This is a genomic window from Oceaniovalibus sp. ACAM 378 (genome assembly GCF_008085915.1).
Classification (GTDB): Bacteria; Pseudomonadota; Alphaproteobacteria; order Rhodobacterales; family Rhodobacteraceae; genus Oceaniglobus.
The window spans coordinates 171,494-286,836 of sequence record NZ_VSJK01000008.1 but is presented as its reverse complement, the minus strand read 5'-3'; the positions used below and the strand labels follow the sequence as shown (position 1 = coordinate 286,836).

General features: G+C 61.2%; 107 protein-coding genes and 2 tRNA genes (2 of these 109 running past the window's edge). 39 read left to right on the top strand and 70 right to left on the bottom strand.

Going from position 1 to position 115,343, the window contains the following annotated elements; all coding sequences use genetic code 11:
- The 4 genes from FQ320_RS13190 to FQ320_RS13175 all read right to left on the bottom strand — a co-directional run.
- A protein-coding gene (locus FQ320_RS13190; protein WP_148472957.1) for a YqaA family protein crosses the window boundary here: on the bottom strand, positions 1–172 show its beginning. 257 nt of this gene lie to the left of the window's left edge; only the first 172 of its 429 coding nucleotides appear in the window; it begins with the start codon at positions 170–172; its stop codon lies off the left edge, out of view.
- 357 nt (positions 173–529) lie between these two features.
- The gene (locus tag FQ320_RS13185; protein ID WP_148472955.1) at positions 530–1,135 is read right to left on the bottom strand and encodes a biotin transporter BioY; all 606 of its coding nucleotides are present in this window, start codon (positions 1,133–1,135) and stop codon (positions 530–532) included.
- Positions 1,136–1,206: 71 nt separating this feature from the next.
- On the bottom strand, positions 1,207–1,629 hold the full coding sequence (locus tag FQ320_RS13180; protein ID WP_148472953.1) for a DUF6314 family protein: 423 nt from the start codon (positions 1,627–1,629) through the stop codon (positions 1,207–1,209).
- Positions 1,626–1,961: a hypothetical protein gene (locus tag FQ320_RS13175; RefSeq protein WP_148472952.1), complete on the bottom strand. Its 336-nt coding sequence runs from the start codon at positions 1,959–1,961 to the stop codon at positions 1,626–1,628. The genes FQ320_RS13180 and FQ320_RS13175 overlap by 4 nt, the downstream gene beginning before the upstream one ends.
- A 75-nt stretch (positions 1,962–2,036) precedes the next feature.
- Here FQ320_RS13175 and purB point away from each other — a divergent pair, with 75 nt between their 5' ends.
- The 4 genes from purB (at position 2,037) to FQ320_RS13160 (ending at position 6,260) form a co-directional block, all read left to right on the top strand.
- Entirely contained in the window at positions 2,037–3,344 is a 1,308-nt protein-coding gene (purB, locus tag FQ320_RS13170) for an adenylosuccinate lyase (RefSeq protein ID WP_148472950.1), read from the top strand.
- A 108-nt stretch (positions 3,345–3,452) separates the two neighbouring features.
- The gene (locus FQ320_RS25680; RefSeq protein WP_187393894.1) at positions 3,453–3,617 is read left to right on the top strand and encodes a hypothetical protein; all 165 of its coding nucleotides are present in this window, start codon (positions 3,453–3,455) and stop codon (positions 3,615–3,617) included.
- 201 nt (positions 3,618–3,818) lie between these two features.
- Positions 3,819–4,895 (top strand): flagellar motor switch protein FliG, encoded by a 1,077-nt coding sequence (locus tag FQ320_RS13165; protein WP_255509491.1) that lies wholly within the window; start codon positions 3,819–3,821, stop codon positions 4,893–4,895.
- 432 nt (positions 4,896–5,327) lie between these two features.
- Entirely contained in the window at positions 5,328–6,260 is a 933-nt protein-coding gene (locus tag FQ320_RS13160) for a lysophospholipid acyltransferase family protein (protein ID WP_255509493.1), read from the top strand.
- On the opposite strand, the gene FQ320_RS13155 is transcribed toward FQ320_RS13160, so the two are convergent.
- Positions 6,212–6,919 carry a thioredoxin family protein gene (locus FQ320_RS13155; RefSeq protein ID WP_148472946.1) on the bottom strand — a complete coding sequence of 236 codons (708 nt, stop codon included), beginning with the start codon at positions 6,917–6,919 and terminating at the stop codon, positions 6,212–6,214. The genes FQ320_RS13160 and FQ320_RS13155 overlap by 49 nt on opposite strands.
- 253 nt (positions 6,920–7,172) lie before the next feature.
- Here FQ320_RS13155 and acnA point away from each other — a divergent pair, with 253 nt between their 5' ends.
- Positions 7,173–9,956: an aconitate hydratase AcnA gene (gene acnA, locus FQ320_RS13150; RefSeq protein ID WP_148472944.1), complete on the top strand. Its 2,784-nt coding sequence runs from the start codon at positions 7,173–7,175 to the stop codon at positions 9,954–9,956.
- A 265-nt stretch (positions 9,957–10,221) separates the two neighbouring features.
- Here the strand turns inward: acnA and FQ320_RS13145 are convergent, their stop codons facing one another.
- The 14 genes from FQ320_RS13145 to tgt form a co-directional block, all read right to left on the bottom strand.
- On the bottom strand, positions 10,222–10,758 hold the full coding sequence (locus FQ320_RS13145; RefSeq protein ID WP_148472942.1) for a DsbE family thiol:disulfide interchange protein: 537 nt from the start codon (positions 10,756–10,758) through the stop codon (positions 10,222–10,224).
- Complete coding sequence (gene ccmD / locus FQ320_RS13140; protein WP_148472940.1) at positions 10,751–10,909, bottom strand: heme exporter protein CcmD; 159 nt, start codon at positions 10,907–10,909, stop codon at positions 10,751–10,753. The genes FQ320_RS13145 and ccmD overlap by 8 nt, the downstream gene beginning before the upstream one ends.
- Positions 10,909–11,649, bottom strand: a complete 741-nt coding sequence (locus FQ320_RS13135; RefSeq protein WP_148472938.1) for a heme ABC transporter permease — start codon at positions 11,647–11,649, stop codon at positions 10,909–10,911. Before FQ320_RS13135 ends, ccmD begins: the two co-directional genes overlap by 1 nt.
- 105 nt (positions 11,650–11,754) lie before the next feature.
- Positions 11,755–12,411 (bottom strand): heme exporter protein CcmB, encoded by a 657-nt coding sequence (ccmB, locus tag FQ320_RS13130; protein WP_148472936.1) that lies wholly within the window; start codon positions 12,409–12,411, stop codon positions 11,755–11,757.
- On the bottom strand, positions 12,408–13,028 hold the full coding sequence (gene ccmA, locus FQ320_RS13125; protein ID WP_148472984.1) for a heme ABC exporter ATP-binding protein CcmA: 621 nt from the start codon (positions 13,026–13,028) through the stop codon (positions 12,408–12,410). The genes ccmB and ccmA overlap by 4 nt, the downstream gene beginning before the upstream one ends.
- Positions 13,029–13,035: 7 nt before the next feature.
- On the bottom strand, positions 13,036–13,389 hold the full coding sequence (locus tag FQ320_RS13120) for an Mth938-like domain-containing protein (RefSeq protein WP_148472935.1): 354 nt from the start codon (positions 13,387–13,389) through the stop codon (positions 13,036–13,038).
- An 89-nt stretch (positions 13,390–13,478) separates the two neighbouring features.
- Positions 13,479–14,441: a protein translocase subunit SecF gene (secF, locus tag FQ320_RS13115; protein ID WP_148472933.1), complete on the bottom strand. Its 963-nt coding sequence runs from the start codon at positions 14,439–14,441 to the stop codon at positions 13,479–13,481.
- 1 nt (position 14,442) lies between these two features.
- Positions 14,443–16,104, bottom strand: coding sequence for a protein translocase subunit SecD (secD, locus tag FQ320_RS13110; RefSeq protein WP_148472931.1), 1,662 nt, complete (start codon positions 16,102–16,104; stop codon positions 14,443–14,445).
- A 21-nt stretch (positions 16,105–16,125) separates the two neighbouring features.
- Complete coding sequence (yajC, locus tag FQ320_RS13105; protein WP_148472929.1) at positions 16,126–16,449, bottom strand: preprotein translocase subunit YajC; 324 nt, start codon at positions 16,447–16,449, stop codon at positions 16,126–16,128.
- 356 nt (positions 16,450–16,805) lie between these two features.
- Positions 16,806–16,880, bottom strand: a tRNA-Val gene (locus tag FQ320_RS13100).
- A 19-nt stretch (positions 16,881–16,899) separates the two neighbouring features.
- A complete protein-coding gene (locus tag FQ320_RS13095) occupies positions 16,900–17,241 on the bottom strand; it encodes an HU family DNA-binding protein (protein ID WP_255509490.1) in 342 nt (113 codons plus the stop codon).
- A 133-nt stretch (positions 17,242–17,374) separates the two neighbouring features.
- A complete protein-coding gene (gene lon / locus FQ320_RS13090) occupies positions 17,375–19,786 on the bottom strand; it encodes an endopeptidase La (RefSeq protein ID WP_148472927.1) in 2,412 nt (803 codons plus the stop codon).
- A 248-nt stretch (positions 19,787–20,034) separates the two neighbouring features.
- On the bottom strand, positions 20,035–20,406 hold the full coding sequence (locus FQ320_RS13085; RefSeq protein ID WP_148472925.1) for a hypothetical protein: 372 nt from the start codon (positions 20,404–20,406) through the stop codon (positions 20,035–20,037).
- Positions 20,407–20,470: 64 nt separating this feature from the next.
- Positions 20,471–21,601, bottom strand: a complete 1,131-nt coding sequence (gene tgt / locus FQ320_RS13080; protein WP_148472923.1) for a tRNA guanosine(34) transglycosylase Tgt — start codon at positions 21,599–21,601, stop codon at positions 20,471–20,473.
- Between the two features lie 161 nt (positions 21,602–21,762).
- Between tgt and FQ320_RS13075 the strand changes: the two genes are divergently transcribed.
- Positions 21,763–23,145, top strand: coding sequence for a RimK family alpha-L-glutamate ligase (locus FQ320_RS13075; protein WP_148472921.1), 1,383 nt, complete (start codon positions 21,763–21,765; stop codon positions 23,143–23,145).
- A 138-nt stretch (positions 23,146–23,283) separates the two neighbouring features.
- A complete protein-coding gene (locus FQ320_RS13070; protein WP_148472919.1) occupies positions 23,284–23,649 on the top strand; it encodes an SUF system Fe-S cluster assembly protein in 366 nt (121 codons plus the stop codon).
- A 47-nt stretch (positions 23,650–23,696) separates the two neighbouring features.
- Here FQ320_RS13070 and FQ320_RS13065 read toward each other — a convergent pair whose 3' ends face one another.
- Positions 23,697–25,058: a DUF6880 family protein gene (locus FQ320_RS13065; RefSeq protein WP_148472917.1), complete on the bottom strand. Its 1,362-nt coding sequence runs from the start codon at positions 25,056–25,058 to the stop codon at positions 23,697–23,699.
- A gap of 124 nt (positions 25,059–25,182) precedes the next feature.
- On the opposite strand from FQ320_RS13065, the gene FQ320_RS13060 reads away from it, so the two are divergent.
- Both FQ320_RS13060 and FQ320_RS13055 read left to right on the top strand, forming a co-directional pair.
- Entirely contained in the window at positions 25,183–26,061 is an 879-nt protein-coding gene (locus tag FQ320_RS13060; protein WP_255509489.1) for an aldose 1-epimerase family protein, read from the top strand.
- A gap of 94 nt (positions 26,062–26,155) precedes the next feature.
- A complete protein-coding gene (locus FQ320_RS13055; protein ID WP_148472915.1) occupies positions 26,156–26,521 on the top strand; it encodes an iron-sulfur cluster assembly accessory protein in 366 nt (121 codons plus the stop codon).
- On the opposite strand, the gene pssA is transcribed toward FQ320_RS13055, so the two are convergent.
- Both pssA and FQ320_RS13045 read right to left on the bottom strand, forming a co-directional pair.
- Positions 26,506–27,345, bottom strand: a complete 840-nt coding sequence (pssA, locus tag FQ320_RS13050) for a CDP-diacylglycerol--serine O-phosphatidyltransferase (protein WP_148472913.1) — start codon at positions 27,343–27,345, stop codon at positions 26,506–26,508. The genes FQ320_RS13055 and pssA overlap by 16 nt on opposite strands.
- A 25-nt stretch (positions 27,346–27,370) precedes the next feature.
- A complete protein-coding gene (locus FQ320_RS13045) occupies positions 27,371–28,063 on the bottom strand; it encodes a phosphatidylserine decarboxylase (RefSeq protein ID WP_148472911.1) in 693 nt (230 codons plus the stop codon).
- Between the two features lie 146 nt (positions 28,064–28,209).
- On the opposite strand from FQ320_RS13045, the gene tpiA reads away from it, so the two are divergent.
- Positions 28,210–28,962, top strand: a complete 753-nt coding sequence (gene tpiA, locus FQ320_RS13040; protein WP_148472909.1) for a triose-phosphate isomerase — start codon at positions 28,210–28,212, stop codon at positions 28,960–28,962.
- Between the two features lie 18 nt (positions 28,963–28,980).
- Here the strand turns inward: tpiA and FQ320_RS13035 are convergent, their stop codons facing one another.
- A complete protein-coding gene (locus FQ320_RS13035) occupies positions 28,981–30,141 on the bottom strand; it encodes an FAD-dependent monooxygenase (RefSeq protein WP_148472907.1) in 1,161 nt (386 codons plus the stop codon).
- A 69-nt stretch (positions 30,142–30,210) separates the two neighbouring features.
- Positions 30,211–30,633, bottom strand: a complete 423-nt coding sequence (gene dksA / locus FQ320_RS13030; RefSeq protein ID WP_148472905.1) for an RNA polymerase-binding protein DksA — start codon at positions 30,631–30,633, stop codon at positions 30,211–30,213.
- Positions 30,634–30,826: 193 nt separating this feature from the next.
- On the opposite strand from dksA, the gene FQ320_RS13025 reads away from it, so the two are divergent.
- The 8 genes from FQ320_RS13025 to FQ320_RS12995 all read left to right on the top strand — a co-directional run bounded on the left by FQ320_RS13025 (position 30,827) and on the right by FQ320_RS12995 (position 37,178).
- Positions 30,827–31,666 carry a MoxR family ATPase gene (locus tag FQ320_RS13025; protein ID WP_148472903.1) on the top strand — a complete coding sequence of 280 codons (840 nt, stop codon included), beginning with the start codon at positions 30,827–30,829 and terminating at the stop codon, positions 31,664–31,666.
- A gap of 79 nt (positions 31,667–31,745) precedes the next feature.
- Positions 31,746–32,645 carry an AEC family transporter gene (locus FQ320_RS13020; RefSeq protein ID WP_148472901.1) on the top strand — a complete coding sequence of 300 codons (900 nt, stop codon included), beginning with the start codon at positions 31,746–31,748 and terminating at the stop codon, positions 32,643–32,645.
- On the top strand, positions 32,642–33,085 hold the full coding sequence (locus FQ320_RS13015) for a GNAT family N-acetyltransferase (protein WP_148472899.1): 444 nt from the start codon (positions 32,642–32,644) through the stop codon (positions 33,083–33,085). The genes FQ320_RS13020 and FQ320_RS13015 overlap by 4 nt, the downstream gene beginning before the upstream one ends.
- A complete protein-coding gene (locus tag FQ320_RS13010) occupies positions 33,082–34,458 on the top strand; it encodes a DUF2927 domain-containing protein (RefSeq protein WP_148472897.1) in 1,377 nt (458 codons plus the stop codon). Before FQ320_RS13015 ends, FQ320_RS13010 begins: the two co-directional genes overlap by 4 nt.
- Positions 34,455–34,619: a hypothetical protein gene (locus tag FQ320_RS25670; RefSeq protein ID WP_187393891.1), complete on the top strand. Its 165-nt coding sequence runs from the start codon at positions 34,455–34,457 to the stop codon at positions 34,617–34,619. Before FQ320_RS13010 ends, FQ320_RS25670 begins: the two co-directional genes overlap by 4 nt.
- Entirely contained in the window at positions 34,619–35,806 is a 1,188-nt protein-coding gene (locus FQ320_RS13005; RefSeq protein ID WP_148472895.1) for a VWA domain-containing protein, read from the top strand. The genes FQ320_RS25670 and FQ320_RS13005 overlap by 1 nt, the downstream gene beginning before the upstream one ends.
- A 124-nt stretch (positions 35,807–35,930) precedes the next feature.
- Positions 35,931–36,437: a DUF6653 family protein gene (locus FQ320_RS13000; protein WP_148472893.1), complete on the top strand. Its 507-nt coding sequence runs from the start codon at positions 35,931–35,933 to the stop codon at positions 36,435–36,437.
- Positions 36,438–36,476: 39 nt separating this feature from the next.
- Positions 36,477–37,178 (top strand): M48 family metallopeptidase, encoded by a 702-nt coding sequence (locus tag FQ320_RS12995; RefSeq protein ID WP_148472892.1) that lies wholly within the window; start codon positions 36,477–36,479, stop codon positions 37,176–37,178.
- Between the two features lie 303 nt (positions 37,179–37,481).
- On the opposite strand, the gene gghA is transcribed toward FQ320_RS12995, so the two are convergent.
- From gghA to gabT, 11 genes are all read right to left on the bottom strand, one after another.
- Positions 37,482–39,848: a glucosylglycerol hydrolase gene (gene gghA / locus FQ320_RS12990; protein ID WP_148472890.1), complete on the bottom strand. Its 2,367-nt coding sequence runs from the start codon at positions 39,846–39,848 to the stop codon at positions 37,482–37,484.
- Positions 39,849–40,038: 190 nt separating this feature from the next.
- Positions 40,039–41,028 carry a hypothetical protein gene (locus FQ320_RS12985; RefSeq protein ID WP_148472888.1) on the bottom strand — a complete coding sequence of 330 codons (990 nt, stop codon included), beginning with the start codon at positions 41,026–41,028 and terminating at the stop codon, positions 40,039–40,041.
- Between the two features lie 192 nt (positions 41,029–41,220).
- On the bottom strand, positions 41,221–42,555 hold the full coding sequence (locus FQ320_RS12980) for an aspartate aminotransferase family protein (protein WP_148472886.1): 1,335 nt from the start codon (positions 42,553–42,555) through the stop codon (positions 41,221–41,223).
- Positions 42,556–42,604: 49 nt separating this feature from the next.
- Positions 42,605–43,576, bottom strand: coding sequence for a C45 family autoproteolytic acyltransferase/hydolase (locus FQ320_RS12975; RefSeq protein WP_148472884.1), 972 nt, complete (start codon positions 43,574–43,576; stop codon positions 42,605–42,607).
- A gap of 4 nt (positions 43,577–43,580) precedes the next feature.
- Positions 43,581–45,173 (bottom strand): biotin carboxylase, encoded by a 1,593-nt coding sequence (locus tag FQ320_RS12970; RefSeq protein WP_255509488.1) that lies wholly within the window; start codon positions 45,171–45,173, stop codon positions 43,581–43,583.
- Positions 45,067–47,802 (bottom strand): aminotransferase class I/II-fold pyridoxal phosphate-dependent enzyme, encoded by a 2,736-nt coding sequence (locus FQ320_RS12965; protein ID WP_148472880.1) that lies wholly within the window; start codon positions 47,800–47,802, stop codon positions 45,067–45,069. Before FQ320_RS12965 ends, FQ320_RS12970 begins: the two co-directional genes overlap by 107 nt.
- Positions 47,803–47,841: 39 nt before the next feature.
- Positions 47,842–48,858, bottom strand: coding sequence for a carbon-nitrogen hydrolase family protein (locus tag FQ320_RS12960; protein ID WP_148472878.1), 1,017 nt, complete (start codon positions 48,856–48,858; stop codon positions 47,842–47,844).
- A gap of 69 nt (positions 48,859–48,927) precedes the next feature.
- Positions 48,928–49,359, bottom strand: coding sequence for a universal stress protein (locus FQ320_RS12955; RefSeq protein WP_148472877.1), 432 nt, complete (start codon positions 49,357–49,359; stop codon positions 48,928–48,930).
- A gap of 11 nt (positions 49,360–49,370) precedes the next feature.
- On the bottom strand, positions 49,371–52,139 hold the full coding sequence (locus FQ320_RS12950) for a TRAP transporter permease (protein WP_148472875.1): 2,769 nt from the start codon (positions 52,137–52,139) through the stop codon (positions 49,371–49,373).
- 132 nt (positions 52,140–52,271) lie between these two features.
- Positions 52,272–53,228 carry a TAXI family TRAP transporter solute-binding subunit gene (locus tag FQ320_RS12945; RefSeq protein WP_148472873.1) on the bottom strand — a complete coding sequence of 319 codons (957 nt, stop codon included), beginning with the start codon at positions 53,226–53,228 and terminating at the stop codon, positions 52,272–52,274.
- 357 nt (positions 53,229–53,585) lie between these two features.
- Positions 53,586–54,935 carry a 4-aminobutyrate--2-oxoglutarate transaminase gene (gene gabT, locus FQ320_RS12940; protein ID WP_370513060.1) on the bottom strand — a complete coding sequence of 450 codons (1,350 nt, stop codon included), beginning with the start codon at positions 54,933–54,935 and terminating at the stop codon, positions 53,586–53,588.
- 268 nt (positions 54,936–55,203) lie between these two features.
- On the opposite strand from gabT, the gene FQ320_RS12935 reads away from it, so the two are divergent.
- The 3 genes from FQ320_RS12935 to FQ320_RS12925 all read left to right on the top strand — a co-directional run bounded on the left by FQ320_RS12935 (position 55,204) and on the right by FQ320_RS12925 (position 58,405).
- On the top strand, positions 55,204–55,752 hold the full coding sequence (locus tag FQ320_RS12935; protein ID WP_148472868.1) for a cupin domain-containing protein: 549 nt from the start codon (positions 55,204–55,206) through the stop codon (positions 55,750–55,752).
- 247 nt (positions 55,753–55,999) lie between these two features.
- Positions 56,000–57,034, top strand: coding sequence for a hypothetical protein (locus FQ320_RS12930; RefSeq protein WP_148472867.1), 1,035 nt, complete (start codon positions 56,000–56,002; stop codon positions 57,032–57,034).
- Between the two features lie 81 nt (positions 57,035–57,115).
- A complete protein-coding gene (locus FQ320_RS12925; RefSeq protein WP_148472865.1) occupies positions 57,116–58,405 on the top strand; it encodes an O-acetylhomoserine aminocarboxypropyltransferase/cysteine synthase family protein in 1,290 nt (429 codons plus the stop codon).
- Between the two features lie 60 nt (positions 58,406–58,465).
- On the opposite strand, the gene FQ320_RS12920 is transcribed toward FQ320_RS12925, so the two are convergent.
- Positions 58,466–59,167, bottom strand: coding sequence for an SIMPL domain-containing protein (locus FQ320_RS12920; RefSeq protein WP_148472863.1), 702 nt, complete (start codon positions 59,165–59,167; stop codon positions 58,466–58,468).
- Between the two features lie 154 nt (positions 59,168–59,321).
- Between FQ320_RS12920 and FQ320_RS12915 the strand changes: the two genes are divergently transcribed.
- Positions 59,322–62,642 (top strand): hypothetical protein, encoded by a 3,321-nt coding sequence (locus tag FQ320_RS12915; protein ID WP_148472861.1) that lies wholly within the window; start codon positions 59,322–59,324, stop codon positions 62,640–62,642.
- A 62-nt stretch (positions 62,643–62,704) separates the two neighbouring features.
- Here FQ320_RS12915 and hppD read toward each other — a convergent pair whose 3' ends face one another.
- Positions 62,705–63,814: a 4-hydroxyphenylpyruvate dioxygenase gene (hppD, locus tag FQ320_RS12910; RefSeq protein WP_148472859.1), complete on the bottom strand. Its 1,110-nt coding sequence runs from the start codon at positions 63,812–63,814 to the stop codon at positions 62,705–62,707.
- Between the two features lie 125 nt (positions 63,815–63,939).
- Between hppD and FQ320_RS12905 the strand changes: the two genes are divergently transcribed.
- Both FQ320_RS12905 and FQ320_RS12900 read left to right on the top strand, forming a co-directional pair.
- Positions 63,940–64,416 (top strand): Lrp/AsnC family transcriptional regulator, encoded by a 477-nt coding sequence (locus tag FQ320_RS12905; protein ID WP_148472857.1) that lies wholly within the window; start codon positions 63,940–63,942, stop codon positions 64,414–64,416.
- A gap of 49 nt (positions 64,417–64,465) precedes the next feature.
- Positions 64,466–66,520 carry a cation:proton antiporter gene (locus tag FQ320_RS12900; RefSeq protein ID WP_148472855.1) on the top strand — a complete coding sequence of 685 codons (2,055 nt, stop codon included), beginning with the start codon at positions 64,466–64,468 and terminating at the stop codon, positions 66,518–66,520.
- A gap of 49 nt (positions 66,521–66,569) precedes the next feature.
- On the opposite strand, the gene cobT is transcribed toward FQ320_RS12900, so the two are convergent.
- Positions 66,570–67,583, bottom strand: coding sequence for a nicotinate-nucleotide--dimethylbenzimidazole phosphoribosyltransferase (gene cobT, locus FQ320_RS12895; protein WP_148472854.1), 1,014 nt, complete (start codon positions 67,581–67,583; stop codon positions 66,570–66,572).
- An 81-nt stretch (positions 67,584–67,664) separates the two neighbouring features.
- Between cobT and FQ320_RS12890 the strand changes: the two genes are divergently transcribed.
- Positions 67,665–68,423, top strand: coding sequence for an adenosylcobinamide-GDP ribazoletransferase (locus FQ320_RS12890; protein ID WP_148472852.1), 759 nt, complete (start codon positions 67,665–67,667; stop codon positions 68,421–68,423).
- A gap of 53 nt (positions 68,424–68,476) precedes the next feature.
- Here the strand turns inward: FQ320_RS12890 and FQ320_RS12885 are convergent, their stop codons facing one another.
- From FQ320_RS12885 to FQ320_RS12860, 6 genes are all read right to left on the bottom strand, one after another.
- Positions 68,477–68,992 carry a CarD family transcriptional regulator gene (locus FQ320_RS12885; protein WP_148472850.1) on the bottom strand — a complete coding sequence of 172 codons (516 nt, stop codon included), beginning with the start codon at positions 68,990–68,992 and terminating at the stop codon, positions 68,477–68,479.
- A gap of 340 nt (positions 68,993–69,332) precedes the next feature.
- The gene (gene fdxA, locus FQ320_RS12880) at positions 69,333–69,671 is read right to left on the bottom strand and encodes a ferredoxin FdxA (protein ID WP_148472848.1); all 339 of its coding nucleotides are present in this window, start codon (positions 69,669–69,671) and stop codon (positions 69,333–69,335) included.
- A 49-nt stretch (positions 69,672–69,720) separates the two neighbouring features.
- Entirely contained in the window at positions 69,721–70,134 is a 414-nt protein-coding gene (locus FQ320_RS12875) for an RNA-binding S4 domain-containing protein (protein WP_187393890.1), read from the bottom strand.
- Positions 70,121–73,351, bottom strand: coding sequence for a helicase-related protein (locus FQ320_RS12870; protein WP_148472846.1), 3,231 nt, complete (start codon positions 73,349–73,351; stop codon positions 70,121–70,123). Before FQ320_RS12870 ends, FQ320_RS12875 begins: the two co-directional genes overlap by 14 nt.
- 135 nt (positions 73,352–73,486) lie before the next feature.
- Positions 73,487–74,197, bottom strand: coding sequence for a porin (locus tag FQ320_RS12865; protein ID WP_148472844.1), 711 nt, complete (start codon positions 74,195–74,197; stop codon positions 73,487–73,489).
- Between the two features lie 172 nt (positions 74,198–74,369).
- The gene (locus FQ320_RS12860) at positions 74,370–74,918 is read right to left on the bottom strand and encodes a tetratricopeptide repeat protein (RefSeq protein ID WP_148472842.1); all 549 of its coding nucleotides are present in this window, start codon (positions 74,916–74,918) and stop codon (positions 74,370–74,372) included.
- 84 nt (positions 74,919–75,002) lie between these two features.
- Here FQ320_RS12860 and FQ320_RS12855 point away from each other — a divergent pair, with 84 nt between their 5' ends.
- On the top strand, positions 75,003–75,290 hold the full coding sequence (locus tag FQ320_RS12855; RefSeq protein WP_148472839.1) for an SCP2 sterol-binding domain-containing protein: 288 nt from the start codon (positions 75,003–75,005) through the stop codon (positions 75,288–75,290).
- Between the two features lie 3 nt (positions 75,291–75,293).
- Complete coding sequence (locus FQ320_RS12850; RefSeq protein ID WP_148472837.1) at positions 75,294–76,241, top strand: alpha/beta fold hydrolase; 948 nt, start codon at positions 75,294–75,296, stop codon at positions 76,239–76,241.
- 6 nt (positions 76,242–76,247) lie between these two features.
- On the opposite strand, the gene FQ320_RS12845 is transcribed toward FQ320_RS12850, so the two are convergent.
- The 7 genes from FQ320_RS12845 to FQ320_RS12815 form a co-directional block, all read right to left on the bottom strand.
- Complete coding sequence (locus FQ320_RS12845; protein WP_148472835.1) at positions 76,248–79,679, bottom strand: AAA family ATPase; 3,432 nt, start codon at positions 79,677–79,679, stop codon at positions 76,248–76,250.
- Positions 79,679–80,950, bottom strand: a complete 1,272-nt coding sequence (locus FQ320_RS12840; RefSeq protein ID WP_148472833.1) for a DNA repair exonuclease — start codon at positions 80,948–80,950, stop codon at positions 79,679–79,681. Before FQ320_RS12840 ends, FQ320_RS12845 begins: the two co-directional genes overlap by 1 nt.
- Before the next feature lie 43 nt (positions 80,951–80,993).
- Positions 80,994–81,833 carry a fumarylacetoacetate hydrolase family protein gene (locus FQ320_RS12835; RefSeq protein ID WP_148472832.1) on the bottom strand — a complete coding sequence of 280 codons (840 nt, stop codon included), beginning with the start codon at positions 81,831–81,833 and terminating at the stop codon, positions 80,994–80,996.
- A 129-nt stretch (positions 81,834–81,962) separates the two neighbouring features.
- The gene (locus FQ320_RS12830) at positions 81,963–82,700 is read right to left on the bottom strand and encodes a peptidase (protein WP_148472830.1); all 738 of its coding nucleotides are present in this window, start codon (positions 82,698–82,700) and stop codon (positions 81,963–81,965) included.
- 224 nt (positions 82,701–82,924) lie between these two features.
- A complete protein-coding gene (locus tag FQ320_RS12825) occupies positions 82,925–83,773 on the bottom strand; it encodes a transglutaminase family protein (protein WP_148472828.1) in 849 nt (282 codons plus the stop codon).
- Positions 83,770–84,723 carry an alpha-E domain-containing protein gene (locus FQ320_RS12820; protein ID WP_148472826.1) on the bottom strand — a complete coding sequence of 318 codons (954 nt, stop codon included), beginning with the start codon at positions 84,721–84,723 and terminating at the stop codon, positions 83,770–83,772. Before FQ320_RS12820 ends, FQ320_RS12825 begins: the two co-directional genes overlap by 4 nt.
- Before the next feature lie 64 nt (positions 84,724–84,787).
- Positions 84,788–86,179, bottom strand: a complete 1,392-nt coding sequence (locus tag FQ320_RS12815; RefSeq protein ID WP_187393889.1) for a circularly permuted type 2 ATP-grasp protein — start codon at positions 86,177–86,179, stop codon at positions 84,788–84,790.
- A gap of 389 nt (positions 86,180–86,568) precedes the next feature.
- On the opposite strand from FQ320_RS12815, the gene FQ320_RS12810 reads away from it, so the two are divergent.
- The 5 genes from FQ320_RS12810 (at position 86,569) to FQ320_RS25665 (ending at position 91,692) form a co-directional block, all read left to right on the top strand.
- Positions 86,569–86,754, top strand: coding sequence for a hypothetical protein (locus FQ320_RS12810; RefSeq protein ID WP_148472822.1), 186 nt, complete (start codon positions 86,569–86,571; stop codon positions 86,752–86,754).
- Between the two features lie 51 nt (positions 86,755–86,805).
- A complete protein-coding gene (locus tag FQ320_RS12805; RefSeq protein ID WP_148472819.1) occupies positions 86,806–87,816 on the top strand; it encodes a ligase-associated DNA damage response exonuclease in 1,011 nt (336 codons plus the stop codon).
- Positions 87,817–87,868: 52 nt separating this feature from the next.
- Positions 87,869–89,461, top strand: a complete 1,593-nt coding sequence (locus FQ320_RS12800) for an ATP-dependent DNA ligase (RefSeq protein WP_148472817.1) — start codon at positions 87,869–87,871, stop codon at positions 89,459–89,461.
- A 102-nt stretch (positions 89,462–89,563) separates the two neighbouring features.
- Positions 89,564–91,375, top strand: coding sequence for a M3 family oligoendopeptidase (locus FQ320_RS12795; protein ID WP_148472816.1), 1,812 nt, complete (start codon positions 89,564–89,566; stop codon positions 91,373–91,375).
- A gap of 143 nt (positions 91,376–91,518) precedes the next feature.
- Positions 91,519–91,692, top strand: coding sequence for a hypothetical protein (locus FQ320_RS25665; protein WP_187393888.1), 174 nt, complete (start codon positions 91,519–91,521; stop codon positions 91,690–91,692).
- Between the two features lie 136 nt (positions 91,693–91,828).
- Here the strand turns inward: FQ320_RS25665 and FQ320_RS12790 are convergent, their stop codons facing one another.
- From FQ320_RS12790 to FQ320_RS12775, 4 genes are all read right to left on the bottom strand, one after another.
- Positions 91,829–92,131, bottom strand: a complete 303-nt coding sequence (locus tag FQ320_RS12790) for a DUF4389 domain-containing protein (RefSeq protein ID WP_148472814.1) — start codon at positions 92,129–92,131, stop codon at positions 91,829–91,831.
- 1 nt (position 92,132) lies between these two features.
- A complete protein-coding gene (locus FQ320_RS12785; protein ID WP_148472812.1) occupies positions 92,133–93,104 on the bottom strand; it encodes a Gfo/Idh/MocA family protein in 972 nt (323 codons plus the stop codon).
- A gap of 169 nt (positions 93,105–93,273) precedes the next feature.
- The gene (gene rpoH, locus FQ320_RS12780) at positions 93,274–94,170 is read right to left on the bottom strand and encodes an RNA polymerase sigma factor RpoH (protein WP_148472810.1); all 897 of its coding nucleotides are present in this window, start codon (positions 94,168–94,170) and stop codon (positions 93,274–93,276) included.
- A 215-nt stretch (positions 94,171–94,385) separates the two neighbouring features.
- Positions 94,386–95,411: an RluA family pseudouridine synthase gene (locus tag FQ320_RS12775; RefSeq protein ID WP_148472808.1), complete on the bottom strand. Its 1,026-nt coding sequence runs from the start codon at positions 95,409–95,411 to the stop codon at positions 94,386–94,388.
- On the opposite strand from FQ320_RS12775, the gene FQ320_RS12770 reads away from it, so the two are divergent.
- On the top strand, positions 95,410–95,718 hold the full coding sequence (locus tag FQ320_RS12770) for a DUF6476 family protein (protein ID WP_148472806.1): 309 nt from the start codon (positions 95,410–95,412) through the stop codon (positions 95,716–95,718). The two genes, FQ320_RS12775 and FQ320_RS12770, sit on opposite strands and share 2 nt — an antisense overlap.
- Before the next feature lie 95 nt (positions 95,719–95,813).
- Here the strand turns inward: FQ320_RS12770 and FQ320_RS12765 are convergent.
- A tRNA-His gene (locus tag FQ320_RS12765) sits at positions 95,814–95,890 on the bottom strand.
- 227 nt (positions 95,891–96,117) lie between these two features.
- On the opposite strand from FQ320_RS12765, the gene FQ320_RS12760 reads away from it, so the two are divergent.
- Positions 96,118–96,321 (top strand): DUF6324 family protein, encoded by a 204-nt coding sequence (locus FQ320_RS12760; protein ID WP_148472804.1) that lies wholly within the window; start codon positions 96,118–96,120, stop codon positions 96,319–96,321.
- Between the two features lie 5 nt (positions 96,322–96,326).
- Here the strand turns inward: FQ320_RS12760 and FQ320_RS12755 are convergent, their stop codons facing one another.
- On the bottom strand, positions 96,327–96,785 hold the full coding sequence (locus FQ320_RS12755; RefSeq protein WP_148472803.1) for an MmcB family DNA repair protein: 459 nt from the start codon (positions 96,783–96,785) through the stop codon (positions 96,327–96,329).
- Positions 96,786–96,831: 46 nt separating this feature from the next.
- Positions 96,832–97,263, bottom strand: coding sequence for a hypothetical protein (locus FQ320_RS12750; RefSeq protein WP_148472801.1), 432 nt, complete (start codon positions 97,261–97,263; stop codon positions 96,832–96,834).
- Between the two features lie 346 nt (positions 97,264–97,609).
- Here FQ320_RS12750 and FQ320_RS12745 point away from each other — a divergent pair, with 346 nt between their 5' ends.
- Together FQ320_RS12745 and FQ320_RS12740 are read left to right on the top strand one after the other, a co-directional pair.
- Entirely contained in the window at positions 97,610–98,899 is a 1,290-nt protein-coding gene (locus FQ320_RS12745; protein ID WP_148472799.1) for a hypothetical protein, read from the top strand.
- On the top strand, positions 98,896–99,657 hold the full coding sequence (locus FQ320_RS12740) for a hypothetical protein (protein ID WP_148472797.1): 762 nt from the start codon (positions 98,896–98,898) through the stop codon (positions 99,655–99,657). The genes FQ320_RS12745 and FQ320_RS12740 overlap by 4 nt, the downstream gene beginning before the upstream one ends.
- A 7-nt stretch (positions 99,658–99,664) precedes the next feature.
- Here FQ320_RS12740 and nusB read toward each other — a convergent pair whose 3' ends face one another.
- The 4 genes from nusB to FQ320_RS12720 form a co-directional block, all read right to left on the bottom strand.
- Complete coding sequence (gene nusB / locus FQ320_RS12735; protein ID WP_148472795.1) at positions 99,665–100,129, bottom strand: transcription antitermination factor NusB; 465 nt, start codon at positions 100,127–100,129, stop codon at positions 99,665–99,667.
- A complete protein-coding gene (locus tag FQ320_RS12730; RefSeq protein ID WP_148472793.1) occupies positions 100,126–100,659 on the bottom strand; it encodes a 6,7-dimethyl-8-ribityllumazine synthase in 534 nt (177 codons plus the stop codon). Before FQ320_RS12730 ends, nusB begins: the two co-directional genes overlap by 4 nt.
- Positions 100,656–101,765, bottom strand: coding sequence for a 3,4-dihydroxy-2-butanone-4-phosphate synthase (gene ribB / locus FQ320_RS12725; protein ID WP_148472791.1), 1,110 nt, complete (start codon positions 101,763–101,765; stop codon positions 100,656–100,658). The genes FQ320_RS12730 and ribB overlap by 4 nt, the downstream gene beginning before the upstream one ends.
- A 140-nt stretch (positions 101,766–101,905) precedes the next feature.
- Positions 101,906–102,508, bottom strand: coding sequence for a riboflavin synthase (locus FQ320_RS12720; protein WP_148472789.1), 603 nt, complete (start codon positions 102,506–102,508; stop codon positions 101,906–101,908).
- A gap of 257 nt (positions 102,509–102,765) precedes the next feature.
- On the opposite strand from FQ320_RS12720, the gene FQ320_RS12715 reads away from it, so the two are divergent.
- From FQ320_RS12715 to FQ320_RS12705, 3 genes are all read left to right on the top strand, one after another.
- A complete protein-coding gene (locus FQ320_RS12715) occupies positions 102,766–104,055 on the top strand; it encodes a capsule biosynthesis protein (protein ID WP_148472787.1) in 1,290 nt (429 codons plus the stop codon).
- 96 nt (positions 104,056–104,151) lie between these two features.
- Positions 104,152–105,282 carry a polysaccharide biosynthesis/export family protein gene (locus FQ320_RS12710; RefSeq protein WP_255509487.1) on the top strand — a complete coding sequence of 377 codons (1,131 nt, stop codon included), beginning with the start codon at positions 104,152–104,154 and terminating at the stop codon, positions 105,280–105,282.
- Positions 105,279–107,327, top strand: coding sequence for a capsular polysaccharide biosynthesis protein (locus FQ320_RS12705; protein ID WP_255509486.1), 2,049 nt, complete (start codon positions 105,279–105,281; stop codon positions 107,325–107,327). Before FQ320_RS12710 ends, FQ320_RS12705 begins: the two co-directional genes overlap by 4 nt.
- Here the strand turns inward: FQ320_RS12705 and ribD are convergent.
- The 8 genes from ribD to FQ320_RS12665 all read right to left on the bottom strand — a co-directional run.
- Positions 107,286–108,389 carry a bifunctional diaminohydroxyphosphoribosylaminopyrimidine deaminase/5-amino-6-(5-phosphoribosylamino)uracil reductase RibD gene (gene ribD / locus FQ320_RS12700; protein WP_148472785.1) on the bottom strand — a complete coding sequence of 368 codons (1,104 nt, stop codon included), beginning with the start codon at positions 108,387–108,389 and terminating at the stop codon, positions 107,286–107,288. The genes FQ320_RS12705 and ribD overlap by 42 nt on opposite strands.
- A 10-nt stretch (positions 108,390–108,399) precedes the next feature.
- Complete coding sequence (gene nrdR / locus FQ320_RS12695; RefSeq protein WP_148472783.1) at positions 108,400–108,864, bottom strand: transcriptional regulator NrdR; 465 nt, start codon at positions 108,862–108,864, stop codon at positions 108,400–108,402.
- Between the two features lie 118 nt (positions 108,865–108,982).
- Complete coding sequence (locus FQ320_RS12690; RefSeq protein ID WP_148472781.1) at positions 108,983–109,405, bottom strand: secondary thiamine-phosphate synthase enzyme YjbQ; 423 nt, start codon at positions 109,403–109,405, stop codon at positions 108,983–108,985.
- A gap of 15 nt (positions 109,406–109,420) precedes the next feature.
- A complete protein-coding gene (locus FQ320_RS12685; protein ID WP_148472779.1) occupies positions 109,421–109,804 on the bottom strand; it encodes a hypothetical protein in 384 nt (127 codons plus the stop codon).
- 53 nt (positions 109,805–109,857) lie between these two features.
- Complete coding sequence (locus tag FQ320_RS12680) at positions 109,858–110,793, bottom strand: Stf0 family sulfotransferase (RefSeq protein ID WP_148472778.1); 936 nt, start codon at positions 110,791–110,793, stop codon at positions 109,858–109,860.
- Entirely contained in the window at positions 110,783–112,780 is a 1,998-nt protein-coding gene (gene rpoD, locus FQ320_RS12675) for an RNA polymerase sigma factor RpoD (protein ID WP_148472776.1), read from the bottom strand. The genes FQ320_RS12680 and rpoD overlap by 11 nt, the downstream gene beginning before the upstream one ends.
- 101 nt (positions 112,781–112,881) lie before the next feature.
- A complete protein-coding gene (gene dnaG, locus FQ320_RS12670) occupies positions 112,882–114,822 on the bottom strand; it encodes a DNA primase (RefSeq protein WP_148472774.1) in 1,941 nt (646 codons plus the stop codon).
- A 157-nt stretch (positions 114,823–114,979) separates the two neighbouring features.
- On the bottom strand, positions 114,980–115,343 hold the 3' end of the coding sequence (locus tag FQ320_RS12665; RefSeq protein ID WP_255509485.1) for a chloride channel protein. Its footprint extends 1,247 nt past the window's final position; 364 of the gene's 1,611 nt are visible here — the last part of the coding sequence; its start codon lies beyond the right edge, outside the window; the stop codon is at positions 114,980–114,982.

Genomic DNA, 115,343 nt, shown 5'->3' with positions numbered 1-115,343 from the left:
GAAACCAGTTGATGACAGAGCCCAACACATTGCCGACCGTCGCGACCATGATCAGAGCGGATGCGGGGTGAGTGTCGGCAGCCAAAAGCCCGACCAGAACTGCTTCTGATTGCATCGGCAGGATCGTCGCCGCCACAAGGGCCGAACTGAAAAGAGCAATATAAGCGATCATGTCTGAAACATTGCCTGACGCCAGCATTCTCGAACAGGTTCAACATCCTACCGACAAACGGTCGGCTTTTGAACGATCCCTGCGAGGGATTTCACGGCAATGGGGATTGTCGTTTTCGCAACCCGCTACGATGCAACCGGCCATCGGTTTGTCAGCGGATTAAAATCCTGTGAGATTCTGACAGGTTTGTAGCGGTGGCGTGAGGCGTGGGTGCCGGTGCAGGCGGCGACACTTAAAGCAAAGGCTTAGAGCCGCCCTCGGTCGCGACCAACTGGATTCTGCCCGGATCGCGCTGCCTTCCGCAACGGGCGAGCGGTATTTTACCGCGCCCGTTGCATTGTAAAATCTGCTGTCGGTTTAGCCGCGTGCGCGTCCGACCAATGCCCAAAGACCGGGCAGCAGCACCGCCGCCAATGCCAGCTTCAGCGCATCACCGAACAGGAAGGGCGTCAGCCCCCAGGCCAGGATCGGCTGTTCCCAGCCATAGACCTGCCCAAGCCACAACAGGCCGGGGATATACAGCACGGCGTTGCCGATCAGCATTGCCATCGCCATCTTGCCGACAGACTTGTCCCAGCCGCGCCGCGCCAGCATTCCAAGCGCCAGAGTGGCCAGAACATAGCCCAGCAGAAATCCGCCCGTGCCGCCCATCATATAGGAAACACCGTTCAGCTCGTTGGTCGAGCTCTGGAAGATGTCAAAGCCGATCATGCCAAGGATCATGTACCCCATGATCGTCGCCAGCCCCAGACGCGGCCCATAGGCAGCGCCGATCGACAGCACCGCAAAGGTGGCCATGCTGATGGCCACAGGACTGCCGGGGACCGGAACCTTGATCTTGGCACATATCGCAAGAATGGCGATGCCAGCCACCACCAATGCGGCCTGTTTCACCCGCAGCATTGTGCCGCTGTCGGGTCCGAATGCCTCGACCAGCACGCGGTCGGTTGTCGTTGTCGCCATGGTCCGTCTCCATCTGGGTCGTTGCCGCTGTTTCTGCACCAGCAAGGACAACGCCGCAAGCCCGGCAAATGTCAGCGCCGATACACAGTCACCATTTCATAGTCCTTCCTCGGCCCGCCAACCCGCCAGAGCGCCCGCCACTCAGGCCACCCGGCAAAGTCATAGTTCACCCGGTACATATCGGGCGAACAAGCGTGGGTGTCGCCCGTTGTCGCGCCTGACAGATCGATGCGGTGAAACCGCCGTCCGTCTTCAAATCGCACATCAACACCACCGGGCAGCGGGTGCCACAGATACTGCCGCGCCGCCTGCATCACCTGCCCGCCAAGGCTCAGTGTGCCCTGTTCCCGGTAGATATATCGCGAACCGTCGCGGGTGATCTCCGCCGCACCCTCCAGAGTGCCGCGTTGCCCAGCGTACCGGTCATCAATCACCCGCGACAGGTGCCAGCCCCCCAGAAAGTCGTTTATTTCCAATGTTTCTGGCCATGTCACGGGATCAGCGCGCCCTCGATGACCGAGCCATTCGCGCCAACAAAGCGGATCAGCTCGCCATGCACCGACTCGACGGTGAAGCAGCTCCACCCGCCGGGCACCAGATCGGTACAGAACCGATTACGCTCGACCTTCCAGAGGCCACCGCGCGCGACGTCGCCGCTCAGGGTCGTAACCCCGGACCGTTCAAACCGCTGCACGGTGCCGTCCAGCACAACACCATGTCCGGCCAGCAGGTCAAAGATATGCCCGCCGTCCTGTCTTTCCCAATCATGGGCCGCCGAGGGCGTTGCCACCGTCAACGCCAAAGCGACCATCCGCCACATATGCATCGCCGCCTCCTTGCCGCCCCTGCCCTGCCAGTCTAGGACTGCGCCGTCCCCGCAGCAATCCCGAGGCAGTTCCAGATGATCCCCCGTTATTCCCGCCCCGAAATGGTCGCCATCTGGTCGCCAGAAACGAAATTCCGCATCTGGTACGAGATCGAAGCCCACGCCTGCGACGCCATGGCAGAAATCGGCATGATCCCCAAGGAAAGCGCGGCAGCGGTGTGGAAGGCCAAGGATGTGCCGTTCGACGTCGCGCGCATCGATGAGATCGAAGCAGTGACGAAACACGATGTCATTGCCTTTCTGACCCATCTTGCTGAAATCATCGGCACGGACGAATCGCGCTTTGTCCATCAGGGCATGACCAGTTCCGATGTGCTGGACACCACGTTCAACCTGCAACTGGTCCGCGCCACCGACATTCTGCTGGCCGACATGGACGCGCTTCTGGCCGCCCTGAAACGCCGCGCGGTGGAACATAAGGACACAGTGCGGATCGGCCGGTCGCATGGAATTCACGCGGAACCCACCACCATGGGCCTGACCTTCGCGCGCTTTTACGCCGAAATGGACAGGAACCGCACCCGCCTGCGCACCGCCCGGGCAGAAATCGCCACCGGCGCTATTTCAGGCGCCGTTGGCACATTCGCCAACATCGACCCCAGCGTCGAAGAGCACGTCTGCAAACAGTTGGGCCTGACCCCCGAACCGATCAGCACGCAGGTGATTCCACGCGACCGTCACGCCGCCTTCTTCGCCTGTCTTGGGGTGATCGGATCCAGCATCGAAAATATCGCAACCGAAATCCGCCACATGCAGCGCACCGAAGTTCTGGAGGCCGAAGAATTCTTCTCCAAGGGTCAAAAGGGTTCGTCAGCGATGCCGCACAAGCGCAATCCGGTGCTGAGCGAAAACCTGACCGGCCTGGCCCGGCTGGTGCGGATGGCGGTCGTGCCCGCGCTTGAAAACGTGACGCTTTGGCATGAACGCGATATTTCTCATTCCAGCGTCGAGCGAAACATCGGCCCCGACACCACGATCACGCTGGATTTCGCACTCTCCCGCCTGACCGGGCTGGTGGACAAACTGGTGATCTATCCCGAAACCATGTTGGCCAACATGAACAAATTCCGCGGTCTAGTGATGAGCCAGCGCGTGCTGCTGGCCCTGACCCAGGCGGGTGTCAGCCGCGAGGAAGCCTATTCCATGGTGCAGCGCAACGCGATGAAAGTGTGGGAAAAGGGTGCCGATTTCCAGACCGAGCTTTTGGCAGATCCGCAGGTCACGGCGGCGCTGTCACCGGCCGAGATCGCCGAAAAATTCGACATCGGCTATCACACGAAACACGTCGACACGATCTTTGCCCGGGTTTTCGGCAAAGACTGACCGGCGGCGTTCGTTCACAAGGTTGTGATACCCCGGCGTGGAGCGTTTCTGCGCCGGGTGCGGTTTTCGTGCTATCTTTCGTTTGCCCAACGAAAAGGAGAGTGCACGATGAAATTTCGATTGATCCTCGCCTCTGCCGCACTGGCGCTGGCCCCGGCCTTGGCGACGGCTCAGGACTGTTCCAAAAACCGCGGACAAACTGTGATGTCGTGCGCCGACGGCTTCGTCCTCGACGCGACGACAGGGGCCTGCATCGAAAAGGCCACCAGCTGATCCTGACCGGCGGCGCGCCTTTGCGTTGCCGGTTCATTTCGCGGTTTCACGAGATCCTTTCGCGTCTTGTTATTGCTCTGACGGCTGTTCTTGCGCTGCTTGCCGCCGGTCTGGGGCACAGCGCCGCCTCAGGGGCGCACACCTTGCGTTAACCCGGACCTGTCACAGCTTGCGGCAACGCTCCCTGTCGAAGGCCGTGCCGTGACGACACAACTGACCAACTCCGCACGCCCGATGCCACCCGTCGGGCGGTTGACGGGCATTCGCACTGCCCCATCGCTTTCCCGGCGTCAGAAAGCCGCCATTGTCGTGCGCCTGCTGCTGGCCGAAGGCGCAAGCCTGCCATTGGCCGACCTGCCCGAATCTTTGCAGGCTGAACTGACCACACAGATGAGCCAGATGCGCTATGTCGACCGCGCGACGCTGAAATCGGTGATCGAAGAGTTTGCGAACGAACTGGACAGTATCGGGTTGGCCTTTCCCGGCGGGCTTGAGGGCGCATTGACGATTCTGGAGGGTGTGATCAGCCCCGATATGGCGGCGCGGCTGCGCGAACAGGCGGGTATGGTGTGGTTCAACGACCCTTGGGAAAGCCTTGCCACCTTCGACACGAACCTGCTGCTGCCGCTGTTGCAACGCCAGTCGCCCGAGGTGGGCGCGGTTCTGCTGGGCAAGCTCAAGGTCGCCAAAGCGGCTGACCTGCTGGGCAAACTGCCCGGCGACAGGGCCCGCCGCCTGACCTTTGCCATGTCGGAAACCGCCGATATCGATCCTGATACAGTGCGCCGCATTGGCCTGTCGCTGGCGGCCGAATTGAAGGCGGAACCGCCCCGCGCCTTTCTTACCGGCGCTGTGGCCCGGGTCGGCGCGATACTGAATGTGTCACCCAGCGCGACCCGTGACGACGTTCTGGTCGGGCTGACCGAATCCGACGCCGATTTCGCAGATGAGGTGCGCCGCGCCATTTTCACTTTCTCCGACATCCCGGCGCGGATCAGACCGCTGGATGTGCCGATGATCCTCAAAGAGGTCGCGCAGGAAAGTCTGGTCGCCGTCGTCGCCGCCGCTGCCGCCGACCCCGCTACATCGGAAGCGGTTGAATTCCTGTTGGAAAACACCTCGAAACGCATGGCGCAAACCCTGCGCGATGAGGCGGGCGATGCCGAACCGCCCCGCACAAAGGCCGCCGATGCCGCCCGTGGCGAAGTGATCACTGCCATACGCGCCCTGATCGACAGCAACGAAATTCAGCTGGTCTGTGATGATGACGAAGATTGACCGCGCGGGCGTGGTCTTGGTTTACGACCCGGCAATGGGCGGGCTGCGACATCGTGGACACCCCGATCGGCGAACTCTGCGATGAGGGGTGACCAAGCGCGAGCGGTTTGCGACAAAACGCGACTTCGCACATTGGAAAATGCATTGTTGATGTTGACCCAATTCCCCAAAGCTGATTGCGCAAATTCTCAATCCAGCCGGTCGGAGCCATCAGGGACCCCGAAGATCGGCTTGCCAACCGCATTATCCCTACTCCAAGATCGGCATCGCAACAGACCAGTCCCGGCTCCTGAGCGCAGATCACCACGGCGACATTTTGCGTCACAGCACGGCCGAAAACCCGGCGTCAGCCCTGCGAAACAGACTGGCGCGCTTGTGATCGTGCTGCCCCGGCCCTATGTCTGCGACCGCCACATTGGAAAGGTCACGTCCCTGTCACGCCCGCCGACCAGCCCTTCGTCAAGTTTTCACAACACGGTTCAGAACGCGGTGATCCGCGGAATTCTGGCACTGGCGTTGATCGTGCCCTACCGGATGCGGGTGCCGGCAATGGGCTGGATCGTCAGCCGTATCGTCGCGCCAATTGCCGGTTGGGACAAACGGGTGCGCGCCAATCTGGCGCATGTCCTGCCCGATCTGCCCGAATCAGAAGTGCGCCGCCTGATGCGGGCCGTGCCCGACAATGCGGGGCGCACCCTGATCGAAATCTATTCGGGACAGCAGTTTAAAAATCGCGTGGCACAAACCCCGCTGACCGGCCCCGGCCTGACGGCACTGAAGGCGGCGCAAGCGGAAAACCGGCCGGTGGTTCTGGTGACGGGGCATTTCGGCAATTACGACGCGCCCCGCGCCGCGCTCGCCGCGCAGGGATTTCCCCTTGGCGCGCTCTATCGCGAAATGAAGAACCCGAAGTTCAATGCGCATTACGTTCGCGCGATGTCCAATATCGCCGAACCGGTTTTTCCCGCCACCCGCAAAGGGCTGGCCGGGTTTGTCGGCCACCTCAAGGCCGGTAATACCATCGGCATCCTGATCGATGTTTATACGTCCAAAGGCGCGCGGGTGAAGTTTTTCGACAAGATCGCACCCACCGCCACCTCAGCCGCCGAATGGGCGATGAAATACGGCGCCGTGATCATTCCGGTCTATGGAATTCGGCGTCCCGACGGGATCGGCTTTGACATATTGCTCGACAAGCCGGTGCCGCCGGGCGATCCGGTTGAGATTACTCAGGCGCTGAATGACAGTCTGGAACGGATCGTGCGGCAACATATGGATCAGTGGTTCTGGATTCACCGCCGCTGGAAACCCGAAGATCAGCGCAGGCGCGCTGCGGCCCGTACGGGGCCGAACCCGGCCTCTTGAATGATCACGGCAGTGGGGCCTTCGGTCGCTTCGACCGCAAGGTTCAACGGCGCCGTGCCATCCCATTCGGCGATCTGACGCCAGTCGCGCACCGTGTTGTGATACTGGATTGTAAGCCCGGCATTCTCGCCCCGGGTGATTTCCACCGTGTCCTCGGGCGAAAAACGCGCCAGTTGCACCACCATCGCCACCCGGGAGCCGCTCAGCATTTCGGCGCGGATGACGATTTTGTCACCTTCGCGCCGCGCGTCGATCGCCACGGTATCGGGCGTGGCCCGGTGTGCCTGTATCAGATCGGCCAGTTCCATCGGCCGATATCCGACGACGGGATCCTTGCCGCCGACCATCAACTGCGGCGTATAGATCGTGCGCGATCCGGCCGCGCGGGCATAGCCTTTTTGCCGCTTGGTAAAGGCCGGGTTCGCGAAGGCATCCTTCCAGCCGATGTAATCCCAGTAATCCACATGCAGCGCCAACGCGATCACATCCTCGCGCGCCACCAGTCTTCCCAAAAGCTGATCCGCAGGCGGGCAGGACGCACAGCCCTGCGAGGTGAAAAGCTCAACAACAACCGGCTGATCCCCGGCTTGGGCCGGCATCGCCGCTCCAGTGGCCAAAGCAGCCATCGACAGTGTCACCGCCGCCAACCAGTGTCGCATGCATTTCCCTTTCTGCGTCTCCGGCATCAGACCTAACCCTGCCCTGCCGGAAAGACCAATCAAGGTTTTGAGAGTCGTCGTGACCATAGCCCGCCGTCACTGCGCCTTCTGCACAACAGGAGAAGCGGCCGCAAATGCCTCTGGCAAAAGATTGTGTGCAACGGTATACTTTACAGGACACCCCCTTGATCGACAGCCCCGCTTGGGCCAAACCCGGGGGGACAGGCATACCCAGATTTCAGGGAGACCCCAGATGACAATCCAGACAGGGCAAGACACCGCCAAGACACGGCGCGATCTGACCGTGAACGGCAAGACCTTTGCATATTACTCAATTCCGGCAGCCGAAAAGGCGGGTTTGGGCGATTTCTCCAAACTTCCCATCGCGCTGAAGGTGGTATTGGAGAACATGCTGCGGTTCGAAGACGGCAAGACAGTGCATGTGGACGACATCAAAGCGTTCTCCGACTGGGCCGCGAATGGCGGCAAGACCAACCGCGAAATCGCTTATCGGCCCGCCCGCGTTTTGATGCAGGATTTCACCGGCGTTCCCGCGGTCGTCGATCTGGCCGCCATGCGTGACGGAATTGTCGCCCTTGGTGGCGACGCGCAGATGATCAACCCGCTGAACCCCGTCGATCTGGTGATCGACCATTCGGTGATGATTGACGAATACGGCAACCCCCGCGCCTTCCAGATGAACGTGGACCGCGAATATGAGCGGAACATGGAGCGCTATGTCTTCCTGAAATGGGGACAGAAAGCGTTCAACAACTTCCGCGTCGTCCCGCCGGGCACCGGTATCTGCCATCAGGTGAACCTGGAATATCTGGCGAAAACCGTCTGGTCTGACAAGGATCAGGACGGCGTCGATGTCGCCTATCCCGACACACTGGTCGGCACGGACAGCCACACCACCATGGTAAACGGCGTGTCGGTTCTGGGCTGGGGCGTTGGCGGGATCGAGGCCGAGGCAGCCATGCTGGGCCAGCCGATTTCCATGCTGATCCCCGAGGTTGTCGGTTTCAAGCTGACGGGTGCGATGCCCGAAGGCACCACCGCGACCGATCTGGTGCTGAAGGTTGTCGAACTGCTGCGCGCCAGGGGCGTCGTGGGCAAATTCGTTGAATTCTATGGTGACGGGCTGGACAACGTCCCGCTGGCCGACCGTGCCACCATCGGCAACATGGCGCCCGAATATGGCGCCACCTGCGGCTTCTTCCCGATCGACGCCGAAACCCTGCGCTATCTGACCCAAACGGGACGGGACGAGGAAACAGTCGCCCTTGTCGAAGCCTATGCAAAGGCGAACGGCATGTGGCGCGAGCCGGGATACGAGCCGGTCTATACCGACACTCTGGGACTGGATATGTCCACCGTCGTTCCGGCCATTTCCGGCCCGAAACGCCCGCAGGATCACATCCCGCTGACCAACGCATCCTCTGCCTTCGCAGCGTACATCGCGGGCGAACGCAAAGGCGTCAAAGCGCCTGAAAAGCAGAAGGACCGCTGGGAAGACGAAGGCGGTCAGCCCGCACCGCGTGACATCCCCGGCGATATCGGCCATCACCGGCGCGGTTTCGTGGTTGGTGTGAACGGCGAAGACCCATATCAACTGCATGACGGGTCCATCGTGATCGCCTCGATCACGTCCTGCACCAACACGTCCAACCCCTATGTGATGATCGGCGCGGGACTTGTGGCGCGCAAGGCGCGCGCACTGGGTCTGATGCCAAAACCCTGGGTCAAGACCTCGCTTGCACCCGGTTCTCAGGTGGTTTCCGCCTATCTTGAAGCGGCTGGATTGCAGGAAGATCTGGATGCCCTCGGTTTCAACCTTGTCGGCTATGGCTGCACCACCTGTATCGGCAACTCGGGTCCGCTGGACCCGGCGATTTCCCAGGCAATCAGCGACAACGATCTGATCGGCGTCTCGGTCCTGTCGGGCAACCGCAACTTTGAGGGGCGGATCAGCCCTGATTGCCGCGCCAACTATCTGGCCAGCCCGCCTCTGGTCGTGGCCTATTCGCTGATCGGTGACATGAACATCGACATCGCCAAAGATCCGCTGGGCCAAGACCAGGATGGTAACGACGTCTATCTGAAAGACCTCTGGCCCAGCAGCTCGGAGATCGCCGCACTGGTGGAAAAGACCGTAACCCGCGAGGCGTTTCAGTCGAAATACGCCGATGTGTTCAAGGGCGACGAGAAATGGCAGGCCGTGGAAACACCAGACAGCCAGACCTATGACTGGCCCGTTTCCAGCACCTATGTTCAGAACCCGCCCTATTTCCAGGGGATGAGCAAGGACCCGGGTGTGATCTCCGACGTCAAGGAAGCCCGCGTTCTGGCGATTCTTGGCGATATGATCACCACTGACCACATCAGCCCCGCCGGATCGTTCACGGACACGACACCGGCCGGACAATACCTGACCGAACGGCAGGTCGCGCCGCGTGAATTCAACTCTTACGGGTCGCGTCGTGGCAACCACGAAGTCATGATGCGCGGAACCTTCGCCAACATCCGCATCAAGAACGAGATGCTGGAGGGCGTTGAGGGTGGCTATACCGTTGGCCCCGATGGCAAGCAGGCGGCGATCTTTGACGCCGCCATGGCCTGGCAGGATCAGGGCACGCCGCTGGTGATCTTTGCGGGCGAACAATACGGTGCCGGTTCATCGCGTGACTGGGCGGCAAAGGGCACGGCCCTGCTGGGCGTCAAAGCGGTGATCGCCGAATCCTTCGAGCGTATCCACCGCTCGAACCTCGTGGGCATGGGGGTCATCCCGTTCGAATTCATGAACGGCGATACCCGCAAATCTCTGGGCCTGAAGGGTGATGAAACCATCTCGATCACCGGGCTTGAGGGCGACATCAAACCGCAGTCCGAAGTGCCCTGCACGATCACCTATGCCGATGGTAAGGTTAAGGAAATCACGCTGAAAAGCCGGATCGATACGGCGGTCGAAATCGAATACATCGAGAACGGCGGCGTGTTGCACTATGTCCTGCGGAACCTGGCTAAATCAGCCTGATCTGACTGATCCTGTTGAACACGATTTCACGGCCATTCCCCCGGGGGTGGCCGTTTTTCTGTCCGCTGTGCAAATCTGGAAACAGTCTGTTTTTGAAATTTTGTTCACCGCGCCTTAAAGTCGCCATGAAACGCCCTATTCTTGCCATACAACGCTTGGGGGCGATGAAAATGACAACCGAAAAGATTCGGCAGGCCGCGCGGCGGCTCGGCCTGCCTTTGCCAATTATGGAAACGACGTTGATACTGGCTTGGCTGGTGTTCGTCTATTCCGCCGGCTGAGCCGTGGCGATTGCCGGGAGGATGGTGCTTTCCATCACGCGGTGGATCGGCCCGGCAAAGCGCAATATAACCTTGCCCGTCCCGTCGATGATGAATGTTTCGGGCAGACCATAGACACCCCAGTCGATGCTTTTCTGACCGCCCGGATCAAAGACCACGGCGGAATAGGGATCGCCGAGCTCGTCCAGAAACTTCAGCGCCGCATCCGGAGTCGTGTCACGGTTCACGCCATAGACCGGCAGGGTCTTTGCCAGTTCGACAAGCGCCGGGTGTTCGGCACGGCAGGGCGCGCACCAGCTGGCCCAGAAATTGACGATCTTGACGCCGGGCTGATCCAGCACGGCCCGGTCAAAAACCGCCAGATCGGCCAGCGTAGCCGCCTCGATCGGCGGGGCCGGTTTGTCAATGAATACTGAAGGCAGCGCGTCGGGATCGTCGCGCATCATGCCGACAAAGAACAGCGCCGCAAGCCCGGCAAAGATCAGCGGCGGCGCAATCATCAGGGGTGATACCTTAGCCATTTTTTTGTGTCTCCTCGCGCCCGGCCTGCTCCAACTGTGTCCGCACCCGGCGTCCGCGCCAGACGGTCAGCGCCACCAATAGCCCCAAAAGAACCAGCGTAGCACCATAGGCGGTCAGCACCTCGGCCGCGTATTTCCCCAGATCCGGCATCACTCGGCCCCCTCGCTCATTCTAAGACGCAACCGCAACGCATGCAGTCGGCGCAGGCGAATTTCCGTGCGGGTGCGCGCCAGAACCAGCGCCACGAAAAACAGCACGAAACCGGCGATGCAGACCAGCAGCGGCAGCCAGAACACATCCGACACGTTCTCCTTCTTGTCGAGACTGAGCGACGCCCCCTGATGCAGCCCCTGATTCCAGAAATTCACCGCATAGCGGCTGAGCACTGCAAAGACCGATCCGACCAGACACAGGATCGATGTAAGATCGGCGGCAGTGTCCGGATCATCAATCGCCGACCAGAGCGCGATATATCCGAAATAGAACAGCAGAAGGATCAGGAACGAGGTCAGACGCGGATCCCAGACCCACCAGGTGCCCCACATTGGCTGCCCCCAGATCGCCCCGGTGGCGAGCGCAATCAGCGTCATCACCATCCCCACCGGGGCGGCCGCGCGGGCGGCAAGCGCGCTCACGTGATGGCGGCGGATCAACCAGATCAGGCTTGCAATAAGCATCATCACCCATGCGTTGATCGCCATCATCGCACTTGGCACATGCAGATAGATAATCTTGACGGTGGATCCCTGCCGGTAATCGTCGGGCGTGAAGAAGAACCCCCAGACGATACCGGTGATCAGACACAGCGCAGACAGAGCCGCGACCACGGGCAACACCCGTCCGCTCCACCCCATGAACAGCGCCGGATTGGCGTATTTCCAGATCGACATGGCGCCGTCACCCGTATCTTTGGTTTTTGAATATCCGCGCCGCTGGCACTAAAGGCTTTCGTCGCATCCGCACATACCCCGGTTTGGCGCTCAAACCCAGCCCCGTCACCGCAAATTGATCCTCAACGCAGCGGCTGCGGCAAAGGGCAGCAGTGCAACCGCCCCTGCCGTGATCCCGCCCAGCAGCAACAGGGGCGTGACAACCGCCAGCCCCTCGGCCCCACGTCGCGCCACCTCGGCCCCGAAGATCAGCGTTGGCACATAGAGCGGCAGCACCAGCAGCGACAACAGCAGTCCGCCGCGTTTGAGTCCCACGGTCAGCGCCGCGCCAAAGGCACCGATCACGCTGAGTGCCGGGGTGCCGATTGCAAGCGACACCAGCAGCCACAGATACCCGTCAGAGGGCAGGTTCAGCAGCACCCCCAGCCCGGGTGCCGCCAGCGTCAGAGGCAGGCCAGTGACGATCCAGTGCGCCGCTGCCTTTGCAACGACGACCCCCTCCAGCGGGATTGGCGCCGTCGCCAGCAAATCAAGTGTGCCGTCTTCGTGATCCAGCGCAAAGATCCGGTCCAGCGACAGCAGGCAGGCCAGCAGCGCCCCCAGCCACAGAACTCCGGGCGCAATGGAGGACAAGCGCGACGTGTCGGGGCCCATGGCAAAGGGCACCAAAACGACGACAATCAGGAAAAACCCAAGGCCAAGCCCAAATCCCCCCCCGGCCCGCACTGCCAGCTTCAGATCGCGCAGCAGCAGGCGGATCACAGGAACGCCTCGTCAAAATCCGACCGATCAAAATCCGAACTGCCTGCGCGGGCGCGGAAGGCGGCGATATCCAGCATCTCGGCGTCAAAGCCCAGATCGACATGGGTGGCGATCACTGCGGTGCCGCCGCCTGCCAGATGGGTCGCCAGAACCGCGCCAAACCGCGCCACGCTGGCCACATCAAGCGATACGGTGGGTTCGTCCAGCACCCAGACCGGGCGCCCGGTGACCAGCAGCCGCGCAAGCCCGAGCCGCCGCTTCTGACCCGCCGACAGATGCGCCGCCGCCCGGTCGCGCAATGCGTCCAGTTGAAAGGCCGAAAGTGCGGCATCAATACCCCGCGTGCCGAACACTCCGGCCCAGAAGGTCAGGTTTTCAGCGACGCTCAGCGCCGATTTCAACCCGTCGGCATGTCCGGCATAAGCAATGGCATCCACCCCCGGCTCGACCGAACCCGTCAGCGCAGGTTGCAACCCGGCCAAGGTGCGCAACAGGGTCGTCTTGCCCGCCCCGTTCGGGCCGCGCAGGATCAGGCTTCGCCCGGATGCGACAGAAAATGTCACGCCTGACAGGATCGGTACCCCGCCTCTCGCGCAGGTCAGATCGGTGACGGTCAGCACGGGTTCAGACCGCGATCAGCGCCACACCGACCCGTCGCCCCTCGCTGAGCAATATGTTGTAGGTGCGGCAGGCAGCCGGAGTGGCCATGGATTCCACCCCGATTCCCGCCTGCTCCAACGCGGTACGGAAGTCAGCCGGAACATGGGCGATTTCCGCGCCGGTTCCGATAAAAAGCACATCCATCGCCCCGAGCGCGGCAATCAGCGGTTCCGTGTCATCGAACCCGCCCCAAGGCTTAACACCCGACGGCAAAACCGCGACATTTCCCTGAATGATCTTGCCATCGACACGGAAAAAACCGGGGCCATAGCCATCGATCGGGCGGGCATCGGGATAATCGATTTCGTTCAGGCGCATGAGTCTCTCCGTTCCGGGCGATCCGTTGCTATCACGGCGTGGGTCCGCGCGAAAGAACAGGGCCGCGCGCAACCGGCGCGGCCCAAGTCTCAGGCGTCGACGTTGGCGAACTGGTTGCCCTTGTCCGACGGCTTGTCGTCGCGGTTGACGCCGAGATACAGCACGATGTTCTTGGCCACATAGACCGAAGAATAGGTGCCGACGACCACGCCCCAGGTGATCGCAAAGACAAACCCGCGGATCACATCGCCACCGAGGATCAGCAGGGCGATCAGGGCGATCAGGGTTGTGCCGCTGGTCATCACCGTGCGCGAAAGCGTTTCGTTTACCGACAGGTTCATCACGTCGCGCAGATCACGCTTGCGGAATTTGATCAGGTTTTCGCGCAGTCGGTCAAAGATCACGACGGTATCGTTGATCGAATACCCGATGATCGTGAGCAGTGCGGCAATGGTAGCCAGATCAAACCGGATCTGCAGTGCCGAGAATATTCCGACCGTCAGGATCACGTCATGGAACAGCGCGGCAACCGCACCGACGGAAAACTGCCACTCGAACCTGAGCCAGATATAGAACAGGATCGCCGCCAGTGACGCGCCGACGGCAATCAGCGCGGTCTGGATCAATTCGCCCGACACCTTTGGCCCGACGGATTCAACCGACGGAAAAGTGATCGTCGGATCGACCTCTTTCAACTGGTCCTCGACCGATTGTACCGTGTCTGCAGCGACACTTTCGGTGTCATCCTGCGCCTGAATCCGGATCATCGCCACGTTCTTGTCGGGACCGAAGGTCGGATCGAACACCTCGGTTATCGAGACATCACCAAGGTTCAGCGGTGCAATGGCATCGCGATACGCACCAACATCCACCGATTGCACGGATTCCGTACGGATCGTCGTGCCGCCGCGAAAATCGATGCCGAAGTTCAGACCCATCATCAGCCAGATGACCAACGACAAAACCATCGCCACGCAAGAGGCGCCGAAGGTATAGCGCTGATAGTAGAAGAAATCGAAGTTCGTGACTTCAGGAACCAGACGGAGACGCATTTCAGACCTCGATTGTCTTGGGACGGCGGCGTTCGAACCACATGACGACGAACAGCCGGGTGACGAAAATCGCGGTAAAGACCGAAGTCATGATTCCCAGACCCAGCGTGATTGCAAAGCCCCGCACCGGTCCAGACCCCAGAACGAACAGGATGACCGAGATGATGAAGGTGGTGATATTGGCGTCGATGATCGCGCTCAGCGCTTTTTCATAGCCCAGTTCGATGGCCCGCGCTGGCCCCTTTGCCGTCTTCAGCTCTTCGCGAATACGTTCAAAGATAAGCACATTGGCATCAACCGCCATGCCAATGGTCAGAACGATCCCGGCGATCCCCGGCAGGGTCAGCGTCGCGCCGATCATGCTGAGCAGCCCGAACAACAGCCCGACGTTCAGCACAAGCGCCATGTTGGCGAACATGCCGAACATCCCGTAACTGGCAAACATGAAGATCAGCACCGCCGAAAAGGCCACGATACAGGCGATGCGCCCGGCATCGATGCTATCCTGTCCGAGTTCCGGGCCGATGGTGCGTTCTTCAAGAAAAGACATTTGGGCAGGCAAAGCGCCGGCGCGCAGCAGAACGGCAAGGTTCGTCGATTCTTCGATGCCGAAATTACCGGTGATGATCCCCGAACCGCCCGGAATGTGGCTTTGGATCACCGGTGCGCTGATCACCTCGTCATCCAGCACGATGGCGAACGGACTGCCGATGTTTTCGGCGGTATAGTCGCCAAACTTTCGCGCACCCGTCGGGTTAAAGCGGAAACTGACCGCCGGACGCCCGTTCTGATCAAAGGAAGGCTGCGCATCGACCAGTTCTTCGCCTGAAACGACGGGTGTCTGTTCGACGATGTAATATACGCCGGGCTCGTCCATCGATTGAAGGATCAACTGCCGCGCGCCGGGATTCTGGGTGCTGTCCGTTGTTCGGCCGACCACGGGATGAAAGGTCAGTTGCGCCGTCGTGCCGATCAGCTCTTTCAATTCGCTGGCCGAACCGATGCCGGGCACCTGGATCAGAATGCGGTCATCGCCCTGACGCTGAATTGTCGGTTCGCGGGTGCCCACCTCATCCACACGACGGCGAATGATTTCGACTGACTGCTGCATGGTGCGGTCGTCGGTGGCGCTCCGCTCGGCTTCGGAGAGACGAATAGTGATCGTATCGCCCTGCCCCGCAACCTCGATATCGTTGCTGCCGACACCGGTCAGAGACACGACGGGCGTGGCAAGGGCGCGAACGATTTCAAGTGCGCGGCCCATCCCCTCAGATTGGGAAATCTGTACCGAAAGCGTGGTGGCGTCCCCTGCCTGACGGCGGATCGTGCCAACCTGATCACGCGCGGCGCGCAGGGCATCACGCACCTCGGGCCACATCCCGTCCAGCCGGTCGGCATAGACATCACCGACCTGCACCTCGGCCAGAAGATGCGCGCCACCGCGCAAATCCAGCCCCAGATTTACCAGCGTGCCGGGCATCCAGTCGGGCCAGAGCGCGCGGGCAGCGTCACGTTCCGGTGTTGCGCCCAACACCTCGATTTCCGCGACGGCGTCATTGTGACCCTCGACACGGGTATAAAAGGCATTGGGCAACGCAAAAATCAGCCCGGCGGCGATCAGCCCCCAGATGACGATCCGCTTCCAGAAAGAAATTTGCAGCATTTAAATGACCTTGATCGGTGCTCAGGACTCGGTAGGTTCCGTTTTATTCAGAACCTGACTGATGGTCGAACGCACCACCCGCACCTTCACGCCTTCGGCCAATTCGACCTCGACTTCGCCGTCTTCCTTGACCTTCGCCACCTTGCCGATCAGCCCACCGGCGGTGATCACCTGATCACCACGGCGCAGCGCCGCGACCATCTTCTGATGCTCTTTCGCCTTTTTTTGCTGCGGACGGATCAACAGGAAATACATGATTGCAAAGATCAGGATCAGCGGAACAAAGCTGGTCAGCGCACTGGCGGCGCCACCGGCCGCTTGCGCATAGGCAGGCGTAACAAACATGGGATAAGTCCTTTGGTTGTGTGCAGGATGCGCCCAAGGCTCCCGCCGGATTGGCGCGCACACTATCTGCGGGTTTCGGGCTTGGCAAGCAAGCGGATCGCGACTTTTCAGGTTTCACTGTGGCAAGGATCCGACATGACGGACATTACCGGAAACAGGTGGCGGCATTGTGGCCAAATCAATGGCTTGGCACGGATGCGAGATTACTCTGGTACGTTACCGGTCGGAACTCTCCTGCTTCTTCGGGAGCAAGACAAAGCCTGCGGCAGCGGCCGACAAGCCGATAGCCCCGTCCCGGCTGGCGGTGACCGGCCGAACCCGCGACACTTTGGCAGGCCTTCCACCGGTCGGAAAAATGGTGGGTGATAAGGGATTTGAACCCCTGACATCTTCGATGTGAACGAAGCGCTCTACCACTGAGCTAATCACCCGACGGGGCGATTTCTAGCCTCAGTCTTCCGGTTCCGCAAGGGTCTCTGACGGATTTACCGTATCATTTGACCGGCGCAGCTTGAGGTACATGACCTGTACATTGCCCTTGTCCTGTGTCCGGTTGATCATCAACTTGCCCAGCGGTTGCAGGTTGCAAACGCGACCGTCATCCAGCGCCTTGCCCAGTGCGGCCAGTGTCGCCTCGACCAAGGGCTTGGCGTCTTTTTTCTTGGCGCCCGTGGCCAGTATTACCTGCTCGATCAGTTCGGTCTTCTTCAGCTCGACCATAGTGTCGGGTGTCGTATCGGCAAAACCCTCCGGGTCGGCATCGTCAATCTGCGCGTCCATGTCTTCGGCCATTTTTTGATCCTTCTTTCAACAACTTTGCCCGACGTTAGGGCATGCGCGAGGACAATGGAATCGTTTTCACCCGGGCCCGAAACGCCGAAGGGCGCGCCGTTTATGGCGCGCCCTCTGACGTCGATTGGTCGGTTCAGTGTGCCGTCGCCCCTGCCCCGTCGCCCCGGCGCTCCAACGCGGCCTTGGCGGCTGCGGCTTCCTCGGCCGCTTCGTCCCATTCGATGGGTTCGGGTTGACGCACCAGCGCGTGTTTCAGAACCTCGGACACATGGGTGACGGGAATGATCGTCAGCCCGTTCTTCACGTTATCGGGGATCTCAGTCAGATCCTTCTCGTTTTCCTGCGGGATCAGCACCGTGGTGATGCCGCCCCGGAGTGCCGCAAGCAGTTTTTCCTTCAATCCACCGATCGGCATGGCATTGCCGCGCAGGGACACCTCTCCGGTCATCGCGATGTCCTTCCTGACCGGAATGCGGGTCAGGACCGAAACGATCGAGGTGACCATGGCCAGACCGGCACTCGGCCCGTCCTTGGGCGTTGCGCCATCGGGCACGTGAACGTGAATGTCCGTCGTGTCGAACTTGGTTGGTTTTACCCCGATCTGCGGGCTGATCGAGCGGACATAGCTGGACGCCGCATCGATGCTTTCCTTCATCACGTCGCCCAGTTTCCCGGTCGTCTTCATCCGGCCTTTGCCCGGCAGGCGCAGAGCCTCAATCGACAGCAACTCGCCGCCAACACTGGTCCAGGCCAGCCCGGTCACGACACCGATCTGGTCTTCCTTTTCAGCCAGACCATAGCGGTATTTCTTGACGCCCAGATATTCCTCAAGGTTATCAACGGTGATCACCACCGAGGTTTCGGCCTTGCGGACGATCCGCGTCACCGCCTTACGTGCCAGTTTGGCGATCTCACGCTCAAGGTTCCGCACGCCCGCCTCGCGGGTATAGGTGCGGATCATTTCCAACAGCGCCTCATCGGTGATCCTGAACTCGCCCTTTTTCAAGCCGTGGTTCTTCACCGTCTTGGCGATCAGGTGACGTTTGGCAATCTCGGATTTTTCATCCTCGGTATAGCCAGACAGCGGAATGATCTCCATCCGGTCCAACAGCGGGCTGGGCATGTTGTACGAGTTCGCCGTGGTCAGGAACATCACATCCGACAGGTCATATTCGACCTCAAGATAGTGATCGACAAAGGTGGCGTTCTGTTCCGGATCCAGCACCTCAAGCATCGCCGACGCGGGATCGCCCCGGAAATCCTGGCCCATTTTGTCGATTTCATCAAGCAGGATCAGCGGGTTGGTGGTTTTCGCCTTTTTCAGCGCCTGAATGATCTTGCCCGGCATGGAACCGATATAGGTCCGCCGGTGGCCACGGATCTCGGATTCGTCGCGCACACCGCCAAGCGAGATGCGGATGAATTCGCGCCCCGTTGCCTTGGCAACCGATTTGCCCAGCGAAGTCTTACCCACGCCCGGAGGGCCGACCAGACACATGATCGGGCCTTTCAGCTTTTTCGAACGTTGCTGCACCGCCAGATATTCGACGATCCGTTCTTTCACCTTCTCCAGCGAATAGTGGTCGTCATCCAGCACCTTCTGCGCCGCAGTCAGATCTTTCTTGACGCGCGAACGGGTGTTCCACGGGATCGACAACATCCAGTCGAGATAGTTGCGCACGACGGTCGCCTCGGCGCTCATCGGGCTCATGTTCTTGAGCTTTTTGACCTCGGCATCGGCCTTTTCGCGCGCCTCTTTCGAAAGCTTTGTCTTCTCGATGCGCGCTTCCAGCTCATCGACCTCGTTCTGGCCCTCTTCGCCGTCCCCGAGCTCCTTCTGGATCGCCTTCATCTGTTCGTTCAGGTAATATTCGCGCTGGGTCCGCTCCATCTGCGACTTGACGCGCGTCTTGATCTTGCGCTCGACCTGCAACACCGACATTTCGCCCTGCATCAGGCCGAAAATCTTTTCCAGACGCTCGGCCACATTGAGCGTTTCCAGCAAATCCTGCTTCTGTGCCACCTCGACGCCCAGATGTCCGGCGACCAAATCGGCCAGCTTTTCGGGTTCGCGCGTGTCCGACACCGCCGAAAGAGCCTCTTCGGGGATGTTCTTCTTGACCTTTGCATAGCGCTCGAATTCTTCGCTGACCGAACGAAGAAGTGCTGCGACAGTATCGGGATCGCCGATTTCTTCATCCAACAGTTCGGCGTTGGCTTCAAAAAAGCGATCATTCTCGATATAGTCGGTAATGCGCACGCGGGCGCGACCTTCGACCAGCACCTTGACCGTTCCGTCAGGAAGTTTCAGCAGTTGCAATACGTTGGCAAGGACGCCGTACTGATAGATACCTTTGGCATCCGGATCATCGACGCCGGGATCAATCTGGCTCGACAGCAGGATCTGCTTGTCGTCGGCCATCACTTCCTCAAGGGCGCGAACAGATTTGTCGCGGCCCACAAACAGCGGCACGATCATATGCGGGAACACCACGATGTCGCGCAGCGGCAGCACTGGAAACGACTGGCTCAATTGCTCGGTCATATTTTTTCCTTTGTTGGCAAGAAGACACCTGTCCCGCTGGGCGGCAACTCCGGTCTTCTCCGGTCATTGGCTGACTATTTGGGGTGGCGGACCGCCTTGTTCAACCGTGACCTGTTATTCTGACGTTTGTTACATTCTGCCTGTACCGCCTACCGGGGGCAAGATGTCGTTGACGCTGATGCAGGGCGAATGATTGGCGAAACCTTGAATTATTAAAGACAAGTCAGGAATCCCGTACCATTTATGGCCTATCGCGGCAAAAATCGCCCCGCCAGCGCGTCAATGGCCAAAGCCAGAGCGGTGAAACCGGCAAACACCGGGCCAATCTGGCGCAGCCCCGTAACGGTGATCCGCCCCTCGTCGAACACTGTTTCCCCGCCCCGAACAAGGGTCAAGGCGGCAGCCTCACCGATCGCCACAGCCAGAGCCACGGGCAAGGCGGTGAACACAAAGGCGAACACCGCCACCCGCCAGCGGCCCGCCCGCAGCGCCAGCACATGGGCGGTGATCAGCGCCCCGGTCAGGATCGCGCCGACGATCACCGTGCCGCGAATTGTGCCGGTCATCGCCGCAGTGACCACAAGAACCGCCATCAGAGGTAACACGAAGGTGTGTTTCATCGCCGCCCCTACAGTGTCGTGCCGCACACCCGCCCCGAACAGACCGGAACGGGCGCGTGACCGCCTACAACTGTTCAATATCGCCCGCCGACCGGTTGGCGTGGAAAGCTGTCTCCCATGTCGCGAATTCACCCGCCGCGATGGCATCGCGCATTCCCTGCATGATGTCCTGAAAATATGTCAGGTTATGCCAGGTCAGCAACATCCCCGAGATCATTTCCTGCGCACGGAACACATGATGCAGGTAGGCGCGGGAATAGTTGCGGCAGGCCGGACAGCGGCAATTCTCGTCCAGCGGGCGGGGGTCGTCCATGTGGCGGGCGTTCTTGATGTTGACGACTCCGGCCCGTGTGAACGCCTGCCCGGTGCGCCCCGAGCGTGACGGCAGCACGCAATCCATCATGTCGATGCCGCGCTTGACCGCGCCGACGATATCGTCCGGCTTGCCCACGCCCATCAGATACCGCGGCTTGTCCACCGGCAGTTGCGCGGGCGCATAGTCGAGACATTCAAACATTGCCGCCTGCCCCTCACCCACGGCCAGCCCGCCGACGGCGTAGCCATCAAAGCCAATCTCGGCCAACGCCTTGGCGCTTTCCTCGCGCAGATCACGCTCCAACCCGCCCTGCTGGATTCCGAACAGCGCGTGACCGGGCCGGTCGCCAAATGCATCGCGCGACCGCTGTGCCCAGCGCATCGACATGCGCATCGATTCCGCAAGTCGCGCACGGTCGGCGGGCAAGGCCGGGCACTCATCGAAACACATCACGATATCACTGAGCAGCAGGGCCTGAATCTCCATGCTGCGTTCCGGGGTCAATTCGTGTTTCGACCCGTCGATATGGGATTTGAAAGTCACGCCCTTTTCGCTCATCTTCCGCAGGCCCGACAGGCTCATCACCTGGAACCCGCCCGAGTCGGTCAGAATCGGCCGGTCCCAGTTCATGAACCGGTGCAGCCCACCCAACCGCGCGATCCGCTCTGCCGTGGGCCGCAGCATCAGATGATATGTATTACCAAGGAGGATATCGGCCCCGGTTTCGCGCACGGAGTCGGGCATCATCGCCTTGACCGTCGCCGCCGTGCCAACAGGCATGAAGGCAGGTGTGCGGATATCGCCCCGCGGGGTCGAAATCGTTCCGGTGCGCGCGGCACCGTCGGTCGCGGCAAGACTGAATTTGATACGCTGGGTCATCGGGGCCCTCCTGCTCCGCGTTCTTGCGCCTGAGCGGGCGAAAGACAAGGCCACCGGTGCTTTCCCGACCCGGCATTCTGCGTTATGGCTCGCCCCGAACGTGCCAGTCTGACCAAACCAGCCCGACTGAACCAACGAGACCGAACCAGCGGAACACCCCCATGACCGACCACACCCCACCACCTTTCCGCCTTGGCTGGGAAGAATGGTGCGCCCTGCCCGATCTGGGCCTGCCCGCGCTGAAGGCCAAGGTGGACACCGGGGCGCGCACCTCGGCGCTGCATGCCTTTGACATCGAGGCTTTCGGCGATGCAGATGCGCCACAGGTGCAGTTCTCGGTCCATCCGGTTCCCGGACGTCACGATCTGGTGGTGCGCTGCACCGCGCCGGTGCTTGACCGCCGCCCGGTCACATCTTCGAACGGCGAAACCGAGTACCGCTTTGTCATTGCCACCGAAATCGAGATGGGATCACGCCGCTGGCCGCTGGAACTGACCCTGACCGACCGGGGCGCGATGGCTTACCGGATGTTGCTGGGGCGGCAGGCGATTGCCGATGACATGGTCGTCGCCCCCAACGACAGCTTTTGCCAGCCTGTCCTGTCCGACGACATTTATGAGCCCGCAACCGCGCCGCCATCCCCCGCCGACCGCCGTCTTTCGGTGGCCGTGCTGACCCGCAATCCCCGCTCATCGACCCTGCGCCGGTTGCAGGCGGAGGCAGAGCGGCGCGGGCACAGCTTGCAGCCTGTCGACACGCTGCGCTGCTATATGACGATGAATGCCCTGTCGCCCGAGGTACATTGCGACGGCGCGCCCCTGCCGCGATTCGACGCGGTGATCCCCCGCATCGGCGCCTCGGCCGCACGGTATGGTGCGGCATTGGTGCGGCAGTTCGAAACCATCGGCACCCATTGCCTGAATCCAAGCCAAGGGATTGCGATGGCCCACGATTCCATTGCCGCGCATCAGGTTCTGGCACGCGCCCATGTCGCCATGCCGCCCACGGCATTCGCCGCATCGCCCCGGGACACCGCGCATCTGATCGGGCTGGTCGGAACTGCGCCGCTGGTGGTGAAACTGCTGGATGCGCCGCAAGGCGAAGGCACGCTGATCGCCGAAACTCCCGCTGCCGCACAAGCGGTCATCGGCGCGATTCGCGGTGTGGATGCGAATGTGCTGGTGCAGGATTTCATCGAGGGTGCTGATCCCGCCGGATTGCGCTGTCTTGTGCTCGGGGGCAAGGTGGTGGCGGCCGTGGCGCGTCGCGGCGGCGCCGACGGCCCCTTTGCCAAATCCGCCAAGCCAAACAAGGCGGAACGTGACGCGGCCCGCCGGGCGGTTCGCGCGTTTCGTCTGGGTCTGGCCAGTGTCGAAATGCTGCGTACGCCCGACGGGCCAAAGGTGCTGTCGGTCAATCCCACACCTGCAATCGAGCCGTTTGAAACCGCCACGGGCACGAATATCGCGGCCCTTTTGTTCGATCTGCTGGAAAAACGCCTGCGCCCCCTACCGCGCAAATTTCGCAAACCCCGCACAACCTGACCGCACGAGGGCAAGACGCGCGCTGCAGGCACAATGGGTGCGACGAAAACGCAAGAACGCGCGCCGGTCACTGGACGCGCCGCGTCACAATCCTTATATGTTTGGTCAACTTTACCCGAGCGAGCAAGCGAGACAGCCATGACCGCCGAAAACTCTGCGCCGATGGAAGGCGCCCCGCTGATCCAGCCATCTTCAACGGATCATCCGCTTTACGACGACGTGGTCGGTGCCTGCCGCAGCGTTTATGACCCCGAAATCCCGGTGAACATCTTTGATCTGGGATTGATCTATACCATCGACATCAACGGCGAGAATCACGTTGAAATTCTGATGAGCCTGACCGCTCCCGGCTGCCCCGTGGCGGGCGAGATGCCCGGCTGGATTGCGGATGCCATCGAACCGCTTGCAGGTGTGAAATCGGTCAACGTCGAGCTCACGTGGTCGCCGCCCTGGGGGATGGAAATGATGAGCGACGAAGCGCGGCTTGAACTGGGCTTCATGTAGCCCAGCAGGTCGGCGTTTGACGAATGGCCCGCGCCACCATGGCATCCTCAGCCCAGCCGGTCCCAAAAGGCACGTCGCCGCGAGAAGTCCTGACGCAACTGTGCGACATAGTCTTCATGGGACGGCAAAGCGCCATAGTCTGAGATATCCGCATCCGCCGCCGCGCAATCGGCCAGATGATCGGCGGCATGGCCGTATCGGCCCGCACGCGCCTTGGTCAACGCGAATCCGATCATCGCACGCCACAGGATCGTGGCGGCCAGCGGATGACGATCACGCAGCAGTTCCGCCGCCGGACCAAGCAGTTCGTACCGGTCGCCGTTCAATTCATCGGCCCGCGACTGCACCAACCGGGCCAGCCCTGCGGCATCCGGCCAGCTGGTGAAAAATTCGATAGCTGCGGTGAGGTCACGAAAGCCAAGCACATGATCGCGGGCCCGGTCCTCGGCTTCGATGTCGTCAAAATCGGGCAGCGCGGACAGATGCGCGCGCAGGTGGGTGATATCAAGCGTCGCGGTGAACCGCTCCCAACGGTGGTGCTGTGCCTCATCCTGTCGGCCAAGCGCGATCAGCGCACCGATAAGCGCATCGTCCCACGCAGCCCGCCCCGGGGTCATTGTGGTGGGACCGGGGCGGGCGTTGCGCAGCGCGCTCAGCGCCTCATCCGCGCGGCCTGCATTGGTCAGACGCGTGGCGATATCGGCGGCCACCGACGGGCGCGAGCGGTCGACCGGCGGTATTTGTGCGATGAAGGCATCCGTGTCGCCCTCGGCCTCGGCGATATCCTGCAGGATACCCCGCATCCGTCTTGCCTGTCTGGCCGAAAGATCTTCGATCTCGCCCTGGACCAGCGCGCGCAGCCTGGCCAGACCCGGCGCACCCAATTGCGCCGCCAACAACCCGGTTATCCCCTCAAGCGCGCCATTTGTATCGTGGTGCAAGGCATCCCACACCCGCTGGGCCAACGGTTCGGGGGACAGATCGGCAAGCGGTGCGATATCGGCAAACCGGGCCCGGGCGGCATCGAACACCGCAGCCACCTCGCCCCGGGAATCGTCGACACGGGCGAAAATCGCCGGGGCCAGCGCCATGAACTCCCACAACAGATCGAAGGCCAGCGCACCATCGTCGGGCGCAATGCGGTTGGTGATCATATCGGCCTGCGTCTGCAAATCGGCGGTCAGGGCACGGCGGCGGCGCCAGGTGACCCGCGTCCGGGCCTTGCGCAATGCCACCAACCGCTTGCGCACATCGCGGCCCAATTCCTCGGGGCCGATGGCATGGCTCAATTCCAGCCGCAGACGGCGCTTGATATCAGCGCTGCCGGTGCTGACTTCGATCAGCAGGGCTGCCAGATGCTCGGCGCCCAGACCGGCCAGATTGGCGGCATTCAGGGTCTTTCGTGACATGGCCCATTCATCGCAGCGCAAAGTCCCAAAGGAAAGCCCCGGCGAACCCAGGCCTTGGCCTTACGCCACTGGTCAGTCGCTTGTTAATCCTGCAGTCTGCGCGTGAACAACCAGTGAGCCCCCGATGCCAATGACCGAAAACATAACCCACCTGTCCAACGCCCATCTGTCCCTGACCCTGTCAGATCTTGGGGCCGAGATGCAAACACTGACCACAGCCGATGGTCGCGAGTTCTTGTGGCATGGCGACCCGGCGTTCTGGGCGGCTCGTGCGCCGCTGCTGTTTCCCATTGTCGGGCGGACACGTGACAACTGGGTGGCGGTGCGCGATCATCAGGCCGAAATGGCGATCCACGGCTTTCTGCGTCATGGGGTTTTCACCCGCGTCTCCCACGATGACGAGGTCTGCCAGCATAGCCTGAGCGACAGTGACGCGACGCGACGCGTCTATCCCTTTGCGTTTCAAGTCACCGTAACCCACCGGCTGGACGGCCCGACGCTGCACGTCATCGCCGAGATCGAAAACCGTGACACAGACGCGATGCCCTTCGGGTTTGGCTTTCATCCCGGATTTCGCTGGCCCCTGCCGGGGTTTGAGGGGCAGCAGCATTGGGTGACTCTGGACAATGGAGCCGAACCGCCACTGGCCAGGCTGGAGGGCGGATTGATGACCCGCGAAACCCTGCCCTCGCCCTTTGTCCAAGGCAGGATCCCGATAACCCCGGGGATGTTCGACAATGACGCGCTGGTCATTCCCCAAGGCGCGGGGGATGGCCTGCAATATGGCGTCGAAAGCGGCGGGCATCTGGCCTTCCGGTTTGAAAACCTGCCAAATCTTGCCCTGTGGTCGAAACCCGGCGCGTCCTTCCTGTGTATCGAGCCCTGGCACGGTCTGCCGGGCGAAACCGACGGAACCGAGCAGATCGCCGAACGGCCGTTCAGCGTGCTCCTGCCGCCCGGAGATGTCGCGCGGTTCGGCTGGTCGGTCACTGTCGCGCTGTGATTCCATCGAGACTGTGATCGTCTTGCGGCCGTGATCCCCTTGAGACCCGCGGCCTTGCCGCCTACATTGTAAAAGACTCCCGAAAGGACAGACCATGTTTGGCATTCCCGGCAAGCAAGCCGTTTCGATGACCCCCGCCGCCGTTCGGCAGATCGCGAAACTGATGGCGCGCGACAACCATCAGGGTCTGCGCATCGGTGTGAAAAAAGGCGGCTGCGCCGGCATGGAATATACCATGGAATACGTGACCTCAGTCGATCCACTGGACGAGGTGGTCGAAACCGAAGGCGCACGGGTGATGATCGCCCCGATGGCGCAGATGTTCCTGTTCGGCACCGAGATCGACTATGAAATCTCGCTGCTGGAATCATCGTTCAAGTTCCGCAACCCGAACGTGACCGATGCCTGTGGCTGCGGCGAATCGATCAAGTTCAAGGATGCGGATCAGATGTCGTCTTGATGCCGGGTCGGATCGTGGGGCTGATCTTCGGCCCGGTCTTCTGCCTCGAGCGCGGCCTGAAATCTGGCCTGAACCGCGCGCCCCTTGCGACGTGAAATCGGGATCGACGCGAGATAAGCCAGTGACACCATCGCCAGCGTGACCCAAGTATAAGTCAGCAAAAGCGCAATAAAGCCGACAAAGGCGATCAAGAAATAGCGCACACGCTCGCGCCGGATCGTCGTCGACTTCAGCGAGAACGTCGGGATTCGGCTGACCATCAACAATCCGACCACCACCACCCAAGCGCTGATCGACAGATCCTCGATTCCCGGATTGGGCGTCCAATCGAAAACAAACGCCAGATACATTGGCAGCATGACCAGAACCGCCCCCGCCGGCGCGGGAACGCCGGTAAAGAAATCCGGTTTCGGCTCGTCCACCGCGGCGCGCGACACAACGTTGAATCGCGCCAGACGCGTGACACAACAGACCGCAAAGATCAGGATCGCGATCCACGCTTCGTTGCGCATGTCCTGAAGGCCCCAGAAATAGATGATCAGCACCGGGGCAACCCCGAAGTTCACGAAATCGGCCAGTGAATCCAGCTCGGCGCCAATTGCAGATTCGCTTTTCAGCATCCGCGCCACGCGCCCGTCCAGCCCATCAAGAACGCCGGCGATGAGAATGAACCGCACGGCGCGTTCAAAATTTCCCTCGATGCCATATCTGATCGCAGTCAGACCGGCACAGATTGCGGCCAGCGTCATGAGGTTCGGTAAAAGCTGCACGATCGAAAGTTCCGATTTGTGCAAGTCGGATTTCGGAGAGCGCGGATCGTTCATATCATGGGTCCGTTCATTCAACCTGTCACACTGCCCGCGCCATGCGGGCGGGTTCACTGCCCGTCAGATCGGCAAGCACGGTTTCACCGGCAATACAGCCCTGCCCCAGCGACACCAGCGGCGCAACGCCATCGGGCAGATAAACGTCCACCCGGCTGCCAAAGCGGATCAGCCCAAACCGTTCCCCGGTGCGCAACACGCTGTTGGGTTCGGTGAAACACAGGATCCGCCGCGCCACCAACCCGGCAATCTGCACCACGGCGATCTGCCGTCCGTCAGCCATGGTGATGGCCAGCGAATTACGCTCGTTGTCGACGCTCGCCTTGTCCAGCGAGGCATTCAGAAATTTACCCGCGCGATAGGCAACTGCGGCAACTGTCCCCGGCACCGGCGCGCGGTTCACATGGCAGTTGAACACATTCATGAACACGCTGACCCGGGTCAAAGGCTCGGGGCCCATGCCCAATTCGGTCGGGGGCACGGCGGGTTCGATCAGCGAAACGATCCCGTCGGCGGGGCTGATCACCAGCCCTTCACGTTGCGGCACCTGGCGCACCGGATCGCGGAAGAAATAGTAACACCAGACGGTCAGACCGACGCCGATCCAGCCTAGCGGCTCCCAAATGATAAACAGAACGACGGTGATCGCGGCAAAGATGGCAACGAAGCGGCGACCCTCCGGGTGCATGGGTTTCACGAAGGTCGACATCATGTCCATCGGGCAGGTCCGTGTTTAAATTCCAATTGCAGACCTATGCCGCAAACCGGGGGCGATCACAACTGCGACGCACCGCCACCCCTTTGCCCTTTGTCGCCCCATGGGCTAACTGACGGGGACATCCCTCATGTGAACAGGAGCCTTCCATGCCCACCCGCCCGAAACTTGCCGCTGGCAACTGGAAGATGAACGGTACCGCCGCCGCCCTGTCCGAGGTCGCCCAACTTTTGGCCGCACATCCCGAACCCGGGTGTCAGGTGCTGATCTGCCCGCCCGCCACTTTGGTGCACCGGATGGCGGTTGCGGCAGAAGGCAGCGATATGTTGATCGGCGGACAGGATTGCCACGGGGCCGTCAGCGGTGCCCATACCGGCGATGTGTCGGCGGCGATGCTGGCGGATGCAGGCGCGTCCCATGTGATAACGGGCCACTCCGAGCGCCGCGCCGACCATGGCGAAACCGATGCCGACGTGCGCACAAAATCCGAGGCCGCCCATGCCGCAGGTCTGATCGCGATAATCTGCATCGGCGAAACGCTGGCGCAGCGCGAAACAGGTGAAACCCTGACGGTCTGTGGCGGGCAATTGGACGGATCAGTTCCGGAAGCTGCGACAGCGGCCAACACGGTTGTCGCCTATGAACCGATCTGGGCCATTGGCACGGGCAAGGTGCCGACGCTGGAACAGATCGCCGAGGTGCACGACGATCTGCGCGCCCGTCTGGTTGCCCGGTTTGGGGACGAAGGCGAGGCCATGCGTCTGCTTTATGGCGGTTCGGTGAAACCCGCCAATGCGTCCGAGATATTCGCCGTCTCCAACGTGGATGGTGCGTTGGTCGGTGGTGCATCCCTGAAGGCTGCGGATTTCGGCGGCATCATCGCCGCCCTCGCAGACGCCTGAACCGGACGGCGGGCGGCCTCACGCCGTGACGTCATGCCCATAAAGCCAGTCAAACCGGCGCAGCATCAGCGCCGGTGCGACAGCAGAAATCGCACGCAGCCCGGCATGGGCCACCAGCCGTTGCGCCCCACCCAGATGATAATTCCGCGCGTTCCCGTTGGCCGCCGTGATCGCCCGCACCACCCGGTCACGCCGCCGCTGCTGATACAGCCGGAATGCGGCGGGCGGCGGACGGTCGGACAGGCAATCGGCCAGCACGAATGCATCCTCCAGCGCGAGATTGGCCCCCTGCGCCAAAAACGGTAGCGTCGGATGCGCCGCATCCCCGACCAACGCGGCAACGCCCCGGTGCCACAGAGGCGCCACCGGATGGCGGAACAACCCCCACAGGCGCACCTGATCCACACGCTCCACAACTTCGCGCACTTCGGGGCAAAAGCCCGAGAACCCCGCCTGAAAGTCTGTGGGCGCGCCTGACGCGGTCCAGCTTTCTTCGGCCCATTCAGTGCGTTCCTCGACCCCCACAAGGTTGATCAGCCCCCGCGCCGGCAGCGGATAGCGCACCAGATGCCGCCCCGCCCCCATGAAGACATCGGCTTCGCAGGGCAAACCAGACGTGTCGGGCACCGTCGCCCGCCAGGCCACCTGTCCGGTGAAAAACGGCTGCGAGGGCGCGATTTCGGCGCGCAGGACCGACCGAACCCCATCAGCGCCAATCAGCAGTTCGCAACTCCGGTCCGTCCCATCGTCAAAGGAAACGTCGGCCACGTCCCGCCCGCCGGTGATGCCGGTTGCACGACAGCCGGTGACAATTTCAACGCCCGCTGCCACAGCCGCAGCAGCCAGCACCGACACCAGATCGGCCCGGTGAATCAGGCGGAATCCTTCGGGCAAAGCCATCCGCAATGCCACCCGCCCGGACGCTCCGCTGCGCAGCACCACTGCGCCGCTGGCACCCGAGCGTTCCAATATCTCCCGCTCCACTCCCACAGCACGCAGCACGGCCATACCATTCGGGCTGATCTGCAATCCCGCACCAAAGGCGCCGATCTCCTGTGCCTGCTCGAATATCCGCACAGACACGCCACGTCGCGCCAATGCCAGCGCCGTGGCCAGTCCGCCAATACCCGCACCCAGAACCGTCACTTCACGATGTTTCAGATTGCCGCCGTTGCGCATCCTGCCCCCACAAACGAAAACACCGGGGCATGATGACCCCGGTGTCGATTTTCGTATCCGCTGCACCGATCAATCGTCGCGGTGCACCTTCTCACGCCGCTCGTGCCGCTCCTGGGCCTCAAGGGTCATGGTGGCGATGGGCCGGGCATCCAATCGCTTCAGCGAAATCGGCTCGCCCGAAGCTTCGCAGTATCCATACTCGCCCTCGTCGATCCGGCGCAGGGCCGAATCGATCTTGCCGACCAGCTTGCGCTGACGGTCGCGGGTGCGCAGTTCAAGCGCGCGGTCGGTTTCTTCGGATGCACGGTCAGCCACATCAGGAATGTTGCGGGTGCCGTCCTTCATTCCCTGCACTGTGCTTTTGGAATCATCCATCAAATCAGATTTCCAGGACAACAACTTGCGGCGGAAATATTCGACCTGGCGCTCGTTCATGAACGGTTCACCCTCGGCCGGTCGGTAATGTTCGGGCAGAAAGGCATCTACCTTCATATTTTCTCCCTTTCGTCGACCGGGAGCTGCCTAGCGTCCAATGAGGAAAAAACCTCTGACATGAACTACTCCCTTTGGCGGTCAAATATCCGAACATCGCGCGCTTGTCACTAGGGTTCGCCCTCGCCATGATGCATTGTGACCGCACCGTTTCGCAGGTGTGAACAGTGCCCCACAGAGGTTTGATACTACCATGAAATTTACCGGGACCGATGCCTATGTGGCAACCGACGACCTGACCATTGCCGTCAATGCCGCAATCACGCTGGAACGCCCGCTGCTGGTCAAGGGCGAACCGGGCACCGGCAAGACCGAACTGGCGCGTCAGGTGGCCGAGGCGCTCAACATGCCGATGATCGAATGGCACATCAAATCGACCACCCGGGCACAGCAGGGGCTGTATGAATACGACGCCGTGTCCCGTCTGCGCGACAGCCAACTGGGCGAACAGCGGGTGCACGACGTCGGCAACTATATCCGCAAAGGCAAGCTGTGGCAGGCGTTCGATGCGCCTGAACGGGTGGTCCTGCTGATCGACGAAGTCGACAAGGCAGACATCGAATTCCCCAACGATCTGCTGCAAGAACTGGACCGGATGGAGTTCCACGTCTACGAAACCGGGCAGACCGTGACCGCGCGACAGCGCCCGGTGGTGATCATCACATCGAACAACGAAAAGGAACTGCCCGATGCGTTCCTGCGCCGCTGTTTCTTCCACTATATCCGGTTTCCCGATCCCGAGACGCTGAAAGCCATCGTGCGTGTCCATCATCCGGGCATCAAGGACACCCTGCTGAGTGCAGCCCTGACCCAGTTTTTCGAGCTGCGCGACACGCCGGGGCTGAAGAAGAAACCCTCGACCTCCGAGGTTCTGGACTGGCTGAAACTGCTGCTGGCCGAGGATCTGACGGCCACAGATCTGCAACGCGACGCCCGGGATTCCCTGCCGAAACTGCATGGTGCGCTGTTGAAGAACGAACAGGATGTGCAACTTTTCGAACGGCTGGCCTTCATGACGCGCGGCAGGAGGTGACATTTCCCGGGTATGGATGGCGGGCGGGCCGCTGGCCGGCATCGCCGGTCAGCCGGGGTGATCGGCATCCTGCCCGCTGATGCTCCACATTCTGACTTACAATATCCTGCCGGTCTTCTTCATGCTGGCGCTTGGCTTTGCCATGGGTCGCACCGGCAAGGCCACAACGGACGAGGCGCGCGCCCTGAACCGGATCGCGTTTCTTGTGCTGCAACCCGCGCTGGTCTTTCCGCTGATCACCCGGATCGATCTCGCCACTTGGAACTCTGGCGCGATGTCGATCTGGGTCGGCTGCCAGATCGCCGTTTTTGCCGTCACCTATGGTCTCGCGCGTCTGGTGTTTCACCGCGCCCATGTGGAATCCTGGCTGCTGGGCATGGCGGTCATATTCATCAACACCCTGTTCTATATCTGGCAGATCGCCGCACTTCTGTATGGCGAGGGGCCCAGCCTGCCGATCACCGCCATCGTCGCATGGGACTCCGCCATCACCTGTGCCTTTTTCATTGTCTCGCTCGAGCTGATGGCAGGCCGGGGCGACACCCGCGTGGTGGTAAAACGTATCGCCGCCAACCCGGTGATCCTGTCGATCCTGCTGGGGCTGGCGGTCAATATCGCCGGTCTTGCCGTGCCCGCGCCGATCCTGACTGCGGCGCAATTCGCAGGAGCCGGCGCGGCGCCGCTGACGCTGTTTGCGCTGGGGGTCATACTCTCAAGCCATGCCGTCAAGCCAACGCCCGCGATCATCGCGTTCTCTGCGCTGAAATTGCTGGCTTTTCCTGTGCTGGTTCTTTTGGCCTTCGCCACCGTTTCTCCGGCCAACCCCTGGCGCGACATGTTCCTTCTGACCGCGGCCGGGCCCTCGGGTGCCATGGCATTCTCGCTGGCGATGCTTTACAACGTGCGTACCGACATCATCGCGCCGGTTATCATCTGGACCAGCCTCCTGTCCCTCATATCCCTGGCCTATCTCGCATGACCCCAACCGTCCGCCCCCTGACCGCCGATGACCGCCCCGAATGGGACCGGCTGTGGACGGCCTATCTGGAATTCTATGGCACTTCGGTTCCCGCCGCAGTCTATGACAGCACGTTTGCGCGGCTGCTGGGCGATGATCCACAGGATTTCAGCGGATTGATTGCCGAACATGAAGGACGTGCTGTGGGGCTGACCCACTATCTGTTTCACCGTCATGCCTGGAAGGTGGAAAACGTCTGCTATCTTCAGGATCTCTATGCCGACGCCGATGTGCGGGGCAAAGGAGTCGGGCGGGCGCTGATTCAGGCGGTCTATGACCGCGCCGATGCTGCCGGGGCGCCCGGAGTTTACTGGCTGACGCAGGATTTCAACCAAGAGGCGCGCAGGCTTTACGACCGGATCGGCAAGGCATCCCAGTTCATCCGGTACAATCGAACATGACCTCAGCCGCCAAGATACTGGCCCGCACGCTTGCTCTGCTGGTGCTCGTCGCCTGCGCCCCGGTCACCGAACCTGCCAATCAACGCGATACAGCCATTGAATTGCCGCCCATGCGGGTCTTTTCCGGCCCCGTCACCGCCATCACCACGCGGTCGAATGCCTCGATTGCCCGTGATTTCCTCGACCTGTCCTTTTCGCTGGAAAGCGGTCGCCCCCTGCCCGTCCTTACCCGGTTCGAAGCCCCGATCACGGTCCGCGTCACCGGCGAGGCTCCGCCATCGATGATCACCGATCTTGACCGCCTGATCGAACGCTTCCGGCGCGAGGCCGGCATCGACATCCGCCGCACCGACGCGGACGAGCCGGCATCGATCACCATCGAAACCGTGCCGCGCCGCGAATTGCAGCGCGCCGTGCCACAGGCCGCCTGTTTCGTCGTGCCCCGCGTCACCGGCTGGGCCGATTTCAAACGCAACCGCCGCACCGCGCAGACCGATTGGACCACCCTGAAGGTCCGCGAAAAACTGTCGGTGTTCATGCCCTCGGATGTACCGCCGCAGGAAATACGCGACTGCCTGCACGAAGAGCTTGCTCAGGCGCTTGGCCCGCTGAACGATATGTATCACCTGTCGGATTCGGTGTTCAACGATGACAACTTTCACACCGTCCTGACGGGGTTCGACATGCTGATCCTGCGCGCCACCTATGCGCCGGAACTGCAATCGGGAATGAGCCGCGAAGAAGTCGCGGGCCGCCTCCCCGCCCTTCTGAACCGTCTGAACCCCGGCGGCAGGGGCGGCAGCGACACCCCGCGCCCGGTCACCAGCCGCGAATGGATCAATGAAATCGAAACCGCGCTTGGTGCGCGCACTGTCTTGTCACGCCGTCAGGCCGCAGCGAAACGCGCCGTCACACTGGCCCGTGCGGGCAACTGGAACGACAACCGGCTGGCGTTTTCGCTGTTTGCGCTTGGCCGTCTGTCTCTGGGGCGGGAACCGGCATTGGCGCTGTCGTCTTTCCTTCAGGCCGGCGCAATCTATGCCGCCGATCCGCTGACAGCGGTCCATGCGGCACATGTCGCCATGCAGCTGGCCGCCTTTTCCCTTTCGGGCGGTCAGGCCGAAGTGGCGATAAAAATCGTCGACGCCAATGTGCCCGCCGTGCGGCAGGCCGAAAACGCCGCCCTTCTGGCCAGCCTTCTGCTGGTCAAGGTCGAGGCGCTATTGCTGCTGGGCCGCACGGCTGAAGCGGCAGAATTACAGCGCGAAAGTCTTGGCTGGGCGCGCTATGGCTTTGGACCCGATGATGAGGTACGCAAGCGCGCCTCGGAGATCGGGGCACTTAACCCACTACGCAGAGGACACGCATCATGATCATACTTGGCTTTTCCGTGATCGGTGCGCTTTGGGGCGCGTTGCTCGCCCGTCGCAGAGGCGGCAGGCGGCTTGATATGGCGCAATATGCCGGAGCACTGGCGATCTTGGGCGCGCTCATCGGTCTTTTCGTCTCGATCGTGCTGGCCCGCGCCATCTGATGTTTCTGCCGTTTTTCGATCAGTTGCGAACGCACCGGGTTCCCGTCTCGCTGCGTGAGTTTCTGGCGTTTCTCGAAGCCCTGAAAGCCGGGCTGGCGATGTATGACGCCGATGGGTTCTACTACCTCGCCCGCGCGATCATGGTGAAGGATGAACGCCATATCGACCGTTTCGACCGTGCCTTCGCCGCCAGTTTTCAGGGGCTGGAAGAAATCACTCCCGAACAGGTGGCCAAGGCACTGGACCTGCCCGAAGACTGGTTGCGCAAACTGGCCGAAAAACACCTGAGCGACGTCGAGAAGGCCGAGATCGAGGCATTGGGCGGGTTCGATGCGCTGATGGAGACGCTGAAACAGCGCCTGAAAGAACAAAAGGACCGGCATCAGGGCGGCAACAAATGGATCGGCACCGCCGGAACCTCGCCCTTTGGCGCCTATGGCTACAACCCCGAAGGCGTTCGGATCGGACAGGACGAAAGCCGCCACCGGCGCGCGGTCAAGGTCTGGGACCGGCGCGAATTCCGCAATCTCGACGATTCCGTCGAACTGGGCACGCGCAACATCAAGGTCGCGCTGAAACGGCTGCGCAAATGGGCCCGCGACGGCGCGACCGAAGAACTCGACATGGGCGGGACAATCCGCGCCACCGCCGAACAGGGTTGGCTTGACGTGAAAACTCGCCCCGAGCGACGCAACGCGGTCAAAGTGCTGTTGTTTCTCGATATTGGCGGGTCAATGGACGACCATGTCAAAGTGGTGCAAGAATTGTTTTCTGCCGCGCGTACAGAGTTGAAATCGCTGAAACATTTCTATTTCCACAACTGCCTGTACGAAGGCGTGTGGCGCGACAACGCCCGCCGCTGGAACGCGCAGACCCCCACATGGGATATTCTGCGCACCTATGGGCCGGACTGGAAATGCATTTTTGTCGGTGATGCGTCGATGTCGCCCTATGAACTGGTCTATCCTGGCGGCGCGAACGAACATATGAACCCCGAGCCCGGCCAGACCTGGCTGGAACGCGCCCGCGATCAATGGCCCGATCACCTGTGGATCAATCCGGTCGCCGAGCAATACTGGGATTATACCCAGACGATCGCCATGATCCGCCAGATTTTCGGCCCCGACCGCATGGTGCCGATGACGCTGGCCGGCTTGGAAAGCGGAATGCGGCTGCTCGCCCGTTGAGTTGGGTTATTCCTCCACACCTTTCCTGTATGCGCCGCCGGGATGTCTTTGGAGCGCGCAGCCCGCTTTCCTTCCGTCGCCGTCCAAGGCATATCTGGTGCATGACCAAAGCCGGAGGATCACAATGGCCGTGATGGGCCGCCTTGCCGCCGCATTCGCGATGACCGACCCCGTGTGGGAGCGGCACGCGAACCCATGGTCCGGCCTGACCCGCATGCCCGTCTTGCCGCTGGCGGCTATGGCGATCTTTTCCCGGGTCTGGATTGGCTGGTGGTGCCTCATTCCGCTGGCTCTGCTGGTGGTCTGGACATGGATCAACCCCCGCGCTTTTGGCCCGCCACTCAGCACCCGGGGCTGGATGTCACGCGCCGTGATGGGCGAACGGGTCTGGCTGAACGCCGCTGTTGTGCCGATCCCCCGCCACCATTCCCGCGCCGCCGCCTGGCTGTCGATCATGCCGGTGATCGGTCTGGCGCCGATGATCTGGGGGCTGTGGGTGCTTGATCCCTGGGCCAGTGCGCTTGGCGTGGTGCTGACGCTGATCGTCAAGCTGTGGTTTCTCGACCGCATGGTGTGGCTGTTCGATGACATGGCCGTTCATCATCCCCCCTATGCCGCCTGGCTGCGCTGATCCCTTGCCGCGCGCCCCAAGCCGCCCCATATCTAGACCATGCTGAAGTTCGCACCGATCCTGCTGATGTTGCTTTACGGCATTGCGATGTATCGCTTTTCCGCCTGGAATACGCGACGCGAGCTGGACGCGAAATCTTCCGAACTGGCCGACACCGGGTTGCGCGCACTTTGCGACCGGATGGCGGCCGCGCTGGATCTGCCGCGCATCCGCGTCCATATCTATGAAGTTTCACCGGTCAATGGGCTGGCCTCGCCCGACGGGCGGATCTTCATCACCCGCGGGTTTTACGAACGCTATCGCACGGGTCATGTGACCGGAGAAGAACTCGCCTCGGTCATCGCGCATGAGTTGGGCCATGTGGCGCTGGGGCATTCCCGGCGTCGAATGATCGATTTCGCCGGCCAGAATGCGCTGCGCACTGCATTGGCGATGGTCCTGTCGCGGTTTCTTCCGGGGGTTGGGGTCTGGGCGGCGGGCATGCTCACTTCGCTTCTGGTCGCCCGCCTGTCGCGCAACGATGAATACGAGGCCGACGCCTATGCCTCGGCGCTGCTGTTCAAATCCGGGATCGGCACCGCGCCGCAAAAAACCCTGTTCACCAAACTCGATGCGCTCACCGAAGGCCGGGGCGGCGCGGCGCCCGCCTGGATGATGAGCCATCCGAAAACCACCGACCGGATCGCCGCGATTGAGGCGAACGAGGCGCGGTGGGCGCGCCCCCCTGTTTCACCTTTGTAAAAATACTCAAATTCCGACCCGTGCCAAAGGCGCACGGCCATTGGCGATGAAGATCGTCGATCACAAACGCATGGGAATGACGCCTGCCGCCGGTCAGGTGCGGGTGTTCTTGCGGCAGATCGTCGTGGCGGTGTTCGATCACTGAAGGGTCGCCCGATGGCCACAGAAAAAGTGCCATCAGCGTCGGCAACAGCGCCAGTACCAGCAGGCAGAGCCACCGCACCCGCCAAAATCATTGGACGGTCGCCGTCCTGAACCGCGAACAGCCGGGCTAAGGTGGCGTTGAACAGGACGCTCAGCCTGTCATCGCGGACGGGTAAAGATCAGCCCCATGGAATCGTGCAACTCGATCGGGCCACCCTCATATCCATCGTCGAATCCCGGAGTTTTCAGCCGCAGCACCCAACCACCACCCTCCAGCCCCGGCACATCCATGGCCAAAGGCTCGATCATCTCGGTTGGTTTGCCCTCCATATGCAGCAGCGCGAAAATCTGTTCGTCCGGCCCGTTGCGCAGGGCACGAAACAGGGTGCGACCGGCGATCGGTTGCAGGTAATCGAAATGATCCCCCGGCCCGAAGGCACCGCGCAGCCATGGCCGGGCGCGGCGGAACGTGCGCAACCCCAAAGCGAAATCCGTCTGCACATGTGACAGCGCCGTCAGGTGATGGGCGACATTGCAGTAATCATGCATGTCATCCATCCAGGCCCGCGCGATATCCTTCAGCGCCTGCACCGTGAACGGATGCGGCCCGGCCAGTTCCGGCTCGGCCTGACTGAGCAGGCGGGCGATCTCGTCCAGATCATAGTCCGTCACATCGACCAGCGCGGGCAGGAATTCGAAGAATCGCAGCAGATCTTCGCGGGTTTCGTATCCCATCGCCTTGAGCCGCCGGAAATTGCTGTCGCGGGAATAGCTGTATTCATCGACCTGCCATTTCAGCGATATCGCCTCTTCGGCCACCACCTTGACGCCCCATGTATCATCCTGATTGCGGATGAACCCCCATGACGCGCGCGCCGTGGCGTTCAGGAAATCCATCGGCACGCCCGGCAGCACCCCATAGGTCAGCGCATGGACGACCGGATTGTCATATGCCTTTTCCAGAATCTCCATCCGGGTCTTGCCCAGCCGGGTGTTGACGTTCATTTTCGGCGAAACCTGAGTGCCCCGGCGCAGGGTATCATGGTTCGACGTGCCCGAGATCCAGTTCTGTCCAACGTCAAGCATTTCGCGGATGCGCCAGTATTTCGACAGCCAGTAGGTGTAAAGAAACGGCGTGTTATGGGCAAAGGTCAGCGGGCCCCATTGGAACACGTCGGCGTCGTTCTGCGCCTCGATAACGCTGCGATAGGTGCTTGAAAGCTCCCAATCCTCATCCGGCCAGGGGCGGCCATCCTCAAAGATGAACCAGGGACGAAATTGGGTTCCGGCCACACATTGCCCGAGATCGGCCATGGATTGCAGATAGGCGTCGTCATGCTCCATCATGCCGGTCGAGGGGTTCCAGAGCTTGAAATCCTGCGCCCCGTCCACCCGCACGCCGTCCGCGCCGAAATCCACCTTGCGCCGCTGCATTTCCAGCAGGATCGCGCGTACGGCGGGGTTCCGGTAATCGAGATTCTGGCCATACATGTTCGGCCCGGCAAAGAAATGCCCGTTCAGCACGCCCAGTCCCTGATTGTCGGAATGGCCAAAGACCACGTCGAAAATCAGCATCTTTGGCTTGCCCGGGAAATTATGCAGGACGGCGGCGAAATCGACCAGCTCATCGGGGCGGCCGGATTCCAGCAGCACGGAATTCACCGTGCCCATGCCGGCAATCACAATATCATAGCCCCAGTTGGTCGTATCGGGTCGTGCAAGGGCGACTTCTGCGACCGGCTCATCCGACACGATATCCTGCCAGAATCCGGGGCCTTTCTCATAGACCGTCGTGGGTTCCACCGGCAAAAGCTGTACCGCATCATAGCCGAGAAACAGCCGATCCCCGGGTTCCAGAGGCAGCCCCTGCCCCACCCGCTCCGACAGGCGGGCGTAATACCGTGTCAGGCTGGCCAAGGTACCGCCCGCGGTCGCGGTGGGCACATGGATTTGCAAGATATTCACCGCGGGTCCGAATTTATGCGGCGCGTCCCCCTTCAGGGCGGCCCAATACCCGGCATCGCCACGCCCGGCCTGCATCGCCGCCACGTCATAAAGCTCGGCCGGGGCAAATGCGCCAAACGGCAGCGACATCGCCAGCGGATCAAGAATGCGGTGCCAGCCGCCATCGGCGTCGCGCCAGACAAGCGCGTAAAAGTCACCGACCTGTTCACGGGTTCCGGCAACGACGCCCTTTGCGGCGGCAAAGGTGTGGGCATCGGCACGCACAGTCGGCAGCAGCACCCGGTCAAACCGTACTTCCCGTGTGCCCAGCGTCAGATCCAACGGCGCTTCGGGCCGCAGCAGTTCCAGAAACACCTCGCCCTCGGGGATCCGGTTGTCCAGCAATTCGGGCGTCCAGAACCCGAAACAGGCGATATCGCCCTCCACATGGCCGCCCAGCCGACGCGCAATGCTCTGTTCCGCCGCAAAAGCGCTTTCCGACAGGGTGTAAAGCCGCCTGCATTCATTCGCAGCGGCCTGTGCAGTGGCGTCATCCACCGTGATACGATCGGCCAGGGTCATCTGCATCTCCGTGATATTCACCCCAAGGCTAGGGGAAACCTGCCCGGTGTCCACCCCCGGCGGTTTGGTGCATGTGGGTGGCTGGTTGGCGCCCACATTGACAAATTTTGCGCGTCTCAGGAATGTCTGAAGTCAAAGAACCCGCAATTCATTAAGGTCTTGCACACACTCAGGTTGATGCGCTCGGCAACTACTGTGGCTGCAAACCATCTGGGCCCGAGTAAGACGCGGCATCTGGCTTTATTTGCGACGTAACGTATATTTGGTCCGCGTTCTTTAGTGACGCGTAGGTTTCAAAATCACTTAGAACCTTAGCGGCCAGATCCTTTCTCATGGAACGTTCTTTGCCGCCCCCATGCAGCTCGAGGAATTTTGCTTCGCTGCCTTTTGCAACGTCAGCCAATTCATATCCCTCAGCAATTTTTATACCGGCATCCTGAATTTTGGGCTTCAAACGCTCTCGAAGTTTTGCGTGACGGCTGTACACAGCTCCGGCAAAGGAACGAACAAGCCACTTCATGTCAATTTTTTTGTAGCCGAGATCACCAAGCTCACAGTGGAGGGCAGGTTTCATTTTTGGAGAACTCTTGAACTTCGTAACGTCGAGCCACGGAGAGACACCATAACCAGAATTCAATCTCCTAACAATCCCAGCATCATCACGGACAAAGTTTGCACCGAAGCCAATAGAAAACCCGCCCAGTGGAAGAGCATGATGTTGTGCATAATTTCTAAGTTGATCACAAACTCTATAACTAAAGTGAGTGTCAAATGCGTCATTTCCTAATTTCTTATTTAATTCCCTTGCTTCTGTTAAGGGGCTCGCATATTTCAGAATTCTGTCGCTTTGATCTACATAGCTTTTAAACGATGTTAGCAATGTGATTATATTAACATTGAACCGGTTTCGAGAATTGCTGAGGAACTTTTCAAGTTCAGCTAAACCGCACATGTTCGTATAGGTATACTCAAAAGCCACATCTAACAAATCCTTTTCAAACCTGAGAAAAGACTGTGCGAATATTTGGAATAGCTCCTCGATTTCCAACGCAGAAACGACGGTCGTGAGCGCGTCGTTGAGCGTCGCATACTGATCTGCGTCAATTTGAAGTATTTGTCCGTCTGTGAAAGCCTCGAAGAGGCAATAGGACTCCGACAGTTCGCCTGTCTCGATTTTCACTTCCAAAACCCCTGCCCTATCCCATGATGATAATATGAAGAGAACCTGAATCCTGCACAATCTCGTGCCCTCTGACACCGGCCACCGGTGCTTATGCCAGTACTTACGGGCTACCCATAGCCGACATTGGTGCAAGTGCAGCGAAAGTGCGGTTCGCCCACACAGCCCTTCCCCCCGCCTCCTTTCGCCCGATCACCCCAGCGCCACCGCAATCGCCTTGGCAAGCCATTCGACCAGAAAGCCGCATTCTTCGTCGGTAATGATGAACGGCGGGGCCAGCAGGATGTGGTCGCCCAAACGTCCGTCGATGGTGCCCGACATCGGATAGCAAATCAGGCCCTCGGCAAAGGCTGCCTTCTTCACCTTGGCTGCGATTGCGCGCGACGCGGCGAAGGGGGCCTTGGTGGCCCGGTCGGCGACCAGTTCCAGCCCGATAAAGCTCCCCCGACCACGGATGTCGCCCACATGGGGGTGTTGGCCCAGAGTGCGCTCCAACATCCCGCGCAGCTTATCGCCCTGTGTGCCTGCCCGCGCCACCAATCCGCGGTCCAGCAGTGCCGTTACCACCGCCAGCCCCGCCGCAGCCGCCGCCGGATGGCCGATATAGGTGTGACCGTGCTGGAAAAACCCGGAACCCTGCACAATCGTGTCATAGATATGCGCCGAACAGAGCATCGCGCCAATCGGCTGATATCCGGCGCCCAAGCCTTTGGCGATACACAGGATATCCGGGGCCACGTCTTCAGCCTCGCAGGCGAACAGATGGCCGGTGCGCCCCATGCCGCACATCACCTCGTCCAGAATCAGCAGGATTCCGTATTGGTCACAGATCTCGCGGATGCGGGCGAAATAACCCGGCGCGGGGGTCAGCGCACCCGCCGTCGCACCGACCACGGGTTCGGCGATGAAGGCCATCACGGTTTCGGGGCCGACGCGCAGCAGTTCTTCCTCAAGCAGGTTCGCGGCGCGCAGGCCATAAGCCTCGGGGGTTTCGTCGTCATTTTTCAGGCGGTATTCATAGCAGGGGTCGATATGGCTGACATCCAGCAGCAGCGGCGCAAACTGTTCCCGCCGCCACTCATTGCCCCCCGCCGCCAGCGCGCCCAGAGTGTTGCCGTGATAGCTTTGCTTGCGGGCGATGATCCGGCCACGCTCGGGTTCGCCGCGCTCGACATGGTACTGCCGCGCCAGTTTCAGCGCCGCTTCCACCGCCTCGGACCCGCCCGAGACAAGATAGACCCGATCCAGATCGCTGCCGGGAATTGCGCGGGCCTGTTCGATCAGCAAATCGGCCAGCATTTCCGCGGGTTCGCTGGTGAAAAACCCCGTGTGGGCATAGGCCAGCACGTCAAGCTGTGCCTTTACCGCATCGATCACCGCCCTGTCCCCATGCCCCAGACAGGACACCGCCGCGCCGCCCGACGCATCAAGATACCGCTTGCCCGTGTCATCGGTCAGCCAGCATCCCTGCCCCGAAATAGCAACGGGGGGCAGTGATTTTGGATTGCGGGGGAAAATATGGCTCATGTCGCGCCCTTTCGGTGGCTGAGGCAAGGTTGCAGCACCTATGACAGTGTCAGGCCGCGCCGGGAATGGCGACGTGACGCCCTTCTTCGGGGAAATTGTCAAAGCTGAAAGGCCAGACCGTGCCGGGCCAGCGCAGCTCCATCCGTCCGAGACGCGGCCGATAGACGGCAGTATAAAGCGTGCCGAACCCGGCATCGAAAGCGGTCGAATACAGCGGCGGCTTCAGGAAGGCACCAATGAATTTCTCTTCAGGATCGCGGTGTAACTGCATGCGTTGCAAAAGAAATCTCTCACGCTCAACCGTTGCGGTAAAGCGCGCGTGGCTGACCCATTCGACGACCTCCTGATGGTTGGTCGCCACGGCGGTACGGCTGATCACCGCCTTGCGGTCCGGTGCCATGAAGGCCGTCAGATACTGCCGCTTGGCGTCCAGAACCGTGACATTGTAACTCATATGTGTCGGCAGCCGGGCAAGCACTTCGCCCGCCTGCTGGGTCGTCTCGCAGACCTGAAGCACATAGCGCAGGATCAGCGGCACCCCGAACCCGTCGCCAACGATCCGCCGACCGCCAAAAGTCAGCGATATCGCCAATCCGGCATCGTTCATCCCATCGACCAGCCCCCACAGCCCGTCCGAAGTGCCGATCACCCGCCGCCCCTGCCAGCCGGTGGACAGCACAAGGGAATCGAAGGACCGCGGATCATAGTCATAATTTCTGACCAAGACCGGTTCTTTGCCCGACCAGACCGCCTGTGAACAGCCGGAAAGATAGGGCGGCGGGCAATAGAAACTGAGAAACCGTGCCGCCTGATCGCCGCCCCCGGCAAGCGCGCATAGATCGTCATACAGTGGCAGGATTTCCGGCATATGCGCCATCAAGGCCCTGCGGCACACCGCATAGCTGGGGCGCACGGACACGCCTTCGCGCGACCACCAGCGATGATAAACGGGCCAGTATTCGGCAAACAGCCCGGCCCATCGCGGGCCGGGCGTCGTTTCGTGATAGGCGCGCCAGAACAAGGGACTACATGATCTTGAACGCAGGATCGGCCAATGCCGGACCGGCCTGTGCCACGGGCAGAGGCCGCCCTGAAACGCTTTGCTTGATGCCGTGAATCCAGCGTTTCGCACGTTCGTTCAGGTCAAAGGATTTCGTCATCGACCGACCCCGGGTCACAAGGATTCCGATATCCGCGCCCTCGTACCGGTAATCGCCCGGTTGCAGGATGCGCAGAAAGAACGCCTCGTTCTCGCTCTCTACCGCGCGGCGGTGATAATCGAACCGGTCGAACACCACGCGCCCATCCTCCAGCATCCGATAAATGCCGGTTTCCGGGCTGTCGGTGCAGATGTCCACGCTGTCCTGGGTGTGCTTGATCACCATCTGCGACCATGAATCGATCATGTCGGGATTGGCCCAGCGATTGTTCAACTCGTCCACGTCCAGGTCGAACTTCTTGCGTGAGAATTCAAGAAGATGGAACAGAAACAGCGGCGCATCCGCATGGGCAAAGGCGGCGTGATTGGTCATCGACGACGCACCGGTGATACGCGGGTTCAATTCGCCCAGCCACAGATCGCCGGTCTTTTTGTCGATCAGGAAATCCAGCTCGAAATAGCCGCGATAGCCTTCCTTGCGCAACTGCTCGCCAAACTTGAAAGTCAGGTCGCGGGCCTTTTGGCGTACTTTCGGTGGAAAGGCGGTCGACAGGATTTCATTACCGCACCAGCCGCCGCGATAGGGTGTAAGTTCTTTAAATCCCACCAGTTCTGTCATCAGCGGGCCGACGATGGTGCCTTCCTTCGTTGCACAAGCCTCGATCGCCGAGCCGCGGCAATCGATCCGCTTCATGATCTTGATCTCGCCCTCGCCGACGATTTCGGATTCATGGCGGCGGAAATCTGCTTCGGATTTGATAAAGAACGTGGTGTGTCCGGAATCGCCAAATGCGCTTTGCAGCACCAGATCATGCCCGATGCCGGCCTGTTCGGTAATCTCGCGCAGGTGGTCATAGCTTTCGACCACCGACAGCGTGTTGGGCACCGAAGGCACCCCCGCCTTATTGCCGATGCGGACGGTTGCGATCTTGTTGTCCATGCTCTGGCGCAGTTTCGCCTTGGGGAACCAGACGTCGGCCCCCAGTTCTTTTGACAGCCGCTCAGTCTCTTCGTCGAACATCAGGAAGACGAATTTCGGCTTGCCGCCGCGCCTCTTGATGAAGTCGATCACCTCTTTGTGCTGGAGGAGATAATTGTTGATGTCCTCGATGCTCTGGAATTCGGCATGAGGCTGTTCACTGGGGCAAAACACGTTGGGATGTTTGCCGTCGTAGCAATCGATATAGCAGATATATTTGAAATTCTTGACCCACTCATCAATCCCCAGCAGGTTGAAATTCGTCGCCGAGATGAAATAGACCGGATCTTCGTTGCGGTGGAAAAACCGCCGGATTTCAGAAATGTTGTTCAGGACAGTTGATGCCATTGTGCTGTTCTCCCTGCAAATTTTGTTATTCGGCGGCGATGGAAAGTCGTTTCTGGACAAGCTGTGCCAAAGCTTCGGATGTGAACACCCGCAGCCCCAGATCAGGGCGGTATCCGTGGATTTCGCTGACATCCAGCGCGCGCATGAAGGCCAGAATTTCCTGACTGATCACCTGTCCGGGCACCAGAATCGGAAACCCCGGCGGATAGGGGATGATGAAACTGGCCGATACGACCTCGCCGGCCTCCATCGCCTCTTTCAGCGTTCCGTCAAGTTCAAGATAGTCGCAATTGTTGTCATCATAGGCCAGAAAGAACGCTGTGCGGATATCGCCCTCGGGGGTGACGTCGTCCTGACGGAAGGCATCGTGGAACCGGCTGAAATCCGGCAGCGGCGGCAGGTCATCGCGCAGGTTCTTTACCCGGCGATCAAAGGCCTTGCGCTCCATTTTTGATGCATCGTCAAGCAGATCATCCAGCGAATTCGCGATCTCGACCAGCACCTCGATCAGATAGGCTACAGACGACCGCGTTGTGCCGATATTGGTCATGAACAGAACGGTGTTGCGCGACGTCTTGTTGATCTGGATGCCGTATTTATCCATTAGAATCCGGGTTTTGAATGTGTCGCCATCCCAACCGGTTTCGCCCACCGCCAGCGTGACGCGCGTCGGGTCCAGCACGAATTCATCTTTTTCCCAGCAGTCCCACAGATCGGTCCAGCCCTGTTCGCTGTCATAATAACTGGTCACCCCGCTTTCGCGATGTTCATCAGGGATCATGTCGCCCGCCGTCAGAATCTTGAAGTATTTCTGCAAAAGCGGGTGGTCACTGATCGCCCGGCGCATCGACATCGCCGCTTCGATCTGGCGCTGCACAAACTCGAACCCTTCCAGTTCAACCTGCCGCCGCCCGACATCCAGCGATGCAATGATCTGATAGTTCGGGCTGGTCGAGGTGTGGGTCATATAGGCTTCGTGGAACGCCTGTTCGACCTCGCCTTTAAAGTCCTGATCGTTGACATGAATCATCGATCCCTGCCGCAGACTGGTCAGGGTCTTATGCGTGCTTTGCGTCGCATAGGTGCGGACGCGCGCAGTGGGCGGCGGAATCAGTCGAGTGGCCAGCAGGACCTCATCACTGGCATCTGCCAGCTCAATCTGTTGCTTGGCAAAAGCCGTGGCGTGGGCATCGCTGCGCAGCCGGATACGCAGTGTATTGGCCGCGTTCATCGCCGTGCGTCCGCGATAGGTGGGGTTGAACCGGGCAAAGGCGAACCACGCCTCATCCCATAGGAAGACCAGATCGGGCTTGATCGCCAGACATTCCTCCATCACCCGCTCGACATTATAGACCAGCCCGTCGAAGGTGCAGTTGGTCAGCAGCAGCATTCGCACGCGATCGAGCTTGCCGGCCGCCTTGAGTTCCAGCAACTGTTTCTTGATCTCGCGCAGCGGCACGGCACCATACATCGAATATTCATTCAGCGGATAACTGTCGAGATAACAGACCTGTGCCCCCGCCAGAACCATGCCGTAATGGTGCGACTTGTGACAATCCCGGTCGACCAGCACGATATCGCCGGGACGCACCAGCGCCTGCACGACAATCTTGTTACAGGTCGATGTGCCGTTGGTGGCAAAGAATGTCTGTTTGCTGCCGAACGCGCGCGAGGCATATTCCTGCGCCTCTTTGATCGGTCCATGGGGTTCAAGCAGGGAATCCAGACCGCCCGATGTGGCGCTGGTTTCGGCCAGAAAGATGTTCGGGCCGTAAAACGCTCCCATGTCCTGAATCCAGTGGGACCGGGTGATCGACTTGCCGCGCGAAATCGGCATGGCGTGAAACACGCCAGTTGGCTGTTTGGAATATTCGACAAGCGCGGTGAAAAACGGGGTTTTGTACCGCGACTGCACACCGCGCAGGATGTTCAGGTGCAGCTCCATAAAGTCTTCTTGATTATAAAAGACCCGCCGGCAGATCCCCAGATCCAGCCCGGCGATGTCTTCGACCGACCGTTCAGTGACTAGATAAGCATCAAGTTCCGGGCGAACCCGAGCGATCAGACGGCAGAGCTCGGGGCCATAGTTTTCGGGCGGCAGCGAGTCGATGTATTCCGCGCCCCCTGCCCGGGTGATGAACCGGTTTGACATCTGCTGTTCAAGCTTTGATTTCAGCGACAGACCGGGGCGCACGACAATGGCCTGAATGTTGTGGTTGAACAGCACCGCGATGATCGCGTCCTCAAGGCTGGGCACGACGACGGGTTCATAGATGAACGGATCTTCGGGCCGGCGCATCCGCTGCATGTTTGCCCGCACCCAGCGTTCCTGTTGGTCGGTCACATCGTCGACGATTAGCACTTCGAAATAGGGCTTGGACATGGCCCGCGCCTCGGGTGACAGCAGAGCCTCGTCCTCGGCATCATCCATCTCGGCGGAATCGCGATCCAGCGGGATGTGCCGACGGCGATAGGCACCGGTGGTCAGCGCACGGGTGACACGCTGGGTCGCAAAGGCCAGATCGGCATAGCCGCCGTTGTCGAACTGACGGCGCAGGTGCTCAAACGCCGCCATCCCCGGAAACGCCCAATAGGGTTCGATCCGCGCAAGGCTGTCCATCAGCTCGGCCACGGTGGCCTGCAGTTTCTTCGCCGCCTTGGCGCCGGGTTCCCGTGATAGACTGCCCGTGGCATCCCGCAGCGCGCTCCACCGGTCGGATCTGAGCTGGATCGCCGAATAGTAGTCGTTCACGGAATGCATAGATGGTCTCCAGTGATATGAGCGGTGTGGGGTCTTGCCTTACTTGTCGGATAATTTGACGGGATCGCCGGCTGCGGTGACGGGTGCGTTAATAGGTGCGGTGACAGGTGCGTTGACCGGTGCGGCAAACGACGGGTCGCCATGCTGTACTGCGCCGGGCAAAGTATCGGCCGGCAGGTCCATATGCAGGCCCGCGCGACTGCCCTGATGGGGGATTTCCAGTCGCCCGAGGGTGTGCAGATAGGCGTCCGTCCCGCTGGTCCGGTCATAGACCGGAAAATCTGTTGGGCGGTCACGGAAGGATTTCAGCACCTGTCCCAGACCCTTCATGCCGGTTTCACGCTGGCGGCGCACCATCGACAGATCGACCTCGATCGGGAACATGTCTTCCTGTCCCCCCGACTGGTGCAGCACGGTGGATGTGGGATCGACGATACAGGATTTCCCCACCCCTCCGGCACCGAGCCCGTTCACGTCGATCACATAGCACTGGAATTGCGCCGCGGTCGCCCGGGCAATGGCGAGTTCGGCGTCGCGGTCGGTGGTGCCGGTCAAAACCGGGTGCAACAGCACTTCGGCGCCCATGCTTGTCAGCATCCGCGTGGTTTCGGGGAACCACATGTCATAACAGATCGACAGGCCGAACCGCCCCACCTCGGGCACGTCGAACACGCAGAATTCGGTGCCCGGCGCGATCCCTGCCTCATAGGGCAGAAACGGAAACATCTTGGCGTAACGCCGGATGATTTCGCCCTCGGGATTGATCACCACCGAGGTATTGAAGATGCGTCCGTCTGGCCCGGCGAGAAACATTGACCCCGGAATCAGCCAGACCCGGTGGCGGGCTGCAGCCTCGCAAAACCGCGTCAGGGTTTCGTTTTCGGGCGCTTGGGCGAATTTGTTCAGCGGTCCGAACGGCGCAAGCTCGGAAAACAGCACCATCTGCGTCCAGGGAAAGCGGGCCATCAGGATATCAAGCCGCTCGATCATCCCGTCAACATTGGGGTGCAGGGCGTTCACGTGCATCTGCACGCCGGCGATCGCAAAGGGGGTCATGTGTCTGTCTCCGTAGGTCGCGACAGCCCGTTCAAACGGGCGATCGGACGGGGCTAAGTCGCCGTTGGCCTAGCTTCTTACGACCAGAACGGAAACCGGTGATCGACGCACGATGCGATCCGCGTTCGACCCCACAAGGAATTCGCGCACCCGGTCGGGCGCAGGAGAGGCCATCACCACCAGATCGCACCCGGTCCTGGTGATCGCCTCGACCGCTTTTTCGTGAATGTCGCCATAGGCCAGATGCGCATGCACTTCCAAACCTTCCGGGACGTTGTTTTCCACCAGATTGTCCAAAGCCTGTTTCGCCTTGTTCAAAGCGTCCCTTGCAAAGCCTTCAGGGAAATGGCTGGAAACAAGCGCCGTTCCCATGTCCGGCACGACGGAAACGATATGCAGCACGCCTCCGCCCCATTGCGCCATCTCGATCGCCTGAGGCAGCGCTTTGACCCATGTGGCCGGGTCGGTCAGGTCAATCGTGAGAAGAATGGATTTGAACATCTTGTCTCTCCTCAGGCCGGTTTCGGTGTGGCATTGGTGCGCATTGCCCGGCCGCGTTGCAGAAAGATCACAAGCAGGAGCAGTGCCAGCGCCGGAATGAACATCAGGTATTTCGTCGGCTGATCCAGCGGCTTGAGCACGCGCACGACCTCTTGATCCCAGTCAAGCCCTGCGGCCTCGGCAGAGCTGCCGAAGGCGACATCATCGATGATCGTCTTGCCGTCCTCCTCGCGCAGGACAACCCCTGAATTCTCAAGCTTCTCTTCGCCGGTGGCGCCTTCTCCGATGCCCAGAAGCGCCACAAATTCAACCGGATCACCCAGATCGTTCACCCCTGATACCCGCAGACGCAGCGTTTCCCCCGACGGCGTGGCCGCGGCCGTCTGCACCAGTTCGGCGGGCGGGGTTTCCGCATAGGGCGGCGCGACCATATCCATCCAGAATCCCGGCCGGAACAGGGTAAAGGCCACCAACAACAGCGCGATGGATTCATAGAACCGGCTTTTTGTCAGGAACCACCCCTGCGTCGCAGCGGCGAACAAAAGCATGGCAACCGTCGCGACAACAAAGACAAATATCCCCTGTGTCATCGTCACATTGATCAGCAGCAGTTCGGTGTTGAAGATGAACAGGAACGGCAGTGCGGCAGTTCTGAGCGAATAGAAGAAGGCGATCACCCCGGTCTTGATCGGGTCACCGCCCGAAACGGCCGCCGCCGCAAAGGACGCAAGGCCCACGGGCGGCGTGACGTCTGCCATGATCCCGAAATAGAACACGAACAGGTGCACCGCGATCAGCGGCACGATCAGCCCGTTCTGCTGGCCCAGCGTCACGATGACCGGAGCCAGCAGCGCCGACACCACGATATAGTTCGCCGTGGTCGGCAGCCCCATCCCAAGGATCAGCGAAAGAACGGCGGTCAAAAGCAGGATCGCCATGATATTGCCGCCCGACAGCACTTCAACCACATTGGCCAGCGCCGAACCGACTCCGGTCTGCGACACAACGCCGACGATGATACCGGCGGTCGCCGTGGCGATGCCGATGCCGATCATGTTGCGCGCGCCCGTGACCAGCCCGTCGTTCAGATCAAGAAACCCTTGCTTGATGTCGGTCATCAGACGGCTTTCACCGCGGAACATCGCCATTAGCGGGCGCTGGGTCACCAGAATGAACACCATGTATGCCGACGCCCAGAAGGCCGAGAGCCCCGGCGACAGCCGGTCAACCATCAGTGCCCAGACCAGCACAACGACCGGCAGGATGAAATGCAGCCCCGAGCGCGCCGTCGGGCCCGGCAAGGGCAGCGACAAAACCGGCGCATTCGGATCGTCCATCTTCAGCGGTGCCTCTTTCGACGCGACCCAAAGCAGCGCGACATAGACCGAGGTGACAAAGGCAAAGATGATATAGCCTGCGGTTTCCGGAAACGCCGGGCGGATCCAGCCCATGGCATAATAGACGGCAAAGGAAATCGCGCAGATCGCCGCGATAGCAAAGGCGATACCGATCAACTGCTGCACCAGCGGTTTCGGAGTATAGGCGCGCGGCAGCCCCTCCATACCCGCCTTCATCGCTTCAAGATGCACGATATAGACCAGCGCGATATAGCTGATGACCGCGGGCACGAAGGCGTGTTTGACCACATCGAAATACGGGATGCCGACATATTCGACCATCAGGAAGGCCGCAGCACCCATCACCGGCGGCATGATCTGCCCGTTGACCGAGGATGCGACCTCGACCGCGCCGGCCTTCTCGGCGGAAAATCCGACCTTTTTCATCAGCGGAATGGTGAAGGTGCCCGTGGTCACGACGTTGGCGATGGACGACCCCGAGATCAGGCCAGTCATGGCCGAGGCGACGACGGCTGCCTTGGCCGGTCCGCCACGCATGTGGCCCATCAGCGAAAACGCCACCTGAATAAAGTAATTGCCCGCGCCGGCCCGATCCAGCAGCGATCCGAACAGCACGAACAGAAACACGAACGATGTTGAAACGCCTAAGGCGATGCCGAACACGCCTTCGGTTGTGATCCAGTGGTGATTGATGATTTCCGACAGGTTGTTGCCCTTGTGGGCGATGATGCCGGGCATTTGCGGCCCAAGCACCGTATACATCAGAAACACCGATGCGACGATCATGAGCGCCGGACCCAAAGCGCGGCGTGTCGCCTCAAGCAACAGGATGATCCCGGCCACGCCAACCACGAAATCCTGCGTGATCGGCGCACCGACCCGCCCCGAGATGTCACGGTAATAGACGAATAGATACAGCGCGGTCGCCGCAGAAATGATCGCCAGCGCCCATTCCCAGGATGGAATCCGGTCCTTGGGCGATCCAAGGATCACTGCCCCCACCACGGCCAGCGCGATGACCGGAATATACCAGGTCGCCGCGCCATCCTTGGCGGAAATCATGAACAGCACGGCCAGGATCAGCGGAATCGCGATCCCCAGACCAAGCTGGAATGGCGTGCGTGTGGCGGGAAAGGCCGCGAACGCCAGAAAAATTGCAAAGGCCAGGTGGATCGAACGCGCTTCGGTGTCGTTGAACACGCCCCAGCCGACGATGAACGGAATCGGGGAGGCGATCCAGAGTTGGAACAGCGACCACGCCAGCGCAATCAGCATCAGAAAGGTGCCGACGGCCCCGCTTGCCGCGCGTCCACCGGTATCGGAAGACGCGACCAGTTCGTCCAGTTCGGCCTGCGACAGCCCTCCCCGTCCGGCGGCGGCTGCTTCGACCGCGGCGGCCTGCTGCTGATCCTTGTCAGACATTATGCTTTTCCCTGATGCTGCGCCCCGGTCATTTTTGCCGGTGGCGTCTGATTTTGTGAACCATTTTCGGCCGGATCCTGGCCCCATTTCAGACGGATCGGGGGCGGCTTTGCGCCGCCCCCGAAGACCGGATTACATCCAGCCACGCTCCTTATAGTACTTTTCGGCGCCCGGGTGCAGCGGAGCCGACAGACCGTCCTTGATCATTTCCTCTTCCTTGAGGTTTTCAAAGGCCGGGTGCAGTTTCTTGAAGCGGTCAAAGTTGTCGAACACCGCCTTGACCACAGCATAAATCACATCATCCGGCACATCGGACGAGGTGACAAAAGTTGCCTTGACGCCAAAGGTCGTCACGTCGTCATCGGTGCCCTTGTACATGCCGCCGGGGATGGTGGCGGTGGCATAGAACGGGTTGTCGGCGATCAGCTTGTCAATCGCCTCGCCGGTTACGGGTACGATGCTGGCGTCGACAGTCGACACCGCCTCCTGGATCGATCCGTTCGGGTGGCCGACGGTATAGATGATCGCGTCCACCTTGTTGTCACCCAGAGCGGCAGCCTGTTCAGCGGGCTTCAGCTCGGATGCGAGGGCGAAATCGTCCATCGTCCAGCCTTTGGCATCCAGCACGACTTCCATCGTCGCCAACTGACCTGACCCGGGGTTGCCGACATTCACCCGCTTGCCCTTGAGATCGTCGAAATCGCCGATGTTGGCGTCTTTGCGCGCAATCACGGTGAAGGGTTCACCGTGTACGGAGAACACCGCGCGTTCCTTGTCGAACTTGTCACCCTCGAACTGCGAGGTGCCGTTATAGGCGTGGTACTGCCAGTCGGACTGGGCGACGCCCATGTCCATATCGCCAGCCTTGATCGCGTTGATGTTTGCGATCGAGCCGCCGGTGGACGGCGCGGTGCATTTCAATCCGTTGGTCGCGCTGTCGCGGTTGACCAGACGGCAGATCGACTGACCGACGACGAAATACACGCCTGTCTGACCGCCGGTACCGATTGTGATGAACCGTTCTTGTGCGAATGCTGCGGTGCCCGCAAGCATTGCGCCCATCAGGGTCAGTGTTTTCAACGTTTTCATTTATTACTCCCACTACAGGTGGCCGGTTGATCGGGCCTTTTCAGTCTGTATGCCAAGGGCAACGATCCGCCCCGAATTCTGTCCCGCCGCAGGGTGCGGAGGGTATTTTGCCCGGACGGTTCGATCTGCGTGACATCAAGCCCACACAAGCAGGTTTTCCATCAAGGTCAACTGCATTCACGGCTTGACAATATCAGGTCGCGCCCTGCCTTCACCGTATCGGTGTTTATTTTTTCGAACAAGTCATTCTGCTGCAAGTTGCGCAATCCTGTGCTGGCGTCTCGTATGTGGAAGGCCCAAAAATAGGGCGCCCAACGGATTGGACGCCCTATTTATTAAAACAAAGTCAGCGGGTTGTCAGACGGCGGCCCCAGTGACAGCGTCAGCCAGCGCTGCCTCGAAAATCGTCATGCCTTCGTCGATGATCGCATCCGAAGCGGTCAGCGGCACCATGATCCTCACAGCATTGCCGTGCATTCCGCAACTCAGCAGAATCAACCCACGCTTGAGCGCATGGGCGCAGATCGATTTGACCAGCGCGGCATCCGGCGTGGCGGTATCAAAATCGCTCACGAACTCGACGGCGAGCATCGCCCCCAGCCCACGGATATCCCACATCCGGAACGGTGCGACGCGCGCGCCCATCTCGGCAAAGCGGGCGCGCAAACGCTCGCCCAGAGCGGTTGAACGCTCCAACAGCCCTTCATCCTCGATCGCGTCAATGGCCGCCAGCGCGGCGGCGCAGGCCACCGGATTGCCGGCATAGGTGCCGCCCAGCCCGCCCGGAGGCACGGCGTCCATGATCTCGGCGCGGCCAATCACACCGGCGATGGGATACCCCCCCGCCATGGATTTCGCCACAGTGATCAGATCGGGAATGACGCCGGAATGTTCGACGGCGAACCATGTTCCGGTGCGTGCAAACCCCGATTGGATTTCATCGGCAATCAACAAGATACCGTGTTTGTCGCAGATCGCGCGCAGTGCCTGCATCATCTCGAACGGCACGGGCGTATACCCGCCTTCGCCCAGAACCGGCTCGATGATGATCGCGGCAACGGTTTCGGGCTGTGCGTCGGTCAGAAACAGGTTCTCCAGACCTTTCAACGCATCAGCCACGGTGATGCCGTCCCGCGCCGAAGGGAAAGGTGCGCGGAAAATATCGCCCGGGAACGGACCGACGTTCAACTTATAGGGGCTGACCTTGCCGGTCATTCCCAGCGTCAACAGAGTGCGCCCGTGATAGGCGCCGTGAAACGCGATGACACCCCGGCGACCCGTGGCGACACGGGCGATTTTCACCGCATTCTCAACCGCCTCGGCCCCGGTGGATACCAGCAGCGTCTTTTTCGCGTGATCCCCCGGCGCCAGCGCGTTCAGCCGTTCGGCCAGCGCGACATAGCCCTCATAGGGCACCACCTGAAAAGATGTGTGGGTGAAATGGGCTTCCTGTTCCATCGCCGCCGCAATCACCTTGGGGTGACGATGGCCGGTGTTCAGCACGGCGATACCGCCGGCAAAATCGATGTAACGGTTGCCTTCGACATCCCACAGTTCGGCGTTTTCCGCATGGGCGGCGAACACCCCGGTCGCGCTGGCCACGCCATGGGGCACAGCTGCCTGACGGCGCGCCAGAAGATCGGCATTGGTCACCGGCGTATTATCGGGAACCAGCGCGATCCGGGGTCCGGGCTTTGCTGCTGCCATGGTCTTGCCGCGCGATTTCTCTGCGGTTTGGGCGGCCGTCTTGCGGGGTTTTTTGGGGGTCTGGGTGGCCATTCTTCTGTTCCTTTTGCAGCAGAGACAGGGGGTGAGTCGACGGGTAGCGGCGTTGCGGGGGTGTTGAGAATTCTCAGTACTGCGTTGAATATATCTGTCAACGTGATTGTGGGATCGGTGGCGAAAACCTGCGAGGCTTGATCTTTCAACGCGTCTTCTGCATCACTGCGCCACAGCCTCAGCCCCGGGACGGATGATGGACATCGGCAGGAAACTTCAGGCGGTGCGCAAGCAAAAGGGCCTATCGCAACGCGAACTTGCTGCGCGCGCCGGGTTGACCAACGGCACCATATCACTGATCGAGAAGAACCGCACGTCGCCATCGGTGGCATCGCTGAAATCGCTGCTCGACGCGATCCCGATGAGCATGTCGGATTTCTTTGCATCCATCGAGGAAGAGCCGGAAAAGATGTTCTGGCGGGCGGATGAATTCACCGAACTGTCGCCCGGTGGCGCGAACACCCTGTCGCTGCGCCAGCTTGGCCATGCCTCGCGCCACAGCCTGCAGATGCTGCACGAAACCTATCCCCCCGGCGCGGATACAGGGGAACGCCTGCTCAGTCATGAATCGGAAGAGGCCGGGATTGTCGTGCGCGGTACGATCGAAATCACCGTGAACGGTCACATCGGATCACTGGGTCCGGGCGATGGATATCTGTTCGACAGCCGCCTGCCGCACAGGTTTCGCAACGCTGGCGATATGGTTTGCGAGATCATCAGCGCCTGCACGCCCCCCACGTTCTGAAGCACATCAGGGCATTTGTATCACGCCGCGCTCAAACCCGTCTCGCGGCGTGCGCATATCGTCATACAGCAGTTCAACCGTCACCGAACCGACCGATTTCAAAGGCGGCCATCATGGCGATGAGGATCAGAACCAAATCCAATACATTCTCCGATAAAGGCCCCCTGTACGGGCCGGAACACAGCTGTCGGGCTGCGGCGAATGGGCTATAGTCGCGCCAGATGACACCCGAAGGACCACGAAACGCATGGCAGAAAGACCAAACGCGGCAGCCCCCGCCCTCAGCCAGCCAGAGATCGCGCCGGTCTTCAACATTTTCGTCGTCGTGCAATCCGGGCGGCTGGCCTATGAGGCGGCGCTGTTTCTTTTGTCGTTGCGCCACACAAACCCGGGGTTCGCGGGGCGTGTGATACTGGGCGAACCGCAGCCCGGCCCCCTGTGGCCGCGCGACCCGCGTGTGCCCATCGGCCCCCTGCGCGACATGCTCGAAGACCTTGGCGGAACCATCACACCTTTTGAGTCCGCGCATTTCGGCGCCGCCTATCCCTATGGCAACAAGATCGAAGGCTTGGCGGCCCTGCCCCCCGGCGAACCCTTTGTGTTCTTCGACACGGACACATTGATCACTGCGCCGCTGTCCGAAGTCCCGTTCGATTTCGACAGCCCCAGCGCGTCGTTGCGCGTGACCGGCACCTGGCCAGAACCCAGTCTTTACGGCCCCGGATATGGCGGCATCTGGAAATCGCTCTATGACCGTTTCGAGCTGGATTTCGACAGTTCGCTGGACCTGAGCCAACCGGATGAATACTGGCGGCGCTATCTCTACTTCAACGCCGGATATTTTTTCCACCGCTGCCCCAGAGAATTCGGCGCGCGGTTTTTGGCAACGGCCCTGTCGATCCGCGACGATCCGCCCGAGGAACTGCTTGGTCAGACGCTGAACCCATGGCTGGATCAGGTGGCGCTGCCGCTGGTGATCCACGGATTTGGCGGCGGGCGCGACACGCTGCCGCCGGGGATGCTGGACGGCAGCCATTCCTGCCATTACCGCGCCCTGCCCCTGCTTTATGCGCGCGAAGATGATCGGGTGGTCGATCTGCTGCACGCCATCACCGCGCCGAACCCGGTCAAGAAAGTGCTGAAAGGGTATGATCCGATCCTGCGCATGGTCTATCAGAACAAGGGGGCCATGGCCCGCGCCCTGTTCGACCAGACCGATCTGCCGCGCAAGGAACGAGCGATCCGCAACGCGCTGCGCCGTGACGGTCTGTGGCTGCGTTGACCTCTGCACCGCCGCACAGCGTTGATCGCGCCTGCGCTATGCCGTAAACGCGCTATCAGACCAGATCCAAGGGAGATCCCCATGTCCGACAAGAATTATGGCTTTGACACGTTGCAGGTCCACGCCGGCGCACGGCCCGACCCGACAACCGGCGCACGCAACACGCCGATCTATCAGACGACCGCCTATGTGTTCCGCGACGCCGACCACGCCGCCGCATTGTTCAACCTGCAAGAGGTCGGATACATCTATTCCCGCCTGACCAACCCCACGGTCTCCGTCTTGCAGGAACGTATCGCAACGCTTGAGGGTGGCGTCGGCGCAGTGTGCTGTTCGTCCGGCCATGCAGCACAGATCATGTCGCTGTTTCCGCTGATGTCGCCGGGCAAGAACATCATCGCGTCCACCCGGCTTTATGGCGGTACGGTCACGCAGTTTTCCCAGACGATCAAGCGGTTCGGCTGGTCGGCCACATTTGTCGACTTTGACGATACAGAGGCGGTCAAGGCCGCGATCGACGACGACACCCGCGCTGTGTTCTGCGAATCGATCGCCAACCCCGGCGGCTATATCACCGATCTCGATGCCATTTCGGCCATCACGAAAGCGGCGGGCATCCCGCTGATCGTCGACAACACCTCGGCCACGCCATACCTGTGCCGTCCGTTCGAGCACGGCGCCGATCTGGTGGTGCACTCCACGACGAAATACCTGACGGGCAACGGCACGGTCATGGGCGGCTGCGTGGTGGATTCGGGCACCTTCGACTGGTCGGCGTCGGACAAGTTTCCGTCGCTGTCACAGCCCGAAACCGCCTATCACGGGCTGAAGTTTCACGAGACTTTCGGCCCGCTCGCCTTCACCTTTCACAGTATTGCCATCGGGCTGCGTGATCTGGGGATGACGATGAACCCGCAAGCGGCGCATTACACCCTGATGGGGATCGAAACCCTGTCGCTGCGCATGCAACGCCATGTGGAAAACGCCGTGACGGTGGCCAAGTGGCTCGAGGCCGATCCGCGGATCGACTATGTCACCTATGCCGGGTTGGAAAGCTCGCCATATTTCGGACGGGTCGAAAAGATCTGCCCGCGCGGTGCCGGTGGGCTGTTCACCTTTGCCGTCAAAGGCGGATACGACGCCTGCGTCAAGCTGATCGATTCGCTTGAGATTTTCAGCCATGTCGCAAATCTCGGCGACACACGGTCGCTGGTCATCCACACCGCCAGCACGACACACCGCCAGCTGAACGAAGACCAACAGCGCGCCGCCGGCGCCGCACCCGAACTGGTGCGCGTTTCCATCGGGATCGAGGACGCGGCCGATCTGATCGCCGATCTGGATCAGGCGCTGGCAAAAGCGACCGCCTGAGCGAATTACGATCACGGGCCGGTGCAATGCGCACCGGCCCGTTTTGATCGGCAAGACAGTCTAGTCGTCGATGTCGAACACCATATGCACCGTCGCTGTCACATCGATCTCGCCCGCCGCAATAGGCATTGAACGCAGTGCGGCGCTGTCCATCATCGGGCTCGGCCCGCCTCCCATACCCGTTTCATCTATCGTTTCTACCGATCCAAGGGTCACACCCGCCGCCCCGGCGAACAGCGCCGCCTTGGCCATCGCATCGGCAACCGCCGCTTTGCGCGCGAGAATCAGCAAGGGCGCCCGGTCCTGCACGTCAAAGGATATGCCTGAGAACGTGTTTCCGCCTGCCTTGGCCACCGCATCGATCAATTCGCCCACGGCATCCAGATCGCGCACCCGCACCGACAGATCCGAGTTGGCGACATAGCCCAGAACATTGAGCATATCCTCGGCCTTGCTGCGCTCCTGATATTCGGGCCGCACGGACAACTGCCCGGTCTGCATATCCGTGGCTGCGATCCCCTGCGCCTTCAACGCGTCGATAACCGCGCCGATCCGCTCGCTCACTTGCGACAAAGCAGCGGCGGCGGTGCTATCCTGTGCCTCGACGCCCAGCGAAAGCTGTGCCATGTCAGGCACTGCGCTGATCACGCCTTCACCTGATACGCGCAGTTCACCGGCCTGGATCGCCCCGGCCCCGAGCAGCGCACAGAGCGCGAGCGCAAGGGCCGAAATCCGCCGACCGGTGGTTAATAGAGGTTGCATCACGTACTCTCCGTAGTCAGTTGAAAGATCGACAATCCATGGGAGTTAAGCATTCGGAAAGCTGTTTTTGTTTTCCTCGGCGGAAAGCTGCTATAGAACGGCCAAATTCCCGATGGGGACTCCTGCATGAGCCGCCAAATGGTAGAGCATTGATATGAAGCCGAACTTCACACTCGATTTGTCGCAAACCGACGTCCGCTTGATGGACCTGTCGGGCAAGAGTGGTACGCTGGTCGGTGAGGTGTCCCTGACCGACCCCGACTTTGACGCCAAGATCTCTGAATTGCGCAACAACCTTGCCGAAAAACTCGACGTTCCGATTGCCTGCGAATTGCAGATTCCGGACTCCGAGATCCTGTACACCACGATCGATGATCCTGAATTCGAGGGCAACTCCGGCACCCGCCGTGACCTGCGCGATCAGGCAGTGCGCGATGGGTTGGAGGGGATGACTCCCTATGCGCTGGATGATCTGTCATACACTTGGAAACCCAACAACTCCAAAGAGTTGATGGTCGCGGCAGTGGCCCGCGAAACCCTTGCCGAGGCCGAAGGATTTGCCGCCAGCCGGGGGTTCAATCCGGTGCGGTTCGTGTCGCGCCCGGGCAAGGACAAGTTCCGCGGGATGGTCAATTTTGGCCCGACCGCAATTGTGACGGCGCGCAGTGAGGCCGCCAAGGCAGCAGCCTCCGAAGCCGAACTTCTGGCGGCCAAGGCCGCCGCGCGATCTGATAGCACCAAACCCGGGCACACGCCTGATTCGGAGCCGAAACCCGCAGTGGAACCGGCGGCGGGCAAAGCGGCGGCGACGGGCGCAGCCAAAGGCCAACAGAGTGAGGCGGTGACGGCGGAGCCAGAGGGGTCCACCGCGCCATCGACGCCCGAAAAGACGCCACCCCGAACCCACAAATCGGACAGTGCATCGCTTCAGGGAGATTTCAAACTCGAATCAAAGCCGGAAGATCCCAAATCCGACATCGAAACCGACCCGGTAAAGGGCGCTGACGCAAAGAAATCCGCGCCGGTCGGGCCTGACGCCCAACAGCCCGCTTTGAGAACGCCCGCCACAGATCCTTTCGCTTCGGGCGGGGCCAAGGGCGATGCCGGGGAAGTGCCGGGTGATTTCCGGGTCACACCGCCGCAACGCCGCATGAACATCGCGCCCGTCGACGGCCCGCAAGACAGTGACACCGGGAATGCCGAGGATACGCCGCCCGCGACATTCCAACGCCCGTCGACCGCATCGTCGGACATCCCCGTGCCGCGCACCGGTTTTTCGCAACCCAGAGTGAACGATCCGCTGCCGCCGCTGGACGATATTCCGCCCGTTCCGCCGTCCTTTGCGACACGCCGTCGAACCACCGCAGGTGCACCCGCCCTGGCACCGCAGATCCCGTCGGCCAGGCCCTTTACACCGGGCGACTCTGCCAGCCGGGACAGCCGGTTGGGGCGTCTTGCGGCGCGTTTTGGCGGCGCACCGGATTCTGACAGCATGACCGCTGCCGGGGCTCTCGTGCCACCGCCGCCGCCCCGGCGCAACGGCACGCCACCTGCCGGCCCTGTACCACCGCTTCCAACATCCGCCGGGCCAAAGATTCTGCGTGGCTCGGGTTCGGGCGGTGCGGACAAGACACAGTCAGATCTGAACAACGGCACGGTCATTCCCTCGGGAGTCAAGGTGACTGCGCCCCGGCTCAGCCCCGTGCGCACCCTTCCCGACACGGCCGCAACCGCCGCCAGCCTGACTCCTGCCGCCGATCCGGGCCAGACCTCAGGTCAGGCACCGGGCCGGTCTGCGACGTCGCCAAGAAAGGCCGAGGCCGAAGCGATGACCGTGTTTGGCGCACGGGCCGGAGCCGCCAAGCAACGGTCGATGGCACCCGTTGCCATCGGGTTGATCGTGGCGCTTTTGCTGGCCATCGGGGTATGGGCGGCGGTGCTGTTTCTGGGCAATGACGATCTGGCCGAAACCGACGCCAGCCTGTCGGACCCCGCACTGGAAACCGCAGGCGCACCCGCCGCAGTTCAGCCTGAAACGGCCATCGAACAGCCGGACGCCATTCCGCCACAGGAACCGCCGGGCAATATCCTGACGGACGCCGATCCAGATCCCGGTCCGGAAACTGACCCGATTTCAGACCCGGTTTCAGAGCCGATCTCGGTCCCTGACGCAGGGACCGAGATTGCCGCACTTCCCGAAACTCTGGCGCCCGATGACGCGGGCGGACGCGCCAATGTGACCGACAGCACCGTCGCGACGGTGAATCCAACCGCACCCGAGGCACCCGCACCGGAACCCCAGCCGCTGACCTCGGCGCCGCCCGAACCGATTTCGGAAGATCCGCTGCAACGCCCCCCGACCGAAGAAGGGCCGGGCGCCATCGCGACCCGCTATGCCACCACCGGGATCTGGGAGGCTCCCCCCGAAGCGCCTGATGCGCCCACGATCGACAGGATCGACGATCTTTATGTCGCATCCATTGACCCAAAAATCGAAGCAGAAGATGCGGTTGCCCTGCCTGAACTGTCAGAAGCCACCGCCCCCGCGGCTCCGCAATCCGAGTTGCCCCCTGCGCCCTCGGGCACTGTTTTCGATATGGATGACAACGGGTTGGTCCGTGCCACGCCCGGAGGCGCGATTTCCCCTGACGGCATCCTGATCACCGCTGGCCGCCCGTCAAAGACCCCGCCGGCGATTCCTTCGCGCCCGGATAGCCTGGCACCTATTCTGGAAAATCAGCCTGATCTGCCCCGCACACGGCCACGCACCCGCCCCGGAAATCTGGTCGAGGAAAGCGAACGCACCCAGTTGGGCGGGCGACTGCGCACCGAACTGGCCAACCTGAAGCCAAAGGAACGGCCCGAGGAAATTGCCAGCCGTGCCGCCAGCATCCGCGAGAGCATGAACGCCAGAGCCGCAGCGGCCGCCGCCGCTGTCGCTGCGACCTCGCTTGCCACACCGCAGCCACGACCGAACGACCCCACAGCCGCAGCCCCCGCGCCCGCAGAAGAAGCACCTGAAACTTTGGTCGCGGCTGTCGTCACCGGTCCGGTCAGCCCATTTGCAGTTGCCCGTTCCCGCGTTCCGCAACATAGGCCGGGAAATTTTGACGATCGCGTTGCCTCGGCGCGCAACAAAGCCGCAGAGGCCGCCAGCCAGCAGGCCGCCGCCGAGCCAACGGTCACCCGTGTGGCCGCTGCCTCCGCCGTCACCACGCCGCGTATCCCGTCGCGCGCCTCGGTTGCGCAACAGGCCACTGTCAAGAATGCGATAAATCTGGGTAAGATGAACCTGATCGGCGTCTATGGCGGCACGTCGAACCGGCGCGCTTTGATCCGGCTGCCCTCGGGCAAGTTCGTCAAGGTCAAGGTCGGCGACCGGATCGATGGCGGTCAGGTGGCAAGCATTGGCCAAAGCGATCTGAGCTATCACAAAGGCGGGCGGCGCGTGACGCTGGCGATGCCGCAAGGCTGACGCGCCGGGCCGGTCTGCAAAGCGGTCCGGTGCCACCAATCTCTGATCCTGTGCGCCGCGGATCAACTGGTTTGCAATACGCCCCGTTCGATTTGGTCCTGTTCGATCGATTCGAACAGCGCCTTGAAATTGCCCTCGCCGAATCCGTCATCACCCTTTCTCTGGATGAACTCGAAAAAGATTGGTCCGATCACGGTTTTTGAGAATATCTGAAGCAGAATGCGGGTTTCGCGCCCTTTTTTTCCATCGACCTCGACCACGCCTTCGCCGTCGATCAGGATACCGTGCTTCATCATCAGGTCCTTGGGTTCATCATGGCCCGTCACCCGATCATAGGACAGGTCGTAATAGGTTTCGGGTGGCTTCGGCATGAATGTGACGCCCCGTTTTGCAATCTCGTCCACTGCCGCGTAAAGATCATGTGCACCCACGGCGATATGCTGAATTCCTTCGCCATTGTAACGCTTCAGGTATTCGACGATCTGCCCGGTCTCGCCGCGGTCTTCGTTGATCGGAATACGGATCCGTCCGCAGGGCGACGTCAGCGCACGTGAGAAGAGCCCGGTGTGCTTGCCCTGAATATCGAAGAACCGGATCTCGTGAAAATTGAAGAGCGAACGGTAAAAGCCGAACCATTTATCCATGTTTCCGCGGTAAACGTTGTGCGTCAGATGATCGAGATAGTGAAATCCGACACCTTCGGGATGCGCCTTGTCGATCCAGTCGAATTCGTCGTTATAGGGGTTTGCTTCATAATATCGGTCAATGAAGTAAATCACCGATCCGCCAATGCCGATAATCGCCGGCACATCCATCGTCTTGCCCGGGCCGGTGAATTCGGTCGCGCCCTGCCCTACTGCATGTTTCAGCGCGTATGCGGCATCCACCACCCGCCAAGCCATCGACGGCGCACAGGGTCCGTGTTTGTCGACGAATTCCATGGCATGACTGCCCGGTTCGTCGTTCAGGACATAGGTGATATCGCCCTGCTGCCACAACTCGATCCGGCGGGATTTGTGGTTCGCCGTGTGAACATAACCCATGCGCGAAAAGGCCTCGCGCAGTTTATCCGGTTCGCGGTGCGCAAATTCGACAAATTCGAACCCGTCGGTGCCTGCCGGGTTGTCTGTCGTGATCGTCGCCTTGGGGGCATCGTGCGGAAAGGGGCCCATGTCTGGATCCTCTTGATGATGTTACGATTTGTGTCAGTCTAGCGCAGTCTATGACGGATAGTTGCGCGTTCTTGATGGGCTTCTGGGTATTAAATGCGCAAATTGCGCGCTATGATCGGCTGACCATGAAAGATTTGCGCACGACCCTTTTGGACACGACAGACTCGCGACTGCTGGCCGCCTTGCAGAAGAACGCGCATCTGACTGCGCAGGAACTCGGTGAAATGCTGAGCCTGTCCACATCTCAGGCCGGGCGCAGACGTCAACGACTTGAGGCCGACGGATATATCGAAAGCTATACCGCACGTCTGTCGGCGGCGCGGCTGGGTCTGGCGGTGCAGGCCTTTGTGCAGGTTGAAATGGCCAGCCATCAACCCGAGATGGCGCGCAGTTTTGCCAGCCTTCTCTCTACCCGCCCCGAGGTGATCAGCGCCTGGACGCTGACCGGCGAGGCGGATTATCTGCTGCGTGTCTTTTGCCCGGATCTTTCGGCGCTGAACCGGCTGCTGCATGACGTGCTGCTGCCCCATGCCGCCGTCGCCCGGGTGCGCAGCCAGATTGTGATGGATCAGTTGAAGTCAGACGCGCCTTTACCGACATGAGCGTATTTCGTTAATATTGCAGAATTATTCACGACCTAGGGACATTTGAATGGAATCTTTCCTTTACCAAGCAACGATTTATCTTGCTGCCGCAGTGATCGCCGTGCCGATCGCCGCGCGGCTTGGTCTCGGCTCGGTTCTGGGATATCTGGCGGCGGGCATTTTCATCGGTCCGGTTGCCGGTCTGGTTGGGTCCGAGGCAGAAAGCCTGCAGCATTTCGCCGAATTCGGCGTGGTGATGATGTTGTTCGTGATCGGACTGGAGCTTGAGCCCAAGGCGCTTTGGGCGATGCGACACCGGTTGCTGGGGCTTGGCGGGTTGCAGGTGCTGGCCACCATGGGTCTGATCGCATGGGGCGCAACCTTGCTTGGTTTGCCATGGAGCCAGAGTATCGCGGTCGGGATGGTCTTTGCCCTGTCATCGACAGCCATCGTATTGCAAACGCTGTCGGAAAAGAAGCTGATGCAGACGTCTGGGGGACGGTCTTCGTTCTCGGTGCTGCTGACCCAGGATATCGCCGTGATCCCGATGCTGGCGCTGCTGCCTTTGCTGGCGGTGGGCGGGATCAGCAATGGCAATACCGAAGCCGGGCATGGCGCGCTTCCCGCCCTGATGGGCGAGGTAGGGGTGAGTGTTACCGGAACGGCCACCGCCCCCGCAGTCACCGAGGACGTAGCCGAACAGGCGGTCGAAGCCGGGCAAAGCATCACCGCCGGCAATCCTGACAAGGCGGCCGAGGCGGCGATGTCGCTGGTCCAAAGCTTGCCTGCCTGGGGCATCACCCTGCTGACGGTGGCGGTGATCGGCCTGATCATACTGGCGGGCGCCTATGGCACCGGTCCGATCTTTCGGTTCATCCACCGCGCCCACCTGCGCGAGCTTTACGTGGCTCTTGCGCTGCTGATCGTGATCTCGATTGCCTTCATGATGACGCTGATCGGGCTGTCCCCCGCTCTGGGCACGTTCCTTGCTGGGGTGGTTCTGGCCAACTCGGAGTTTCGTCATCAGCTTGAGGCAGACATCGAACCGTTCAAGGGGCTGCTGCTCGGACTGTTCTTTATCACGGTCGGCGCTGGCATCAGCTTTCCGGCGTTTCTTGCTGCGCCGTTCACCCTGTTGGGGCTGACGCTGGCAGTGATGCTTGCCAAGGGGGCGATCCTGTTCTTGTTGTCCATCGTGTTCCGCATCAAGGGGCGCGACCGCTGGCTGTTTACGCTGGGGTTGGCGCAGGCGGGCGAATTCGGCTTTGTTCTGGTGTCCTTCGCGCTCAGCACCGATGTTCTGCCGGTGGCATTGGCAGAGACGCTGCTGCTGATTGTGGCGCTGTCGATGCTGCTGACGCCGCTGTTTTTCATCGTCTACGAACAGGTCAGCCACCGGATGACCGAAGCGACCGTAACGACACCCGAAGACCGGATCGACGGACATCAACCGATCATCATCGCAGGGGTTGGCCGGTTTGGGCAGGTGATCCAGCGAATGATTCAGATGGCAGGACTGCGGGCCAACATTCTGGACACCGATCTGGAGACCGTGCAACTGATGCGCAAATTCGGCTACAAGGGGTATTTCGGCGATCCGACCCGCCCCGAACTGCTGCATGCCGCCGGTTTTTCCACGGCCAAAGTGTTAGTTGTGGCGCTCGATGACCGCGAGGCGGCGATCAGGCTGGTCAAATACGCCAAGCAAGAACGCTCCGACATCACCATCGTCGCCCGCGCCTATGACCGGGTCCATACCTATGAGCTGTATGCCGCCGGGGCCGATTATATCGTCCGCGAGATGTTCGACAGCTCGCTCCGGGCCGGACGATATGTTCTGGAAAGCATGGGGTTTTCCGATTTCGACGCCAAACAACTCGAGTATGAATTCTTCCGGCTTGACCGCCATGCCATGCTGGAACTGGCTGAATTGTGGAAACCCGGCGTGCCACTGGACCAGAACGCCGCCTATATCGAACGGGCGCGCGAATTGAACCAAAAGCTGGAAACCGAGCTGGTGTTGAAAAGCGCCGACGATGAAGCGAACGAAACCGAAAGCGACGATGATGGCGAGGAGCCGAGCGGCGGGGCCGCAGCGCAGCGGGTTAACAGCGTGGCCTGAAGGCCACTGCCCGGGCGGCAACCGTTTAAGACCCGAACCGTGGCGCTGCTCACCCCCCTGCCACGCCCGCTTCGGCAAAGGTGGCCATGCCCGAATGGCAGGCGACCGCACTCTGTAGGAGTCCGATGGCAAGCGCCGCCCCCGATCCTTCGCCCAACCGCAGGCCCAGTGACAGCAGCGGCGCCTTGCCCAGATGTGTCAGCAAACGGTCATGTGCACACTCAGACGAAAGATGCCCGGCGACGCAGTGATCCAGCGCGCCGGGCTGAGCCACAGACAAAGGCGCAACCGCGGCGCAGCAGATGAATCCATCAAGGATAACCGGGATCCGCAGCAGCCTTGCCCGGATCACCGCACCGGCCATGGCCGCCATTTCTCGCCCACCGAAACAGCCCAGCCGCGCCAAAGGGTCTGTTTCGCCCGCGTGGCGTGCCAGCCCCGCATCGACCACCGCTTGTTTCGCGGTCAGCGCGGGACCGGTCACGCCGGTGCCACGCCCGGTCCAGTCCGCACCCGTCCCGCCGAATAAAGCGGCGGCTAGTACCGCTGCCGCAGTGGTGTTGCCGATGCCCATTTCGCCCACCACCAACAGGTCGGTGGCAGGGTCGACCGCTTCCCACCCCGCCCGCAGCGCCGCGACCAGAGCCGCGTCGTCCATCGCGCGGATCTCGGTGAAATCGCCCGTCGGCGTGTCCAGCGACAAGGCGTGCACATCGATCCGCGCGTGGAACACCTTGGCCAATTGGTTGACCGCCGCGCCACCGTTGCGGAAATTTTCCACCATCTGCGCCGTTACCTCGGGCGGGAAAGCCGACACACCGCGCGCAGCGACACCGTGATTCCCGGCAAAGACGATGACCTGCGACGCCGTCACAGAAGGGCGCGGATCGCCACGCCAGCCCGCATACCAGATTGCCAGATCCTCGATCCGACCCAATGCGCCGGGTGGCTTGGTCAACTGTGCGTTGCGCGCCACCGCGCCGTCTATCGCAGCGCTGTCGGGCGCGGGAAGATCGCGCAACAGCGCACGAAAATCGGCAAGGGTTTGAAATTTCTGGGTCATATTGGCCTGTTCCGTTGCTCTGCCTCTGTGCCCTGTTTAAGGATTGCTGCCACGACTGAAAGCGGCGATTGAGGTGATCCGATGACCAACAGCGCAAGACCGCGCGCCGCAGATGTGGTTTCGGCGCTGGGTCTGCTGACCCGGCTGCCGCTTCCGATGCAGGGGCAAACGCGCGGGGCGCAGGCCGCATGGGCCTGGCCGCTGGTGGGGGCGGTCATCGGCGGGCTGGCCGGGGGAATTGGCGCATTGGCGATGCTTCTGGGCACCGGCCCGGGGATTTCTGCCGGGCTTGCGCTGGCCAGTTTGGCAGTCCTCACAGGCGCGCTGCACGAAGACGGGCTGGCGGATTCCGCTGATGGGCTGTGGGGTGGATGGACGCCGGAGCGACGGTTGGAGATCATGAAGGACAGCCATATCGGCACCTATGGCGTGGTCGCGCTGGTGCTGTCGCTGGGCCTGCGCTGGATGGCGATGGCAGCGTTGTTCGATGCGGGCATCGGTTGGCTAGCGCTGATCGCTGTGGCGACCTTGTCGCGGATGCCGATGGTGGCGCTGTCTCGCTGGTTGCCCAATGCGCGGGCCGGCGGGCTGTCGGCGCAGGTGGGCCGCGCGCCACAATCCGCGCCTTGGCTGGCGCTGGCGCTTGGGATGGGGATCGGCGCGACCTGTCTTGGCACCGCCAGTCTGGCAGCACTTGCCGCCGTCGTGCTTGGCGCCGCCCTGTGCGCGGTCATTGCGCTGCGAAAGATCGGTGGTCAGACCGGCGATATTCTGGGCGCCACTCAGCAGATCTGCGAAATGGGCGCGCTGGTGACCCTTGTTGCTGTGCTCGGCCAATAAAAAACCGCCGCCCGGGTTACCCCGGATGGCGGTTTGATCGTTTCAGTCTGAAATCAGGCTGCAGCGGCGCGGCTGGTCAGCACATCACCAACCTGACGTTGGGCGAGTGATTCGTCACCACCTGAAACGGCGGCCACTTCGCGCGTCAAACGCTCCAATGCGGCCTCGTACAGCTGACGTTCCGAGTAGCTTTGCTCGCGTTGGTCGTCGGTGCGGTGCAGGTCGCGCACCACCTCGGCAATCGCGATCAGATCGCCCGAGTTGATCTTTTGCTCGTATTCCTGCGCCCGACGCGACCACATGGCCTTTTTAACCTTGGCCTTACCCTTGAGCGTCGTCATCGCCTTGGTCACGATATCGGGTGACGAAAGCGAGCGCATGCCGACATCAGTCGCCTTATGGGTGGGAACCCGCAGCGTCATTTTGTCCTTTTCAAAGGAGATCACGAACAATTCCAAAGAGATACCGGCTATCTCTTGATGTTCGATCGACACAATCTGACCCACACCATGGGCCGGATAGACGACAAATTCGTTCGGCCGGAAATCCAGTTTCTTCGACTTGCTCATACAGACACACTTTCCCTTAGGAACCCCGTTTCAGGCGATAGACAGACAACAAGACGACGGCGGGAACACGTATATTCCCGTCGTTACCGGAATTTCCACCCAAGTCGCTTTGGCCGCATCGCGGCAGGCACCCCCGGGTATTTCTCAGTTGCAAAACTTGCAGAATATTGTCGTTCGCCAATTATCGTATGCCATATATAGCACAAAATAGCGCCATCCGAAAGATGTCGCTGCGTCACTTACGATAATCCCAGCGAAAAGTAGCGACGACGTAATATTGTTTCGCTACTCTTGCGCAACCAGATGGCGAATTACACCCGAAACCCACTATTGGATGCTTTCAGCCACCCTCGCCCGGCTCAGTCGAGAAGTATTTTTCCATTTTTCCGGCTTCACCGTCGCGTTCTTCTGCTTCCGGCAAAGGATCTTTCTTGGTGATGATCACCGGCCAGGCCTCGGAGTACTGGCGGTTGAACTCCACCCATGGCTCCATCCCGGGCTCTGTGTCGGGGCGGATCGCATCTGCGGGGCATTCGGGTTCGCACACACCACAGTCGATACATTCATCGGGGTGGATGACCAACATGTTCTCGCCCTCATAGAAGCAATCCACCGGGCAGACTTCGACGCAGTCGGTGTATTTACAGGCGATGCAATTGTCGGTGACGACATAGGTCATTGGTGCGGTTCCACTCTAAATCACCCCTGACCTAGCCTTGTTGCCAGGATCATTCAAGCGGACCCGAATTGCCGAAATCGTTACCGCGCAACAAAAGATCGATGTCGCGGCGGTCCTTCTTTGAGGGGCGGCCCTTTCCTTCAAAGCGGGGCGATCGGGGAACGGATTCCGTCACTGGCGTGCGATCTAGGAACAGTGTTGCCGCCTCGGTTGCCGGACCGCGCCGAGCGCCGCAGGTCACGACCTCAATGACGCGTATAGTCTCGCCCTGCGGAAAAGTCAGAACATCGCCCGGCCCCACCGCCTGTGCCGGCTTGCGCGCATGGGTGCCGTTGATCCGCAGGTGGCGACCCGAGATCACCTGAGCGGCCAGTGTCCGGGTTTTGAAAAACCGGGCAAAGAACAGCCACTTGTCGGCCCGCACCGTCTGGCGCGGGCCGGCCGTGGCGTCAGCTTTTGTCACGCAAAGCCATCAGCGCGGCGGCAAACGGATTATCGGGATCAATCGGTTTTTCGCGCTTGGGCGGACGGGCCTCGAATGTCTTGGCGCCGCGTCCCTTGCCAGCATCTTTGCTCCGGTCGGGTCCACGGTCCTTGCGGTCGGCGGCCCCCTCGGGTTTGCCCTTGTTCGGTCTGCGACCCTTTGGCTTGGCTTCGCGTGCTTCACCCTCACCACGCGAGTTTTGCCCGTCACGACGTGGCCCACGATTGGAATCACGCGCCGGACGGTTTCCGCGCCATGTGAAGGTAAAGAACACCTCGGTCTCGCCCGTTGGTGTTTCAGCTACAACATCCGGCGTCCCGCCTGCGTCCAGCGCGATCGCGTCTATCACCGGGTCGGCATCGCCGGTCCCGGGCACCTCGGATGGATCGGTGCCGGGCAGATTTGCCGGATTGTCCATGTCCAGTGCATCGACCAATGCCGGATCGCCGGGTGACTGCATCGCCACATCGACCGGCAAAAGCGCATCATCGCCTTCTGAGGAGAGTAGCGGCGTCTCGTCGGGCGTCCCATCCGGCACTTCGACTGGAATGTCCGAAGGCGATTCGTCGGGCGACTGACCGGGCAGTTCCGCGGGCGGGTTCACGGGTGTTTCCGCAGGAGTCTGGTCGGGCGCTTCGACCGGTGGTTCAGGCGGAGATTCGCCCGGGCTCTCGGCTGGCGTTTCCGCAGGTGTTTCCACCGGCGGCTCGGGTGCCTCGGTCGGTGTTTCCACCGGGGTTTCCGGCGGCGTATCCGGCGGGCTTTCGGATGGCGTTTCGGGTGCGGCGGATGGTTTCGCCGCCTTGACCTTCACACGCTCGCCACGTTCGGCCTGATACCCAAGACCGTTCATCAGCTCGGAAAAATGCTCCAGCGTCATGCCCGTGATCGAAAGCATATCGGGTGTTGCCTCGAATCCCGCGCGGCTGTTCTGGCCACGCAGCATATCGGCCAGACGTTCCAGCATGTCGATGCGGATCGCCCGCTCACCAGCGGTACGGTAGCCCATCATCGTATGGGCGCCGTCGGGCATGCCCTTGCCAGCCGCAATCGTCACCAGCCCTGGGGGCGGGCTTTCAGGGAATTCACTCAACTCCTTGGACAGGCCCCACAACACCAGCCGCAACCGCGTCGCCGCAGGTTTCAGGAGCAGTGGCAGGAAAACGGTGAACTGACCGAAACGGATACCATGCTTGCGCAACGCGCCGCGGGCATCCTGATCCAGCTCTTTCACCTCGCCAGCGATCTGATCCCGGGGCAATATGCCAAGGTTTTCGATCATCCGGAACGCAAATCCACGCGCCAGCCCGGTCAGACCCTCGTCGCGCTGCATCGCCAGCAGCGGCTCGAACAGAGTTGCCACTTTGCGATCGATGAAATGCTGCAACCGACGCTGCACTTTCTGCGCCACGTCATGGCCAGCCTCGTCGTCAACGAAGGCTTCGACCATGGGTTTCATCGGCTCGGCACCGGCAACCAGTTTGCCCACCGCCGAGGAACCCCACATCAGGCCCCCCTGTTCGGTGAAATCCAGTTCGGTATCCGGCGCGTTATAAAACCGGTCAGCCCGCAGATGGAATTCGGGCTTCAACGCCGTCTCGGCGGCCTGACGCAATGTCTTGGCCTCGTCCGGGGATGCCGAGGCATCATGTTGAAACCGAAACCCCTGAAGGCGGCCCAGAACCTGCCCCTCGACGCTTACTTCGCCCTTGTCATTCACCTCGGCCACAAGGCTCTCCTTCTGCTTGAGCCGGCGCAACAGCACAGATGTGCGCCGGTCCACAAATCGTTGGGTCAGTGCGCCATGCAGCGCATCCGACAGTCGGTCTTCTACGGCACGGGTTGCTTCGCGCCAATGGGTTTCGTCATCCAGCCAGCCTTTGCGCTGTGCGACATAAGTCCACGTGCGGATATAGGCCAGTCTTTTACTTAACGCGTCAATGTCGCCATCGGTTCGGTCGATCCGCTTAATTTGTCCCGCCATCCAGTCGTCGGGCACCCGGCCCCACTCGGACAGGAACCCGAATATACGTTGCAGCAGGTTGGCATGTTCGCCCGCACTGATGCTGCGAAAGTCGGGAATGCGGCAAACGTCCCAAAGCAGTTTGACACCGCGCGCATCGCTACATCGCATGGCGACTTCGGGCATATCCGACAGCGTTTTCAGCGCCGCAAGATCATCGGCTTCGCGGGCACGGGCCAGCCATTCCTCGCCCTCCTTGCCATCTGTCGGTGCTTCAAGACTGCGGATCAGCGCGCCTGCCGTCCCGAACTCCAGACGCGCGTTGCGCCATTGGAGTTTCTTGATCGGAGGAAACCGGTTTTCGGTGATCGCATCGACCACGCCATCGTCAAGCGGCGGTGCCTCGCCGGTCACGCCAAACGTGCCGTCGTTCAGATAACGCCCCGCCCGCCCGGCGATCTGCGCCAGTTCATTGGGCGCCAATGTGCGCATTCGCCGCCCGTCGAATTTCGACAGACCGGAAAACGCCACATGGTTGATATCCAGGTTCAGCCCCATGCCGATGGCATCGGTGGCGACCAGAAATTCCACATCGCCGTTCTGGTACATTTCGACCTGAGCGTTGCGCGTCCGCGGTGAAAGCGCGCCCATGACCACTGCCGCACCGCCCTTTTGCCGACGGATCAGTTCGGCGATGGCATAGACGTTATCAACCGAAAATCCCACGATTGCGCTGCGCGGCTGCAGCCGAGAAACCTTTTTCGAACCGGTGTAAAGCAGTTGCGAAAACCGCTCGCGGCGTACGAAATTCACCTTGGGAACAAGGGCGGCGATGGCGCCCCGCATGGTTTCGGCACCCATGAACAGGGTTTCGTGGGTGCCGCGCGCGCGCAACAGGCGGTCGGTGAAAACATGCCCCCGCTCCGGATCGGCGCAAAGCTGGATTTCATCGACGGCCAGAAAATCGGCACCCATGCCTTCGGGCATCGCCTCGACCGTGCAGACCCAGTATTGTGCGCGCTCGGGCACAATCCGCTCTTCGCCGGTGATCAGGGCCACGACCGAGGGGCCGCGGGCGGCAACGATCTTGTCGTAAACCTCACGCGCAAGAAGCCGGAGCGGCAGGCCAATGATCCCGCTGCGATAACCCAGCATCCGCTCGATGGCGTAATGGGTCTTGCCGGTGTTCGTGGGGCCAAGAATTGCGGTAATTTGGCCCGTAGAAACGGTCATGCCCTGCGCCTCGCCTGTTCGTCACCACCTAGATGACCTGTCCGGCGTCGGGACACAACCCTGCCCCGAATCCGGACACGGGCGCGGCGCACAAAGCACGCCGCGCCCGCCGGTTTCAAACCGGCAATGCGAAGATCAGAGCCCCGGAACGAGATGCGCCAGACCGCGCTTTCCAAAGGTCGCGCCACGGTCGGCGCCAAAGGCGAAGGTCGCGCCGATGCCGACAAAGGTGTCGGATATCGAAAGGCCACCGATATCGAGGCGCGCCTCGCCGACCTCGGCATAGGCCGCTGCGCCAGTCCCGAAGTCATAGCTGCCCTTGACCCCAAAGCGGCGCGCGCTCAGGCCACCGTTGAAGTCGACATTGTCAAACGACATACCCAGCGAAACGCTGTCGTTGAACGCATAGGCGCCGCTCAGCCCGACGACGGTGGCGGAAATGCCGCTCTCCTTGCCGTATCCAACATAGCCCTCGACATCGAAATCTTCATATTCGTGTCCGGCCTCAATCCCGTAGAAGTCGGCATCGGAACCGTCGACTGATTCGCGGCCATAGAACAGGCCGGTCGACGTCGTATCGCTGAAATGATAGATACCGTGCAGCGTCACGTTGGTCGCATGGTCATCGACCAAACCGTACTTGTGATAGCCAAGGTCAAGCTGCGCCGCGATGGTCTGCGTGAACCCCAATTCCAACGCTCCCTCAAGAGATGTCGCGTTGAAATCCGAATCCTCGGTCATGGCCGAGTAACCGAGCGAGATTTCACCGCCGGTGACTTCGGCGGCTTGTGAAATTGCGGGCGCGCACAGCAATGCTGCCGCAAGCGCGGTTCTTGTAAGTTTCATGGTGCTCGTCCTCAGAGAATTTTTATGTGGATCGGGGCGGTTCGTCCGCCGCCTTGGGCAACTCTGTGCCATTCGACTGACAAGGTATATCGCAAATGCACCCTGCCACGCACTTGTTGCAGTAACGTCACAACCCCCTGAAATACCCTGATTTTACCCAGCGGATTCCCAATCAGATCTCGACGCCTTCGACAAGCACCCGCAGCCGATCGATCGCGGCCTTGGCACTGGGCTGTGCGGGATACAGATCGCGCACCGCGCGCCATGCCTTCAGCGCCTCGGCCTCGTATCCCAACTCTTCAAGCAAGGTGCCCAGACCCGACAGCGCGCCGAAATGACGCGGGTTCAGCGCCAGCGTGCTGCGGATATCATCGAGCGATTCGCCATATCGGTTCAGCTGGAACAGCGCGGTCGCTCGGGCATTGTATCCTTCGGCGAAATCCGGCGCATGATCGATCAGGGCCGAAAAATGTTCGACCGCCAGCACAATATCGCCCGCCTCCATCATCTTGCGGCCCCGGTCCAGCAACAGATCCATCGCAGGCGAGCCAGATTTCGACCACTCGGCCCAGATCTTTTCCGCGATCGATTCCGCGCTTTCGGCGGGTGCGACCCGAAGCGCATCAAACAAATCGTCAAGATCGGCCTGTTGCGACACTGCGGGGAATGCCCCACATATTGCAAAGCCAAGTGCCGCAACGGCAGGTTTGAGAAAATGCATGACGACCCCCATAACGTTTTTAACTCTAGCGCAAGACGCGCGGAAAGCATCCCGCCGTGTCATCACAATAAAAGGAATTTTCAAATGTCCGACCTGATCACTGCAGCCGTGGCCACCCTGAACGAAAAACTGGGCGGTGATTTCGACGGGTCGGCCAAATTCGTCATCACTGACGAAGGCGCGATCATGCTGGACGGCGCGGGTGCGCGGGCGGGGGACGAAGACTCCGATGTGACGCTGACCGCCGATGCCGACACCTTCCGCGAAATCATCGAGGGCGAGCTGAATCCGACCAATGCGTTCATGTCGGGCCGCCTGACCATCGATGGCGATATGGGTACGGCAATGAAACTGGCTTCCGCCCTCTCCTGAGCCATGAACGTTCTCGAACTCGACAAGGCGCCGTTTTACCACGATGTCGCCCGTGCTCCCGAAGGCGGACAGTGCCATTGGGTGCACACGGCGGACGGGATGCGGCTCCGGGTCGCCCATTGGAGCAAAGGGGACCGCGGCACCGTTCTGATGTTTCCCGGTCGCACCGAATATGTCGAGAAATACGGTCCCGCCGCGGGTGAATTCGCGCGGCGGGGCTTTGCGATGATCGCAGTGGACTGGCGCGGTCAAGGGCTGACCGACCGGATGATCGACGATCCACAAAGCGGCCATGTGCAGCATTTCAGCGATTACCAGAAGGATGTCGCGGCGATGCTTGCCGCAGCCCGGCGTCTGGACCTGCCCCGGCCGTTCTATCTTGTCGCGCACTCCATGGGCGGTGCCATCGGGTTGCGCGCCCTGTACGACGGGCTGCCGGTCAATGCCGTCGCCTTTTCTGCGCCGATGTGGGGCATCGTGATGGCGCCGGCGCTGCGCCCGCTGGCGTGGTCACTGTCATGGGCGAGCCGGGGTCTGGGGTTCGATCAGAACTTTGCGCCGGGCACTTCGGGCAAATCCTATGTCGTGGACGCGCCGTTCGACGATAATCTGCTGACGTCCGATCGCGAGATGTGGGCGTTCATGCAGGCTCAGGTGGCCACCTATCCGACGCTGGGTCTGGGCGGGCCGTCCCTGCGATGGCTGTACGAGGCGTTGCGCGACATGCTCAAGCTGTCACGCCGCCCCTCGCCCGCCCTGCCTGTCCACACCGTGCTCGGCAGCAGTGAACAGATCGTCGACAAAGGGCGTATCTATATGCGCATGGCCGAGTGGCCGGGCGGCACTCTCGATCTGATCTCGGGCGCGCGCCACGAAGTCATGATGGAAACCCCCGCGATCCGGGCGCGGTTTTATGACAGCGCGACCGCGCTTTTCACCGCGCATCCCTGAACCGTATCACGAAGGCAGTTCATGCACCCGCACCCCGGGCACGACGGCCCGGGCAATGTCACACAGATGCCGGTGGTGGGTCAGATAAATCACCTGTCCAAGTTCCGCCATATCGCCGAACAGGCGAAACACCTCATGGCTGCGCGGCTCGTCAAATGTCTCCATGATGTCATCGGCGATGAACGGCACCGTGGGGCGGACGGCAGCGAATTCGGCATAGCCCGCCAGCCGGAGCGCCAGATAGAGCTGAAACCGCGTGCCTTTGGACATGTCCTCGGCCAGTTTCGATCCGCCATCCCGCCCCTGTCCGATCAGGATTTCACTGTCGCCGTCGGCCCGGGTGGTCAGGCCGCAATAGGCACCCCCGGTGATCTGTGCAAAGGCATCGGACGCCCGGGTCATCATCGAACTGCGGTGCCGGTCACGATAGGCGCGCAAGGCCTGCGCGGCCACCATACCCCCGGCCCGCAACCGCAGGAACCGCTGTGCGGCATCCTCGATCGACAAAAGCGCCGTGCGCCGTGCCGCATCAATCCGGGCGACGGAATCGTCTCCGCCCACGGCGTTCAGACGCTGTTCGGCGGCCCGCAAATCCGCAAAGGACTCCGACACCAGATCGTCCAATTCACCCAGACGTTGCTCCAGCCCCGCCAGATCCTGGGCCGCCGTGTCGGCATCAAGACTGTCGATCCGCGCCAGTGCCGTCGGCAAATCATCGTCGCCAAGTTCACCCAATATCCGGCTGGCCAGCCCTTCGCGCTCGCGCTCAAGATCGTCTCGGGCGGCGCATTGGCCCATGGCCGCCTGAAGTGCCGGCAGATCGTCGAGGCCGAAGAACGCCAGCATCGGTTTCAGCCGTGCAGAAAGTTCGGTCAGCCTGTCTGATTGTGCATCTCGATCCGCGGTGAGTTTGGCCAGATCGGCCCGGCGGTCCGTCAGCCGTTGATCTGCCGCCAAAGCCCCGCCATGGCGTGTGCTCAGCGTCTGCGCAAGGCTCAGGGTATCGCCATCCGCAACGCCCAGCGCGGCCGCAAGACCGCTCACTTCAGCGGCGAAACCCGCGCGGTTTGCCTCCATCGTGTCGATCCGGTGATCCAACTCTCGCCGCGCCTCAAGTTCGCCGGGCAGTCCGGCCAGCCGGTCCAGCAATTCGCGCACCGCCCCGGGGTTCGTCCGCCCCGAAAACCAGGTTTCGCCCAGCGTCTGTGTCCACTCCGCCTGCCATCTCGTCTCGGCAGTCTGTGCCTGTTCGGCGGCACGCTGCCGCACCTCCAATGCCCGCTGGGCCGTGACCTTTGCGGTCTGCCGCACCGCCAGATCACTCAAGACCGTGTCGGCCATTTCTGCCAAAACCGCCTGCGGACTGTCCCCCGCCGGGTATCCAAGATCGCTCAACCCCGTGGCCAAAGCCCGACGCATCGCCTCGGCCTGCGCGGTCAGACGCGTCAGTTCATCCTCGGCATCACGCACCGCCAGAGTGGATTCGAGTGCATGGGATCGCGCTGCAACCCAAGTATCGATCCCTGCCAGCACCACGCCAAGCGGCGCGTCAGCGGGTGCCGGAACATGCGGTGCGGCCTGGGCAACGGTCTTACGCAACCGCTCACGATCGGTTTCCAGCTGCGTCAGACGGCTGCGCGACTCATCCGCCTGAGCCTTGGCCACAGCCATGGCGGCTGTCTGCGCCCGCAGATCGGCCAGCTCACCGGCGCGGGAAAGCCGTTGTTCGCTGACTGAATCGTGGCGCGCCAGCAGCCGTTCGAATTCCGCAGCCGTTGCCGCATCCAGCGCCGCCAGATGGGTCTGCCAAGCCGCATCCCGTTCGCCGCGCAACGCCGCAGCCGCTGAATCGTCGGCCACAGCGTCTGCCCCTGCCGCCTGCCGTGCCGCGTCGCCGACGCGCTGTGTTTCAAGGTCTTCCAATCGCGCGCGCAGGGTTTCCTCGCGCTGGTCCAGCTTTGCCGACGCCTCGCGCCATTGGATCAACTGGGCGGCATCTGGCACCGCTACCTGCGCCAGCTCATCAGGCGTTCCGTTCCACGGCGCCAATCCGGCCATGGCGCGGGCCGCCAGATTGCGCTTGGCGGGCAATGCATTTTCGGCAATTCCAAGCCGCGCCGTCAGATCGCCGTCGCGTGTCTGTTTCAACGCAAGCCGCAGTGCCGCCACGCCGGTCGCGTCCACCGGTGCGGCGCCCGGCATTTCAGCCGCCGCCTGCACGGCCGCCTGCGCTGCGGTCAGTTCCTCTTGCGTTGCCTCAAACCTTGCCGCGATCCCCGAGCGTTGTTCGATCAGATCCCGCAACATTCCCGCCACCGGTGCCGCCACAAGCAACTGCTGCGGATCGGTCCCTGCGTCACACCCGAGCAGCGGCAAAAGCGCCGTGATCCGCGCATCGGCGGCCAGACGTTCGGCACGGCGTTTTGGCAGATCGGCCTCGGCAGTGCGAAACCGCGCCGCCCCGTCGGCCAATCCGGTCAGCCGGTCACCCAGACCCAAGGCCATCGCGTCCTGTGGAATTTCGACAATCTCTTGCGCAATCCGCGCCACATGGCTGTCCAGACCCGCAAGCGCCGCCGTCAACCGCCCCTCGTCAGCCGCCAGACCATCCAGATCCCCGGCCCAATGCAGGGGCGGGCGGGCCAGATCACCAAGCTCTGCCAACGCCCCATCGATCCGCCGGATTGCCGCAGCACAGGGACGTGCCCGTTCTAAGGCGCGCAACCGCTCTGCCCGCACCTTGGCCGCCGCCCGATCATCAGAGGCTTGGCGGTGTGCCGTCTGTGCCGCCGTTCGCGCTGCCTGTAATGCGGCGTGGGCCGATGCCTGAATATCGATCTCATCCCGCTGCGCCTTCAGCGAGGTGATTTCTCGTTTCAACTCGGCAATCTCGGTTTTTTGCGCGCGTTTGCGATAGATTGCGTCAGCCGCTTTGCCGATATCATCCAGCCGCTGCGACAGATCACCCAGTCCCGCGCTCGCCGAAAACAGCAGCGCCCCCAGATCGCCCCGGCTGTGCAGGATCGCCTCGCCGCCGTCTTCGATTGTCTGATCATCCAGCGAGAACATCGTGCGATAGGTGTCGCGCGTCAGCCCTGCCAGCGGTGTGGACAGCAGCGCATCACTCACCGCCCGCCCGGCGCTGTCGCGCAGGGATGGCGCCCGTTGCTTGACCCGCGAAATTTCGTGCAGCGCGCCGTCGAATTCCAGCGTGCCGCCAATTTCCATCGTCGGATAGGGGTGCAGGAAGTTATAGCGCGACCGCTCTTCGATCCCGAACAGCAGGTCGAGCCAAGCCGAGAGCGCGGTCGATTTCCCCGCCTCGTTCAGGCCAAAGACGATGTGCATATCCGGGCCATCCGCCGGAGCTGGCCCGAAATCGATGCCCTGTCCGGTGAATTTGCCATAACGCGTAAGGTCCAGTCGGCGCAGACGCATTATAGTGCTCCACCGTCAGGTGTGGCGAGACGGGCCAGAACATCCGCGCCCCCCTCGGCCAGAAGTTGGTCGAGATAGGCCTCGAATTCCTCGGCATCGTTGCCCGCGAATCCCCGCGCGTCTGGCGGCAGATCGTCGCGCACACCTTCGACCAAGGCGCGGACCGCCGCGCGCAGATCGTCGGGCGTGCCGTCACCCATAAGCCCGGCCAGTTCGGCCAGCGGATCACCATCATCGGGGGCGTCATGGGCGGGTTGTCCCACCGCCATTTCAACCTTGTCGATCCAGAGTTGGCCCAGCCGTTCGCCCCGCTGTTCAAGTTCGGTCGCGAACAGATCAGCGTCGCGCCGCAGCCGCCATGACAGCGGTGTCGCGCCACTCAGACCGACGCGCGCCACCAAATGCTGCGCGCCGCAGGAGTCGCGGGCCTCGGCCAGCGCCGTCTCGGCTCGCCCGACCGCATCGCCCCAGTTGTCGACATTGGTCAGATCGACCGCCACCCGGGCGAATTCGGCAATCGCCGTGGGCCGCTGTTCGACTGTCACCGACCGGTCGTCACCGACAGTGACCAGCGTCACGGTCTTTTCCCCCGCCTCGCCGATATCGCGCCCCTGGGGCATGCCGGGCATGATGACCGTTGACGTCCCCCCAACGCTGGACGAGTGATCGGTTCGCTTGTGGATGTGCCCCAGCGCCCAATAATCAAAGCCCGATCCATGCAGATCGCCCAGCGCGCAGGGGGCATAGACATCGTGCCCCGCCGCCCCGGCAAGGCTGGTGTGCATCAACCCGATGTTGACCGCCCCCGGCACCGGCGCGCGATACTTCGGCAGCAGGCTGTCGGGCGCTTGCGGACGCGCAAAACTCAGCCCGTGCACCGCAACCTCAAGCGCGCCAGCGGTCAGACCGAGGACATCCGCCCGCCCGCCGAACACCCTGACCGAGGGCGGCAGGATCAATTCCTGCGTGATCCGCGACAGGGCATCGTGATTGCCCCGGATGATGAACACCGCGATATCCGCCTGATCCAGCCGCGCCAGTTGATCACCCAGAAACCGCGCCGTCTTCATCGAGGTCTGATCGCCGTCATACAGATCGCCTGCAATAAGCAGTGCATCGACGGCTTCTTCCAGACAGAGATCGACAATCCCGACCAATGCGCGCCGGGTCGCATCGCCGATCAGTGCGGCGAGATCGGAGTTGCGCAGCGCCAGCGAACGCAGCGGCGAATCAAGGTGTATGTCGGCGGTGTGAATAAAACGGAATGGCATGCCGCAGAGTTACCGCAAGTGACGGGGCAAGCAAGACGGCAAATCAATCAAATCCCTGATATCTTTGCACAGTCTGGCGTTGTGTGCCCAGCCGCCCCACTTCAAGCTCCATTTCGTCGCCGGGTTTCAGCCAGACTGGCGGGCGCCGCCCCATGCCAACCCCGGCGGGCGAACCCGTGGCGATGATGTCACCCGGTTGCAGCGACATGAACTGCGACACATAGGAAATCAGCCGCTTCACCGGAAAGATCATATTGGCGGTATGCCCATCCTGCATCGCGACGCCGTTCAGGTGCAGCCGAAGCACCATGTCCTGCGGATCGCCCGCCTCGTCCGGGGTCACCAACCAGGGACCAACGGGGCCGAAGGTGTCGGCGCTTTTGCCTTTTGTCCACTGGCCCGCGCGTTCAATCTGAAATTCCCGGTCGCTCAGATCGTTCACTGCGACATATCCGGCGACATGGGACAGGGCCGCGTCCTCGGTCACATATTTCGCTTCGCGGCCGATGACGACGCCCAGTTCCGCCTCGAAGTCTGCCTTGACCGATCCACGCGGCAGGATCACCGGGTCATTCGGCCCGCAGAGTGCCGATGTGGCCTTGAGGAAAAAGATCGGTTCGCGCGGCGGAAACATACCGTTCTCGCGGGCGTGATCGGTATAGTTCATGCCGATGCAAATATATTTACCCACCGCCGCCACCGGCACGCCAAGGCGTTGTGAACCCTCAACCAGCGGGAGTTTATGTGGATCGACGGCACCCAGCCGCGCCAGATCAGCGCCGGAGAGATCGCGGAAATCGCCCGACAAGTCGCGGATGCGCCCCTCGTGATCCAGCACGCCGGGGCGCTCGGCCCCGGTCGGCCCAAAACGTACAAATCGCATTCAAGGCTCCATTCAAATCCCGGGCATTGAACGGCAGCCACGTCCCAAGGTCAAACGTCGCCCGCGAAATCAGGTCAGCCGCAAGAGAGTATCAGACAGTTTCGCCATCTGATCAGACAGTTGCGCCGATCACAATTCCACCTCGGTAAAAGCATCGCGCAGGGCGTTCGACCAATCGGCAGACATGCGGTGAAACACTTCGTCGTCCGCTTCGATCCGGCGGGTTTGCGCTGTCAGGCTACCTGCTGCGATCACCGTCAGATCCAGCGGCATGCCGACCGACAGGTTGGAACGCAGCGTCGAATCCATCGACAGCAGCACGGCCTTTTGCGCATCGGCCAGCGATGTTTCCATCGTCACCACCCGGTCGAGGATCGGCTTGCCGTATTTGTGTTCACCGATTTGCAGAAATGGGGTGTCATTTGTTGCCTCGATAAAATTTCCCTCGGGGTACACAAGGAACATCCGCATGTCGCCGCCCTTGCGCTGTCCGGCCACGATAAGCGAGGCGCTGGCGTTCTGCGACATACCGCCCATCCGCATCGCCACGTCCTGTGCCACTGTCGACAGGGTGTTACCGACGATTTCGGCCACTTGAAGCATGGTCTGCGCAGCCATGATCGACCGGGTGCCGGTGCCGTCAGCCGGGTGACTTTCCGGGTGGTCGATTGCGTCTTTCAGTCGGGCAATCGTGGTTTGCGTCACAGAAAGGCTGCCGGCGGTCATGATCGTGATCACCCGATCGCCCGGCTGTTCAAAGGTGAACATCTTGCGATAGACGGAAATATTGTCCAGTCCCGCATTGGTCCGCGTGTCCGACAGCAAAACGATGCCGGCATCCAGTAAAAGCCCAACACAATACGTCATCGCCACACCGCCCGTTTCTATACTACATGGCTGACTATTCTCCGGACCCGCGCCGCGCAATGGCGAAACCGGCAGCTTTGAGGCAAACCTGCCCGACAGCGGTTACCGCCCGGTTAAGGTGACCCGACCGCTGCGCCCGTCGCCAGACAGTCCGTCGTCCCCCGATTGGCCGTCAGAAAATCGGTCGCCCCCAAATCGGCCGCCACCTAATCGCGCACTGGGCGTCACTGCTGAGTTTGCGACTGGCTTTGCGACTGGCTTTGGGTTTCCGGCGTGACGGAGACATCAATGGTCATCGCTTCTACGCCCAACCCGTCTGCGACGCCCCGGATCGGCGCGGCACCCTGCGCGTCATGCCCCGACCCCAGCCGGACATAGCGTTCGTCGGGGCAACAGCGGTTTGCGGCGTCAAAGCCGATCCAGCCGATACCATCCACAAACAGCTCGGCCCAGGCGTGGCTGGCCTCATGTGCGCCGCCGTCCGCCCCGGATTCAAGGTATCCGGTGACATAGCGCGCGGGAATGTCCGACACCCGCGCCACAGCGAGCAGGGCATGGGTATGGTCCTGACAGACCCCTCGGCCCAGCGTCAGCGCCTCGGCCGCAGTGGTGCCCGCAGCAGTTTCGCCCGGACGGTAATCAATGGCATCGGCAACTGCCCCAGCCAGCGCGTGGGCCCGCGCCAACGCACCTTCCTCGGCGTCTGCCAATGCCTGTTCGGCCAAAGCACGCACAACCACTTCGGGCTGTGTCGCCTCGGTTGGACGCAGATAGGCGTCGGGCGGGACAGTTTCGCGGTGGCCGCGCAGCACCCCGGACAGATCGCGGGTTTCAACAACCCCCTGCACCATCACCCGCACCTCGCTGACCGGACCCAGCAGCGAAACGGTTTTAATCCAATCCCCCGCCCCATCACGGAACGACGCGCCACGTTCGGCACCCGCCACATCGATGGACCAGTGGATCACCTGCTGCCCCTCGAACTGCGACGGGGTCATCCGGTGGCTTTGCACCACGCCGCGCATCGGCGGGTCGAACCGATAGACCGTCTCATGTGAAATCTGCAGCCTCATCGCGTTTCTCCGCTCAGATAAATCCGCTGCACGTCGCCGCCCAGCGCCGCCAGATCGCCCATAAAACGGCCCAGAAATTCGTGCAGACCCTCGTCGAAGATATCTTGCACCTGCACTTCGCTCAGGTTGCCGACCATGTCCCGCACCCGGGTCTGCGCCTCGGTTGACCGGCCATAGCTGCGCGCCAGCCGGTCCAGATGCTCGGCCGCGCCTTCAGCCGCCGACATCAGGGACCGGGGGCAGGCCCGGTTCAGCACCAGAAAATCGACGATCTTGGCCGGGCTTATTTCGCCGCCATAGGCCCAGTTGAAGGCCCGGTTGCTTGACATCGCGCGCAGCAGTGTGCGCCACTGGTAATTGTCCAGCCCCGACCCGACATAGGCAACATTCGGCAGCAACACATAGTATTTCACATCGAGCAGCCGCGCCGTGCTGTCGGCCCGTTCAATATAATGACCGATGTTGGTGAAATCATATCCGTCGTTGCGCAACTGCGTATTCAACGCCGAGCCACGGATCAACGCAGTGGTGCGCAGGGTCCAGTCGGTCAGATCGCTCACCGACAGGCTTGAACGTTCTGTGCGTGCGAATTCCTGCATGTCCTGGAAGGCCGAATTCACGGCGTCCCAAACCTGTGTGGTCAGCGCGGTGCGCACCACTCTCCCGCCCTCCCGCGCAGAGTGAATACAGGAGGCGACAGACGACGGGTTGTCGCGATCAAAGAACAGCCAGGTTTCGACGTTGCGCTGCACCACATCGCCGTATTTCTCGGCAAAGCCCTGAGCGCCACCGCTGGTCTGCAACACCGATTCCCAGTCATTGCGGAATCCGCCGCCGATGTTCGGGATCAGCGCGTTGCGCGCCCCGACCTCAAGCAGCCGCGCATTTGTCTCGGCCCGCTCGATGTAGCGCGCGATCCAGAACAGGTGGCCCGCAGTCCGGCTCAGCATGGCGCAACCCCCAGCCGACCGCGAACGGGTGATATGGCGCGCGCCCGGATGTTCAGATCACCGCTCATTCCGCCATCACCCAGGTGTCTTTGACGCCCCCGCCCTGTGACGAATTCACCACCAGCGATCCTTCCGTCAACGCGACCCGGGTCAGCCCTCCGGGAACCAGTTCGATCGTCTCGCCCACCAGACAATAGGGTCGCAGATCCACATGCCGCGGAGCAACACCGGACTCGACGAAGGTCGGGCAGGTCGACAGCGCCAGCGTCGGCTGGGCAATATAATTCCACGGTTTTTCGCGGATCTTGGCGGCGAAAAGTGCAAGCGTTGCGGCATCGGCCTGCGGTCCGATCAGCATACCGTAACCGCCCGATCCATGAACTTCTTTGACCACCAGTTCGGCCAGATTCTCCAGCACATAACGGCAGTCGTCATCCTTGGCGCATTGCCAGGTCGGTACGTTCTTGAGGATTGGCGCCTCGCCCAGATAGAACCGGATCATTTCCGGCACATAGGTATAGATCGCCTTGTCATCGGCAACACCTGCACCCGGCGCCGAACAGATACTGACTCCGCCCGACCGATAGACATTCATCAGCCCCGGCACCCCCAGCATCGAATCCTGCCGAAAGCACAGCGGATCGATAAATGCATCATCGATCCGCCGGTATATCACATCGACCCTCTTCGGGCCCTCGGTGGTGCGCATCCAGCAAAAATCACCCTCGACGAACAGATCGGCACCTTCCACCAGTTCGACACCCATCATGTCCGCCAGAAACGAATGCTCGTAATAGGCGCTGTTGAAATGGCCCGGCGTCAGGATCACCACCCGCGGCTCCCCCTCGCATTTGGCAGGCGCAACGCTCGCCAGAGTGCGGCGCAGCAGCGAGGGATAATTTTCCACCGGCGCGATCCGGTTCTCCTGAAACAGCGCCGGAAACATCCGCATCATGATCTCCCGGTTTTCCAACATATAGCTGACCCCAGAGGGCGTGCGGCAGTTGTCTTCCAGCACGAAGAATTCATCGGCGGCCGTGCGCACCAGATCGACGCCAACGATATGGCTGTACACGCCCTTGGGTGGCACAAATCCGCAGACAGCAGTTTCATACGCCTCGTTGCGATAGACCAGCCGCGCCGGGATCCGGCCCGCGCGCACGATTTCGCCCCGGCCATAGACATCGCACAGAAACGCATTCAGCGCCCGCGCCCGCTGTTTCACGCCACGTTCCAGCCGGGCCCATTCATCGGCGGCAAAGACGCGCGGAAACATATCGAAAGGGATCAGGCGGTCGGGGCTGCCGCCCTCGCCATAGACGGCGAAGGTGATGCCGATGCGGCGAAACAGCGCCTCGGCCTCGGATTGCTTGAGACTGCGCAATTCGGCCGGCATGTCGCGGCTCCACTCCAACAGCCCACCATAGGGCGAGCGCACGCCGTCGCCTTCGTACATTTCATTAAAATACGTGGTGATGACACGGCCCCTTTTTTCTCGTTGCGCCTATTCTAGCGGGACAGGCGCAAAAAAGGAAACATGGTCAGTGTGGTCCGGCGATTTATCGGCGCAAAATCGGCTCTCAAAAGGTATGAGCCACGTCGCCGGATCGATGCCGCTTCTGCACAGCCCGCCTGTCGTATCGCGAAATCTGCCAGTAATCGCCGCCCGGCCAACCATCGCCAACGCGCTGGGGGCGTATCGGCATCCTGCCGCCGCTGCCCATGTCACCGTTAATGATATCTTGACCCCTGTGGGTACAACCTACACGATAATATGATTCCCGATTCCTACTTATCGGCATCGCGACCCTTGATTGTTGTGATCCGAACCCCAGGAGCCTGTTCATGTCATTTGCGGCCATCTTTGTTGCATCGATTTCCGCGCTGGTATTTACGCTGATTCAGGTGCTGTCCGGTGAGGCTCGGCCGCTCACGCTCGCATTCCATTACTTCGCATCGGGCCATCTGACATTTTTCGTCGTGCTTGGATCACTGCTGCTGTGGCGCAGCCGAACCGAAAAACGCACCTGATTCAGGGGCGAGTGATCTCGTCAAACCCGGCGCGCGCCCTATTCTTGCGGCATGACCGATGATGTTCTGATATGTACTGATCGCGGATTGTATTGCCCGGGGGGCGATTTTTTCATCGATCCATGGCGCCCGGTCGACCGTGCCCTGATCACCCACGGTCACGCGGATCACGCCCGCCCGGGGCATGGCAGCTATCTTGCCACACCCGCCGCTGCACCGGTCATGCGACACCGGCTGGGCGATATCACGCTGGCAACGATCGCTTACGGCGAAGTGCGGCGGATCGGCGATGTCAGTGTGTCTTTTCACCCCGCCGGCCATGTGCCCGGATCGGCGCAGATCCGGGTGGAACAGGCGGGACAGGTCTGGGTTGTTTCGGGCGATTACAAGATCGAACCTGACGGGTTCTGCGAGCCCTTCGAACCCGTGCCCTGCCACGCCTTCATCACCGAATGCACCTTTGGCCTGCCGATCTTCACCTGGCAGCCGCAGGCGGTGGTGGCCGAGCAGGTCAACCAATGGTGGGCCGCAAATGCCGCCGAAGGGCGGGCGAGCATCCTTGGCGCCTATGCCCTGGGCAAGGCGCAACGGCTTTTGTCCGTGCTTGACCCTGAAATCGGACCGATTCTGACCCACGGCGCAGTCGAAAACACCAACGAGATCCTGCGCGCCCAAGGTCTGATCCTGCCCGATACGATCCGGGTGACCCCCGAGACGAACCCCAAGGATCACCCCGGCGCTTTGGTTCTGGCCACGCCATCCGCGCTTGGCACCCCATGGGCACGGCGGTTCGGCGCGGCGTCGGACGGATTTGCCTCGGGGTGGATGGCTCTGCGCGGCGTGCGCAGGCGACGGGCGGCGGACCGCGGGTTCGTGATGTCCGATCACGCCGACTGGCCCGGCCTGAACACCGCGATCCGCGCCACCGGGGCGGAACGGGTATTGGTAACGCACGGTTACACCACAGTCTTTCGTCGTTGGCTGGAGGATCAGGGCTATAATGCGCAGATCGTCCAGACCGATTTTACCGGCGAATCTCTGGATGAGGAGGATCCGGAATGATGCGCGCCGCTGCAGATTTCGGATACTCGCGTGACATAACGGAGCGGAGCGCATGAACCGCTTTGCCGCCCTGTTCACCGCTCTGGACCAGACCACGCGCACCACCCTGAAGGTCGCAGCACTGGCCGATTACCTGTCCGCCGCGCCTGAACCAGACCGGCTGTGGACGATCGCCTTGTTGTCAGGGCGACGCCCGAAACGCACCGTCACAACCACGCTGCTGCGCAAATGGGCCGCCGAACGCGCCGGTATCCCCCTGTGGCTGTTCGAGGAATCCTACTCCATCGTCGGCGATCTGGCCGAAACAATCGCGCTGATCCTGCCGCCCCCATCGCAGGCCAGCGACCTACCCCTGACCCATTGGATCACTGTCATCCGCGGATTGTCGGCGCTTGGCGAACCCGCCCGAAATCAGGCGATTCTGTTGGCCTGGGATCAGCTTGGAACCACGCAACGCTTTGTTTTCAATAAACTGATCACCGGTGGATTCCGCATGGGGGTCAGCCGGAAACTGATGACCCGCGCGTTGTCACAGTCGACCGGAATCGACGAATCCGATCTGGCGCACCGGCTGATGGGCGACTGGGCGCCCGACACAACCACGTTTCAGGCGCTGGTCCTTGCGCCCGATCCAACGGCGGATCTGTCGCGCCCCTATCCCTATTATCTGGCCTATCAACTTGACGATGGGCCAGATGGGCTGGGCGATCCTGCCGAGTGGTCTGCCGAGTGGAAATGGGACGGCATCCGTGGGCAGTTGATCGTGCGCCAAGGCCAGTTCCATCTCTGGAGCCGCGGAGAAGAGTTGATCACCGACAGGTTTCCCGAATTTGCCCGCGCCGCAGATCATCTGCCTGACGGGACGGTTCTGGACGGTGAAATCCTTGGCTGGCGGGACGAACGCCCCCTGCCCTTCAGCGATTTGCAGAAACGGATCGGGCGCAAGACGGTGCCAAAGAAACTGCTGGCCGACGCGCCGGTGATCCTGCGTGCCTATGACCTGCTGGAGCACGGCGGCGAAGACATTCGCGCGCAGCCTTTCGCGAGCCGCCGCGCCGCACTGCAAGCGATCCTGGCTCAGGTGCCACCCGAAGCACCGCTGCGTCTGTCGCCCGAAATCGACTTTGACACATGGGAGGGGTTGCGCGCCCTGCGTGAAACGTCACGCGAAAGGCAGGCCGAAGGCGTGATGCTGAAGCGGCGCGATTCACCCTATCGCGACGGACGGAAAAAGGGTGATTGGTGGAAATGGAAGGTGGATCCGCTGACCATTGATGCGGTGATGATCTATGCGCAACAGGGCCACGGACGGCGCGCCAACCTGTTCACCGATTTTACTTTTGCGGTGCGCGATGGCGAAGCTCTGGTTCCCTTTACCAAAGCCTACAGCGGGCTGACCGATGCCGAATTCAACCGGATTACGGCATGGGTGCGCAAGAATACGCTGGAACGTTATGGACCGGTGCGTCAGGTGAGGCCTGAGCATGTCTTTGAAATCGCCTTTGAGGGCATCCAGAAAAGCCCGCGCCACAAATCCGGTGTCGCCCTGCGCTTTCCCCGCATGTCACGCTGGCGTCACGACAAGAGCGTGGATCAGGCCAACACGCTGGACGACCTCAAGGCGATGCTGGAGGCTTGGGGTTAAGATTCCCTGAACCACGCCACGACGGGAACCTGCACCCCCTTCCACTGGCAACCCAGCCCATCGCGCCATATGTAAGGACCGACAAAATCCAAAGAGGTATATATGCAGACTCCAGTTTTCGACGCCCGTTCCGGTGGCGGCAAAGATTTCGGCAATCTTCCCGAATGGGATCTGACGGATCTCTATGCCTCCGAGGATGCCCCCGAGTTGAGCCGGGATCTGGATTGGCTGGAAAAAGCCTGCTCCGGGTTCGCGGCGTCCTATGAGGGGAAACTGGCCGGTCTGGATGCGCAGGGGATGCTGGACTGCGTCTTGAGCTATGAGAAAATCGATACCGTGGCGGGTCGCATCATGTCCTTTGCCGGGCTGCGGTATTACCAGCAGACCACCGATGCCCACCGGGCGAAATTCATGTCCGACATGCAGGACAGGATCACGACATATACCACGCCGCTGGTGTTCTTTTCCCTTGAGATCAACCGCATCACCGATGCCACGCTGGATGCGCTGTTCGACACGAACGCCGATCTGGCGCGGTTCCGTCCGATTTTCGACCGGCTGCGTGCCATGCGCCCGCACCAGCTCTCGGATGAGTTGGAGAAGTTTCTGCACGACCAATCCACCGTTGGCGCCGCCGCATGGAACCGGCTGTTCGATGAAACCATCGCCGGTTTGACCTTTGACATAGATGGCGAAGAGATGGGAATCGAGGCGACGCTGAACCTTCTGTCCGAACAAGACAGGGACCAGCGCGAAAAGGGTGCCCGCGCCGTCGCGACAGTGTTGGAGGATAACATCGCGCTGTTCGCCCGGGTTCATAACACTCTGGCCAAGGAAAAAGAGATCGAGGACCGTTGGCGCAAGATGCCGACGCCCCAAACCGGACGCCACCTTGCCAACCATGTGGAGCCCGAGGTGGTCGAGGCCCTGCGCAATGCCGTCGTCGCCGCCTATCCCCGCCTGTCGCACCGTTATTACGAGTTGAAGCGCAAGTGGCTGGGCCTTGAGCGGATGCAGGTCTGGGATCGTAACGCGCCCCTGCCGATGGAAGAAACCCGCACGGTCAAATGGGACGAGGCGCAAAAGCTGGTGCTGGACGCCTATGGTGATTTCGCGCCGGAGATGGCCGATCTGGCAAAGCCGTTTTTCAACAGCGGCTGGATCGACGCCGGGGTCAAACCGGGCAAGGCGCCGGGGGCCTTTGCGCACCCGACGGTGGTCGATGTGCACCCCTATGTGATGCTCAACTATCTGGGAAAGCCGCGCGACGTCATGACGCTGGCCCATGAGCTGGGCCATGGGGTGCATCAGGTGCTGGCGGCGGATCAGGGTGAATTACTGGCCTCAACCCCGCTTACTCTGGCGGAAACCGCCAGCGTTTTCGGTGAAATGCTGACCTTCCGCAAACTGCTGGCGGCGGCAAAGACCGACGCCGAGAAAAAGGTGCTGCTGGCTGGCAAAGTCGAAGACATGATCAATACGGTTGTGCGGCAGATCGCGTTCTATGATTTTGAATGCAAGCTGCACGACGCCCGCGCAAACGGCGAACTGACCCCCGACGCGATCAACGCGCTATGGATGTCGGTGCAGGCCGAATCCTTGGGCCCGGCATTCGATTTCATGGAGGGCTATGAAACCTTCTGGGCCTATGTGCCGCATTTCGTACATTCGCCATTCTACGTCTATGCCTATGCCTTCGGCGACGGGTTGGTGAACGCGCTCTACGCGGTTTACGAAGAGGGAACACCGGGTTTTCAGGAGAAATATTTCGACATGCTGCGCGCTGGCGGCTCGAAACATCACACCGAACTGCTGGCACCTTTCGGCCTCAACGCCAGCGATCCCGCGTTCTGGGACAAGGGCCTGTCAATGATCGAAGATCTCATCGATCAGCTTGAGGCAATGGAAGACTGACGACCTGCTGCCAAGCCGCAACCTGTCTTTGGCTGCGGCTTGGCGGGACAAAGCCCAAAAGTTCGCCTTTCATTCATCAAATCGTAACTGAACCGCCCCATCCTGCTCCGTGAGAGCCGCAATCTGATGGCCGGGGCGCGATAATGCCGATGTACGATCCCGAATTCTGGGCAAACGTGTTGATTTTCCTAACGATCCTGATGGCCAGCCTGGCCGAATGGGATCTGAAAATATTCGATTCCAATGATGACGACGATCGTGCAACCGACGACACCGGGTATATCGGCACCGGAGGAAATCGAAGTGCGTTATTTTGACGATGAATCCGGTGCAGATAAACGGTTTGGCGGTACGACTGTTGCATCTGTCACCGGCGCACAGGGTCTGAGCGTGGATGTGATCCGTCTTATTGCGATCGGACCGGCTCACAGCCGGGTCAGACGTCAGGCTTGGTCAGTCCAGATCGGTCCAGGGCCAGGGCTTCACCTCAGATGCCGCGGTCTGATATCGCGCCGCCTTGGCAACCCAGATCCCCAATGACGTTCCCAAATCGGCCAGCCGTTCGTTCGGCTGGCGGTTGTGGATCAACAGGATGACGAACTGGACAAGCGTCAGCACCCCCAGAACCGTCTGCGCGACCGAGATCATGACCGCGATCAGGATCATGTATAGCAGGCGGATCAATAGGTTGTCCGGTTTTCCGGGGTCCGGTTGTTCACCCATGATCCGCCCCATGGCTCGGTCTTCGTCGTTCATTTCATCGCCCTGCTGCCGCAAACGCCATATCAATCATCCGTTGCGTCCCCCGGGAGAACTCCAGCGGGCAGGCATAGGGCACCCCGGTGCGCACCGATTCTCCGAATGCCTCGACCTGAAGCACATAGTGATCGACGCCAGGAAAGCGGTGAACCACCGTGCTCATATCGCTGTTCTCCAGCTCGATCTCCGCTTGGCCAAAGACGTTTGCGTTGAACGGATTTGTCACCGTCAGCCGCCCCTTGTCGCCATGAAACGTCATCCGCTGATTCGGGAACATCCGCATCGACAGCACGCAATTGTACCGGAATCCGGGGAAGTCAGCGGTGACATGGGCGAAAACATCGACGTCGTTCTGATACTCGATGGCCGCCGACACACTCTCGGGCTCTTGCCCAGTGACGAATCGCGTCGACCCGAAGGTGTAAACACCAATGTCGCGCAGCCCGCCGCCCCCGGTTTCCGGTCGGTTGCGGATGTTGTTGGGCGCTGCCGCATTGTTATAGCAAAACATCCCATCCACATGGCGCAGTGTACCGATCGCTCCATCGGAAATCAGATCGCGGGTTTTTTGCCACTGTGGGTGATGCACGATCATATAGGCCTCGGCCACCAGAAGCCCCGCCGCATCCCGCGCGGCGATCAGATCGTCGAATTCCGCTTCGGCCATGGTTATTGGCTTTTCGCACAACACGTGCTTGCCCGCCGCCAGTGCTTTTTTTGTCCATTCCACATGCAGATGATTGGGCAGCGGCACGTAGACCGCATCAATGTCTGGACTGGCCAGCAAAGCGTCATAGCTTTCAAACACGCGCAGGCCCGGCGCGAAAGCGGTGAACCCGGCAGCCTTTTCCGCGCTTGACGTGGCCAACCCGGCCAACACCGCGCCCCGCGCGCTGTGGATCGCCGGGGCCATGTGCTGGCGCGCAAAGTTTGCGGCACCCAGAATGCCCCATCTTATCGGATCGCTCATCTGTCGGCCTTTCCATGATCTGCCGGGTCAGCATACCGCCCTTACCGCGCAGGGAAAGACGAAAGCCGCTTGGGATCGCCGGGAGATTGACATGAGAACGGCCACCCGCATCGTACAGGTGGCCGATTGGTCGGTCGATGATTGGCGCCTGAAATCTGCGCCAGTGCCGTTAGGCGGTTTCCATCATGCCCTTTTCGCGCGCCAGATCCTTCATCCGCTTTTGCAGCTTTTCAAAGGCACGCACTTCGATTTGGCGGATCCGTTCGCGGCTCACATCGTATTGCTCGGACAGACCTTCCAATGTGATCGGCTGATCTTTCAGCCGCCGTTGCATCAGAATGTCCTTTTCGCGGTCGTTCAGCACATCCATCGCCTCAAGCAGCAGCGCGCGACGCGATTCCAACTCGTCGCGCTCCTCATAGTCTCCGGCTTGATCGGCGTCTTCATCCTCAAGCCAGTCCTGCCACTGCGCCGCACCCTCGCCATCGGCGGAAATCGTCGCATTCAGGGATGCATCACCACCGGAAAGACGGCGGTTCATGTTGATCACCTCGGTTTCCGAGACGCTCAGGTCCTTGGCGATCCGCGCGACGTGTTCGGGGCGCAGGTCGCCGTCTTCCAGTGCGCCGATGCGGGCCTTGGCCTTGCGCAGATTGAAGAACAGCTTTTTCTGCGCGCTTGTCGTGCCCAGTTTCACCATCGACCACGACCGCAGGACATATTCCTGAATCGACGCGCGGATCCACCACATCGCATAGGTGGCAAGGCGGAAACCCCGTTCAGGGTCGAATTTCTTTACCGCCTGCATCAGGCCGACGTTCGCTTCAGAGATCACTTCGGCTTGGGGCAGCCCGTAACCGCGGTATCCCATGGCGATTTTCGCGGCCAACCGCAGGTGCGACGTGACCATCATGTGCGCTGCTTCGGTATCACCATCCTCGGCCCAACGCTTGGCCAGCATGTATTCCTGTTCGGGTTCCAGCATAGGAAACTTGCGGATTTCCTGAAGATACCGGTTCAGCCCCTGTTCTGGGGACGGTGCGGGAAGATTTGCATAGCTTGCCATATCGGTTATTGCCCCTGTTGCTCTTCGCCATGTTGCGAGGATTAACATCAAGATAGTGAACGGATCGGTTTAGTTCAAGACCAATCCAGTTCAGCCGTCCTTAACGCTTTCATCTTACCATAGAATGAACGGGGCCGGTGTTTGGGTCCATGGGTGACATCATTTGTCACAGGCATGTGCATTTTCGTGTGGTTTTGCGCCCCTTTGTTGCGGATTCAGCCGCGCAGCCCCTCGAGCAACTGCGCCATATCCTCGGGCAAGGGGGCTTCAAACGTCATCCGCGAACCGGTGGTCGGGTGCACAAAGCCCAGCCGCGCCGCGTGCAGCGCCTGACGCGGAAAGCTTTCGACCGCCGCCAGCCCTGCCTCGCCCAACGCGCCGCGCGCAACTTTACGCCGCCCGCCATAGGTCTGATCGCCGATCAGCCCGTGACCGGCATGGGCCATGTGTACCCGGATCTGATGGGTACGCCCGGTTTCCAGCCAACAGGTGATCAGAGCCGCAACCGGAGGGGTGCCAAAAGGCTCCTGCACTTCGGCGCGGGTGATCGCATGACGCCCGCCCTGAAACAGAACCGCCTGTTTTTGGCGATCGGTCCGGTGCCGGGCCAGTTGTGTGGTGATTTTCAGAACATTCCCGCGTTCAAAACTGACCCCACGGCTGCCGCGCAAACGCGGGTCGGCGGCGTCTGGCACACCATGGCAAACGGCCAGATATTCACGTTCGGCGGTGTGGGCTTCGAATTGTGCAGCCAGCCCGTGATGCGCGCCATCGCTTTTGGCCACAACCAGAACGCCGCTGGTGTCCTTGTCGATGCGATGCACAATTCCGGGCCGCTTTTCACCGCCGATTCCCGACAGGTTGCCGCCAAAATGGTGCAGCAGAGCATTGACCAGCGTCCCACCCGGCGAACCGGGCGCGGGATGAACCACCATGCCCGCCGGTTTGTTGATCACGATCAGCTCGTCGTCCTCGTACAGCACCGACAGTGGGATCGGCTCGGGGCGGGTCTCCGTTTCTTCCGGTTCGGGCACATCGATTTCAGCGAGATCGCCACCCGACGCCCGCGCCTTTTGATTGGTCACCACAGTGCCGTTCAGACGCACAGCCCCGTCAGCGATCAGCCGAGCAAGACGCGAGCGTGAAAGATGTGCATCCTCTGGCACTGCCAGCGCCAGCGCCTTATCAAGGCGCGAGGGCGTGTCATCGGGCAGCACCACCCGCAAGGACCGAACAGACATGAACAACACTCCAGATAAACTGACCCCGGACCAGGAGCGCCTGATCACATTCCTGCGCCGACTGGTCACCACCCTGACGGTGGTCATGATTGCCGGGCTGATAATCGTGATTGGCCTGCTTGTCACCCGTTTCCCGAAGGCGGTGCCCGTGATGCCCGATCATATCGCCCTGCCCGACGGCACAAGCGCCAGCGCTTTTACCCGCGGGCAGAACTGGGTCGCGGTGGTGACCACCGATGACAAGATACTGATTTTTGACCCAACCGGCACCACCTTGCGACAGACGATCGACATCGCACCGCGCTAGACGGGCGTATCGCGCAGACAGATTCGCGACACCCGCCGAACCGATCGCGACTGAAGCAGAGTAACGAATCTGCGTCTGATATCAGAGGGATGTAATGGTACCACCTCCTGGTCTCGAACCAGGGACCTCTTGATCCACAATCAAGCGCTCTAACCAACTGAGCTAAGGCGGCACGACGCTGCATGTACCGACCCACCCGCCGGTTGGCAAGGGGGCCCGGTTAAAAACCCTGACACTTCCTTGAATCGAAGTGACGACAGGGCGCTTGGGCGAATCAAAGCCATGCCGCACGACGCGAATGTGCGTGCCAGATGTCTGCGCCCGCAGGGGTCGGGTATAAACTGCATTGCCAAACCCCGCCGCTCCGGGCTAGGCAACAAGGCGAACAAGGAGCGTGTCATGGGGATCAACAAAGAAAGCGAAGTCGAGGCGAATCTGCAGATCGGGCCAACCGATCAGGGCATGGTACGGCTTTATATCGAAGGCAGCGGAATCGAAGTGCCTCTGGATTTCGAACCCGAAGAAGCCGAGGAAATTGCCGAAGAAATTCGTGCCGCCGCCGCACTGGCCCGCGCCATGAGTACCGGCGGCAAAAAACGCTGAATGTCCTAAAGCGACATCCCCGGGTCGCGCAGCCCATGCAGGCGCAGTGCGGCATGACGGGCGAATTTCTGCACCATCACCTTGCGCCGCGCCGGCGCCAATTTTGATTCGGGGCCCATGCGCAGGATTTCGGCGTCATAGGAATCGGCAATGATCAGCCCGGTTCCGTCAGGCAGCAGATCGGTCGGAAAACCGTCATCCACGGCCCAGAAATACCTGTCGCACCACTCCAGATAGCCCTGCCATTTCTGATCGGTCATGAAATCCGCACGCGATGATTTGCACTCGATCACCCAGATTTCGCCCTTCGGCCCCAAAGCCATCACATCGACTCGCAATCCCGAAACAGGGATAAGTTCTTCGACAGTCACGAAATTATGTCCCAGAAGATGGCGGCATACCCCCCGTGCCAGCATCTGACCCGGGCGCGGCAGCGGTGTGGTGAGTGTCAGGTCATCAGGCATGGGCAATATGTGAACAAAGCGTAAACGAAAATCAAGGGGGGCCGTGCTAACCTTCGTCGTTCAGCAACAGCCACACCTTTTTGCGTGCATCGCGAGGCAATGCGGCAGCAGCGGCGGCAATCCGATCAATCTGCTCCGGGTTCAGGTTGCGAAAGCGCAGATCGACCGTGACGATATTCACCCCCACCTTGGCCGTAGCGTGGGAAATCAGGCTCGCCCGCCATTTGTCGAATTGGACGTCGAAGAACTGAGTCGGCGGCGGGCTGCAATCGTCATAGATACGCCCGGTCCGGGTGCCGCGCCAATCGCCACCGCCCTCGACACGCTCCAGCGGATCGTTAAAGCATTTTTCGATGGCGTCGGCGGTCGTGCCTTCGTTACTGCGGAATTTTCCGATGTCTGGATCCCAAGACAGCCGCCGAAGATGCAAGAGCCGCACCAGCCGCGCCCGCCCGGCCTGAAGATTGCTGTCGCTCATGGGTTGGTCTCCGGTTTTGTCCGACATATACAGAAATATGACCCCATGGTCGCAACTGCGCCAGTCTGGTTTGCCCTACCCTCTTGTTCCCGGGCCACCGCTCGCTTATCTCTGCTGTGCGGCGGTTTCTGGTCTTCCCGTGCCGGGGTTAAAATCCAGTGGCCTTAATCTCTTCCGAGGGAGCTGGCTCTGTGCGGATCCTGGTCCGTTTACCTGGCGCCCACCTGTACATACAGGTTCTCGGGATTTCACACTCTGACGGTTGCTCCGGTTCCGCCGCACCTTTTTTCTTTGCGACAATGCCCAAGCGGCCCCATATGACCCAAGTGGGACAATGGGGGCCGCAATGGACGACGACACAAACCTGAGCCGCGCAGAGGCGCAGGGTGTACGATACGCGCGCGAGCTTGAGGGGCACCTGCAATGGCTCGATACGTTTTCCGGCGCGGCACTGGGCGTGCTTGCCGTTGCCTCGGGGATTTACACCTATCTTGGGGTTTCATCGCTGCTGGATGATGACGGCGCGCTGTCGGTATTTGCCGCGCTGGCCTATTCGATCGCGGTGTCTGTGGGGATTTTCGTCTTCTGGTCCTATCTGATGCGGCTTTTGCCCGCTGTGCGCTCCGCAGGGTCCCGGTTGGGGCTGCTTGGCTCGATGGTTCTAGGGTCGCTGGCGATCATTGCCATGTCATCCTGGCTGAACGCGGCGGCACTGGCCGGGGCGGCGGCGGTCGAGCAGCATCTGGCGCGCACGGTGCAAGAGTATCAGGGCGCGTTGGAGCGGGCGAACACGATCGCCGTATCGGCTCAGGGGCTTGAGCGTGACGTGGCGCGGGTGCGCCAGAGCTTCGAGGATCTCAGCGAGCAAGAGGCCACCGGTGATCTTTCGGGCATCGCAGGGCGCGGCGCGGTGTTTCGTATCCTGCGGCAGAAGTCCGAAGAACTGGCGGGGCTCGAGACACAGATCGCCACGCAGGATGCGCTGGTTTCCGGCGCCTTTACCGAAGGCAACGAGATTCTGTCGCGGATGCGGGCCCTGACGGTGGAACCCGGCCCGGTCGAGGCGCGTTCGGTCGAATTTTCGGAAGAGGCCGTGCGTCTGGCGGGCATCATCACACGGCTCCGCCAACTTTCGGTCGCACCGCTGGTGGCGCGGGCAGCACAGGATCTGTCGGCCTCGGTTGTCCTGCCGCGCCTTGACGGATCAACCCCCGACACCCGCGCCGGGCAGCAGGCGACCATCGATTCGGTGCTGACCCTGCTGGGCCAGCGCGCCGATACCCTGCGCGCCGCCGCCGAGGCGGTGATTGCGATGCAACCGGCACCCGAAACCACCTATACGCCGATTTCGACCGCCGACGCGGTGATCCGCTATGCCGGGAATTTCATTCCCTCATGGGCCGGGGCCATCGCGATTGATCTGCTGCCCGCCGTGCTGGTGTTTATCCTGATGATCACCCAGGCGGCGATTCGATCCGGGCGAGACAACGTCGGGATGGAACAGACGATGACTCTGGCCGAACTGCGCGCCGCTCTGGCGGCTGTGCGGGACGTGGAACAGGCGCTGGCCCGTGACACCCCCACTGCCCGTGACCAACCGCCCAGACCCCACCCCGTAAGCGAGGCGGCAGAGTGAGGTTCGGGGTATCGTCCTCGGGGTTGATCAAGGGCATATTGGGCCTGCAACTGGCCATGGCGCTGCTGATGTTCGGCACCGACATGGCCGACGGATGGCGCGGGTTTTCCTTTAGCCCCAAGGCGCCACGGCTCGACACCCCGGTGCGACCGGGCGACCAGACCCGGCGATATCGGCCATCCGACCTGCCAACAGGCCCGGCCGACCGTCCGTTCCCCTCTCCTGCCAACATGCCTGATCGGCTGACCTTTGAACCGGTCGAGCGGGGAGACACGCGCGCGTTGCGGCTGATCGGCACCATTGCACCGGGCGATGGTAAACGGTTCACCGATTATATTACCGCCGAGGATCGCCCGTTTGACGCGCTGCTGCTGAACAGCCCCGGAGGATCGGTGATGGATGCACTGGACATCGGGCGCGCGGTTCGCGCGTCAGGTATGAACACCGAACTGACGTCTGGCGATGTCTGCCTGTCGGCCTGCCCCTATATCCTCGCCGCCGGGATGGTCCGCGACGTGCCCGAGGATGCCTGGGTGGGCGTTCATCAGCATTATTTCGGCGAAAATACGGTGCTGCCCGCCTTTTTGGCGGTCAAGGATATCCAGCGCGGTCAAGGCGCGGTGATGGGATACCTCGATGAGATGGGCATCGACCCGATGGTCATGCGCCACGCGCTGCTGACCCCGCCCGAAGAGATATATATTCTTTTACCCGACGAATTGGCACGCTACCGGATCACCACGTCCGATCCGGTCTGACCGGCACTCAGGTGAAAGCGCCTGGATTTGCCTCGCGGGCCATGTGGTCAAGAACACCGTTGACGAATTTGGGTTCGCGCCCGTCGGGAAAGAACGCCTTGGCCACGTCGACGTATTCGTTGATCACCACCTTGGGCGGCGTATCTGCGGCCACGAATTCGGCCCCTGCCGCACGAAACAGCGCGCGCAGGGTGGGATCGATCCGCGCGATGGGCCATTTGGCCACAAGCGCACGGTCCGTCATCTGGTCGATCTTTGCCTGATTGTTCACCGCTCCGTCCAGCAAGGCGCGAAAATGGTCGACATCGCCTTCCATCATCTCGTCTTCGTCATAGATCGCACCGAAACGGTGGTTTTCGAACTCGGCGCGCACCTTGTCGGCAGTCTCGGATGAATGTTCCATCTGGAACAATGCCTGTACCGCATAAAGCCGGGAGGCCGATTTCATCTGTCTTTTTGTCGGGGGTGTCATGCGGTCACCGGCCCCTCGCCTGCAACCCGGTAACTGCCGGGTTGAAACCCGATGCCTTTGGGTGTGCGGGACCATTTGCGCGACAGGGCCACCAGATGCAGGGCCGCTGCCGCAGCCCCGCCCCCTTTGTCCTGTTCACCGGCGCGCACCACCGCCTGTCCGTGGTTTTCGACCGTCAGGATACCGTTGCCGACACAGCAGCCGTCCAGCCCAAGCAGGGTCAGCGCGCGCGAAGAGTCGTTACATACCGTATCATAGTGGGTCGTTTCGCCACGGATCACACAGCCCAGCGCGACAAACCCGTCAAAATTGCTGGTGCGTTGCGCAATGCGGATCGCGGTGGGAATTTCCAGCGCGCCGGGCACCTCGATCAGATCCCATGCCGCACCGGCGCTTTCAGCCACCGCCTTGGCACCCGCGACCAGATCATCGGCGATGTCCTTGTAATAAGGCGCAACGACGATCAGCAATTTCACTGGCGTGTCAAATTGGGGCATAGGTGGGGTATAGTGCGATTGTCCGGCCATCATCCGATCTCCGAGATTTTGCGGGTGCCCATGATTTCAAGGCCATAGGCCTCAAGCCCGACCACCCGCGGCTGGGGCGAATTGGTCAGCAGTATCAGTTTCGAAAGTCCAAGCGACGACAGGATCTGTGCACCCAGCCCGTATTGCCGCAGGGTCTGGGGTGACACTTCGCTTTCCGCCGACAGTTTCATGTGCAGATCGCGCAGCAGCACCAGCGCACCGCGCCCCTCGGCGGCGATTGCCTCCATCGCATCGCCGAATTCGCGCGACCGCCCGACACCGCCCAGCCCGATCACATCCAGCAGCGGATCGAGCGCGTGCATGCGTACCAGAACCGGCTCGTCACCCGACAGATCACCCTTGATCAACGCGATATGTTCCGCGCCTTGGGTTTCGTCGGTGTAGATCCGCATGGTCCAGTCGCCGCCGAACTCGGAGGTGACCGTCTGTTCGGTGACCGCACGCACAAGGTTGTCGTTGCGGCGGCGATAGGCGATCAGATCGGAAATCGTGCCAATCTTCAGCCCGTGACGCTGGGCGAAGGCCACCAGATCGGGCAGCCGCGCCATGGTGCCGTCGTCGTTCATGATCTCGCAGATCACACCGGCGGGCTTCAGCCCGGCAAGGCGGGCGATATCGGTCGCCGCTTCGGTATGGCCGGCACGCACCAACACGCCACCTTCGCGGGCACGCAGGGGAAAGATGTGGCCCGGGGTGGCAATGTCGGCGCTGGTCGACGTGTCATCGATGGCGGTGGCAATGGTAAGCGCGCGGTCATGGGCGGAAATACCCGTGGTCACGCCTTCGCGCGCCTCGATTGAAATTGTGAACGCGGTTTCGTGGCGGGACGAGTTGTGAGACGACATCAGGGGCAGCCCAAGCGCATCGATCCTTGTGCCCGGCAGCGTCAGGCAGATCAGGCCGCGCCCGTGGGTGGCCATGAAATTCACCGCCTCGGCGTTGGCCATTTCAGCCGGAATCACCAGATCACCCTCGTTCTCGCGGTCTTCGTGATCGACAAGGATGAACATTCGGCCATTCCGGGCATCGTCGAGAATTTCTTCGATCGACGATACGGCGTCATGGTAATGGCTTTTGAGGTCGTTCATTTGAGCACTCCGCGTTTGCGCGGCAGATAGCGCAGGCAGGCGGGGATGACCAGCCGTCAAACGGGCGCTGACCCCGGGTCGCATGCCGTTATCGCCACCAGGAACCCTTCGCAGGGCGTGCTTGGTACGGGTGCGCGGACTCAGCCGAACTCTTGCAAGCGCGCGACATACCGCGCCATCGTGTCGATTTCGATGTTCACCGGATCACCAACCGCCGCCGCGCCCCATGTTGTCGCCAATTTCGTATGCGGGATAAAGTTGATGCCAAAGGACGCGCCGTCAACCTCGTTCACCGTCAGCGAGGCGCCGTTCAGCGCCACCGACCCCTTGGGCGCGATGAACCGTGCCAGATGGTCGGGTGCCACCAGAGTGACGCGAGTGCTGTCGCCTTCGTCATGCATGGCAGTGATTTCGGCCACACCATCGACATGCCCGGAAACGATATGCCCGCCCAATTCGTCACCGACCCGCAGCGCGCGTTCAAGGTTCAGCCGTTTGCCCACCGGCCAGCCGTTGCGCCCGATGTTCGTCGCACCGACAGTTTCCGCCGAGATCTGGACGTCGAACCAGGGCTGCGGATCATCCCCCAGCGCCACAACCGTCAGGCATACCCCGTCACAGGCAATGGACGCGCCGATGTCGATGCCGCCGATGTCGTATTGCGTGGCGATGCGTGCCCGCAGATCGCCCTGCTGCTCAACCTTCAGAACTTCGCCGATATCGGTGATGATGCCTGTGAACATGTTGTTCCCCCTTGCGCGCCCTGTACCTCTGCGCGACAGGTATTCCGCTGGTCGCCGCAAGGCAAGACGATGCCGGCGGCATTGAAACGTCACAGCGCTGAGACTTCTGCGCAAAGACCTCTGCGTTGGCATTTCCGCGCAAACGCCCCTGCGTTGACATTCCATTGTCCAATTTGTGGGTAATTCCTGATCTGCCGGGTCGTGTTGCCGGATGCGTGAACAATCGCCTGAACGGAAGCCTGAACGGAAGACCGACGATGAACCGACACCCGACCCAGCGCCGTTTTCTGTTCCTGCAAGGCCCGCATGGACCGGTCTTTTCCCGCCTGTCGCGCATGCTGCGTGCGGCCGGAGCGCAAACCCGGCGCGTCGGGTTCAACCGTGGCGATCAGTTCTTCTGGCATGATCCTGCGACATATCACGCCTTTACCGAAAGCCCCGACACCTGGCCCGATTGTTTTGCCGCGCTGGTCGCAGAACATGGCGTCACCGACATCGTGATTTATGGCGATACGCGGCCCATTCATGCACAGGCCGTGTCCCATGCCCGCGCCCGGGGTCTGGCCGTGCATGTGTTCGAAGAAGGCTATCTGCGCCCCTATTGGGTGACCTATGAACGGGGTGGATCGAACGGAAATTCGCGGCTGATGGATATGTCCATCGCCGATATGCAGGCGGCGCTGGCCAGTGCCGAACTTGAAATGCCCGAAGCGCCGGCGCATTGGGGCGACATGCGCCACCACATCTTTTACGGCGCATTGTACCATGCCTTTGTCATGCTCGCGAACCGTCGGTATTCCGGTTTCCGCCCGCACCGGGCACAGACGGTTACACAGGAATTCCGGCTTTACCTGAAACGACTGCTGTTGATGCCGATGCTGTGGGCCGACCGGGTTCTGGCAACGATGAAGATCAGGAACGGCGGCTTTCCCTATCATCTGGCGTTGCTGCAACTTGAACATGACAGCAATTTTCAGAAACATTCGCCGTTCACCTCGACCGCGGAATTTCTGAAGCTGGTGATCGAGGGTTTTGCGCACGGCGCACCGACCCATCATCATCTGGTGTTCAAGGCGCATCCGCTTGAAGACGGGCGCGTGCCGCAAAGGCACGATGTCAGGCGGCTGGCCCGTGCCAATGGCGTCGAAAACCGGGTGCATTATGTACGGGGTGGCAAGCTCGCCCAACTGCTCGACCATGCGCGCAGCGCCGTGACCGTCAATTCCACCGCCGCCCAGCAGGTGTTGTGGCGCGGACTTCCGCTCAAGGTTTTTGGCGATGCGGTCTATGCCAAGCCGGAATTTGTCAGCACACAGCCGATCGCCGATTTCTTCACTCAGGCAACCCGACCTGACAGCCGCGCCTATCGCGATTATCGTCATTTTCTGTTGGAAACCAGTCAGGTCGCCGGCGGTTTCTATTCAACGTCAGGGCGCAGACGCCTGATGCGACAGGTGGTCGACATGATGCTGGTGCCTGACGATCCCTATGATGCGCTGACCCACGGAACAGCGGCTCCAAGGCAACAGTTGCGATTGGTGAAGTAACGCAAAATACTTCGGGAGTAGCATTTTAACACTCCGTCCCGTAGCTTGATAAAAAAAATACCTGAGGCAGAACAATAAGGTCGAGGAGACCGAGCAGTGAAAATCAAGGGATCGCGCTGGGCAAAGTCCATTGCCCTGATCGCGCTTGCCGCAACGGTCGCCAGCTGCGGCTTGCCCCGTTCGGGGCCGAGCAAGCGTGAAATCTTCGAAGGATCGGTGCAACGGTCGGGCGACGCCTTCATCGTCGGCGTCAATTCGCGTGTCACGCGTGCCATCGCCGTCGTGCCCGCTCTGGGCTTTACCTCGGGGTTCCGGAATGCCGGAATCGTTGGATCAGACACCATTTCGCCCGGCGATACGCTGGGCCTGACGATCTATGAAAACGTCGATGACGGGTTGCTGACCAACGAAGGCCTGTCGTCCACCGTGCTTGAGGAAGTGCAAGTCGACGGATCGGGTTACATCTTTGTGCCCTATGCAGGCCGGATCAAGGCCGCCGGCAATTCGCCCGAGGCGATCCGCCGGATCATCACCGAAAAGCTGGACAGCCAGACCCCCGACCCTCAGGTGCAGGTGCGTCGTCTGGCCGGGGACGGAACCACAGTTTCGGTCACCGGTGGCGTCGGTGCACAGGGCGTCTATGCAATCGAGCGTCCCACCCGAACCCTCTCGGCCATGCTGGCACGGGCGGGCGGCATCGCAATTCCGACTGAGATCGCTCAGGTCACGGTGATTCGTGGCGGGCAAAAAGGCAAAGTCTGGTTTCAGGATCTCTATGAGTTCCCGCAGCTTGATATCGCACTGCGCGGCGGTGACCGGATCCTTGTCGAACAGGACCGCCGCTCGTTCACTGCCTTGGGTGCCACGGGCACGCAAAACCGGATCGAATTCGAATCCCGCACCATCAGCGCAATCGAGGCGATAGCCCAGGTCGGTGGCCTGTCGACCTCGCTTGCCGATCCGACAGGGGTGTTCGTATTCCGCAACGAACCCGAAGAAATCGCCAATCAGGTGCTGGGGCGTTCCGATCTGAAGGGCACGCAGCGAATGATCTATCTGCTCGATCTGACGGCACCAAACGGCATGTTCGAGGCGCGCGATTTCGTCATCCGCGATCAAGACACCGTTTATGTCACCGAAGCTCCTTATGTGCAGTGGACCAAGGCCTTGAACGCACTCACCGGAGCCGTGACCACCGTCGACGGCCTCAGCAGCATCTCCGAGTGACACCCGATCCACTGATTGAGGATATTGCCGCCGGGGGGCCGACCTCCCGGCGGCTTTTTATTTACAATGGTGGTTTTCTGAGCCGACGGATCCGCCGCATCCTGACGCTCTCGGGCTATGCCCTGCGGCTGGGCAAGCCCGGTGCCGACGATCTGATCGGGGTCTGGGGCCACAGCCCCACTGCCCACCGGGGCGAAGCGATGTCCCGGCACAGCGGCGCGGGGCTGTTGCGCGTCGAGGATGCCTTCCTGCGCTCGGTTCACCCCGGTCGTTCGGGCAGTCCGCCGCTGGGCCTGCATCTCGATACCCGGGGCGTGCATTTCGATTCATCGCACCCCTCCGATCTTGAGTTATTGCTGGCCAAACATCCTCTGGACGATACGGCGCTGCTGAACCGCGCCCGTGACGCCATGGTGCGAATCCGCCGGAACCATCTGTCGAAATACAACGCCTTCGATCCGGCCGCGCCGATACCCGATCCCGGCTATGTACTGGTCATCGATCAAACGCGTGGCGATGCATCAATCCGGCTCGGAAACGGATCGGAATCGATGTTCGCGGAGATGCTGGCCTTTGCACAAATCGAACATCCCGGAAAGAAAATCCTGATAAAAACCCACCCCGAGACGCAATCAGGATACAAAACCGGACATTATGACGAGTCAGTGCAGGATGGCAGAACACATCTGTTCACCGATCCCGTATCGCCTCAGGCGCTGCTGGAAGGCGCCATCGCTGTCTATACCGTGACCTCGCAAATCGGGTTTGAGGCGATCTGTGCGGGCCACCGTCCCCGGGTGTTCGGACAGCCTTTCTATGGCGGGTGGGGCCTCTCCGACGATGAAAACCCGGTACCCCGGCGCGAACGCCGCCTGACCCGCGCGCAACTGTTTGCCGCCGCCATGATCCTCTATCCCAAGTGGTACGATCCGTTCCGCGACCGGCTGTGCAGCTTGGAAGATGCCCTTTCGATTCTCGAATCGCAGGTGCGGGCCTGGCGCGACGATCATCGCGGCCATGTGGCCAGCGGCATGCGGCTGTGGAAACGCGGACCACTGCAAAAAGTATTCGGACAGTCCAAACCGCTGATCTTCGAAAATGATCCAACCCGAGCAAGTGCAAAGGCGACGGCAACAGGTCGCTCTCTGTTGATTTGGGCAGGCAAGGAAACGCACGCTCACAGCGCCGCGCGGATCTTTCGCGTCGAAGATGGATTCTTGCGATCACGCGGGCTGGGGGCCGATTTGATTCCGCCCCTGTCACTGGTCACCGACGATCTCGGCATCTATTACGATCCCACCCGACCCTCGCGGCTGGAACGTTTGATCGGACTGAGTGTCGGATTGACACCTTCAGAAATTCAACAATCCGAGTCGATAATTGCTGCGATAACGCGACAGAACTTATCTAAATACAACATTGGCCGTGATACCTATCCCGATCTTGGCAAAGGGCTGCGAATTCTGGTGCCCGGTCAGGTGGAAGACGACGCCTCGATCCGAAGCGGCTGTTCGGACTGTCGGACCAATCTCGATTTGTTACGTCGTGCCCGACAGGCGCATCCAGACGCGATCATCGTTTACAAGCCTCACCCGGACGTGGAAAAGGGCTTGCGCATGGGCAATGTTGCCGAAGTCGAGGCGCACAAATATGCCGACCATATCGCCCGGGATACCGACCCCACCCGTCTGATCGACGCCTGCGATCACATCTGGACGATGACATCTCTTTTAGGCTTCGAGGCGCTTTTACGTGGCAAATCCGTAACTTGCCTCGGCGTGCCCTTCTATGCCGGCTGGGGCCTGACGGATGAACTTGCGCCGACACCGGAGCGGCGCAGTGCCCGCCCGACCCTGGCTCAATTGGCCCATGCGGTTCTGATCGGTTATCCCCGATATCATGATCCGGTCACCAACGCCCCCTGCCCGGTCGAAGTGGTGATCGACCGTCTGACCCATGGCCCCCTGCCGCGACCCGGGCCGGGAAACCGGCTTTTGGCCAAACTACAGGGGGTGTTCGCCAGCCGTGCTGCGTTGTGGCGCTGACCAGATGTGCATCACGTCGCCGCCGATCTGTCGCACCGAGTCGAGCCGGAACCGCGGCGCATCGGCCAGTGTGTCGATCCCCAACTCCGCCAGAGCGGGCCGCCCCCCAGCGCCCAGCACCAGCCCGGCATTGAATCCCACCAGACGGTCAACAACGCCCGCGCAGATCATTGACGCGGCCAGTTCGCCGCCCCCCTCGCAAAAAATCCGGGTCAATCCTGCCGCCCCCAGTGCCGATAATACCTCAGCCGGATCATGAGGTTGCGCCACACAGATCATCCGTGCACCCAGCCTGGACCAACGGTCCACATCGGCCCCGGGCCCATGCACCAACCACAAGGGAACCTCGCGCGCTGACCGGGCCAGCCGACCGTCATGGGGAAGATCCAGTGCGCCCGAGACGACCACACGCACGGGTTGGCGAACATCGCCGAAACCGCGCACGTCCAGCATCGGGTCATCCGTCCGCGCCGTGCCCGCACCGATCAAAACCGCATCATGGTTCATCCGCATGGCATGCACCGCCCGGCGCGCGTCCGGCCCAGTGATCCACCGGCTTTCGCCGCTGGCCATCGCGATCCGGCCATCAAAACTGGTCGCAAGTTTCAGCGTTACAACCGGCCGTCCGCGCGTAACCCGCGACAAGAACCCCGCATGATCAATCGCCGCTTGGCCTGCCCCGACGCCGGTGACAACCTCAATCCCTGCCGCGCGCAGCATCGCCAGACCGCCCCCATCGACGCGCGGATCGGGATCAACCATCGCACAGACTAAACGCCCGATACCGGCATCGATCAGGGCCTGTGCGCAGGGCGGCGTCGCTCCGTGATGGGCACAGGGTTCCAGCGTCACATAGGCCGTGGCACCCCGCGCCATCGCTCCGGCCTGTGCCAGCGCGATGGTTTCGCCATGGGGCCGCCCGCCGGGCGCAGTGTGACCACGCCCGATCACGCGCCCGTTGCGCACGACAATGCAGCCAACCGCCGGATTCGGCCAACAGCGCCCCAACCCGCGCCGCCCGAGGGTCAGCGCATGGGCCATGTGGCGTGCATCATCGGTCATCGGCGCGCGATCACTCTTCAGGAATGATCGGGCGCAGTTCGCTTACGAACTTGTCGAAATCACCGGCGGCCTGGAAGTTCTTGTAAACACTGGCAAACCGCACATAGGCCACAGTGTCGATCCGCGCCAGACTCTCCATCACGATTTCGCCGATCACCTTTGACGGGATGTCGGTGTCACCAAGCGACTCCAGTCGCCGAACGATGCCGGAAATCATCTGATCGATACGCTCAGGTTCCACCGGCCGTTTCTGAAGCGCGATGCGGATAGACCGTTCGAGCTTGTCACGGTCGAACTCTTCGCGCCGTCCGTTGGTCTTGATGACCACCAGATCGCGCAGCTGTACCCGCTCGTAAGTGGTGAACCGTCCGCCGCAGGCCGGACAGAACCGCCGCCGACGGATGGCGGCGTGGTCTTCGGCCGGACGCGAGTCCTTGACCTGTGTATCGATATTTCCGCAAAACGGGCATCGCATGTCAGTGTCGGCCCCTCAACCTTGTGATCCGCAATCCTTATAGGCACACCGCAAGAATTTGCACAGGGGCCGGATGACACACAACATGTGGGTGTTGCAGCCGGGATTCAGTTGGCGGTCAGGTGAGCATCGCCTGTATCGAACGGATGTGCGGCCGGTCCCGGTGTTCGAACAGGAAAATCCCCTGCCAGCGGCCCAGTTGCAACCTTCCGTCGATCACTGGAATCGTCAGGTTTACCGGTAAAATCGCTGCTTTTATATGCGCCGGCATGTCGTCGGGACCCTCATAGATGTGGGTCAGATAACTCATTGTCGGATCGGTCGACGGCGGGACAAGACGGGCGAAGAACCCGGCAAGATCGGTCTGCACTTCAGTGTCCGCGTTCTCTTGTATCAACAGAGATGCCGAAGTGTGTTGGATGAAAAGCGTTAAAAGACCCGTATCCGCGACGCAGCACTCAAGCCACCCGCCGACCTTCGCAGTGATTTCATACAGCCCCGCGCCTTGGGTCGCGCAGGTCAGCACAGAATGTTCCGCCATCCGCCAGCCACCACGTCAGTCGAGAATTGAGAGTGGCTCGCACAACAAATCGGCGTGGGCCACGGTGAGGCTTGCGCCCCGGCCGCCAAAAATGGCAAGGCCAGTCGATTGCGCGGCACCCTCAGAGGACAGAGAGAATGTGATGCCCTGTCCCGAGCGCCGGGGTGGTTCGGACATCCGCCAAATCCGGGTGGCTGGTTTGGCCCCCAGCGCATGCACGGCATAGTCTGCCGCAGCACACCAGAACGCCCGTGCACCACTCTGCCCACGGTAAGGAACGTCGAACTGCGTGCCCGAAGGTTCGACCACCAGGCCGTTTTTGGCCAAAAATGCGTCGGCCGGAACCGCAAACGCAAGTGCTGCGACAAATGCTGCGGTCGCAAGGCAGGATTTCGGCATCGGGTGACCTCCAAAAACAGTTAATCGGGATATGGGGCGCAGGGGGTGGGCGATCAAGGCTTTTCGCAACCATCCACTGGTGGCAGCTTGTCCAGCCATACCCCCCTTTGCGCCGCGATACCGGCCAACCAATCGGAATTTTCCTGCCGGAACCGCGTCGAGAATTCATCGTTGCGCGTACTTCCCGTGCGCCGAGCAGGAGGGTCCGGCGGGGCGCTGATCGGCGGCAGGTCGCCGATTTGCCGCGCCAGCACGTCCAGCACCCCCTGTGCGCCCAGCGCCACGTTCCGCTCATAACTCAGGCGATGCGGCGTGATGCCATGGGCGTCAAATGCACGCTCTGCCGCCGCCTCCAGCCGCACCAGACGCTGAACCCACAGGCGAATCCCGTCGGGATCATAGTGGAACAGCTCTTCGGCATCAGCAAACCGTGCCTCGTCTCCGTCGCCCCGATGCCCGACCTGTGTTTGCTGCATCTTGAGCAGAGAGACAGCCTGCGCCACCACATCCTCGCGGATCAGCGAAAACACGGTGGCGTCGGGAAACATGGCGATCATCTGACGGAAGGTGCCGAAGGTCGCGGTAACATGGCCCATCGTCACCTCGAACCCGAAAAGCCCCCCGGTGGCACGCTTGCGCCGCAGGATGGCAACGTATTCCTGTAACGTGCCGGTTTCGAAAAACCGCGTCATCGCTGGCATGAAGCCGGGATGAAAACACTCGCCGGGTTGGCTGAGCACGCCGGTCTGTTCGGCCAACCGGGTCACCCACGAACTGCCCGATCTCGGGGTGAACACGACTATAAATGTGCGTTCCGCAGGCGGCAGGCGCATCAGGCGGTCGAACTTTGGGCGGTTCCCGGACACGGGTTCGAACTCAAAGAACGGTGGCTTCTGGCCAACCGCCGCCCGCGCCCGGTTGAAGAACCGCCGCAAAAGCGGCGATTCCAATGCGCGGTTTCGCAGATGCCAGCCTGCGTTACTGATCAAGGAAACTGCGCAACTTTCGGCTGCGGCTTGGATGCTTCAGCTTTCTGAGCGCTTTGGCCTCGATCTGGCGGATCCGTTCGCGTGTCACGCTGAACTGTTGGCCCACTTCCTCAAGCGTGTGATCGGTGTTCATCCCGATACCGAACCGCATGCGCAATACCCGCTCTTCGCGCGGCGTCAGCGATGCCAGAACGCGCGTCGTCGTTTCCTTCAGGTTTTCCTGAATAGCGGAATCCAACGGCAAGACGGCGTTCTTGTCCTCGATGAAATCGCCCAACTGGCTGTCTTCTTCGTCGCCGATGGGGGTTTCCAGCGAAATCGGCTCTTTGGCGATTTTCATCACCTTGCGAACCTTTTCCAACGGCATCTGCAGCTTTTCGGCCAGTTCCTCGGGCGTGGGTTCGCGGCCGATTTCGTGCAGCATCTGGCGACCCGTACGGACCAGCTTATTGATCGTTTCGATCATATGGACCGGAATACGGATCGTGCGCGCCTGATCGGCGATCGATCGGGTGATCGCCTGACGGATCCACCATGTCGCATAGGTGCTGAACTTATATCCGCGACGATATTCGAACTTGTCCACCGCCTTCATCAGGCCGATGTTGCCTTCCTGAATGAGATCAAGGAATTGCAGGCCGCGGTTCGTGTATTTCTTGGCGATCGAGATGACCAGACGCAGGTTCGCCTCGACCATTTCCTTTTTCGCCTGCCGTGCCTCTTTTTCGCCCTTCTGGACCTGCTGCACGATGCGGCGGAACTCGGTGATGTCGACACCGACATACTGCCCCACTTGCGCCATCTCGCCGCGCAGCTCTTCTACCTTGTCACTGGAGCGTTCGATGAACGCCTGCCAGCCGCGCCCGGCCTTTTCGGCCATCTTCTCCATCCAGGTCGGATCAAGTTCATAGCCGCGATAGGCGTCGATGAATTCGCGCCGGTTGATGCGCGCCTGATCGGCCAGCTTCACCATGCTGGAATCGATCGACATGATCTTACGATTGATGCCGTACAACTGATCGATCAATGCTTCGATACGGTTGTTGTGCAGGTGAAGTTCGTTCACCAACAGCACGATTTCACTGCGCAATTTCTGATAGTCCGACTCGGCGACATCCGTGAACGAACCATCCTCGTTCAGGGTGGCCGACATGCGCAGATCCTGCATCTCGGACAGGGTCACATAATCGTTCGCGATGACATCCAGCATCTCAAGGACGCGGGGTTTCAGCGCCGCTTCCATTGCGGCCAGCGACATGTTCGCCTGATCATCGTCATCGTCGTCGTCATCGTCATCTTCGGCCTTGGACAGCGGATTGCCGTCGGCGTCGAGTTCGGGCTTTGCGTCATTCGACTTGGCGCCCTGCCCTGCGTCGGCGCTGACGCCCGGAACCGCAGCCACCTCTTCTTCTTCGCCCAAGGTGTTGCCGAAGGTCGTTTCCAGATCGATCACATCGCGCAGCAGGATGTCTTCGTTCAGCAATTCGTCGCGCCAGATCGTGATCGCCTGAAAGGTCAGCGGGCTTTCGCACAGACCAGCGATCATCGTGTTGCGTCCGGCCTCAATCCGCTTGGCGATGGCAATTTCGCCCTCGCGACTCAGCAGTTCGACTGTCCCCATCTCGCGCAGGTACATGCGCACCGGATCGTCGGTCCGGTCAAGCTTTTCGGTGTCTGACCCTGCAAGGACAACACCCCGCGCGCCCGCAGTCGTCGCGACTTCGGTGCTGCCTTTGGCTTCTTCCTCTTCGGCCTCGTCGTCTTCGATAATGTTGATGCCCATTTCGGACAGCATCGACATAACATCTTCGATCTGTTCCGAAGACACTTGTTCGGGCGGCAAAACCTGGTTCAGCTGATCATAGGTGATGTATCCACGCTCGCGCGCATCGGCGATCATCTTTTTGACCGCGGCCTGGCTCATATCCAGACCGTCGTTCTCAGGCTGGTCCTGTTTTGTGCGGTCGTCGTTGTCCTTGGCGGCCATACGGCTGTCCCCTTCCCCGGCGAAAGCGATTCGTTTTGCGAATCATGTAACGCGAATCAGTGATTCGCACACCTTCTTAACTGGTTTTCTTTACCGTTCCCTCACCGAGAGTCACGGGCCTTAGTGCCGGATTTACCGGTATTTATCTGTTCGAGCAGCGAATCAAGCCTCAAACGCTCGTCACGGTTGATTCGCGCGCCGTTTGCTCCGATCTCAAATTCGGTTCGATCCTCATTCTCAGCGCGTTCTGCGCGGTTGCGCGCTTCGACCGCCTGACCCAATCTCCAGGTCTGACCTTCATTCAACCCAGATTCGGCATCGCGCACCGCTTCTTCGATCTCGTGCCGTGCCCCACGCCGCGAATGCAGCTTTGCCAGTTCTTCGGCCACGCACAGACTCGCGATATCGAGATCACCTGGATTTCGAACTGCAGGACAGAGCGAAACATGGCGTGGCGCGAACAGTTTTTCAAGGGTTGCCGCGCCCAGAACAGCCTCCATTCTCGCCGCCGGGTCCGGATCTTGATGATACAGCAACAGCGCGTGCGCAATGGCGGCGTGGTCACTGTCGAGAAACTCGAGCCGTTCAAGCGCATCTTCGAACTGTGCCACGACCGAGGGATGGCGCAAAAGAACGGCAAGGATCACCGCCTCGCGCAGCATTTCATCCATCCGCGAATTGCCCTGTGCCAGTTGCGAGGCCCGGGTATTCGGGGTCGCCACAGCGACCTTCTGTTTCGGTGTCCAACTGGTTCTACGCGGATTGAACAGGGTCCAGCGCTTGTCCTTGATCGCGCTGCCGTAATGGGTGCGGATGTGTGGATCAGCGATTCGGCCGATCACCGCACGCAGTGCCTTGTCCAGCGCCGCGCGGCGTTCGGGGCTGTCGAAGACCCCGCCCTCGGTCTCGCGCTGCCACAACAGATCGACCATCGGCCGGGCATCCATCACAAGCTTTTGCATCGCGCCGGCACCCTGTGCCTTCAACAGGTCATCCGGGTCCATTCCCTGGGGCAGCAGGCAGAACCGCAGCCCCTTGCCCGCCTCCAGCAATGGCAGCGCCGTGTCGATCACCCGATGTGCCGCCCGCAGACCCGCCGTGTCGCCGTCCAGCGCGATCACCGGTTCATCGGCAATCCGCCACATCATGCGCAACTGATCTTCGGTCACTGCCGTGCCCAGAGGGGCGACGGCACCGGCGAATCCTGCTTCGGACAGGGAAATCACGTCCATGTAACCCTCGGCGACGATCACGGTCGCGCCTTTGCCCGAAGCCTCGCGGGCACGGTTCAGGTTGTACAGGGTGCGCGATTTGTCGAACAGCGGGGTTTCCGGCGAGTTCAGGTACTTCGCCTTGTCATCGGGATCCATCGCCCGACCGCCAAAGCCGATGGCGCGGCCTTGAACATCGCGGATCGGAAACATGATGCGGTTGCGAAACACGTCATAGGGCGGTTTCCCGGGGCGTCCGGTCTTGACCAGACCGGCCTCCAGCAACAGATCGTCGGCCACGCCTTTGGCGCACATGGCGTCCGACAGCCCCTGCCAGCCAGAGGGGGCAAAGCCGATTTCCCACCGCTCCTGCGCGGCCTCGGACAGTCCACGTCTCACCAGATAGGCGCGCGCATCCGCCGCCCCCATCGTTTTAAGCTGCAGACGGAAATATTGCACCGCCTGTTCCATGACTTCGATCAGGCGGCTGCGCGCATCGGCCTTTTCGACCGCCTGCGGATCTTTGGCCGGCATCGGCATCCCCGCCTCGCCCGCCAGAATCTCGATCGCTTCCATGAAACTCACGTTTTCGGTTTCACGCACGAACTTGATGGCATCGCCGCTTTCGTGGCAGCCAAAGCAATGATAAAATCCCTTGCGGTCATCCACATGAAAAGAAGCGCTTTTTTCCTGATGGAAGGGGCAAGGCGCCCACATGTCACCCTTGCCTTGATTGGATTTTCGGACGTCCCACGTCACCTTTCGCCCCACCACCTGTGACAGGCTGATGCGGGTCTTCAGTTCGTCGAGAAATCCGGGGGGCAGAGACATGCAGATGATATTGGCCTAATCGTCGCGAGTGTCCAGCCACCTTCGGCAGCCGAGGCGCGCCTGTCGACCAAATTCAAGCCTCCGGATCAGGGCGAGCGACGCTCGGCCAGAGCAATCGACACTCGGCTGGTCTCGCGCCAAAGAAATCGAACTTTCCTCAAGATCGCTCTGCCGACGTTGTCGCCAAGGCCCTGTTATAGGCGCGCAGGGCATCGACGTGGAAAAGTGCGCCGAGGATTTCAGGTTCTTCCCCCGACGCCCCCAGCCGCACAACCGGAATATACGCCCGGCCGGTTTCCTCGAACATCGGAAGCGCGGTTTTCAGCGTCGCGTTGCCCTCTACCATGTCGCCCGCCTCGATCGCGTCCCAAATCCCGTCGTCAGGCGGCGCGCGGGGATCATCTGGTTTGCGCATCACGTTGGAAACCCGGAACATCGACAACAGATAGGCCTGCGGCCCGCGGGAAATGGCAATGTTGCGCCGCTCCAACTGGGTAAGGAAAAACGACCGGTCCACCAGC

Bases quoted from the DNA above. Each gene is read 5' to 3' on its own strand.
- FQ320_RS12800 (WP_148472817.1), top strand. From the start codon at position 87,869: ATGAACCGCTTTGCCGCCCTGTTCACCGCTCTGGACCAGACCACGCGC.
- FQ320_RS12750 (WP_148472801.1), bottom strand. From the start codon at position 97,263: ATGAGCGACAGCAATCTTCAGGCCGGGCGGGCGCGGCTGGTGCGGCTC.
- FQ320_RS12865 (WP_148472844.1), bottom strand. From the start codon at position 74,197: ATGAAACTTACAAGAACCGCGCTTGCGGCAGCATTGCTGTGCGCGCCC.
- hppD (WP_148472859.1), bottom strand. From the start codon at position 63,814: ATGGGCCCCTTTCCGCACGATGCCCCCAAGGCGACGATCACGACAGAC.
- nusB (WP_148472795.1), bottom strand. From the start codon at position 100,129: ATGACACCCCCGACAAAAAGACAGATGAAATCGGCCTCCCGGCTTTAT.
- FQ320_RS13070 (WP_148472919.1), top strand. From the start codon at position 23,284: ATGACCGCCGAAAACTCTGCGCCGATGGAAGGCGCCCCGCTGATCCAG.
- FQ320_RS12770 (WP_148472806.1), top strand. From the start codon at position 95,410: ATGAACAACACTCCAGATAAACTGACCCCGGACCAGGAGCGCCTGATC.
- FQ320_RS12810 (WP_148472822.1), top strand. From the start codon at position 86,569: ATGTCATTTGCGGCCATCTTTGTTGCATCGATTTCCGCGCTGGTATTT.
- FQ320_RS12905 (WP_148472857.1), top strand. From the start codon at position 63,940: ATGAAAGATTTGCGCACGACCCTTTTGGACACGACAGACTCGCGACTG.
- FQ320_RS12900 (WP_148472855.1), top strand. From the start codon at position 64,466: ATGGAATCTTTCCTTTACCAAGCAACGATTTATCTTGCTGCCGCAGTG.
- FQ320_RS12715 (WP_148472787.1), top strand. From the start codon at position 102,766: ATGAACCGACACCCGACCCAGCGCCGTTTTCTGTTCCTGCAAGGCCCG.
- FQ320_RS12785 (WP_148472812.1), bottom strand. From the start codon at position 93,104: ATGAGCGATCCGATAAGATGGGGCATTCTGGGTGCCGCAAACTTTGCG.
- FQ320_RS12955 (WP_148472877.1), bottom strand. From the start codon at position 49,359: ATGTTCAAATCCATTCTTCTCACGATTGACCTGACCGACCCGGCCACA.
- FQ320_RS12950 (WP_148472875.1), bottom strand. From the start codon at position 52,139: ATGTCTGACAAGGATCAGCAGCAGGCCGCCGCGGTCGAAGCAGCCGCC.
- fdxA (WP_148472848.1), bottom strand. From the start codon at position 69,671: ATGACCTATGTCGTCACCGACAATTGCATCGCCTGTAAATACACCGAC.
- dnaG (WP_148472774.1), bottom strand. From the start codon at position 114,822: ATGTCTCTGCCCCCCGGATTTCTCGACGAACTGAAGACCCGCATCAGC.
- FQ320_RS13000 (WP_148472893.1), top strand. From the start codon at position 35,931: ATGGCCGTGATGGGCCGCCTTGCCGCCGCATTCGCGATGACCGACCCC.
- FQ320_RS13035 (WP_148472907.1), bottom strand. From the start codon at position 30,141: ATGCGCAACGGCGGCAATCTGAAACATCGTGAAGTGACGGTTCTGGGT.
- FQ320_RS12775 (WP_148472808.1), bottom strand. From the start codon at position 95,411: ATGTCTGTTCGGTCCTTGCGGGTGGTGCTGCCCGATGACACGCCCTCG.
- FQ320_RS12845 (WP_148472835.1), bottom strand. From the start codon at position 79,679: ATGCGTCTGCGCCGACTGGACCTTACGCGTTATGGCAAATTCACCGGA.
- FQ320_RS12980 (WP_148472886.1), bottom strand. From the start codon at position 42,555: ATGAGCCATATTTTCCCCCGCAATCCAAAATCACTGCCCCCCGTTGCT.
- secD (WP_148472931.1), bottom strand. From the start codon at position 16,104: ATGCTGCAAATTTCTTTCTGGAAGCGGATCGTCATCTGGGGGCTGATC.
- FQ320_RS12795 (WP_148472816.1), top strand. From the start codon at position 89,564: ATGCAGACTCCAGTTTTCGACGCCCGTTCCGGTGGCGGCAAAGATTTC.
- purB (WP_148472950.1), top strand. From the start codon at position 2,037: ATGATCCCCCGTTATTCCCGCCCCGAAATGGTCGCCATCTGGTCGCCA.
- pssA (WP_148472913.1), bottom strand. From the start codon at position 27,345: ATGAACGATCCGCGCTCTCCGAAATCCGACTTGCACAAATCGGAACTT.
- lon (WP_148472927.1), bottom strand. From the start codon at position 19,786: ATGACCGAGCAATTGAGCCAGTCGTTTCCAGTGCTGCCGCTGCGCGAC.
- FQ320_RS12860 (WP_148472842.1), bottom strand. From the start codon at position 74,918: ATGCATTTTCTCAAACCTGCCGTTGCGGCACTTGGCTTTGCAATATGT.
- FQ320_RS12830 (WP_148472830.1), bottom strand. From the start codon at position 82,700: ATGACGTATTGTGTTGGGCTTTTACTGGATGCCGGCATCGTTTTGCTG.
- rpoD (WP_148472776.1), bottom strand. From the start codon at position 112,780: ATGGCCGCCAAGGACAACGACGACCGCACAAAACAGGACCAGCCTGAG.
- FQ320_RS12960 (WP_148472878.1), bottom strand. From the start codon at position 48,858: ATGACCCCCTTTGCGATCGCCGGCGTGCAGATGCACGTGAACGCCCTG.
- FQ320_RS13010 (WP_148472897.1), top strand. From the start codon at position 33,082: ATGACCTCAGCCGCCAAGATACTGGCCCGCACGCTTGCTCTGCTGGTG.
- yajC (WP_148472929.1), bottom strand. From the start codon at position 16,449: ATGTTTGTTACGCCTGCCTATGCGCAAGCGGCCGGTGGCGCCGCCAGT.
- FQ320_RS13085 (WP_148472925.1), bottom strand. From the start codon at position 20,406: ATGAAACACACCTTCGTGTTACCTCTGATGGCGGTTCTTGTGGTCACT.
- FQ320_RS12755 (WP_148472803.1), bottom strand. From the start codon at position 96,785: ATGCCTGATGACCTGACACTCACCACACCGCTGCCGCGCCCGGGTCAG.
- FQ320_RS13015 (WP_148472899.1), top strand. From the start codon at position 32,642: ATGACCCCAACCGTCCGCCCCCTGACCGCCGATGACCGCCCCGAATGG.
- ccmD (WP_148472940.1), bottom strand. From the start codon at position 10,909: ATGCCGGATCTGGGGAAATACGCGGCCGAGGTGCTGACCGCCTATGGT.
- FQ320_RS13155 (WP_148472946.1), bottom strand. From the start codon at position 6,919: ATGCGACACTGGTTGGCGGCGGTGACACTGTCGATGGCTGCTTTGGCC.
- FQ320_RS12760 (WP_148472804.1), top strand. From the start codon at position 96,118: ATGGGGATCAACAAAGAAAGCGAAGTCGAGGCGAATCTGCAGATCGGG.
- dksA (WP_148472905.1), bottom strand. From the start codon at position 30,633: ATGAAGGTAGATGCCTTTCTGCCCGAACATTACCGACCGGCCGAGGGT.
- FQ320_RS13120 (WP_148472935.1), bottom strand. From the start codon at position 13,389: ATGCGCCTGAACGAAATCGATTATCCCGATGCCCGCCCGATCGATGGC.
- FQ320_RS13185 (WP_148472955.1), bottom strand. From the start codon at position 1,135: ATGGCGACAACGACAACCGACCGCGTGCTGGTCGAGGCATTCGGACCC.
- FQ320_RS13095 (WP_255509490.1), bottom strand. From the start codon at position 17,241: ATGGCCGAAGACATGGACGCGCAGATTGACGATGCCGACCCGGAGGGT.
- FQ320_RS12850 (WP_148472837.1), top strand. From the start codon at position 75,294: ATGAACGTTCTCGAACTCGACAAGGCGCCGTTTTACCACGATGTCGCC.
- FQ320_RS12930 (WP_148472867.1), top strand. From the start codon at position 56,000: ATGGCAGAAAGACCAAACGCGGCAGCCCCCGCCCTCAGCCAGCCAGAG.
- FQ320_RS12825 (WP_148472828.1), bottom strand. From the start codon at position 83,773: ATGAGGCTGCAGATTTCACATGAGACGGTCTATCGGTTCGACCCGCCG.
- FQ320_RS12720 (WP_148472789.1), bottom strand. From the start codon at position 102,508: ATGTTCACAGGCATCATCACCGATATCGGCGAAGTTCTGAAGGTTGAG.
- FQ320_RS12995 (WP_148472892.1), top strand. From the start codon at position 36,477: ATGCTGAAGTTCGCACCGATCCTGCTGATGTTGCTTTACGGCATTGCG.
- FQ320_RS12915 (WP_148472861.1), top strand. From the start codon at position 59,322: ATGAAGCCGAACTTCACACTCGATTTGTCGCAAACCGACGTCCGCTTG.
- FQ320_RS13065 (WP_148472917.1), bottom strand. From the start codon at position 25,058: ATGTCACGAAAGACCCTGAATGCCGCCAATCTGGCCGGTCTGGGCGCC.
- gghA (WP_148472890.1), bottom strand. From the start codon at position 39,848: ATGACCCTGGCCGATCGTATCACGGTGGATGACGCCACTGCACAGGCC.
- FQ320_RS13175 (WP_148472952.1), bottom strand. From the start codon at position 1,961: ATGCATATGTGGCGGATGGTCGCTTTGGCGTTGACGGTGGCAACGCCC.
- tgt (WP_148472923.1), bottom strand. From the start codon at position 21,601: ATGACCCAGCGTATCAAATTCAGTCTTGCCGCGACCGACGGTGCCGCG.
- FQ320_RS12730 (WP_148472793.1), bottom strand. From the start codon at position 100,659: ATGATGGCCGGACAATCGCACTATACCCCACCTATGCCCCAATTTGAC.
- ribB (WP_148472791.1), bottom strand. From the start codon at position 101,765: ATGAACGACCTCAAAAGCCATTACCATGACGCCGTATCGTCGATCGAA.
- rpoH (WP_148472810.1), bottom strand. From the start codon at position 94,170: ATGGCAAGCTATGCAAATCTTCCCGCACCGTCCCCAGAACAGGGGCTG.
- FQ320_RS12935 (WP_148472868.1), top strand. From the start codon at position 55,204: ATGGACATCGGCAGGAAACTTCAGGCGGTGCGCAAGCAAAAGGGCCTA.
- ribD (WP_148472785.1), bottom strand. From the start codon at position 108,389: ATGACCGATGATGCACGCCACATGGCCCATGCGCTGACCCTCGGGCGG.
- FQ320_RS13075 (WP_148472921.1), top strand. From the start codon at position 21,763: ATGACCGACCACACCCCACCACCTTTCCGCCTTGGCTGGGAAGAATGG.
- FQ320_RS12840 (WP_148472833.1), bottom strand. From the start codon at position 80,950: ATGCCATTCCGTTTTATTCACACCGCCGACATACACCTTGATTCGCCG.
- FQ320_RS13025 (WP_148472903.1), top strand. From the start codon at position 30,827: ATGAAATTTACCGGGACCGATGCCTATGTGGCAACCGACGACCTGACC.
- FQ320_RS13005 (WP_148472895.1), top strand. From the start codon at position 34,619: ATGTTTCTGCCGTTTTTCGATCAGTTGCGAACGCACCGGGTTCCCGTC.
- FQ320_RS25665 (WP_187393888.1), top strand. From the start codon at position 91,519: ATGCCGATGTACGATCCCGAATTCTGGGCAAACGTGTTGATTTTCCTA.
- FQ320_RS12885 (WP_148472850.1), bottom strand. From the start codon at position 68,992: ATGAGCAAGTCGAAGAAACTGGATTTCCGGCCGAACGAATTTGTCGTC.
- FQ320_RS12925 (WP_148472865.1), top strand. From the start codon at position 57,116: ATGTCCGACAAGAATTATGGCTTTGACACGTTGCAGGTCCACGCCGGC.
- FQ320_RS13135 (WP_148472938.1), bottom strand. From the start codon at position 11,649: ATGTCGATCTGGAAATACGCCAATCCGGCGCTGTTCATGGGGTGGAGC.
- secF (WP_148472933.1), bottom strand. From the start codon at position 14,441: ATGCGTCTCCGTCTGGTTCCTGAAGTCACGAACTTCGATTTCTTCTAC.
- FQ320_RS12790 (WP_148472814.1), bottom strand. From the start codon at position 92,131: ATGAACGACGAAGACCGAGCCATGGGGCGGATCATGGGTGAACAACCG.
- FQ320_RS12685 (WP_148472779.1), bottom strand. From the start codon at position 109,804: ATGCCGAAATCCTGCCTTGCGACCGCAGCATTTGTCGCAGCACTTGCG.
- FQ320_RS25670 (WP_187393891.1), top strand. From the start codon at position 34,455: ATGATCATACTTGGCTTTTCCGTGATCGGTGCGCTTTGGGGCGCGTTG.
- FQ320_RS13055 (WP_148472915.1), top strand. From the start codon at position 26,156: ATGTTTGGCATTCCCGGCAAGCAAGCCGTTTCGATGACCCCCGCCGCC.
- FQ320_RS12965 (WP_148472880.1), bottom strand. From the start codon at position 47,802: ATGCATTCCGTGAACGACTACTATTCGGCGATCCAGCTCAGATCCGAC.
- tpiA (WP_148472909.1), top strand. From the start codon at position 28,210: ATGCCCACCCGCCCGAAACTTGCCGCTGGCAACTGGAAGATGAACGGT.
- FQ320_RS25680 (WP_187393894.1), top strand. From the start codon at position 3,453: ATGAAATTTCGATTGATCCTCGCCTCTGCCGCACTGGCGCTGGCCCCG.
- FQ320_RS12690 (WP_148472781.1), bottom strand. From the start codon at position 109,405: ATGGCGGAACATTCTGTGCTGACCTGCGCGACCCAAGGCGCGGGGCTG.
- acnA (WP_148472944.1), top strand. From the start codon at position 7,173: ATGACAATCCAGACAGGGCAAGACACCGCCAAGACACGGCGCGATCTG.
- FQ320_RS12835 (WP_148472832.1), bottom strand. From the start codon at position 81,833: ATGCGATTTGTACGTTTTGGGCCGACCGGGGCCGAGCGCCCCGGCGTG.
- FQ320_RS13045 (WP_148472911.1), bottom strand. From the start codon at position 28,063: ATGGACATGATGTCGACCTTCGTGAAACCCATGCACCCGGAGGGTCGC.
- gabT (WP_370513060.1), bottom strand. From the start codon at position 54,935: ATGGCAGCAGCAAAGCCCGGACCCCGGATCGCGCTGGTTCCCGATAAT.
- FQ320_RS12745 (WP_148472799.1), top strand. From the start codon at position 97,610: ATGGACGACGACACAAACCTGAGCCGCGCAGAGGCGCAGGGTGTACGA.
- FQ320_RS13020 (WP_148472901.1), top strand. From the start codon at position 31,746: ATGCTCCACATTCTGACTTACAATATCCTGCCGGTCTTCTTCATGCTG.
- FQ320_RS13060 (WP_255509489.1), top strand. From the start codon at position 25,183: ATGCCAATGACCGAAAACATAACCCACCTGTCCAACGCCCATCTGTCC.
- FQ320_RS12870 (WP_148472846.1), bottom strand. From the start codon at position 73,351: ATGACCGTTTCTACGGGCCAAATTACCGCAATTCTTGGCCCCACGAAC.
- FQ320_RS12945 (WP_148472873.1), bottom strand. From the start codon at position 53,228: ATGAAAACGTTGAAAACACTGACCCTGATGGGCGCAATGCTTGCGGGC.
- cobT (WP_148472854.1), bottom strand. From the start codon at position 67,583: ATGACCCAGAAATTTCAAACCCTTGCCGATTTTCGTGCGCTGTTGCGC.
- FQ320_RS12920 (WP_148472863.1), bottom strand. From the start codon at position 59,167: ATGCAACCTCTATTAACCACCGGTCGGCGGATTTCGGCCCTTGCGCTC.
- FQ320_RS12820 (WP_148472826.1), bottom strand. From the start codon at position 84,723: ATGCTGAGCCGGACTGCGGGCCACCTGTTCTGGATCGCGCGCTACATC.
- nrdR (WP_148472783.1), bottom strand. From the start codon at position 108,864: ATGCGATGCCCGTTTTGCGGAAATATCGATACACAGGTCAAGGACTCG.
- FQ320_RS13145 (WP_148472942.1), bottom strand. From the start codon at position 10,758: ATGGCTAAGGTATCACCCCTGATGATTGCGCCGCCGCTGATCTTTGCC.
- FQ320_RS12970 (WP_255509488.1), bottom strand. From the start codon at position 45,173: ATGTCAGCGAAATCCACGGATACCGCCCTGATCTGGGGCTGCGGGTGT.
- FQ320_RS12855 (WP_148472839.1), top strand. From the start codon at position 75,003: ATGTCCGACCTGATCACTGCAGCCGTGGCCACCCTGAACGAAAAACTG.
- FQ320_RS12815 (WP_187393889.1), bottom strand. From the start codon at position 86,179: ATGTACGAAGGCGACGGCGTGCGCTCGCCCTATGGTGGGCTGTTGGAG.
- FQ320_RS12805 (WP_148472819.1), top strand. From the start codon at position 86,806: ATGACCGATGATGTTCTGATATGTACTGATCGCGGATTGTATTGCCCG.
- FQ320_RS12890 (WP_148472852.1), top strand. From the start codon at position 67,665: ATGACCAACAGCGCAAGACCGCGCGCCGCAGATGTGGTTTCGGCGCTG.